Source organism: Hymenobacter coalescens (genome assembly GCF_054783195.1).
This window is the reverse complement of record NZ_BAAGRA010000017.1, coordinates 1-112,350: the sequence shown is the minus strand read 5'-3', so window position 1 is coordinate 112,350 and position 112,350 is coordinate 1. Positions and strand designations below refer to the sequence as shown.

Sequence of the window (112,350 nt, the reverse complement as noted above, 5' to 3'; positions counted from 1 at the left end):
TCAGCCGGTAGCGGCCCGATTCGGCGCCGGGAATGGTAAAGGAACCGTCGGGCTCCACGGCCGCCCCGGTGCGAACCGAGTCGGCGCTCAGGCGGGTCAGCAGCACGTTGGCCCCGATCAGCGGCGCCTGATCCTTGGCGTCGAGCACCCGGCCGGTCACGGGAAAGGTTTGCGCCACAGCCGGCGCCGCCACGACAACAAGAGGAAATAGTAACCCGAGGGTGTGTTTCATATCGACTAAGCGAAGCCCAACAAGGGCCTTAGACCGGCCGCAAGCCGGGTTGTTTAACCGCCCGTGGTATACGCAGGGCCGTGGGGCGGGGCCGGTGGCGGGTAAAGAATTGATTCAGCTGCATTTGCGCACCACAAATAATCCGTCGCGCAAGGGCAGAAAGACGTTTTCCACCCGCGCGTCCTGCTGCACGAAGTCGTTGAAGTCCCGCACGGCGTGGGCGTCCTTGTCGGCGGGCTTGAGCGGGTAAGAGGGCAGGGCCTTGCCGCTCCACAGCACGTTGTCGATGAGCAGGAAGCCGCCGGAGCGCACCTGCGGCAGCACCAGTTCGTAGTACACGCGGTTGCGGATCTTGTCGGCGTCGATGAACACCAAATCCCAGGTTTCGGCCAGCGCCGGAATGATCTGCTCCGCGTCGCCGATGTGCAGGTGCACGCGGCCCTGCAGGCCGGCCTGTTGCACGTAGCGCTCCACCCGGCCGCGCAGCTCAGGGTTTTGCTCCACGGTGTGCAGCTCCCCGTCGTCGGCTAGGCCCTCGGCCAGGCACAGGGCCGAGTAGCCGGTAAACGTGCCCAGCTCGAGCACCCGCCGCGGGCGCACCATGTGGCTGAGCAAACTCAGCAGGCGGCCCTGGTAGTGGCCCGAAAGCATGCGGGGCATGAGCGTCTGCAGGTGGGTTTCGCGCACGAGGCGGCCGAGCAGCTCGGGTTCGGGCGAGGTGTGGTCGTCGGCGTATTGCTGAAGCTCGTCGGCGGGGTACATGGGTGCGAGGCAAATGGAATGGTACGGAATACGGCCGCCAGCTGCCACAGGCCCACGTCGGGCTTGGCAGGTGCGGGCCCGCCGGGGCAAGAGCTGGCTAAAGATTCGTTTTGGCAGCAGACCGGCCCTCCTGTGCTGTGCTGCCTGGTGCAAAGGACCGCGAGGCCGGGCAAGCCAAGGGAAAACGGCTAGTGCCGCCACTGCAGATGCTGGCCTAAGGCAGCGAACAGCCGCCTGGCCTGCTGCCGGAAGTTGGCGCCCGGGTATTTCAGGGCAGCAGCGGCCGCAGGCGAAACCGCCACACGCCCACGCCCGATTTGCCCGGGCCGAAATCGTAGCCGACTACCCGGTACAGGCCCTCGTAGCGAAACACCAGCTCCTGGCTCACCTCGTCGGGCACCTTGCGCAGCACGCGCACCGGCTGTCCCGTTTCGTGGCTTTTGATCAGAGCCAGGTTTCGGTCGTTGAGCGGCTGGTCCGACACCTGGTGCCCGGATTTGGCGTCGCGGCCGCCCTGCCCGGTGTAGATGATTTCGTCCTCGGTGAACACGTCATCCTCGTACACCTGCGACAGGACGATGCTCTCCGCCCCGGTGTGCTGCGAGCCGCCGATGCCGGCGCGCACCGGGCGGTGCATGCCGCTCAGGCGCAGCTCCAGCCGCGAGCGAAACGTGTCGCCGGGGCGGTACGAGCCCACGTGGCCGAAAACGGGCGTGGCCACGGGCGGTTAGCGGCCTTGGCTGGCGCCTATCTCCGATTCCGGCACGTACTGCAGCGTGCTCAGGTGGTCTTCGCCAAATACTTCGTGGGCCAGCTCCTGCAGCTGCGGCGCCGTCACGGCCCGAATCTGCTCGAAGATTTCGTTCAGCGACTCCACGCGGCCCAGATCCAGGGTGCTCTTGCCCAGCAGCTGCATCATGCCCCCGTTGCTTTCCTCGGCCATGGCCAGCTGGCCCATCAGCTGCTCCTTGGCAATGTGGAGCTGCGTGGTGGTCAGCGGCTTGTCGCGCAGCAGGCGTAGCTCCTTGAGCACCAGCTGGGTGGTGCGCTCCAGGCGGCGCTTCTCGGTGGCGAAGTAAATGCCGAACAGCCCCGTGTCGGTGTAGGGCGCGTAGTTGGCGTCGATGCTGTACACGAAGCCGTACTTCTCGCGCACGGCCAAGTTCAGGCGCGAGTTCATGCCCGGGCCCCCCAGGATGTTGGTGAGCATGAAGAAGGGCAAGCGGCGCGCATCCGTCAGGGCGTAGGCTGGGCAGCCGATCAGGCTGTGGGCCTGGGTGATGGGGCGCGTTTCGGTGTGCTGCTTGGGGGTGTACGCCCCGAACGGCTGCCGCGCCCGCGCCCCGAGCTGGGCGGGCAGCGGGGCCAAGTACTTGTCGGCGAGGCGCTTCACCTGGGCGAAGGACAGGTTGCTCACCGAGCTGAACACCAGCTGATCGGTGCGCAGGTTTTCCTGCAGAAAGCGGAAGAAATCGGCCTGCTGGAAGCCCGACACGCTTTCCCGCGTGCCCAGGATGTTGTGGCCCAAGGCGTGCTCCCCGAACACGACGCCATCGAAATCGTCGATGATGGCGTCCTCGGGGGCGTCCACGTACATGGACATCTCCTCCAGAATTACGCCGCGCTCCTTCTCGATTTCCTTGGCCGGAAACACGGAGTGGAAGGTCAGGTCGGTCAACAGCTCGAAGGCGCGCTCGAAGTGCGTGCTGAGCAGCGAGGCGTAAAAACAGATTTTCTCCTTGGTGGTGTAAGCGTTCAGCTCGCCGCCCACCGACTCCAGCCGGTTCAGGATGTGGATGGAGCGGCGCTTCTCGGTGCCCTTGAAGGCCATGTGCTCCCAGAAGTGCGCCAGCCCGTACTGCTCGGGGCGCTCATCGCGCGAGCCGATGTCGAGCAGAAAGCCGCAATGGGCCACTTTCGTGTGCGGAACCTGCTTGTGCAGGAGGCGAATGCCGTTGGGATATTCGTGAAAATCGTAGTCGAGCATGGGTATAAACGACAACGCAGCGGCGCCCCAGCCGGGGCTGCCAACGCGTTTGGAGTCAGCAGAAAATGCAGTACGCGAGCTGGGCGTTCGGGCCCGCCGCGCAAAGGATGCAAAGATAACCTGCCAGCCCCATCAACGGTTTGATTGGGGCCGCTGTTGAGCCGCGTTGCTCCCGGCCACCACGGCGGGCAGCGCTAAGCAAGCGGCCTTGCCCGACGTGCCGGCCTACCCAGCGGCGCCGCCGATGCCAAGCATCCGCTGGGGCTGGCGCGGCCGTTTATGGTGGGTGCCGGATGGCTCGGCGGGGCCGCCGGGAAAGGAATTCGCTACGCCTCCCTGCGGTAGCCGCGCTTCGCCTGCAGCGACGACCGTGGCTACCGGCTCACCGGTTGCACGGCCCGCTGCTCGGCTTCGGCCAGCGCGGCCAGCAACTGGCTCGTGCGGATGCCGTGGGCACAATGAAAATGCCCCAGTGGGCATTTGCGGTAGCCGTGCAAGCCGCAAGGGCGGCATTCCAACTCCTCCGGCAGCTCCACGATGCGGGCAAACGAGCTGAGCGGCCCAAACCCAAAATACGGCACCGTGGAGCAGAACACCGCGCAGGTGGGCGCATCCACCGCCGAGGCCAGGTGCATGGGCGCCGAGTCGTTGACGAAGTTGAGCACCGCCCCGCGCATTAGGGCCGCCGAGGCCAGCAAGGACAGTTTGCCGCTGAGGTTGACCACGCCCGGCCGCCGGGCTTCCTGCAACAACGCCTCGCACTCAGCCGTGTCGGGCGGGCCACCGAGTAGGAACACCGTATAGTGCGCCGGCAAGGCGAGCAGCAGCTTCACCCACTGCTCGCGCGGAAACTGCTTGGTAAACCACACCGACGTGGGCGCAATGCAGAGGTACGGCCCGCCCGCGGCGGGGCGGGCAGCCTGCTCGGCGGCCGCTTCATCGGCCGGGGAGGGGTAGAGGCGGGGGCGCGTGAGCGGCCCCCCGGGCCGGGGCTCTAACAGGGCAAGATTGCGCCCGACTTCGTGCAGGCCCGGCGCAAAGCCGTGCGGTACGCGGCGGGTAAAGGCCCAGCTCAGCGGGTTTTTATCGAAGCCCACGCGCTCCGCAGCGCCGGAAAAAGCGGTGAGCAGGCCCGTGGAGGCGAAGCGCTGCAGGTTGTATACGCGCCCGTAGCCGGCGGCCCAAATTTCCTGCAGCAGGCGCCAAAGGCCCGCGTATTTGCCCGCTTTCTTATCCCAGATGAGCACCCGGCGCACGTGCGGATGGCCTTGCAGCAGCCCTTCGTTGCCGCGGCGCACCAGCACGTCCACCGGGGTGCGGGGCTCGGTCTGTTGCAGGCGTTCCAGCAGCGCGGTGGCCAGGATAACGTCGCCGATGAAGGCGGTCTGAATCAGCAGAATGGGCGGCGCGTCGGGGGGCTGGGGCATGGGGCAGGCAGGCGGACGGCAAAGATACCGCGCCGGAGGCAGGCTTGGTACTACTCGGCAGCGGCGGGCTCCGTTGGCAGGGCCGGCGTCGCAGCGTTTAACTGCCGCTGCGGGTATTGCATCAGCAAAAAGCAGCCGACGAGTACCGCCAGCAGCACCAGGGAAAACAGGGCCACGACTGCCATATTGCCCTTGCTCAACGACAGCAGAGTCTGCATGATGCTGATTATCAGAGTTCTTGCTGCCCCGCCAGCCTCGGTAATCAGATGGCTAGCCGGTGCAGCCACCGGCCGGACGAGAGCTGCGCGGCGCAGAACGCGGCGCCAGCCAGCCCGGGCGGCCGCAACGCCCCTGTAAGAATTGTGCAAAGTCGCTGGCGCGGCCGCTGCTCGTGGGCGTAGCAACGAGCAACTATTGATTCTACCCTGCCAGCAGTCCGCTGGCCAGCAGAAGGGCGTAGTAAAATGGCCGCCGCGTGGTTGCTGGGGGCGAGGACATAAGCCGGAAGACAAGCAGAAGGACACTGCTGTCCTTGGTCAGCCCGACGTAGCCGGCTCCGAGGCCGAGCGGCCACGCCGCGTCCGGCGCAGTTGCCGGAACGCGACGACGCTGGCGGCCGCGCTGAGCACGAAGCCCAGGGCCAGCAGCGCCGTGCGGGTGGCAGTGGCTTCGTCCAGGGAGCGGAGTAGCCCGAAGACGCCGGCCAGCACCAAGCCGGCCGCCGCCCACAGCAGGCCCGCCAGCCACAAAAGCCAGCGGCCGCGTCGCAGCAAGCTGCCGCCGCAAAAGCAGATGCCGCCGCTGGCCGGCAGCAGCAACACCGCCGCCCGGGTGTAGCGCAGCGTGCCCGCACCGCCTTGGGCCGACAGGTCGGCCTTGCTCAGCCAGTGCACACACCACAGCCAGCCCGCTACGCTCACCACCAGGCCCAACAGGTACAGACTCCAGTGCCCGCGGCGGCTGGCCGGAGCAGCGGCCGGAGCGGGGCCTGAAGGTGGATTGGCAAGCTCGGTCATATGCGTAGGCGGCCGGCGCGGGCAAGGCAAGCCCGCGCCCGGCGGCAAGGTAGACCGCCCAGCGGCAATTGCCATCCACCCAATCCGCCTAACTTGCAGCCCGCGGCCCCGGCGGCCGTGCTTCCCGCGTTTTCCCCATCCGACTTATGCGCTACGGCTCCATCTCCCCGGACCTCTTCATTCACAATCGCCGCAACTTCGAGCGGCAGCTGCTGCCCGGCTCCCTGGCCATCTTTCACGCCAACGACGTGATGCCGACCAACGCCGACGGCACCATGGCCTTTCGCCAGAACAGCGACCTGTTCTACCTTTCCGGCGTGGATCAGGAAGACAGCATCCTCGTCATCTTTCCCGACGCGAAGCTGCCCCAGTACCGCGAAATCCTGTTCCTGAAGGAAACCAGCGAGCATATCCTCGTCTGGGAAGGGTACAAGCTCACCAAGCAGCAGGCCCGTGAGCAGTCCGGCGTGCAAACCATCCTGTGGCTGGATTCCTTTAAGTCGGTGCTGCCCGCGCTCATGAACGAGGCCGAGCACGTGTACCTGAACTCCAACGAGCACATCCGCGCCGTGGTGGAGGTGGAGACCCGCGACGCGCGCTTCGGCAAGCAACTGCGCGAGCAGTACCCGCTGCACGACTACAAGCGTGCCGCGCCCATCATGCACCATTTGCGCGCCATCAAGAGCCAGGAAGAAATCCGGCTGATGCGCAAGGCCTGCGAAATCACTGGCAACGCCTTCCGCCGCCTGCTGGGCTTTGTGCAGCCGGGCGTGATGGAGTACGAAATCGAGGCCGAAATCGTACACGAGTTCATCCGCAGCGGCTCGCGCGGGCCGGCCTACGGCAGCATCATTGCCTCGGGCGAAAACGCCTGCATCCTGCACTACGTGTCGAACGACCGGGAGTGCCAGGACGGCGACGTCATCCTGCTCGACTTCGGCGCGGAGTACGCCAACTACGCCGCCGACCTCTCGCGCAGCATTCCCGTCAACGGCAAGTTCACCAAGCGCCAGCGCGAGGTGTACGACGCGGTGCTGCGCGTGATGCAGTACGCCAAGTCGCAGCTGGTGGCCGGCGGCAACATCGAGGAGTACCACGCCGGCGTCGGGCGCTTCATGGAGCAGCAGCTCATCGGCCTGGGCCTGCTGAGCCAGGGCGACGTCAACAACCAAGACCCAGCGGCTCCCCTTTACAAGAAATACTTCATGCACGGCACCTCGCACTACCTCGGCCTCGACGTGCACGACGTAGGCGCCAAGTACCGCACCTTCGAGCCGGGCATGGTGTACACCGTGGAGCCGGGCATCTACATCCGGGAAGAAGGCCTGGGCATTCGCCTGGAAAACGACGTGGTCATCACCCGCTCGCAGTGCGAAGACCTGATGCACGACATCCCGTTGGAAGCCGACGACATCGAGCGGCTGATGGCCCGCGGCTAAGCGCGGGTTGGGGTTTTTGCGGCCGCGCCGGCCCGGCTTCCCCGCGGGGAAGCCGGGCCGGCTTTTTTGATTTTGACGCGATGGTAGGAGTCTGCGGCCTGACGGATTGATTTTGTGTGCATTAGGTGTGGTGGACGGGGAGAAAAGTGCGATTTAACACAACTAAGCGACTTCGCGGGGGGTATAGGCAGGCATTAAATGTTTGGGGAAGTCCGGGTTGTCGGCCTCCCCAGATAGCTCTTTCTCACCTAAGCGTTTCGTCTATGAAACACCTCGTAACCACCGCTGTCTTGGGTCTGGCGCTGTTGGCGGCCGCCCCGCGTGGACAAGCACAAACCGCCGACAAAAAATGGGGCCTGGGCTTAAACGTCAGCGCCCTGCAGTACAAAGGCAACCTGGGGTCCAACTACTGGAAGCTGGGCGAAAGCCAGTACGCGCCGGGCATCTCCATCAACCGCTACCTCGCGCCCGGCCTCGACCTGGGCCTGCACGGAATCTACGGCGAACTGAAAAGCAACGACCTGGGCAACGGCACGACCCAGTTCTTCCAGACCAACGTGGTAAACGTGAACCTGGGCCTCAAGCTCAAACTCAACAACGGCTGGGCCCTGAAGGAAGACGCCGTGGTGCAGCCTTACCTGCTGGCCGCCCCCGGCTGGACGTACACCTCGCGCGAGGGCCGGTTCAACAACGCCGTCATCGACGAGGACAAGAGCTACTTCGACCTGTTCGGCGCGGCCGGTATCAACTTCCGCCTCGGCGAGACGGTAGGCTTGTTCGTGCAGACCGGCCAGCACTTTCCGCTCAACGCCAACTTCGACGGCAACACGACCCGCGACGAAAACAAGTGGGACGACCGGTTTCTGCAGCACACCGTGGGGCTGAACATCAGCCTGGGCAAGGCCAAGGATACCGACGGCGACCAGGTGCCCGACCGCAAGGACAAGTGCCCCGGCACGCCCACCGGCGTGGCCGTGGATGAAAACGGCTGCCCGCTCGACAAGGACAAGGACGGCGTGGCCGACTACCAGGACCAGTGCCCCGACGAGCCCGGCAAGCCGGAGCTGCAGGGCTGCCCCGACCGCGACAACGACGGCGTGCGCGACTCGGAGGACCAGTGCCCCGACCAGCCCGGCACGGCGGCCATGCGCGGCTGCCCCGATGCCGACGGTGACGGCGTAGCCGACCCGAACGACAAGTGCCCCGACACCCCGCGCGGCACCCAGGTAGACGCCAACGGCTGCCCGCTGGACAGCGACGGTGACGGCGTGCCCGATGCCCAGGACCGCTGCCCGAACACCCCGGCCGGCACCAAAGTCAACGCCATCGGCTGCCCGGAAATCCCGCAGGACATCCGCAAGCTGGAGCAGCCCATCCGCTTCCGCACGAACAGCACGCAGATCCTGCCGAGCTCCTACCCGGCCCTCGACAAGATGGTGCGCGCCCTGGAGCAGCACCCCGAGTACGGCCTGCGCATCGTCGGCCACGCCGATAGCCGCGGCACCGAGGAGTACAACCAGGGCCTCTCGGAGCGCCGCGCCGCCTCGGCCAAGTCGTACTTCACCCGCAAGGGCATCGACCCGAGCCGCATCCCGACGCTGGGCATGGGCGAAACCGCTCCGGCCGCCCCGAACAGCTCCTCGACCAACATGGCCAAGAACCGCCGCGTGGAGTTCCGCTTCGAGTTCTACATTCCCGGCCAGGAAGGCGGCACCACGCCGCAGCCGTAACCAGGACTGGCATCGCGCTAAAAAGCGGCGTCCCGAGCTTCGGGGCGCCGCTTTTTTGTGGGGCTAGTCCGTGCACCGGAGGTGCTGGGCGTCGTCGTATGTACAGCCTTTTCCGGCGCGCCGTCGGGATATCTTCAGCGAATAAGCCTTTAGCCCATAACAGCCGCAGCCAAGAGCGCCGCCTGCTTCGGCAAGCCCGGCACAACGTGCTCTTCCCGTGGTGAACCCCTGCGAATGGCCTGAACAGCCGCGGAAAGCCGGCCGGCTGCTGGCCCTACGCAAAAAGCCCCGGCTACTACAGCAGCCGGGGCTTTTTGCGCGTTGGGAGGCTTACTTGGTGATTTCGCCGCTGATGCCCGGCAGAATCTTCTGCAATTGCTCCACCTGGCTCTGGGTGAAGTCGCCGCTGATGGCCAACATCACAAACGAATCCGGCGCGTCTACTTGGCGGCCGGTGGCCACAATTTCCTTGACCCGGTCGCCGGAGCGGCGTACGGCGTAGCGGTACTGGGCATTGCCGGCGCTGGTATCGGTGGTCGTCAGCGGCTCGTACCGCTCGTTGCGCAGCAGCCCGTCCACTTCGTTGAGCAGGCCGCGTTCGGTCAGGTCGCGGGAGCTGGCCGAGGTGGGCGCGAAGGTGAGGGCCCGGATGCTGCGCACGTTGGTGAGGGCCTGCAGGGCGTCGGCGTCGGAAATGCGGCCCACGCGGGCGAGCAGGATGCGGGTGAGGAAATCGGGCTGGTAGGTAGTAGCCCGGAAGCCGGAGCGGCTTTCGTACTTGCTGAAGAACTCGGCCACGGTGCGGGCCGGTCTTTCGGGGCCGGCGGCGCGGCAGGCTCCCAGCCAGAGCAGCACCAGCAGGGGCCAGAATCGAAGCAGGCGGTAGGTCATAAGTGCGGGAAAAAGCAGGGGTTCAAATGCCCTGCTTACGCGCACCCGCCGCCGGAGGATGTGGCCCCCTTAGTCGAAGGCCACTACGTTGACGAAAAACACCTGCCGGCTGCTGCCGTTGCGCTCGGGTCGCACGCGCTGGTAGCCGTAAGCCAGAAAGCGGCTACCGTACCACGGCAGCAACCCCTGGTGCGACGTGCTCAGGGTTTTCTCCGGTTTGCCCTCGGGGCTGGTCTGGATGGGCACGTGCAGGTCGTTAGGGGAAGGGTTGGTGCGGTCCACGATTTTGTAGCGGATCTGGTCTTCCTCCAGGTACGCCAGCACCAGGCGTTGCCCATCGGGCAGGGGGCGCACGCGCACGGTTTCGGTGAGGGTGTTCTGCTCGGCGTTTTTCAGCACGAAGGTGTTGTCCCACAGCAGGGTGCCGTAGCGGTCGAAGCCGCACACGATGGCGTGGGTGGAGCGGTAGCCCTCAAACGAGCGGCCCAGGCCGCCCGGTCCCCAGCCGTAGGGCTGGCCAAAGCCGCTGCGCCAGCTGTAGGGGCTGCTGCGCCAGCTGTAAGGGCCGCCGCCGGTGCGGTACTGCGGGTAATACACTTCGGCGACCATCACGTACCCGTCCTGGAAGGGCAACATGCGGTGGGTGAGGATGCGGTAACGCAGGCGCAGCTCACGGCCGGCGGCCCGCAGCTGTTGGCTGCGGGCCCGCAGGCGGGCCGCCCGGCGCGGCTTCATGAAGTCAAAGAAGTGCTTGAGCACCGTGAAATCGTAGAAGCGCAGCGGCGGGCGCAAGGCCGGGTCGCCGGGCAGGTTGGAGGCGAAGAGGCCCTGGGAGTACCGCGGGTCGCGCAGGGTGTAGGTGCCGGCCAGCAGGCGTTGGGTGCTGTCGCCGGGGCTGAGCTGGGCCGTGATGAGCCCGCGGCCGCTTTCGGCCTGGATAAAGCGCGAGGCCAGCAGCTGCCCGCGCGCCGACAGCTGCTTCACCTGCAGGCGTGCCAGCAGCCCGTTGGTTTGGCTGACCACGTAGCCCGCCCGCTGGGTGGCCGAATCCGGCAGGAAGGTCAGTTCCGTGGGCACCGACTCGTACACGGCCGGCAGCAGCCGAAATTCCTCTCGCTCCACGTCGATGTGGAGCACCGTGATGTGCTGCTGCACCTGCACCGTGGCAAACAGCTTGCCGTCGAGCACTTCCAGGTCGTAGAGGTCGTCTACGGTTTTGGTGTCGAAGGTGAATCCCTCCACCACGCCGTTGTGCAGATCAAACCGAAATACCTGAAACTTGGAGGCGATGTACTCGGACTGGAACAGGGCGAAGGCGTACGGAACGGCAGCGCAGGCCTGCACCAGCTGGAACTCACGCGGCACCTCCAGCAGCGCCTCGCGCACCTGCGTGAGGCGGCGGTCGAAGTGCTGAAAGCGGTACTGCGGCCGGAAGGAGCCCGAGGGGGTGTTTTCCACCAGCAAAGCCAGGGTGGTATCGGCGAGCGGCAGTACGCGCACGTCGCTGAAGTCGGACTCCAGCTTAAGTTCCAGACGCTGCGGCTGAGTAGGGGTAAGCTGAGCCCGCAGCGCCAAGGGGCAGAGCAACAGCAGCGGGAGGAGAAAACGAATCATAGCGGGCAGGTAGCAGCGGCGCACGCGGCGTCAGCTAAAATACGGCAAATGCCGGGCAAAAGCCGCACGCGCGGGCGGATCTGCCCGGTAGATGAAGCGGACTCCCATTATGCATAACGGGCCACCGTTTTTTTGAGCCGTCCCCACCGATCCGCCGCGACAGGCCAGCCCCGATGGGGCCCGGTGCCCCACAACAGCGCCGGCCGGCCTGCACTGCTGCAAGCCGGCCGGCATGTAGGGCGAAGCGGCGCCGAACTCAGTGGCCCAAAGCCAGCACCACGTCGAATTCCTCGGGCTTGAGCGACATCACCGAAAGGCGTGACTGGCGCAGCAAACCAATCTGCTGCAGGCGCGCATCGGCTTTGATAGCCGCCAGGGGCACGGGGCGCGGCAGGCGCTGGCGCGGGGCCAGGTCCACGGCCACCCAGGGCGAGCCGGGCTCGGCGGTGCGGTCGGGGGCGGCGGGGCGCAGCACCTCGGCCACGCCCACCACTTCCTTATCGGTTACGCTGTGGTACACCAGCACCAAGTCGCCGGGCTGCATCTGGGCGAGGCAGGCGCGGGCCTGGTGGTTGCGCACGCCCGTCCAGTCGGTGTGGCCGTCGCGTTCAAGGTCGGCAAAAGAGTAAGCGGAAGGTTCAGATTTGACGAGCCAGAAGTTCAAAGCAGCAAAGGGGTAACGGGTGACGGGTAGCGCGCCGGTCAGCAAGCCGCGCGGGGCCAAAAATAACGCCTGCGCCGCTACCGAAGCCTCGCCTATTTGCGGCGCACCTTCAGCACGTTGTCGTCCAGCGACACGATTTCCAGCTGGTAGTCCGGGTCTTTCTTGTCGGCCAGCGCGATGCGCACCGTGTGCTCGTCGACCACGCTCCACTGGCCCTTGCGGCCCTCCACGCCATCGGTAGGGGCAATGTCGTACTGCGTGAAGAGGCCGTTTTGCTCGAAGGCAAAGCCCGTGCGCCCCCGCGACGGGGGAAAGTTGTACGTGTTGGGGCGGTACACGTGTACGTCGCCCTGATCCTCTTCGTGGGCGTGCAGCCAGGTACGGGTGAGCAAGTTGAGCTGGGTTTGTTGGGTGGCGGTGGCCGAGTCGGTGCGGCAGGTGCTGGAAAGCAGCAGCACGCACAGGGTCAGGAGCAAGGCAGGGAGTCGCATGGCCCTAACATACGCAAGCGCGGTGGGTTCGGTCCGCCGCCGGCCGGCGGCCCGGCCCCAAACCGGCGTTTTGCGTAGTAGCTTTACCGCCCCACAACCCCCGAACCGCCTTGGACAACCGCGCCCTGATTCGCGCCTTTCGGCTGATGGCTCAGCTGCTGGAGCTGCACGACGAAAACCCCTTCAAAGTGCGCGCCTACGAAGGCGCCGCCGCCGCCATCGACCGCCTCGACTTCCCGCTGGCCGACCTCGACCCGAGCGCCTTCACCACCACGGGCGGCCTCGGCAAAAGCGCCGCGCAGGCCGCGCAAGCGCTGCTGAGCACCGGCACTTTCCCCGAGCTGGTCCGGCTGCAGGAAGCCACGCCGCCCGGCGTGGTCGAGATGCTCGGCATCAAAGGCATCGGCCCGAAGAAAATCCGCACCATCTGGCGGGAGCTGGGCGTGGAGAGCATCGATGCCCTGCGCGAGGCCGCCGAGCAAAACCGCGTCAGCGCCCTGAAGGGATTCGGCGCCAAAACCCAGGATGCCATCCTGGCCGCGCTGGAATTCACGGCCCAAAGCCGGGGCAAGCTGCTCATCAACCAGGCGCAGGCTCTGGGTGCGCAGCTGGTGACGCTGCTGCAACGCGCGCTGCACACCGAACAGGTAGCCGTGGCCGGCGAAGTGCGCCGCGGTCTGCCGGTGGTGGAAACGGTGCGCCTCGTGGCCGCTACCAACCAGCCCTGGCAGGCCCACGAAGCCCTTGGCGCCACCGAGGGCCTCTCGGCGGACGAGGCGGCGTCAGGACCCTTTGCCTGGCGCGGCACGGCCACCGGGTCGGGTGTCAAAATCGAGGTGCAGCTGGCCAAGCCGGAAGACTACGTGACCTGCCTATTTCAGCAAACCGGCGCCGAGGCCCACCTCACCGCCCCGCTCGGCCCAAAGGCTCCCGCGCCCACGCTGCGGCGGTTGGTGCGCGGTACCCGGTTTTTCACCGAGCAGGCCATCTACGAAACCGCCGGCCTGCAGTACGTGGAGCCCGAAATGCGCGAGGGCCAAGGCGAAATCGAGGAGGCAGCCGCGGGCCAGCTGCCCCAGCTGCTGACCGAGGCCGATCTGCGCGGCTCGCTGCACAACCACAGCACCTACTCCGACGGGGCCCACTCCCTGCGCCAGATGGCCGAGTTTCTGCGCGACCACGGCTACCAGTACCTCGGCATCTGCGACCATTCGCGCGCCGCGCACTACGCCGGCGGCCTCAGCATTGAGCGGGTGCGCGAGCAGCACCGCGAAATCGAGCAACTCAACCAGGAGCTGGGACCGTTCCGCATCTTTAAGGGCATCGAATCGGATATTCTGTCCGACGGCTCGCTGGATTACCCCGACGAGGTGCTGGCCGAGTTCGACTTCGTAGTGGCCTCGGTGCACTCGGGCCTGAAAATGGACCAGGAGCGCGCCACCGAGCGTTTGCTGCGCGCCATTGCCAACCCCTACTGCACCATGCTGGGCCACCCCACCGGCCGCCTGCTGCTGCGCCGCGAAGGCTACCCCATCGACTACGAGGCCGTCATCGACGCCTGCGCCGAGCACCAAGTGGTCATCGAAATCAACGCCAACCCCTGGCGTCTCGACATCGACTGGCATTGGGTGCGCCACTGCCTGCAGCGGGGCGTGCGCCTGAGCATCAACCCCGACGCCCACCACACCGACGGCTACGCCGACATGGCCTATGGGGTGCTGCAGGGCCGCAAGGGCGGCCTGACGGCAGCCATGACTCTGAACGCCCTGACCGTGGAGGAGCTGGACGCATACTTCCGGCAGCGGCGCGCGAAAGCCGCGAAATTTGCGGGCGGCTCGGTCAGTAAGAAACCCGTCGACTACGGTCCGCTGTTCGGGTAAGCCCTTGCGTCCGGTCAGCCGCCTTGCCCGCCGGCCGCCGGCGGGGCGGTTTGACTTCTTTTTCCAGTTCGACCAGCGCAGCCCGGCGTTCGTGCGCCGCGCCTGCATTTTCGTTACCGCATGAAAATTCTCGTCCTGCGCTTTTCGTCCATCGGCGACATCGTGCTGACGACGCCCGTGGTGCGGGCCCTCAAGCAGCAGGTGCCCGGGGCCGTGGTGCACTACTGCACCAAGCCGGCGTACCGCGGCCTGCTCGAAGCCAACCCCTACGTGGACCGGGTGCACTGCCTCACCGGCACCCTGGGCGAGCTGGTGCGCGAGCTGCAGCAGGAGCGGTTCGATTTCGTCGTCGATCTGCACCACAACCTGCGCACCCTGCTCATCAAGCTGCGCCTGGGCCGGCCCGGCGCGTCGTTCGATAAGCTGAACTGGCAAAAGTGGCTGATGGTCAACTTGAAGCTTGACGTGCTGCCGCGCAAGCACATCGTGGAGCGCTACCTGGCCGCCGCTGCACCCTTAGGCGTACACGACGACGGCAAGGGGCTGGACTACTTCATTCCGGCCTCGCAGGAAGTAAACGTGGCCGAGGCGCTGCCCGCCGCGTTTCAGCGCGGCTACGTGGCCTTTGCCATCGGGGCGCAGCACGCCACCAAGCGGCTGCCGGTGGAGCGCATCATCGAGCTGTGCGGGCAGCTGCGGCGGCCCGTGGTGCTGCTCGGCGGGCCCGAGGACGAAAGCACCGGCCACGTGGTGGAGCTGCACTTCGCGCATGCGCCTACCTCCGAAGAGCCGCCGGGCATTACCCCGGCGGAACTGTCGCCGCGGGCGCACTACTTCGATAAGAACGCGCTGCCAGCTACGCAAACCTTGATTTACAACGCCTGCGGGCGGTTTTCGCTGCACCAGTCGGCTTCGCTGGTGCGGCAGGCGCAGCTGGTCGTCAGCCACGACACCGGGCTGATGCACATCGCAGCGGCTTTCCGCAAGGAAATCTTCAGTGTGTGGGGCAACACCATTCCAGAGTTCGGTATGTACCCGTTTCGCACCGAGTTTCGGGTGCTGGAGGTGGAAGGGCTCAGCTGCCGGCCCTGCTCCAAAATCGGCTACGCGAAGTGTCCGCAGGGCCACTTCCGCTGCATGCGCGACATCCGCTTTGACTTGGACTTGCCGCCCGCCCGCGACGCGCGCTGACGCGGAGCGCTACTACAGGATAGCAGCGTAGCGGGCTTCCACGTTGGCCAGCACGGTGCAGTCGCAGCTGCCGCCGTGGCGGCCCAGGAACTGGCGCAGCGCCTCGAAGCGTAGGCCGTGCGCTGCCGCAAAGCAACGGGTGTGGCCCAGCGTGTGCGTGCAGCCCTGCAGGGCCAGGCGCGGCGCCAGGTAGCCGAACAGTTCGGCCAGCTGCTCCGTGGTCAGCGGCAGGTTGGCCAGCAAAGCGGTGCGCGGTTGTAAGAGAATCTGCGGGCTGCGGGCTGAATCAGTCGTGGTAAGCATCGGCAAGGAGCGTTGATGTCGTTTCAACATAGTGAATCCGGGCGTAACAGTCAGCTCCTGAAGCGGCTTTCCCGAAACTTCGGTCCGCCATACTGCTGTCACCGGGGCAATAGCTACCTTTTAGGCGTCAATCGTTTGCCTTGCCGCTCATGGAAACCGCTCCCACCGCTGCCGAGCCGCACACCGTCGTGGTGCGCGTCGGCGCCGAAGCCCTGCTAGCCGATGTGCAGGCCGGCCGCCACACCTTCGTCCTCGACGAGCCCGAAAACGTGGGCGGGCAGGACCGCGGCCCCACGCCCTACGACCTGCTGCTGTCGGCCCTGGGCGCCTGCACGGCCATCACCCTGCGCCTCTACGCCACCCAAAAGAAGTGGCCGCTCACCGGCATCGAGGTGCGCCTGCGCCACCGGCGCGTGCACCTGAACGATTGCCTGACCTGCGAAGCCGGCGACGCCCGCCTGGACGAAATCCACAAGGAGCTGCGCCTGCTCGGGGAACTAAGCGAGGAGCAGCGCCGGCGCCTGGAGCAGATTTCCGAGAAATGCCCGGTGCAGAAAACCCTGCTGGCCGGTGTGCGCATCAGCACCACGCTGCTGCCCGCCGAAACCGCCTTCCCCGCCTAACCGCCCCCGGAGCAATGCAACCCAAGCTCTGCGCCCACCTCGGCGCCCTCGCCCACGTTACGCCCGCTACTACCCACGTCTGCGCCGAGTGCTTGGCCCTGGGCGACACCTGGGTGCACCTGCGCGTGTGCCAGGAGTGCGGCCACGTCGGCTGCTGCGACGACTCCAAGAACAAGCACGCTACCCAGCACTACCACGCCACCCAGCACCCCGTGGTGGCCTCGGCCGAGCCGGGCGAACGGTGGCTCTGGTGCTTCGCCGACCGCTCGTTTGCGCAGTACTAAGGTGCTGCGGCCACAACCCGCTGAGACCGTAAAAAAGGCCCGTCAGGTTAGCTGACGGGCCTTTTCTGTCTAAGCCGAGTGATTACCCCAGCTGCGTGAAGCCGCAGTAGCGGTGCAGCACCTCGGGCAGCTTGATGGTGCCGTCGGGCTGCTGATTGTTTTCCAGCAGCGCCGCCACGATGCGCGGCAGGGCCAGCGCCGAGCCGTTGAGCGTGTGCAGCAGCTGCGTTTTGTTGTTCTCGTCGCGGTAGCGCAGCTTCAGGCGGTTGGCCTGGTAAGTCTCGAAGTTCGAGGCCGAGCTAACTTCCAGCCAGCGCTGCTGGGCCGCCGACCACACTTCCAGGTCGAAAGTCAGGGCCGAAGTGAAGCCCATGTCGCCGCCGCACAGGCGCAGCACGCGGTAGGGCAGGCCCAACTGCCGCAAGAGCCCTTCGATGTGGGCCACCATGCCGTCGAGAGCGGCGTAGCTGTCCTCCGGCTTGGCAATCTGCACGATTTCCACCTTGTCGAACTGATGCAGGCGGTTCAGGCCGCGCACGTGGGCTCCCCAGGAGCCGGCTTCGCGGCGGAAGCAGGGCGTGTAGCCGGCGTTGCGGATGGGCAGGCGCTCCGTGGGGATGATTTCGTCGCGGTAGAGGTTGGTGATGGGCACCTCGGCCGTCGGAATCAGGTACAGGTCGTCGGCGGTGGCGTGGTACATCTGGCCCTCCTTGTCGGGCAGCTGGCCGGTGCCGTAGCCCGAAGCCTCGTTGATGAGGATGGGCGGCTGAATCTCGGTGTAGCCGGCGGCCAGGGCCTCGTCGAGGAAGAAGTTGATGAGGGCGCGCTGCAGGCGGGCACCCTGGCCCTTGTACACCGGGAAGCCGGCGCCGGTAATCTTGTTGCCCAACTCGAAATCGATGATGTCGAGCTGCTTAATCAGCTCCCAGTGCGGCTGAGCACCGGCCGGCAGTTCGGGCTTTTCCCCAACCTCGCGCACCACTTCGTTGTCGTCGGCCGAGCGACCGGCGGGCACGCTTGCGTGCGGCACGTTCGGCAAGCGGTACAGCGCGTCCTGCAGCTCTTTTTCCACCTGGGTCAGCTCCTCGGCGGCGGTTTTGGTTTGCTGCTTAAGCTCGGCGGTACGAACCTTGAGCGTCTCGGCGCCGGCTTTGTCGCCGCTTTTCATCAGGCCCCCGATCTGCTGGGCCAGCTTGTTGGCCTCGGCCTGGGCCGAGTCGTGTTCGGTTTGCAGCTGGCGGCGGCGCTGGTCTAGGCCCAGGATGCGCTGCACCTCGGCGTCGGCGTGGGGGAAATTCCTTTTCGCTAAGCCGGCCAGCACGCGGTCGGTTTGCTCCTTCAGAACGGAAACTTGCAGCATAACGCAGTCAAAACACAATGAGTCGGCGGCAAAAGTAGACATTTTGCCCCGGCTCAACGGGGAGCGAAAGACCGTGCAAATCGCGGCAGCCACCCAGCGAATGCGGCCCCGTCGGCTAGCGCAGCTTCACGCCGCGAAGCCGCCCGCTGACGGTGGTCCCGTTGGGAAAGGTGCAGTCGAAGGTGCCGCTCACGCTGTTGGTGGGGTCACGCTGGGTTTGCCCGCTGGCCTGCGAGGCCCGCACACCGTCCAGCGTAGCCGTCACGGCATCCGTAATGTTGGCCCCCACCGTGGGAGTGCTTTGTTGAAAGGAAAGCCGCAACTCACGGTTGTTGTAGAGTTTGCCAACGATCTGCAGGGACGCCAAGCGCTGGTCGTAGTTGGAGGCTGACACGTAGGCCTGCAGCAAATCGTAGGGCGGGGCGTTGTCCACCGTCACCTCAACGGCAGTGGTGTAGGTGGGCGTGGGGGTGGTCGGAGCGGGCGGCGGGTTGTCCTTGCAGCCGGTGAGTAAGCCGAGGGCCAACGCCGTAAAACGGAGGAATTTCATACAATCAGCGGAATAATCAGCCAAATTACGGATAACCCCGGATTGACCGGCGGCGGCCTGTAGCACCGGCTTGAACCATAGCCTTCTGTGAATAGTTAAATGCACGAGCAAGGCCATAAAAAAGCTGTATCCTATTGGGGCTTTTGGGCGTATTGCGTAACATTGCGGAAGCAAGCCGGCGCCAGATGCCGGGCCGCGCCCCCTGGGCGCAGCGCCCCGACCCCCGATTTTGCTCTTGTTCCGGCGCCCGCGCACTCCAGCTGTTCTCTGCCACTTCTGCCCGCGCGTTTGCGCTGCTTTCCCGTTGGGTCGTGTGCCGTGGCGGCTCGCGTAAGCGGGTCACGGCGGCCGTTGCCGGGCATCTCCACCCCGATTTTCCCTCTCCCCGTACCTTTATATGTACACTATTGACGAGCTCAAGGACCGGTTGCTGTCCGAGCTGAAGGAAATTGCTGAATCCCTTAACGTGGGTAATTTCCGCCGCCTAAGCAAGCAGGACCTGATTTATAAGATACTGGACCAGCAAGCCGTGACGCCGCTTGATAAGCTGCCCAGCAAGCGTGATTCGGTTGAAGGAGAAGCCCCGGCTACGGTAGATGCCCCGCCGGCTGCTCCAGCCCCCCGGGCCGAGCGTCCGGCCCGCGGTGGCCGCAACGGCGCCGTTGCCAAAGCTGCTGCTGCTGCGGCCGAAGCTCCCGTGGTGGAGCCTGTCGTGGCAGAAGCGGCTCCAGTGATGGAGGCTACTGTGGCGGCACCCGCCGCCAATGGCCGCACGCCGCGCGGCGTGCAGCGCCCGCCCCGTGGCGGCCGCAACGGCGTTGCGCCCGCGGCCACCGAGGCCGTAGATGTTCCGGTAGTAGAACAACCGGCTGCCGAACTGCCGGCCGCCGTGCAGGAAGCCGTAGCACCACCTGTGGCTGCGCCCGCCGCCCCGCGCCCCGCCGAGGAAGCGCCGCGTGAAAACCGCCCGGTGCGCTTCGTGGTGCCGCAGCCCGGCCGCGAGCCGCGCGAAATTCGCCCGGCCGATTACCGCCGGGATGCTCCCCGGGAGCGGAGCGGCGAACCGCGCCCGCCCTTGCCCCCCGCGCCGCAGGCTCCGGCCCGCCCGGCTGGCCAGGAACAACCCCAGCAACCCGCCCGCATCATCGTGCCACAGCCGCCCCGCGACGAGCGGGAACTGCGCGAGGGCCGCGAGCAGCGGGAGCCCCGCGAAAACCGGGAAGGCCGCGAGCCGCGCGACCTGCGTCGCGACGAGCCCCGCCGCGGGGATGAGCCGCGCCGCGAGGAAATGCGCCGGGATGAGCCCCGCCAGGGCGAACTGCGCCGCGACGAGCCGCGCCGCGGCGACGACCGATTCAACCGCGAAGGCCGCCAGCCGGGCCAGCAGCGCCCCGCCGGGGAGCCGGGCCAGCAGCAACAGCGCCAGCCGCAGCCGCCGCGCGTGGAGTCGCTGGAAATCACCATTCCGAGCGAAGGCGCTCTGGAAATGATGCCGGACGGCGGCTACGGCTTCCTCCGCTCGCCCTACTACAACTACCTCGCCTCGCCCGACGACATCTACGTGTCGCCGCAGCAGGTGAAGCAGTACTCGCTGAAGGCCGGCGACACGGTGAAATGCACGGTGCGCCCCCCCAAGGAAGGGGAGAAGTACTACGCGCTGGTGTCGGTGGAAACTATCAACGGCCGCTCGGTGGAAGACGTGCGCGACCGGATTTCCTTCTCGCACCTCACCCCGCTCTTCGCCGATGAGCGCCTGAAGCTGACGACTACCCCGAACCAGCTCAGCACCCGCATCCTGGACCTGTTTGCCCCCATCGGCAAAGGCCAGCGCGGCCTGATCGTGGCCCAGCCCAAGACCGGTAAAACGGTGCTGCTGCAGGAAATTGCCAATTCCATCGCCGAAAACCATCCTGAGGTGTACCTGATGATTTTGCTCATCGACGAACGCCCCGAGGAAGTAACCGAGATGCAGCGCACGGTGAAAGCCGAAGTGCTCAGCTCGACTTTCGACGAAACAGCCGACCGCCACGTGAAAATCGCCGGTATGGCACTCGACAAGGCCAAGCGCTTGGTGGAGTGCGGCCACGATGTGGTGATTCTGCTCGACTCCATCACCCGTCTGGCCCGCGCGTATAACACGGTGCAGCCCTCCTCCAGCCGCATCCTCTCGGGCGGTATCGACGCCGGCGCGCTGCAGAAGCCGAAGCGCTTCTTCGGGGCAGCCCGCAACGTGGAGAATGGCGGTTCGCTGACCATCATTGCCACCGCGCTGATTGACACGGGCTCGAAGATGGACGAGGTTATCTTCGAGGAATTCAAAGGCACCGGCAACATGGAACTGCAGCTGGACCGCAAGCTGGCCAACAAGCGCATCTTCCCGGCCATCGACGTACCGGCTTCGGGCACCCGCCGCGAAGACCTGCTGATGGGCAAAGACGAGCTGAGCCGCACCTGGGTGCTGCGCAAGTTTATGTCGGATATGTCGGCCACGGAGGCCATGGAGTTCCTCAAGGACCGCATGAAAGGTACCCGCGACAACCTGGAGTTCCTGGTGTCGATGAACGGCTAACGAGCCCATAGTTTGCAGTTCGGCTACGCCGCCCGTCACTGCTGTGGCGGGCGGCGTTGTGCTGTCAGGCGCAAGCGACGCCATGGCAACCTTACCTGCATCCCGGCGGTTGCGCTTGGGACTATAGAGCCGCTGAGGCCACCTTTGCAGCATGAGCACCCCTTCTTCCAGCCCCGAGCGGCAGCTATTGTACATTTTCGACCCGCTGTGCGGCTGGTGCTACGGCACCAGCCCGGTGGTGCAGCGCCTGGCCGATGAGTTTGCCGAGCGGGTGCCCGTGACGGTACTCAGCGGCGGCATGATTACCGGCGCTGAAGTCGGCCCCATCCGGCAGGTGTGGGACTACGTCAGCCAAGCCTCCGAGCAGGTGGCGCAGGTAACCGGCGTGCCGTTTGGCGAAGCTTTCCGGCAGCTGGGCCAGGAGGGCAGCTACCTCAACGATTCGGAGCCGCCGAGCCGCGCCCTGCAGGCGTTCAAGCAGCTGGACCCGCTCCACCGCGAAGCCGCCTTCGCCCACGCCCTGCAGCACGCCCATTTTGCCGACGGGCAGGACCTGAACGCGCCGGAAACCTACGCGGCGCTAGCCCGGCAGTTCAGCCTCGACCCCGAGGAATTCCTGCGCTGGTGGGACAGCGACGCCGCCCGACAGGCTACACAGCACGAGTTTGAGGTGGTGCAGCGGCTGGGCGTGCAGGGCTTTCCCACGCTCATCTTCGCCCACGGGCAGCAGGGCTACGTGCTCAGTCGGGGCTATCAGCCCTACGAGCAGCTGAAAGCCGGCCTGGAGCAGTTGCTGCGCGATACCGCCGCCCCAGAATAACTGCGGCCCAGCAGCTACGGCTGAGGCCGGCACTCGGAACTCCCGATTGGGATGTCCGGGCGCCGGCCTCGGTCTTTTACGCGGGTGCTATCAGCCCCCGAAACGGCCGATGCGCACTACCTGCTTGCGCAGCGGCGACCAGGCAATGCGGCGGCTGTCTTCCTTGCCCACCAGGTACTGAAAGCTGACTGCATCGGGGCGCTGGCGCAGGTCGTCCCACACAGCGCGCTCCACGGTTCCGGATTGGAACACGTCTTTGGGGCCGATGGCGGGCTTACGGAAGTTTTTGGCGGCGAAGAATTCATCCATACGGCGCCGCACGTACGCTTCTCGCTCCTGCCGCGTGGCGCCGGGCTTGGTCATTTCGTACACCATCGAGGCCTCCAGGTCGGCCGAGCTGAGGGCTTCGCGGAAGATGACAGTGCCGTCGGCTGCGGTGATGGTGAACGTGGCTTCGCTGCCGAGCAGGGAGTCGCCGCGCAGCACCAGCTGAAACAGATCGGGGGCAGAAGGCGAGGAGAACAGGTGGCGCGTGCGCACGGCTTTAAGCGTGTCGGACGTGGCGTGCGCGGCCGAGGCCGCGGTGGTGTCCAGCGGCTCCAGGGCGGGTGCGTCGGCGGCCGTGGTAGCCGTGGCGGCGGTGCCGGCCGGGCTATCGGCCGAGGGCGAGGAGCAGGCCGCAAGCAGCGCGGCCATCAACAGGGCGGGGGCAAAGCGGCGGGTTAGCATAGGCAGTTTGTACGGCCTGGGGCGGCAGTACGTTGGTGAGGTGCCCGCCGAACGCGCCGTGGCGCAGCGCCAGCATCAGCAGAAAGGCCGCGCTCAGGCAGAGCGAGGACACCTGATTCATGCGCATGGTGCGGCGGAAGTCGGCCGCGGCGGGGTCGTGCCACACCTGCCATGCCCAGCGCGCAAACAGCGCCACCACCGGCAGCGTGGCCACTCCAAAGACGGCCAGAAAAGCCGGCTCCTGGCGCAGCAGCAGGCCGTAGCCCAGCACCAGGGCGCCAGCTAGCAGGCCCAGCCCGGCAAACACGAAGGTGCCGCGCACGCCCAGCAGCAGGCTCAGGGTCTGGTCGCCGCGGCGGCGGTCTTCCTGGTGCTGGTACACCTGCGTGAGTGGGTAGGAGCCGGCCAGAAAGAGGCTGCTTACCAGTGCCAGCAGCAGGTTGTCCGGACTGCGGATCTCGGCCCAGGCAGCGCCGGCGCCCACCTGCGTCATCAGAAACGTGAAGGCGCCTTGAAACACGACTACCACGAGGGTACTGGTGAATGGATACTTTTTGAGCCGGATCCGGTCGTAGCTATAGGCCTTGGAAATGAGCAAGTACACCGTAAGCAGCAGGCCGAAGGGCAGGGAAACGAGCAAGCCGCCGAAGATGGCCAGCCCGTCGAACAGCACCACCAGCTGCCACAGCTCCGGCGTTACCTGGGGCGGGCGCTCCAGGCCGCCGATGCTGTCCTCGTCGCGGTCGAACCAGGAATTATACCCATTGGACGCCGGGTAGGCCAGCACGTGCAGTACGATAAACACCCCCACCGCCTTGCCCGGTGAAAACGGGCCGCGCAGCGCGCTCAGCGCAAACCAGTATACCGGCATCAGGTATACCGAAAAGGGAATGCGCAGCAGCGGCAACGCCTTTTTGTAAGAATCAATGAGCAATGAACAATCAGCAATAAAAGGTGAGCAGGTGGACCGGCGTGGCGGAATCGGGACAGGCAAAACGACCAGTCGAAATTAAGCGAGGCAAGAAACCGATTCTACCGCGCTTTATCGCTCATTGGCTACGCCTTCCTTCGGTTATTCATTGCTCATTGGTCCTTCGGCCAGCCGACGAGGTAGCATACTTCCGGCCCCCAAGCGTGCCGCACCTTGCCGGCCTGCCACGCGTAGCGGCCCTCGGGGTCGGCGCGGCGGGCCAGGGCCAGCAGCTGCTCAGGCGGGTACATGCGCAGGATGGACACCATGCCGTCCCAGATGGTGCACAGCGGAATCAGCGGCACGAGGTAGGTAAAGAACAGGCGGCTCAGGCTAAACGGCCGCACAAAGGGCATGATCAGCAGCAACAGTACGGGCATCAGCGTCACGGCCAGCAGCAACTCCAGCCAATGCTTGCCCGCGCCTTCGAATACGCCAATGCCGGTGCCCGCCCGCACCGCGTCGCGCAGCAGTACCTCGGCCGCAGCGGGCCGGAAGTGATGAAACGCCGAAAACACCGCCCGGAAGCCCGGCAGCTCGGCCGGCACCCGCAGGGCATCGACGGATGCTGGGTCAAAACCGATGGCTCCGCCGGTCTGGGCCTGCAGGTGGCGCCAGGCGGCAGGCTGGGGGTACAGGTCGGTGAGGGTGATGCGCGCTGCAGGCAGGTGCTCGGCGCGCAGCGCCTGCAGCACGTCGGTAGTGCCACCGCCCGCCCCGGCGCACAACTCCAGCACCTGCGTCTGGCCCGTGCGGCGCAGTCCTTCGGCCAGCAGCGGCGCGATGGGGCGGTACGTATGCAGGTGCGTAATCATGAAGCGCAGGTAGTCCATCATGCCGGCCCGCACCGCGTTGGGAAACCAGGGCTGATCCTCGAACTCAAACAGGTGCAAGCGAAGCTTCATGCGGCCAAGGTACGCGCCGGGCGGCTTTCGTGGCCGCGCCGCGGATACCTCGTTGCGGGCACGACGGCGGGCCGCAAAGCCGCCCCCGCAGAATAAATAGTATGGAAGGAAGTTGGAAAGCTGAACTCTTTACCTAGCTTTGCCATACAAAGTGCTCTGAAAGTATGAAGCCAGCCGTCGACCCCTTAGCTCAGCTCGCCGAAATCCGCACCATCATGGAGCGTTCCTCGCGGTTTATTTCCCTGAGCGGCCTCTCGGGGGTAGGGGCGGGGGTGGTGGCGTTGGCCGGGGCCGCGTTTGGGCACTGGTACCTGAGCACACAGTTCGGCGCTCCGGCGGCCGCCCAGTCGCCTTACGGCCGCCAAGCCGGGCAGCTGGGCTTTGTGGAGCTGATGGAAGGCTCCGAGGCCACGCGGCTGTCCACGCTGCCGTTTCTGCTGGGGCTGGCGTTGGGCATTATCCTGCTGGCGGGCACCGTGGCGATTTACTTCACGCAGCGCCGCTCGCGCACGGAAGGCCGCTCCCTGTGGGACCCGGTGGTGCGCCGCCTGTTCTGGAGCATGGCCGTGCCGCTGGTGGCCGGCGGCCTGTTCTGCCTGCAGCTGTACCTGCGCGGGGCGGCCGGGCTGGTGGTGCCGGCCATGCTGCTCTTCTACGGCCTGGCCCTGCTCAACGCCAGCAAGTACACCCTCGACGAAATTAAACTGCTGGGTATCTCCGAAATAGCCCTGGGTTTGGTGGCAAGCTTGCTGCCCAGCTACGCCTTTCTGTTCTTTGCCCTTGGGTTTGGCCTTTGCCATATCGGCTACGGGCTGCTGATGTACAACCGCTACGAGCGGCAGCGCCACCCGGCCCCGACCACCTAAACTCCGCGCCCCGCCCGACTGCTCCCGTGCGGAGCGTCCGGTTTCTCCGTCCGCTTTTCCCGCTGCTGCCGCATCGCCGGCGGCGTCTGTCCCTTCCGTGAAGCACGCCATCCATCAGCTCAACAAGGCCTTTGACCACCGCGTGCGGCTGGGCGTGATGGCCGTGCTCATGGCCAACGAGGAAGTAAGCTTTGGCGACCTGAAGGAAACCCTGGACCTGACCGACGGCAACTTGGCCAGCCACGCCGCCGCGCTGGAAAAGGCGGGCTACGTGCAGGTCAACAAGCAGTTCATCGGCAAGAAGCCCAACACCACCTTCACCGCCACCAAGGAAGGCCGCCAAGCGTTTCAGGACCACCTCGACACGCTGGAAAAGCTGCTGCGCCGCGACGGCTGATATTTTTTTGCGGTTAGACTTTGAAATGCAAAGTTCTTTACAAATGAGTATTCTGCGCTACGAGACTTCCCCCGCCTGGGCACGGCAGCGTGTCGGCGCACCCCTTTCCGCCGATGCCGCCTTCGGCCGGTTCGTGTGCATCCTGGGGGGCACGCCGCTGGGCTGGATGATGTGGCTGGCAGTAGCCGCCGGCACGTCCGACGCCCGGCTGGCGGCCCTGCTGATGGGTGGGCTGTTCCTGCTGCCGTTGGCAGGGCTGGTATTGATGCTGAAGCTGGTCAGTTGGCCATTGGCTGTCGGGCTGCGCCGTCGTTTCAGTACCCGATTAGGCGTGGTGTTGCTGCTGAGTCTGCTGGGACAAGCCCTGCTGGGCCTGGGGGCGGTGGCCGTCTGGCAGCTATTGACAGCGCCTACGTCGGGGGATTTTCACTTCTAAAGCGTATGATCTGCACCTCGCTGGGCAACGTTAACCGTTCTTGAACTTTGAAATACAAAGTACTTTAATTCATGCAAGCTCTGCCCTTGTTCACTTCCACCGCCACGACGCGTCTGCAAACCAATAGCCACCTGGCCCCGCCCATCTGGCGCCCGGCCCGGCTGGTGCTGACTGCCACCCAGAAATGGCTGCTGCCGTTGGGCGTCGTGGCCTTCGACGTACTGTTCTGGCAGCAGGGGCTGGGGCTGAACCTGGCCATCTACACGTTGCTGGCTGTGGCCGCGCTGCTGGCCGGGCAGCCGCGGGCCGCGTGGCGTTCCGGCTACTTTCGCCTCGCGCTGCTGGGGGCGCTACTCTCGGTAGGAGCAGTGGCCTGGTACGGCTCGGCTACGGCGGCGCTGGCCTGCGCCGGCTCAGTGCTGATGCTTTGGGGCTTCGCCAATCAACCCCACCTGAAACTGGCCGGGCTGGCCCTGCTTACGGGGCTGGGTGCCGCGGCGCAGGTGGTAGCCGGGCTGCCGCCGCTGCTGGTGCGGGCGCTGCCCGGGCGGCAGACGCGTATGGGCCGCGTGGGCTGGTACGGCCGCCTGCTGCTGGTGCCGGTGCTGGTACTGGGCGTGTTCCACGGGCTGTTCGTGGTGGCCAACCCGGTGTACAGCCGCCTCGTGGGCGAGGCCTGGGCCACGTTGGCCCGGTGGCTAGGCGCGTGGCTGGAGCTGTTTTCCTTCGGGCACCTGCTGTTTCTGCTGGTGGGGCTGGCCGCCACGGCCGTGGCCCTGCTGCGGGTGCCGTTGCCGGGCCTCGCGCAGTGGGAGGCCCGCTTTCCGGAGTTCATCCGCCGCCGCCGCGACGGGGTTGCTTCCTTTGCCGTGCGCAACCCTGACTTTCGCCGCCGCGACTTCCGCACGGCCGATCTGCGCAAGGAATACCTAGCCGCGCTGGCCGTGTTCGGCCTCGTCAACGTGCTGCTGCTGGTCGTCAATGCCATCGACATCAACTGGATCTGGATCAACTTCCGGCCGGCCACGGGATTCAACCTTGCCCAGTTCGTGCACGAGGGCACCTACGTGCTCATCTTCAGCATCCTGCTGGCCATGGGCATCGTGCTCTGGTTTTTTCGCCGCAACCTTAATTTCTACCAGCCCGGTCTGCCCGCCCTGCGCTGGGGCGCCACGGTGTGGGTGCTGCAAAACGCGGTGCTGGCCGTGTCGGTGGGCCTGCGCAACTACCACTATATCTCGCGCATGGGCTTGGCCTACAAGCGCATCGGTGTCTGCTTTTTCCTGCTGCTGACCCTGTTCGGCCTGCTGACCATTCTGCTCAAGATCTGGCAGCGCCGCTCGGCCTTCAGCCTGGTGCGCCTGAACAGCGTGGCCGCCTACTTGGTGCTGCTGTGCCTGGCGCTGGGCAACTGGGAAGTGTGGATTGTGCGCTTCAACCTCACCTCCGGCTTCCGGCAGGTTGATTTCGGCTTCCTGCTCGACATGCCCGGCCGGGCGCTGCCCGAGTTGCTGCGGCACCGCGCCGCGCTCAACACGATGACGCACATCACGCAGGCCGGCGACAACGCTTATTTCTACGAAGAGCTGCAGCCCGAAGCAGCCCAGCGCCAGCTCGATCGGCGCGTGGCCGCGTGGCAGGCCCGGTACCGGGCGCAGGCCAGCTGGCAGGACTGGACCTGGGCCGACCAAGCCGCTTACCACGACCTGACTGCCCTGGCCCACCGCTCCGCCAAGCCCTGAACGGGCTCCGACGTCCATGCCGCAACGCTTTTTCCCAACGTCCATGAACAATCATTCTTCTTTCCGGGCGGCGCACGGCGCCTGGCTGCGGCGGGGCCTGGGCCTGCTGGCGGGTGTAGGCCTGCTGGTGCTGGTGCTGCGCTTCATCGATGACTTCCCCGAGGCTTGGCAGCGGACCGTTTTCTTCCTGGGCCTGTTCACGGCCAACGCGCTGCTGTACCTGCTGGTCACGCGCCGGGGCTGGGCCACGCCCGGGGCCGGCCAGGCCGCCCAAACCCTGCTGGTGGCGGTAGCCGTGCTGGTTCACGTGCTCAGCGTGGGCGTGGTGCTGCTGGTCTGCCTGTTCATTGCCCTGGGCATCAACCCGCACTAGCGGCTGAGCAGAGTTGCTTTCCGACTGCCCAACCCGCCACGTCACGACGGCCCATCCATCTGCTTTCTCACCCCTGACTTTCCGCCGCCCCGAGCGGTCCGCTACTGCCATGACTTTTGCCGACTGGGCTGCATACTTCCGCGCCAACCACGCCCACCTCGCCGACCTGAGCTGGGATGATTCTTACCTCCTCACCGCCCGCGAAAAACGCGCGGCGGGCCGCTCGCTGCAGCACTTTCAGCGGGGCGAAAGCTCCGAGGGCCGCCATCTGCACCACCACGCCAAGGCCTCGGGCGACGCCGACTACCTAGCCGCCATGCGCCACTTCATCGGCGAGGAACAGGGACACGCGCAGGTGCTGGGGCAGTTTCTCGATCAGCAGGGCATTCCGCGCCTGCGCTACACCTGGCTCGACGACGTGTTTCGGCGCATGCGCCGCTGGGCCGGCTGGGAAAACACCATCCGCGTGCTGCTCACGGCCGAAATCATTGCCGCCGTGTACTACCGGGCGCTGTACCACGCCACGTACTCGGGCCTGCTGCAGCAAATCTGCCTACGCATCCTCCGCGACGAGGAAATGCACATCAACTTCCAGTGCTTCACGCTCAGCCAGCTGCGCGCCCGCCGCAGCGGCCTGGGCTGGTGGCTGCGTCAGCAGGCGCACCGCGGGCTGATGATCGGGACGGCTGGGCTGGTGTGGTGCTGGTACAATCGCACGCTCTGGGCCGGGGGCATGGGGCCCGTGGGCTTCTGCGCCGCGGTGGCCGCCGAATGGGGCCGGGCCTGCCAGATGCTGCGCCAGCCCCACACCATCCGCATCCGCGGCTTGGCTTGGCCGGCAGCGGCCCCGGCAAAGGCCGTAGGAACGCCTATCTCAGTGCCAGCTTTCGGCTAACCGCTTACGCACCCTCGGCATGAGTAGCATAGGCACCGATACAGCGTTGCACCTTTGGGCAGTGTGGCAGCAGCGTTCCGGCCGCTACCGGGCGTCGGTGGGCCTGGCCGTGGCCGGCGCGGCACTGGCCATCCTCAGTCTGGCCCTGGAAGACGAGCTTTGGACCAACCCGGCCCGGCACAGCGGCCACATGGTGGGGCTGCTGCTAACCAGCCTGGGCGTGCTGGGCTGGCTGGGCCCGTATCTTCTCTGGCGCCTGGCCGGGCGCTTGCCGTGGCGCCTGCTGCGGGGCCTGGCCCGGCTGGCAGCGGCCGGGGCGTGGCTGCTGGTGGGGTTGCTCACGTGCATCGGCTTCTTCGTGTTCGTATTCTAGCTCCTCAATAAGCATTCCTCCGAAAGCTCAAGTTGCTGCTAAACCACTCGCAACGAGTGGTAGCACTGCCGGAGGCAGGGGGGGGCAGCGTCCCCTTTAAGGTTTTGCCAATGGCCTTTGCCGAAGATTGAAAGGCCGCTCCGCAAGGCTCTGATAAACCGCCATGCCTGTTTGCAGCGGTCTTTAGCGGACGATCAGCCCGTGAATCACATACTCCACTGGTCCCGACGAGCCCAAGCTGTAGGAATACACCTCAAATTGGTTGTCGTTGACGTGCTTATAGAAATAGGTGACGCTGTTGAGCGTGTTGCCGGTCAGTAGCTCCATCGAGAGCATCACCATGGGTTTGAAGCCCAGGTTGTGGGTCACGATCCAGGCAGCCCAGCCGCCACTGGGCACCGAGCCGTTGGTTTGCAGATCGAACGTGTTGGGCTGCCCGATGCGGCCGTCGCTGCCGCGGATGGCCAGCAGCGTCGATTTGTTGGCGCTGAAGTCGCGCAGTACCAGGTTGTTGGCCGTAATGCTGCCGCTCACGTCGAGGCGCTGCTGGGGCGTGGTGGTGCCCACGCCCACCGCGCCGTCGCCGGCCACGTACAGGTCGGTCACGAACTGGTTGCTGCCGTTGGCCGCCGCCAAGTCGGTGGTGTTGATTCGTCCGATTTCAAAATCGACGTTGCCGGCCCGCCACAGGCCGGCTTCGCGGCCGGCGTACTTCATCAGGCCCACCCGGCGGCGCCCGCCTTCGTCGGCAATGAAGCCGCTGTTCTCGGCATTAACGTAGGCCGAGCCGCTGACTTCCAGCCGTTGGCCCGGCGTTTGGGTGCCGATGCCCACGTTGCCGCCGTTGAGGATGCTCAGCCGGGCTTGGCCGTTGGTATACATATCCAGCCCGAAGCGGTTGGTGTTGCCCGCGAGCCGGTTGGAGGCCAGGGCCTCGCCGCTGCTCAGGCCGCCCAGGCGCAGGGCGTCGTTGAGGCCGGTGTTTAGGGAGTTGGCGTCCACGGCCAGCCCATCGACCACGCGCACGCTGCCGTTCACGTCGAGGCGGGCGGCGGGGGCGGTGAGGCCCAGGCCCAAGTTGCCGTCGGCGCCCAAGCGCATCCGCTCGATGTAGCCGTTGCCGGCGGTGGTGAAAAAGCGGTGCTGGCCCAGGAACGTACCGCTGGGCACGCCGGGACCGGCGTACATATCGATGCTCCAGCCGGTGCTGTGGGCAATCTTGGAAACGTTGGGGCCTCCGCTTTCAAACCGCACTTTGTCGCCGTTGCCGTTGTCAAACGTGAGCGGCTGGGTGGCGGTGTGGTTGCCTAGGTTGTCGCCGCTGGTGCTGTTGGGCAGATTCAGCCACTGCCCGCCGAAGTAATACCAGAAGCCGGGCTGGGCGCCGTCGGTCTGAAACACCATCAGGCCTGTAGGCACGCCGGTCATGGCCGTGCGCTGGTCCTGGGTCAGCCGCGGGATGAGCAGGCCTTTATCGGTGCTGCTGATGTCCAGGGCCGCTTTGCTATCGGGGGTGGTGGTGCCGATGCCCACCGACTGGGCCCGGAGCGGGGCGGCGGCCAGCAGCAGGCCGGCCCAGAGCAGGCCCGGGCCCAGCCAGGCGCGGCGGATGCCAACAGCAGCGAGCGGGTAAGCGTGTGTCATAGCGAAGTGGAGTTAAAAGTGGAGCGGCTGCGGCCGGCCCCTCAAGGCTCGGCGGCTAGTGCAAACATAGCTATGCAGAAGAGCTGCTCCGCACCGTAGCCGCCGCTTCAGCCGGCCGCAACCGGTATATTTGTATTTCCGCCGGCGTGCGAACGTGACTGACGCCCGGTGCCTTCCGCCCAATGCCCTCGACTGAAGCTCCGAAAACAACTGCCCGCCAGCCCCAGGCGCCGCGCCCGCAACGGACGTGGCCCAACCGACTCTCGCGCATGGCCTGGGCCGTGTTTGCGACGGTAGCAGGCTTTTTCTTTCTGCTGCCCATTCTGGTGGCGTCCAACTTTATGTTCCTGTTCGGCAAGTCGCCGAGCCTGGAGGAGCTGGAGAACCCCAAGGTGGAGCAGCCCTCCGAGGCCTACACCGCCGACGGCGTGCTGCTGGGCCGCTACTACCGCGAAAACCGCTACCCGGTGCCGCTCAACCAGATGTCGCCCTGGCTCATCAAGGCGCTGGTGGCCACCGAGGACATCCGCTACGAAGAGCACTCCGGCATCGACCCCGAGGCACTGGCCGGCTCGGTAGCGGCGGCGCTGCGCGGGCAGAAGCGCGGCGGCTCCACCATCACCCAGCAGCTGGCCAAAAACCTCTACAAAACCCGCCGCGAGGAGCAGGGCGCCCTGGGCAAGGTGCCGGTGGTGGGCACGGTGGTGGCGAAGCTCAAGGAGTGGCTGACGGCCGTGGAGCTGGAGCGCCGCTACACCAAGAACGAAATTCTACGCATGTACTTGAACACCGTGGACTACGGCTCGCAGTCTTACGGCATCAAGGTGGCGGCTAAAACCTTCTTCAGCACGTCGCCCGACTCACTGACGGTGGAGCAGGTGGCCGTGCTGGTGGGGGCCCTGAACAATCCCACCGCCTTCAACCCGCGCTTTCACCCGGAAGCCTCTACCCGGCGCCGCAACCTGGTGCTGGAGCGCATGGCGCAGGCCGGCGTGCTGCCCGCCGCCGAGGCCAAGGCCCTGCAGGCCCGGCCCATCGTGCTTAAGTACCAGGTGGAAAAGCACGTCGACGGCCCCGAGAACTACTTCCGCTCGGCCATCAGCCAGTTTGTCAACGCCTGGTGCGAGAAGAACGGCTACGACATGTACCGCGACGGGCTGAAAATCTACACCACCCTCGATTCGCGCATGCAGGAGCACGCCGAGGAGGCCGTGCAGAAGCGCATGAAAGCCCTGCAGCGCTCCTTCGACAACTTCTGGCGCAACCGCGGCAAGAACCCCTGGGTGGACGAGGACGGCAACGAAATTCCGAACTTCATCGAGACGCAGATCAAGCGCACCGAGCTCTACAAGGAGCTGGCCGTCCGCTACAAGGGCAACCCCGCCCGCCTCGACTCGGCCCTGCACGCCAAGCGGCCCATGAAGGTGTTTACCTGGAAGGGCGACGGCGACACCACACTGTTGCTCTCGCCCCTCGATTCGCTGGCCTACTACAAGCACTTCCTGCACGCGGGCATGATGTCGATGGACCCGTACACCGGGCACATCAAGGCTTGGGTGGGCGGCCTCGACTACCGCTTCTTCCAGTACGACCACGTGAAGCAGGGCAAGCGCCAGGCCGGCTCCACCTTCAAACCCTTCGTGTACCTGACGGCCATCGACAAGGGCTACGCGCCCTGCGACCGGATCCGCGACCAGCGCGTGACCATCAAGTACGTGGAAAACGGCAAGCCCATGGAGTGGCAGCCCGACAACGTGACGCGCGAATACACCGGCTCAAACATGAGTTTGCGCCACGCCATGGCCCGCTCCGTGAATTCCGTCACGGCTCAGCTCACCGAGCGCGTGGGCTGGGAGGAAGTGGCCAAGTACGCCCATAAAGTCGGCATCCGCAGCAAGCTGCTGCCCGTGCCGAGCATCGGCCTGGGCTCGGCCGGCGACGTGAGCGTGTACGAGATGGTGAATGCCTACAGCACCTTCGTCAACGGCGGTTTCCGGGCCGAGCCGCTGATCGTGACGCGGATTGAAGACCGCAACGGCAACGTCATCAAGCAATTCGACCCGCAGCAGAAGCCGGCCATTCCGGCCGAAACGGCCTGGCTGATGGTGTACATGCTGCGCGGCGGCATGGAAGAGCCCGGCGGTACTTCGCAGGGCCTCTGGGAATACGACCTGTGGAAGAAAGACAACCAGATCGGTGGCAAAACCGGTACCACCTCGAATTACTCCGACGGCTGGTACATGGGCATTACCAAAGACCTGGTCACCGGCGTGTGGGTCGGCGGCGAGGACCGCAGCATCCACTTCTTCCGCTCGGAGCAGGGCGAAGGCGGGCGCATGGCCCTGCCTGTGTTCGGGGCCTACATGGAGAAGCTTTACAAGGACCCCGAACTTGGCATCACGCCCGGGCCTTTCCCCAAGTATCCCGGCAAAATCAACCGCAAGTACATCTGCTACAGCGAAGACGACCGGCCGCGCCGCCGCAAGGAGCTGGTCATTGATTCCATTGCCACCGACAACCTGCTGGAGCAGATTAACAGCGGTGAAGCCCCGGTGCCCGACAGCCTGAAGGTGCCGCAGTAAGCGCCTAGCGCGGCAGCGGCTCCCCGCCGCGGGCCGCGGTGGGCGGCGTGACGGGCGGCCGGCGACGTGGCTGGCGCCTATACAGCCAGGCGACGCCCAGGGCTACCCCAACCGAGAACAGCTGAAACCACCCGCGCCAGCCCCCCGGCGTGCGCAGGGGCGGGCTTACCGCTACGGCGTTGGTCCAGGCCAGAAACGCGTCGGCAATGGGCAGCTGGCCGAACAAGTAGCTGCGCTGGCCGCGGCGGGTGTGCGCCATGCCAAAGGCGCTAAGGCTGTTGCGCAGCCCGGCCGCCAGCACCGTGTCATCGTACTGCTGGGCGGCCCGCCGGCCCACCACCGAGGCTGCCCCGCCAATGCCCAGCAGCACCGGCCCGGAATCCACGTCGCCCCAGCCGGATTGCCCCTGCGGGTATTCCCGGATGCCCGGCAGCCCCAGGCGACTGTCCACGAAGTAGCGCCGGTATTGCTGGTACTGTCGCCGGCCAAAGGCTGGGTCGATGTCGTGCAGCAAGCTGAGCATCAGGCTCTGCGACGAGCCGCGGGCCCCTTCCGTTACGCGGCCGGTGCGCGCGTCCACCGCGTGCGGTATCAGCCCCAGCGTATCGACGCGGGCCTGCACCCGCCGCAGCCAGCGGTGCAGCAGCGGCCGGTAGCGCAGGCCGTAGATCTGGTCGTAGGTGGCCAGGGCAGCGGCGCACACGGTGGCGTCGGCCGGCCAGGCGGCCCCGCGGTAGGACTCGGGAAAGGGCGAGGCGTCGGCGGAACTGATTAGGCCCGCCGCTATCCGGGCGCAGGTACTCCGAAACAGGGCCACGTCGGCCGGGTGGCGTTGGGCGGGGTGCTGCGCGCGTAGCAATCGGCCCAGCGAATAAGCAAGCCAGCCGTTGTAGAACGCGCCGTAGGGCAGGGGTAAGTCGGCGTCGAAGATGACCCGGCCCGGCTCCGAGGCTATCTGCCGGCTGGCCCAGCGGCTTTCGTCCACCGCCCGGCGGTGCAGCGAATCACCAGCCGGCACCGCGGCCGCCACTTCGCTCCAGGCCAGGCCGTAAAGCGCGTTCAAGAACACGAAGCCCTCGGGGTAGAGCTCCTGCATATCCTGCGCCGCGCCGTCGTGCAGCGGCCCCCGCAGGTAGCGCAACTGCGCCAGCACGTCGGCATCCAGGCGCTGGCCGGCTACTGCCACCGTGGCGGGCTGCTGGTACAGGACCGCGTTTAGGTACAGTAAATACGCCAGCGTGAGCAGCAGCGGTAGGCTGAGTAGGGGCTTGATAACGGAAGCCATGTCCGCAAGATGCGCGGGTTACGCCGCATTTCGGCCCGGGCAGCTAGGCAAGTTGGCCTCGCAGCCGCAGTCCAGGCACTTTTGTAGAGTCTGGAATGGCACCACGCCGCCGCAGCCGCCCCAGGTAAACTGCTCACCGCAGCCGGTTTTGGGGTTGTGGTAGTACTTAGAAATGGCGCCCATGCACACGCCCGGGGCAGGTACCTGCTGGCATTGGGCGTGCACCACCCGTTCCCGGTCTTTTTCGTGGTTGCAGCTCAGCAGCGTGGCGCCGGTGAGCAGCAAAAGGGCGTAGCAAGTCTATTTTATACCGGCGGGACGCCCGGCAGGCGCCTGCCAGTTGTATGGCCGCAAAGCCAGCCAGGGTAGTCTACTCCTCCTCGCGCTGGTAAAACGACTTCAGCGCCCCGCGCAGCTCCGGGTACTCGAACTGAAAGCCCTGCTGCATGATTTTCTGGGCGCTGACGCGCTGCGAAGCCAGCACGATTTCGCTCATCTCGCCCATTACCAGCTTCAAGCCGAATTCCGGCACCTTGGGCAGCACCAGCGGGCGGTGCAGCACCTCGGCCAGTTGGGCCGTGAATTCCTTGTTGGTGACCGGGTTCGGGGCCACCGCGTTGTAGGTGCCCTGCCACTCCGGCTCCTCCATCATCTGGATGAGCAGGCGGCAGGCATCGTCAATGTGAATCCACGACATATACTGCTTGCCCGAACCCAGCGCCGCGCCGGCGCCGAGCTTGACCGGCCGCGCAATCTGCGGCAGCGCGCCGCCCTCGTCGCTGAGCACAATGCCGATGCGCGTCACGACGGTGCGCACGCCGAGGGCCTGCACCTGCTGGGCCGCCCGTTCCCACTGCGTGGCCACGGCCGCCAGAAAGTCGTCGGCGGGAGCTGGCGGGGTTTCTTCGGTGAGCAATCGGTCGTCCGAGTCGCCGTACACCCCGATGGCCGAGGCCGAAATGAAGGCCTGTACGTGGTGCGGCTTTTCGCGCAGCTCCCGGGCCAGCAGGTTGGTGCCGCCCACGCGGCTGGCCATGATGTCCTGCTTCCGCTCGTCGGTCCATTTGCCCTCCGACACGCTCGCGCCGGCCAGGTTCACGATAAAATCGGCGTAGCCAATGGCGGCTTCGTCGATCTGGCCCGTAGCCGGGTCCCAGCGGAAGGAGCAGTAGTGTCCGTGCGAGGATTGGCGGCTGAGGTGCGCCACCTCGTAGCCGGCGTCGATGAGCATTTCCGACAGCCGCATGCCGATTAGGCCGCGGCCGCCCGAAATCAATACTTTGCGCAGGTTAGGTTTCATCAGCAGTGCTATACGCCGGGCCGGGGTGGGAAGGGAGCGGCCGAAAGGGCCGCAAAGGTACAGCCCAAACGCGAATCAGTAGAGGGTCAGTTCGTTATTTGCCGATGTGGCGCAGGAACTCGCGGCGCAGGCTTTCGTCCTGCCCAAACCGCCCGCCGTACTCGGCTGTGATGGTGGAGCTGCTCGTATCGTTCACGCCGCGGCTCATTACGCACAGGTGGTCGGCCTCGATGAGCACCGCCACATCGTCGGTGTGCAGGCTCTGTTTGAGCTCCTCGGCAATCTGCCGGGTGAGGCGCTCCTGCACCTGCGGGCGACGGGCGTAGTACTGCACCACGCGGTTGAGCTTGGAGAGGCCCACCACGTGCTGGCCCGGCAGGTAAGCCACGTGGGCCTTGCCGATGATGGGCACGAAGTGATGCTCGCAGCAGCTGAAGAGCGTAATGTCGCGCTCCACCAGCATCTGCCGGTACTCGTAGCGGTTCTCGAAGAGGCGCACTTCGGGGCGGTTGTCGGGGTCGAGGCCGCGAAACCACTCGTGCACAAACATCTTGGCCACGCGGCGCGGGGTGCCGGCCAGGCTGTCGTCGGTCAGGTCGAGGCCGAGCAGGTCCATGATCTGGCGAAAGTGCTCGGTGATGCCGGCAATCTTTTCGTCTTCGCTCAGGGCAAAGGCGTCGGGGCGTAGCGGCGTGCGCAACGCAGCGGCAAGACGGGCGTCGGGGGAAAGGTCGGCGGCCGCGTCGGGTTCGGGCTGGTTAGCCATGGTATTCTACAAAGTTGCGGTCCGTCTCGTGGAGCGTGACCGATAAGGCCAGGTGCGCGGCTATATGAGGCCGCAGGCGGTTCCAGCATACTACGGCGATGTGCTCGGCCGTGGGGTTGAGCTGGCGAAAATCCTCAACGTCCAGATTGAGGTTTCGGTGGTCAAAGGTATCCAGAATCTGGCGCTTGATGAGGGTGCTCAAACGCTTCATGTCGTACACATAACCCGTGTCCGGGTCGGGCTCCCCGGTGAGGCGCACCGTCAGTACATAGTTGTGGCCGTGGTAGTTGGGGTTGTTGCACAAGCCGAACACGGCGTCGTTCTGCGCGTCGGACCAAGCCGGATTATAGAGGCGGTGCGCCGCATTGAAGTGCTCGGTACGGCCGATGGTAACTTTCATGGGCCCCATAACCGGCGGAAGATAAACTTTGTTTCGAATCTTGCATCATCTTCAACTACAGCACTTTACCAAGGATGGTTTTTTGATATGTTGTACTTAATTAATATATATAATAATGAATCTAATAAAAATACCGCAATCCGAAAAAAATCACGCAACCTCACTGGTGCTTTGTTGCCACGTGGTTAAATTTGGTGAGTTGTTAATCAAACCTCGGCTTGGTTTCAGCTCTTCACATCGTTTCTTCCAACTCATTTCACTTCTTATGAAATCAGGCGTACTCCTCTCCCTGTTGCTGTTCGTCCTGACGACTGCCGGCTTTGCGCAACGCTCTCCCGTCGACGAGACGGATATGGCAATCAAAGGCATTCCGCGTAAAGGCCAGCGCGTCACCATTCAGTTGGACAGCAAGCGCGTCGAAGACTCGTGGGTGAAGCTCATCAACGAGAAAATCGGCAAAGTAAAAGCCGACAAGGGCGTGTATTCCATGGACGGCGTGGTGGTGGAGTCCATCTCCAAAACCCCGATTCGCATCATCTCAAAGGTTGACGCCGTTCCGACCGGTACCACCGTATGGTGGTCGATTGACCTGGGCAACGCCTACCTGAGCAAAGACGCTACCCCGCAGCAGTGGAAGTCGGCCGAAAGCTACCTGAAGGATTTCGCCCGTAGCCTCTACCGCGAAGACATTGCCCTGCAGGTGGCCGAAGCTGAAAAAGCGCTGATCAACTCGCAGAACAACCACATGTCCGTTATTGCCAAGCAAGACGCTATCAAAAAGGACATCGAAAAGAACAAGCTGAAGAAGCAGGAAATCCAGCAGCAGCTAGCCGAAAATGCCGCTGACCTGGTGAAGCTCAACAACATGGTGGATTCCAACCTGAAAGAGCAGGAAGCCGCCCGCGCCGACATTGTCAACATGCGCGTGCAGCTGGAATCGGTAAAAGAGCGCATGAACAAGATCGAGTAGTCCGAACCCGGCTATCCGACAAGCAAACGGCCCCGCCAGACTCTGGCGGGGCCGTTTGGCATTTTAGAGCGGCACGGCGCGCTGGCAGATTCATGAGCTAAACGGTAAGTGGGCTCGGGCAAGGAGTCCACCACTCACGGTTGCAACACCTGCTGCAACTGTTGCTCGGCAGCCTGCTCGTCGCGCCAGCCCACGACGCGCACCGTGCCGGGCTCCGCCGAGTGCTGAAACCACAGCCGCAGCGTTTCCCGCACCGCCGGGTACTGGCTTGTCAGCTCGCGCCAGGTGGTGACGGGCAGGATGCGCTGGCTGGGGCGGGCCGGCACCGTCAGCACCACCGATTCCATTTCACCGGCGTTGTCGAGCAGCAGCAGGCCGATGGGCAGCACCTCCACCACCGTGCCGGCCGGCAGGCTTTCGGCCAGCACCAAGGCCGGTTGCGGGCGTCCACCTGCGTGGCGCGGAGAAGCTTTAAGGCTGGTGGATGGTACGAACCCCAGGTTGGCGGGATGGGGCAGGAAAGCCACCAGCCGATCGGCCCCGGCGCGCTGCTCGGGCCGGAATTCATTGGTGCCGGCGTCGTAGCGCAGCACGCGGTTGGTGCCGGCCGGCGACTCCACCACCACCTGCAGCAGATGCCGCTCCTCGGAGTACGCGGGTAGCTCGTTAAAACGCGGCTGGCAGCCGGCCATAAGGCCAGCTGCCAGCAACAAAGTAGCCCCGAGCCGTAGCAGCTGCTTATTGCAGAGCTTGGTCGATGAGGCGGAAGGGGTTGGCTTTTTGTAGGTTGAAGACAAAGCGGATGCGGTGGGTGAGGTCCTGGAAGCTGTTCGGCAGCCCGTCGGTGTACTGCGAGCCGGCCACCGGCAGGTAGATGCGTAGCACGTCGTTGAAGATCGGCCAGGCCAGGCCGGCATCGTAGAACAGGCGCTGGCGGCGGCCATCCGGCAGCGGCTGGCGGCTATCGGTAGCACCAAAATCGGCAAAAACCGCGAACGGCGTCACCGGCAGGTCGGCTTCGAGGTTGAGGGTGGTCAGCCACTTGTTCGTGGCCACCGGAATGAAAGCCTTGAAAGCCCCGTCGCGGTCATCTGTCTGGTGCCGCTGGGCCGTCCAGGTATCCGAAATCTGGCGGCGGTCCAGGAACGTGGTCTGCCGGCGGTAGTCGGGGCTGCCGCTCAGGCCCATCACGAAGCGGCGGGTGTCTTCGGAGGCTTGCTGGAAGAAGTAGCCGCCAAACAAGCGGGCGCGCACGCTTTTGCTGGCCTTGTAGTGGCGCTGGTAGCGCAGGGCGGCGCGGCCCAGCACCGGCGAATCGTACAGGGTGCTGGCGTTGCGGGGGGTGAACGTGTTCAGCTCGGCCTCGGCTCCGTACTGGCGCACCGCGTCGCCGCCGCGCAGTTCGTAGCGCAGCGTCGGGATGATGTTGTCGTCGATTTCGTCCTTGGCGCGCACGATGGTGTAAGCCAGCTGCAGCGTCTGCTGGGGGCCCGCCGGGCGCTGGCGCCGCAGCTCCAGCGTGACGCTCGGCTCCAGCTTGGTGTAGCGCTCAAAGCGGGTGACCAGGAAGCTGGTGGTTACGCGCTGCAGCAGGCGGCCCGTCGGCAGGGAGTTCAGGCTGAGCTGCCCGACGCCCTTCAGCTCGCCGCGGTTGAAGCTAAACATGGGCATGGCCACGTAGCTGAGCTTGTTGAGCACAGTGGGGTTACTGTAGAAGGCTGCCCCGAGCATGAACTTATCGTAGGTGTTGGCGCCCACGACCGGCAGCCAGTAGAACGCCGAACGGTCCCAGCGTTCCAGGCCCAGCAAGGGGCGCAGGCGCAGCGGCTCCAGCGTCGGCAGGGCCCCGCTGAGGCGGCGGCGGTCGTCGCGGCGGTTGAGCTGGGGCGTGAGGTACTGCGGGTCGATGACAACGGCGGCCACTTCGGGCGAGCGGCGGAAGTTGAGCTGCGTCACGTCGGTGTCCTCCGTTTCGGATTTCTCCTCGGACTCGCGGCCACCAAACACGGGCGTCCAGAGCGTTTCCAGCACTTTGCCGCTGGCGTCCACGGTCGATACCGGCACGGCCCAGGGTGCCGTGGATTCATTGCGTACAAGCACCTTGACCTGCTGGTCGGCCAGCAGTACATCGGCTACGGTAGCATTGTAGCGGGTGGTGGTGCCCATCATCTGCTGGAAAAACCAGTCGAGCTTCTGCCCAGTCCCTTCCTCGAACGCGGCCTGCATATCGGCCGGCGTCGGGTGGCGGAATTGCCACCGGTCGTAGTACAGGCGCATGGCCTGGTCGAACTTCTCTTGGCCCAGGTAAGCGGCGAGGTAGCGCAGCAGGCCGGCGGTCTTCACGTACACCATCGTGCCGTAGTTGTACGCCGTGTACTGAGCGGCAGGCGTACCGGCCACGGGCTGGTCGTAGCCGCGGCTGGCCGGCACCTGCCACTGTAGCTGCGACACGGCGTAGGGGGGCACGTCTTTCAGATCCAAGCGGGCGGCCATCTGCGGCATCATCGCGGCCTTGGCTACCGGGTCAGTCGGTTCCTGCCCGGAAGCCTCGGATACCCGGTTTTCCATGTAACTGTTCAGGCCTTCGTCCAGCCAGGGATACTCCCGCTCGTTGGACGCGAGGATGCCGTAAAACCAGTTGTGGCCGACCTCGTGAATGGTAGCAAACGGGTCCGTCACGGTCACCATCGGGTATTCCATGCCCGAGCCCGCGCTCAGGGCTCCGTCGACGGCCGTGGCGGCGGAATAGGGGTATTCGCCCACCCAGCGCGAGTAACCCTGCAGCGCGTAACGGATGTCGTTGCGGTGCTTGAGCCAATCGGTGGCGTTGCGGTTCGTAAACAGCAGCCAGGTCGTTACCACGCGCTCCGAGCCGGGCAGCTTCACGGTGTCCTTGAGCACGTTGAAGCGCTTGTCGGCAAACCAGGCGAAGTCGTGCACGCGGTCCTGGGTGTAGCGCAGGGTTTTGGTGTTGGACGAGGAAGCCGGGAAGCTCACGTCCGTGCCAAAGGAGCCGCCGTCGGCCTTCTTGGCGGCCGCCTCCGCCAGTTGGTCGAGGCGTGCTTTTTCGTCGGGGTTCTGCAGCTCACCAGTGGCGCCCACCACGTAGTTGTCGGGCAGGGTGATGCGCACGTCAAACGAGCCGAACTCGGAGTAAAACTCGCCCTGGTCGAGGTAGGGCATCGGGTGCCAGCCGGCGCGGTCGTACACGGCCGGTTTGGGGTACCACTGGCTGATCTGGTAGCTCTGGCCCACGTGGCCCATGCGCGAGAAGGAGTCGGGCAGCTTCACGCGGAACGGGGTGCTGATGGTCGCGCGCTGGCCCGGCGGCAGCGGCTCGGGCAGCACCAGCTTGGCCATGTCCGGGTTCTGCAGGTCGTACTGCAGCGTTGCGGCTTTGCCGTCCACGCGGAAGTCGAGTTGGTCGATGTAACCGCGCTGCGCGGCCGGGGCAAACTCAAACTTGCGCTTGCCGTGCTCGCGCTGCTGCCGCGCAAAAGCCGTGGAGTTGTCCTTGTAGGCGTTTGGCCAGAGGTGAATCCAGATGAAGGGCAGCGCGTCGGGCGAATTGTTGACGTACTGCATTTCCTCGCGGCCGGTCAGCACGTGCTGCTGGTCGTCGAGGGTCACGTCGATGGAGTAGTTGACCTCCTGCTGCCAATACGGACGCTGGGTTTGGGCCACGGCCGCCAGGGGCAGCACCGCCAGCGCGAGGCCGGCCAATAACTTTTGCATAGGAAGATGTGCGGAATGCGTGGCGAAAGTACGGCATGCGGGCGTATGACGTTTACCAGCCCGGGTTGGGCATAACCCCGTCCGTGTTTCCCGCGTTAGCCTGCATGCGGCCCGGCAGGCGTCGTAGTTCCCAACCAAAACCCCTTAGCCTGATGCAAAAGCACGAATCGCAGCACCAAGTACACTTGGATGCCACCACGGATTTTCTCGGCGGCGACTTGCAGGAAGCCGTTACCAAGGCCGGGCTCGACAACCGGCTGCAGCGCTGGATTGAGGAATTGAAGGACCTGCATGTGCCCGAGCTGCACCCCGTCGTAACCGACCTGCAGGCGCTCAAAGCGCATTTCGGCGGCGGCACCCTCGACCACAAGCTGGTAGGGCAGCTGTTGCACCGCCTGGGCGAAAACACCGGCAAAGTGACGCCCCTGGCGACCGATCCTCCCGTACGCCTGCGCCTCGAAAACCTGGGCAAAGCATTGCTGGAAGCTGCCAAGCAGGTAGCCGGCGGCCGCACTTCGGCCGAGGAAGACCTGCGCGCCGACTCGGCCCAGCGCAAGCACTAGCCCAACCGGCAGAAACGACGAGCGGGGCCTCCACCGAAAGGTAGAGGCCCCGCTTGCGTTGTGGGGAGCAGGGTGCCTTAGGCGCGCTTCTCTTTGATACGAGCAGCTTTGCCCGAGAGGCCGCGCAGGTAGAACAGGCGGGCGCGACGTACTTTGCCGCGGCGTACCAGCTCGATCTTGTCGATGTTCGGCGAGATGATCGGGAAGATACGCTCGGTGCCGATCTGGTTCGAAACCTTGCGCACGGTGAAGGTTTCACCGTTGGTGTTGGCATTGCGACGCTGGATAACTACGCCCTGGAACTGCTGAATGCGCTCCTTGTTGCCTTCGCGGATCTTCACGTGAACGTTCACGGTATCACCGGCGGCAAACTCGGGGAAGCTGGCGCGGCGCTCTTTGGCTTCCTGGTTGATGAGGTCGAGAAGTTGGCTCATGACAGCAAAAAAATCTAAAAAAGGCGGCGCCGCCGCCCAAGTGGTTTCAGTAAGGAGGCGCAAATATAGTGAGTTTGCGCCGAGCTACAACACTAAGCGTTAGGTTTTTTCCGACGACGCGGCTTCCGGGGCTCTTCGAACGCTTCCTGGGGCATATCCGCCAGCAAATCGGGCCGCCGCTGCTGGGTGCGGGCCAGTGCCTGCTCGTGCCGCCAGTCTTCCACTTTCGGCGTGTCGCCCGACATCAGGATGGCCGGCACGGCGCGGCCGCGCCATTCCGCGGGCCGCGTGTACACCGGCGGAGCCAGCAGGTTGTCTTGAAACGAGTCGCTCAGGGCTGATTCCTCGTTGCCGAGTACGCCGGGCAGCAGGCGCACCACGGCGTCGACCACCACGGCCGCGCCCAGCTCGCCGCCGCTGAGCACGAAGTCGCCCACGCTGATTTCCTCGGTTACGTACTCCTCGCGGATGCGCTCATCCACGCCCTTGTAGTGCCCGCAGAGCAGAATCACGTTCTGCAGCAGCGAGAGGCGGTTGGCCGCCGCCTGCCGGAACGTGGGCCCGTCGGGCGTGAGGTAGATGATGGCGTCGTACGGGCGCGCGGCCCGCAATCCGTCGATGCAGGCCGCAATGGGCTCGGGACGCAACACCATGCCGGCCCCGCCCCCGAAGGCGTAGTCGTCGATCTGCCCGTGCTTGTTGATGGCAAACTGGCGCAGGTCGTGCAGGTGAATCTCAACCAGGCCCTTTTCCTGAGCCCGCTTCACGATGGAGTGCGCGAAGGGGCTGACGAGCAGCTCGGGCTGGCAGGTGATGATGTCGATGCGCATAACGGGGCCCAGCGGTTTAGTCCTTGCCGGGGTCGGAGGAGTCGTCCTCGTCGGGCTTGGAAGAGGGGTTCAGGTATACGTCGAGCAGGCCTTCGGGCAGGGTTACGTACAGCTCGCGGCTTTCGTCGTCGGCGTGCTGCACCAGCTCGTCGACCACCGGGATGAGTACTTCCTGGCCCTGGTAGCGCATGGCCAGCAGATCTTGCTCGGGCAGCTCGTAGAAGGCCTCCACGGTGCCCAGCTTGCCCAGGTTCGCGTCGACCACGGTAAAGCCGATGACGTCGTGAAAGTAAAACTGATCGTCTTCCAGCTCGGGCAGCTCTTCCAGCGGGCGGAACAGCTTCAGGCCGCGAAACAGGTCGGCGTCTTCCACCCGGTCCACGTTCTTGAGCTTGAGCAGCACGCGGTTGTTGGCCTGGGGCGAAAGGCGCTCCACCTCGAAGCGGAAGAGCTTACCGGAGCCGGCGGGCCGCTCCACGTACACTTCTTCCACGTCCAGGTATTCTTCCAGATCGTCTACGTCCAGCTCGGCCACCACTTGTCCGCGCAAGCCGTGGGAGCGAACCACGTAGCCCAGCTCGTAGCACTCGTCGAGAGTCATATCAGGGGTTGGGTTAGTGCGTTAAAAAGTGTAGGAGTTTAAAAGCCTTCCGGGGAAGACTCTTAAACTCCTACACTCGAAAACTCCTAAACTGAATTAGGCGTTGGCTTCCTCAGCGTTTTCGGCCGGAGCCTCAGCAGCTTCTTCGGTCGCTTCCGCCGCCGGAGCGTTGGCAGCGGTAGCGGCGGCTTGCTTCTGGCGCAGCGCCTCGGCGCGGGCTTCGCGCACTTTGGTTTCGGCGGCCAGCTGCTGCTTGCGAGCTTCGTCCTTGGCAGCGCCCACGTTGGTGCGCTTGCCTTCAATCTTGGCGTTCTTCTCGTCCAGCCACTGCGTGTAGCGCTGGTCGGCAACGTCCTGCGTGATGGCGCCTTTGATGACGCCGAGCTGTAGGTGCTTGCGGAACAGGATACCGCGGTACGACAGCATGGCACGCACGGTGTCGGTGGGCTGGGCGCCCTTCATCAGCCAATCGAAAGCCTTGTCGGCGTCGAAGTTGATGCTGGCCGGGTTGGTCAGCGGGTTGTAGGTGCCGAGCTTCTCGATGAAGCGGCCGTCACGCGGAGCGCGCGAATCAGCCACTACGATGTCGTACATAGCGGCCTTTTTGCGGCCGCGGCGGGCGAGGCGGATTTTAACTGCCATAAACCGTGTCGGTTAGGTGACGGAACTCGTCCGTCGGATGAAAAAAGATTTGGGACGGCAAAAGTAAGCAAATAAAGCGTCAGTTGGGCCTTGAGCTCCAAACATTTGTTGCCTGCTACCCAGGCGCAAGGGGGAGGTTTGGGGCAAAAAGAAAGCCGCCATGGTCTCCCACGGCGGCTTTCCATGATACCCTGGTTCGGGCTACGCGGCCAGCGGTACGGGTTCCTTGGCCGACTGTTCGCGCTTGAGCTTGATGATGCCCACTTTGTCCAGCGTCCAGATGACGGGGTAAGTCGGGTCCAGTTCCCACCACTTCACGCCGAAGTTGACGCGTAGCGGCAGCTTGTGGTGGTTGTTTTGAAACAGCTCGCCGCCGGTCAAGAAGTCGAAGAACAGGGAGTTGCGCGACTTGTCGTTGTTGTCGAAGTTCTGGTAGCCGTACTTGTGGCCGCTCCAGTTCACGATGGCGCCGTGAATCGGGCCCATCAGGAAGTGAATCGGCAGCAGCAGGTACAGGTACCACATGGTAGCGGGCACAAAAGCCGCGTAGACGCCCACGTAGGCCGTGCCCCACACCACGCGCGAAGCCCAATGGTCGCCGATGCGCTCCAAGCCCTTCCAGGTCGGATAGTCGCCGTCGAAGCGCTTGGCCAGCTCGTAGTCGTCGTGGAGCACCGCGTTGTAAATGTTTTTCGTCTTCCACATCATCGCGAAGGCATTCGACGAGAAGTGGGGGGAGTGCGGGTCCTTCTCGGTGTCGGAGAAGGCGTGGTGCATGCGGTGCAGCAGCGCGTACGCCCGCGGCGAGAGGTACGAGGAGCCCTGCGCTACGTAGGTCAGCAGGAAGAAGAACCGCTCCCAGAACCGGTTCATGGTGTACATTTTGTGCGCCGCGTAGCGGTGCAGGTAAAACGTCTGCACGAAGAGCGACAGGTACCAGTGCCCGACGAAAAACAGCAGGATCGGCATGAGGTGTGGGGAAGAAATGGTGGTAAAGCCTTGACGCCTAAACGCGTTCAGAGCCGTTTGGTTCACGGGAAGCACAAACGTAGCGCAGCATTGGCGCGCAAAAAATGACGTTTGTCAGCGATGGTCGGTGGGTGAGCTAGCGGTTCAACGACCTGGTGAATGGGAGAATGTCAATTCACTAGATCGTTGAACCACTAGCTCACCATTTCGCCGCTACGGATGGGGTCCCAGACCTCCGCGTCGGGCAACGGGGCGACGATGTCCATGTCTTGGTGCGTCACAGGGTGCTTGAAGCGCAGCCGGCGGGCGTGTAGGGCAATGCTCAAGTCGGGCAGCGGGGCCATGGCGCCGTACTTTACGTCGCCGGTGATGGGCGTGCCCAGGCCGGTGGAGAGCTGCACCCGGATCTGATGGGGGCGGCCGGTGATGGGGTTCACCTCGAGCAAATAGCGGTGGCCCACCTGGCCCAGAACCTTATAATGCAGCTCGGCGCGCTGGCCCTGCTGGTGCTTCTGGGGGTAAGCCTTGGTAACGTTGCGCATCGGGTCTTTCACCAGCCAATGCACCAGGGTTCCTTCCGGTTCCTGCGGGGCGCGGCCCACCAGCGCCCAGTAGGTCTTGTGCATGTGGTTGTCGCGGAACATCTCGTTCAGGCGGCTGAGCGCCTTACTGGTTTTGGCCAGCACCACGATGCCCGTCACCGGCCGGTCGATGCGGTGGCACACGCCCACGAAGGCGTTGCCGGGCTTTTTGTACTTCAGGCGCAGGTATTCGGCGGCCTTGACCGAGAGCGGCTCGTCGCCCGTATTGTCGGCCTGCACGAGCGTGCCGGCGGTTTTGTTGACGATGAGCAGGTGGTTGTCTTCGAACAGAATTTCTTTCTGCTCCGACCAGATGGCAGGTCTGTTCACTACTAGAATCCGGAAAAGGTAAAGACGTCGAGGGGGCGGGCTCGGAATAAATCAACTCTCAGCAACAAACGCGTGCTCCGCTTGGGAGCCGGTTGCCGCGCCGACCAACGGTAACTGCAAATAAACGACAGAGTTCGGACTTGCATTGCGCCCGTGGTCCGGGCCGGAACCAAAACCGGTGCGCGGCCAGGGGTAAAACCGCAACGCCGCGGCCCTGGTTGGGCCGCGGCGCTGAAATAGTTAGAGGCATTGACCACGACGGCAAAATCGCGCCAGCCCGGGTTAGTACGCTTCCTTGTCGCTGGGAAAGTCGCGGCTCTTCACGTCTTCGATGTACTGCGTCACGGCTTGGTGCATCAGGTCGCCCAGCTCAGCGTAGCGGCGCAGAAAACGCGGCTTGAACTCCTGGGTGATGCCGAGCATATCGTGCACCACCAACACTTGCCCGTCCACGTCCGGGCCGGCCCCGATGCCGATGACCGGGATGGTGAGCTGCTCGGCCACCTGCCTGGCCAGCACCGACGGAATTTTTTCGAGCACCAAGGCAAAGCACCCCAGCTCTTCCAGCAATTTGGCGTCCTCGATGAGCTTCTGGGCTTCGGCATCTTCCTTGGCCCGCACGGTGTAGGTCCCGAACTTGTAGATGCTCTGCGGGGTGAGGCCCAGGTGCCCCATCACCGGAATGCCGGCCGTCAGGATGCGGATGATGGATTCCTTGATTTCGGCGCCGCCTTCCAGCTTGACGCCGTGCCCGCCCGATTCCTTCATGATGCGGATAGCGGAGCGAAGCGCCTCGGAAGAGTTGCCCTGGTAAGAGCCGAAGGGCATATCGACTACTACGAAAGCCCGTCCCACGGCGCGCACCACCGAGGCGGCGTGGTAAATCATTTGATCCAAGGTGATGGGCAGCGTGGTTTCGTGCCCGGCCATGACGTTGGAGGCCGAGTCCCCGACGAGCAGCACGTCGATACCGGCGCCGTCGAGAATTTTGGCCATGGAGTAGTCGTAGGCGGTGAGCATCGAGATTTTCTCGCCGCGCTGCTTCATGGCCAGCAGCTGGTGCGTGGTTACGCGCTTGATTTCCTTGTGCTGCGACATCGGAAGAATTGGTTGGGTTCGGATCGGAAAGAAGGCAGGGGAGGGCAAAGCTGGCGTTTTTTTGCGAATCGCGGGGCCCGGCAGCCGAGCCGGCGAGTGGGAATCTGCCAACGCAAAACCCCGGGTCCGTAAGGGCCCGGGGTTTTGCGTTGGGGGAATAGTCAGCCGGCGGTCCGCCCGTTCGGGGCCGCTTAGCGGTTCAGGAAAGTGCGGTTGCGGTTCAGCTTCAAGTCCTGCAGCAGCGCCGATTTGGCGCCGATGGTCACGTTGAAGCCTGCAATTTGGCCGGTTGGCATCCACGAGCCGGTAATCTGCCAGCAGTGCAGGTCGCGGAAGAAGTTGATCTGGGTGAGCGTGACTTTATTAGAGATGAAGTCGTAGCCGGAGGTATAGCTCAGGCGCATCTTGTCGGTGAGCTTGATTTCGCCGCTGATGTTCATCGACACCGTGGTCCAGGAGCGGTTGCGCGTCACGCCTTCCCGCGCCAGCCGCGGGCCGGGGTCCTGGTAGAGGGCGCCGAGCGAGGCGTTCAGCGTCCAGGGAATTGAGAAATCGATGTAGTCGGCGTAGGAGTCGGGCTGGTTGGGGTTGCCCAGCACCGGGTCATTGGGCAGGGCCACGCGCTGGGCGCGGTTGGCGGGCTGGCCCGGCCGGCGGTTGCTGTCGAACTGGTACGTGAGCTGCGCCGAAGCCTGATCGAGGCGGGCCAGACGAAGGTTGTCCTGCTCAAACAGGTAGCGGTCGATAAGCGCGCCGGCCGAGTCGCGTTGGTAAAAATTGAAGGTGCCGGCCACCAGAATGTTGAGCTTCTGCGCTACCTGCGTGCGCAGGTTGGCACTGAGCGGCGCCAGCTTAAAGGAGGGCGCGGCGAAGTTGTAGCCCGTGCCCAGGTCGAAGCCGTCGATGAGGCTAACCTTTTTGAAGGGCTGGTTGCCGGTGGTGTCCTGTTTGTTGCGCACCTTCATTTCCACCTGGTTCTGCAGGCCGAAACTCAGCTGACTCACCTGCCCACCGCCCGGCCCGGTGCCGCCGAAGCCCAGAAAGCGTGAAAACTGCGATTCGGTAAACCGCAGGCCGGAAGCCGTGCGCAGCTCGGGCGGCAGCAGCGGCAGCTGATAGAAGTTCTCGTTGGCCAGGTAGTTGGGCGAGTAGCTGTAGCTCAGGCTGGGAGCGAGGCGGTGCCGGATGGCCCGGATGCTCTTGCTTTTGAAGTTGAGCGTACCGTAAAGGTTGGTGGAAAGCGACGCGCCGCCCGAAAAGTTGCCTACCCGGTAGAAGCCGCGGGTAGTGTCGATGCGGATGGCCTCCGCCTCGGGCACGTAGCGGTACGTAAGCTGTTTTAGGTACCACGATTCGCCGTAATTGACCGAAGGGGCCAGCGAAAGGTGGCGCAGCAAGGTGAAGTTGCCGAGCGAAATACCGAAGCGGTGCTGCAGCGTCGTCTGGTTGTTGCGCAGCAGCGGCGAGAGATTGGAGAGGCGCACCGGGATGTTGCGCGTGGTGGTGGTACCGCCCAGCAAAGGCAGCCCCGAGGAAAGTGTGCGCGCCGCTTCGGTGTTGCTCAGGCGGTTCTGCCCCGTAAACTGGTAATCCACCGCAAACTGCTCGTAAATTCTGTCGCGTTGCTCCAGGCCAAACAGGCGGAACAGCTGCTGCCGTTGCACCTGCACCGATACGTCGGGCAAGGTCAGGTTCACCGTGCCGGTGATGGTGTTCAGGTCCTGGGTGGCCTGAATGGAGTAGTTGACGGGCAGGTTGCGCAGCTGCTTCTGGTAGCTGATGGAGGAGTTGAAGGCCGGCGTGAGGTAATTGCGCACGTCCAGTGAATTCTGTTGGTTGAACTCCGGGCTGCCCGTCCGCACGTTGGCCGAAAAGCGCCCCCCGCCGGGCCGCGGCGTGGGCGAGTGGCTCCACGACAGCCAGAAGGTGCGCGGCTTGAAATTGCGGCGCACGTTAGGGTTGGTGTTCAGGTCGGTGGAGGGCAGGATGGGCGTGGCCGGCCGGCGCGAGTAGCTGAAGTCCAGGCGGCCGTCGTAGCTGTAGCGCTTGCGGTAAGTCAGGTCGGCATTCACGCCCCAGCCCCCGAAGGCATCGGCGTTGCCTGAATACACGTTGCCGGTCACGCGTAGGCCCATGTAGTCGTTGATGGCCCAGTAGTAGCCACCGTTGGTCAGGTAGAAGCCCCGGTCGATGGCCTGCCCGAAGGTGGGGATGATCACGCCCGAAGCCCGACTTTTGCCCGGGGTGGGGAAGTAGCCGAACAGGAAACCCAGCGGTGTGGGAATGTCGCCGATGACCAAGTTGAAAGGACCCGTTACCACGTTTTTCCGCGGCACGACCTTCATCTTCGAGGCATTGATGAAAAAGTGCGGGTGCTCCAGGTTGCAGGTGGTGTAGCGGCCATGCAGCCCGTAGATTTCGTTCAGCTCGTTTTTCTTCACCACTTCGGCGTGGATGTAGCCCTCGCCCTGTTGGGTAATGGCTTCGGCAATCTTGCCCTTGCGGCTTTTGAAATTGTAGGCAATGCGGCCCGCTTGGTAGGTTTCGGCGCCGTCTTTGAACACGGGCTTGTCGCGCACCCGGCCGGTAGAGTCGGCGCGGCCCTCGGCCGTGAGCAGGTTCTGGTTGTAATCGACGGTGATGACCCCGGACTTCAGGTTCATCGTGCCGTAGTCCACGCTGGCCTTGTTGTAGAGCACGGCCCGCTTTTCCTGCACGTTGAAGCGGATGGAGTCCTTGGCTTGATACTTTACGGTGGTTTCCACGTCCCCCTTGGGCCGCACGCCCACGCGCACCGAATCGGCGTTGCCGCGTACTCGCACGGTGTCGAGCTGCACGCGGCCCGGCACCGGCGGGGCGGGGCGCGCCGGGGCCGGCTGCTGCGCCACGGCCGCCGTGGCGAAGAGGCAATAACTGATCAGCAGGGCAACCGTACACCGATGGCGCAAGGCCCGCCCGCTGCGGCATAGCGTTTGAATAAGCGCCGCGGAAAGAGTCACGAAGAGCAGATTTGCTTTATTTTGTGGCTAAGTGTGCAAAAATAGCGGGTAGCCGCCCCATCTAACGAACGTCGTGCGGAATATTGTCCTTCTTGGCACCGCGCTGCTGGCGCTGGGCATTGGCCCGGCCGCGAGCAGCGCGCAGCAGCCCGATTCATCTGCCACGGCCCACCCGCGCCCCGCCGTGCCGGGGCCGTACCGCCTGCGCACCGTCGTGCTCGACGCGGGCCACGGCGGCAAGGACAAGGGCTGCGCCGGCCCCGAAGGGGCCCGCGAGGCCGCCGTGTCGCTGAAAATTGTGCTGGAGCTAGGCCGCCTCATCGAGGAGAATATGCCCGACGTGAAGGTGGTGTACACCCGCAAAACCGACGACTTTGTGGAACTGGCCGACCGCGCCGGCATAGCCAACAAGCACAACGCCGACCTGTTCGTGTCGGTGCACTGCAACGCGGGGCCCTCGGCGGCGCGCGGCACCGAGGTCTGGACCATGGGCCCGCACAAGACCGAAGCCAACCTGGCCGTGGCCAAGCGCGAAAACGCGGTAATCCTGCAGGAAGACAATTACAAGGAGCGCTACAGCGGCTTCGACCCCCGCTCGCCGCAGTCACACATTCTTTTCTCGCTCTACCAGAGCGCGCACATCGACAACTCCCTGCGCTTCGCGGCCAAAGTCGACCACGAGTTTCGCACGTCCGTCGGGCGGGCCTCGCGCGGGGTGAAGCAGGCGGGCTTTCTGGTGCTGTGGAAATCCACCATGCCGTCGGCCCTTATCGAGGTGGGCTTTCTGACCAATCCGGCCGAGGAGCGGTATCTGAACGATAAGTCCGGACAGTCGTATATGGCTTCGGGCATTTACCGCGCGTTCCGCAAGTACAAGCAGGACCTGGAAGCCAGCAGCGCCGCCGACTAACTGCGCGTCGTTCGCCTATCTTGCCCCCGCATTGCTTTCCGCTGCCCCCTCTCTATTTACCGTCGTCCTTCTCGTCGTCTTCCCGTGTCCAAAGAAGCCAAAGTTGCCCTACTGGCCGTTGTAGCCCTGGTGGCGCTGTTTTTCGGCTTTCGTTTTCTGAAAGGCAGCAATATTTTTTCCTCCGACCGCACGTTTTACGCTACCTACGACAACGTGGATGGCCTCAACTCCGGCGCGCCCGTGATGCTGAACGGCATCAAAATCGGGCAAGTCAAGAACTTGGAACTGCTCCCCGAGAGCGGCAACCGGATTCGCGTGGCGCTGGAAGTGGAAAAGCGGGTGGAGGTCGGCGACTCCACGCTGGCCAGCCTGAGCGGCTCGCTGCTGGGCTCGAAGACGATTACCCTGATCCAGGGCCGCAACACCAAGATTTTCAACGGCGGCGAAGACCTCCGCTCGTACCACGCGGCCAGCATCACCGACGCTTTCCAGGCGCGCGCGCTGCCCGTGCTCGGCACCGTCGACTCGACTTTGTTGAAGGTAAACCAGTTTCTGAGCAAGGAAGCCCGCCTGAGCCTGCAGCAGACGCTGCTCAACTCGCAGGCTACCACCGAGGCACTGCGCAACATGCTGGTGGCCAACCAGCGCAACATCAATCAGATAACCACCAACATGGCCAAGCTGAGCTCCTCGCTGGCCGTGACGGAGCGTAAGTTCGACCAGGTAGCCACCAACCTGGCCCTGATTACCGACACGCTTAAGCGCGCCCCGCTGGCCAAAACCGTGCGCGACCTGAACACCACTGTGGGGCAGGCGCAGGTGGCCATGAAGCAGCTGAATCAGTCGCTGACGACTACCAAGGGCTCCTTGGGCAAGCTCATCAACGACGACTCGCTCTACACCAACCTGAACGCCACGTCGGCTTCGGCCAACGCCCTGCTCGTGGACCTGAAGGCCAATCCCAAGCGCTACGTACACTTCTCGGTGTTCGGCGGTGGGGGCAAAGAGAAAAAGAAGTCCGAAACGGAAGTGAAGAAGGACGGCTCGGTGGAGCGCGAAACCAAAACGGTGACGCAGCAACCGGCCGCGCCGGTGGACACCGCCGTACGCCCCTGATCTAGCCTGGCCCTAAACAAAAAAGCCCGCGCCGGAAGACGCGGGCTTTTTTGTGCTTATCAGCGCGTCATCCTGAAGCTGAAGAATCTTACTCACAACTTGTACAAGCCCCGGAGCGCAGCCACCAACGCCCAGGCCGCTTGGCTACGGTTGTGTCGTTCGGATAGCTTAGCGCTTGTACGTTGGCATGAACGACGGTGCAGGGCGCGAGGAAGGTCCTTCGGCTGCGCCTCGGGGTGGTGTGCTGATTGTTCGCTTTTCTACAACCTAACGCTTGTTAGGCTGATGCGCGAAATCAATTACCTTTGAAATCAGCCCGCTCCGGTGGGCATTTCGTCTCCCCAACGCTTCGCATTCCCGTGAACCAACCCGCAACCCCCACCCGTCAGGACCTCGAATTCAACAAAAACGAAGACCAGCTCAAGCAGCTAAACTTCCAACTGCAGAAGCGCTTGGAAAAGGTGCGGCTTGGCGGCGGCGAGAAACGCATTGCGGCCCACAAAGCCAAGGGCAAGCTCACGGCGCGGGAGCGGATTGAGTACCTGATCGACCCGGGCTCCAACACCGTTGAAATCGGCGCGTTTGCCGGTGAGGGCATGTACCGGGAGGAAGGCGGCTGCCCCTCCGGCGGCGTGGTGGTGGTTATCGGCTACGTGCAGGGCCGGCAGTGCGTCATCGTGGCCAACGACGCCACGGTGAAGGCCGGCGCGTGGTTCCCGATTACGGCCAAGAAAAACCTGCGCGCCCAGGAAATCAGCATCGAAAACAAGCTGCCGATTATCTACCTGGTGGACTCGGCGGGCGTGTACCTGCCCATGCAGGACGAAATCTTCCCCGACAAGGAGCACTTCGGCCGCATCTTCCGCAACAACGCGGTGATGAGCAGCATGGGCATCGTGCAGCTGGCGGCCATCATGGGGCCGTGCGTGGCCGGCGGGGCTTACCTGCCCATCATGTCCGACGAGGCCATGATCGTGGACGGCACCGGCTCGGTGTTCCTGGCCGGCTCGTACCTGGTGAAGTCGGCCATCGGCGAAAGCATCGACAACGAGACGCTGGGCGGGGCCACCACACACTCGGAAATTTCGGGCGTGACGGACTACAAGTTCCAGAACGACGAGGAGTGCCTGGAGCACATCCGCAACATCTTCGATAAGATGGGCGGGCGGGCTACGGCCGGCTTTTCGCGCAAAGCCCCGCAGGCGCCGGCCAAGGACGAAAAGGAAATCTACGGCTTGCTGCCTTCCGACCGCGTGAAGCCCTACGACATGATGGACATCATCCATCGGCTGGTCGACAACTCGGAGTTTGAGCCTTACAAAGACCTCTACGGCCAGAGCCTGATTTGCGGGCTGGCCCGCATCGATGGCTGGGCGGTGGGCATCGTGGCCAACCAGCGCAAAATCGTGAAGACCAAGAAGGGCGCCATGCAGATGGGCGGGGTTATCTACTCCGACTCAGCCGACAAGGCTGCCCGCTTCATCATGAACTGTAACCAGAAGAAGATTCCGCTGGTGTTTCTGCACGACGTGTCAGGCTTCATGGTCGGCTCGCAGTCGGAGCACGGCGGCATTATTAAGGACGGGGCGAAGATGGTCAACGCCATGGCCAATTCCGTGGTGCCGAAGTTTTCGGTCATCATCGGCAACAGCTACGGGGCCGGCAACTACGCCATGTGCGGCAAGGCCTACGACCCGCGCCTGATCGTGGCCTGGCCCACGGCCCAGTTGGCGGTGATGAGCGGCGCCGCCGCGGCCAACACGCTATTGCAGATTCAGGTGGCTGCCGCCGAGGCCAAGGGCTCAACGCTCACCGAGGAGGCCAAAAAGGATATGTTCGACCAGATCAAGGCCCGCTACGACGAGCAGCTCTCGCCCTACTACGCGGCGGCCCGCCTCTGGGTAGATGCCATCATCGACCCGCTGGAAACGCGCAAGCTGATTTCGGAAGGCATCAGCATGGCCAACCACGCGCCCATTGAGAAGCAGTACAACGTAGGCGTGATTCAGGTGTGAAGTACGCCCTGGACTGCTTGATGGCTTAGACGATTTATGGCAAAAAACGCTTGGGAAACGGCCGCCAAGGCTTTGTGGACGTGGTTGCGCGGCCCCGTGGAGAACGGGCTGCCGCCCGTTGCTCACCCGCGTTACACCAAGAACAACCCCGGCAGTTGGGTGGATACTTCGGCCGACTGGCGCATCCGGGAACGTAGCAGCCTGGCCACACCCTGGACCAATGCGACGCTGCAGCAGTGGCAGGAAAGCAACTTCACCTACGTGCGGCTACGGGTAGATGAATACCGGCGCCTCTATCTGGACATGCGCTCGGACTGGCCGGCTGATACCTACTATGCCCGGGAGGAGTTGCAGCCTACTGAAGCGGCCGCGGCGGCGTGCGAAGGCGTCTACCTGGCAGAATTTCGGCGATACCCGGACGATACGGCGGAGCTGGTGGTGAAACAGTCGCCTGAGTTGGCCGGCAGTATCAGCTTGGTGCTCCGGGGCGTAACGGCGGAAGAGTGGCAGCGCCTCCAAGCCCAGGCTTCGGAGCGGTACAACTGGCTACCCAAAGCGCCCGGGTAAACGTCACCGGCATGCTCGATAACGCAAAACGCCCCGGCCACCCAGCCGGGGCGTTTTCACTCATACAACGGGTGCCACCCACCCAAAGCGTAGCACCTCACTCGCCGGCAAAGCTCCGGCGGTAATGTAAACTCGACGTTGCCGGACGGTTAAGGTTTGGCGGGCCCAACACTTTGGCCGCTACTTCCGTGTCTGTAACGAATGCCCAACCTTTCCTCCGCAGCATGAGCCAGCCTTCGACCCAGGATATCGACCAGTTGTGGGATGAGCTTACCACGCCGTGCCTGCGCAAGCTAAGTCAGCATCAGGGCCAATGGGAGGCACTGAGCCCCGACGAACAGAACCTGGCGGCGCTCTGGAAACTGGAAGCCGATATGTACAACGGCGGCTTCGTGCAGTTTTTCTGCAACTGGGGCTACGAGTGCTACGGCTACGCCACGCGCGGCCTGGCCCACATCGGCGCGCAGCAGGGCTTGGCCCTCGTCAAGCAGGCTTACCAGGTTATCGAACACCTAGGCGAGGACGAACGCCTCTCGGAGCTGTGGGACATTCCGCGGTTCCTGACCGCGGCCGAAGCGGCGCAGCTGAACGAACTGGACCGGCGCTACTGGGAAGACGCCGACCAGGTAGCGGCCAAAACGGTGGCGGCCTACTTGCATCGGCGGAGCACGGGCGCCTGACTTGCGGCCGGGACCGGTGCTCAATCGGGCAGGTGCTCGGGGGACGCGCGGTTTTTGGGCTTCAGGGCCAGGGCGTGGGTGTAGTGTCGGGCGGCCAGCTGCTAGTGGCCGAGCGCAAGCAACCTCCACCGAAAAGCCGTGACTACTAGCCGGCTTCGACCCCATTCCGCGAGACAAGCTCATCCCAATGCAACCTTTGCCGCGCGGGCTGCCCCTGAGCAGTAGCGTGAGCTTCCTTATTCCCACTTCTATGTCCTTCGTTGACTCTACGTCGTTTCGCCAGCGGCTGAAGCGCGTCTTTGTGCCCGTCGCAACGGGTATTGCCAGCTGCTTGGCCTCGGCGGGCGCGGCGCAAGCCCAGGCGCCGGACTGGCAGTCGGTGCTCAACACCACCCAGACCGTCGGCAACTCGTCGACGGTGACGGCTACGGCCGTGAATGCCGCTGGCGACGTGTTTCTGGCCGGTACCATCCGCGGCAGCGTCAGCTTCGGCAGCACCGTGGTGAGCAGCACCGGCGGTACCGAGGCTTTCGTGGCGAAGTGGACGCCGGGCCTCGGCTTCCGCTGGGTGCAGCCGCTGGGCGTGTCCACGGTGGCACACGTGGTCGTCAACGGCTCGTCCGTGCTGCTGGCCGGGGCATATTCCGCCGCGTCCGTTCGCTTGGGGACCAGCGTGCTGACCTCGGCGGGCGGCACCGACGGCTACCTGGCCCGGCTGACCGATGCGGGCAGTAGCGCCAGCTTCGACTGGGCACGCAGCCTGGGCGGCAGTGCCGACGACAAAATCTACGCCTTGGCCGCCAGCGGCAGCAGCGTGTACATCGCCGGCGACTTCTACAGCCCAGCCCTAGCCGTGGGCAACACCACGCTCACCAACGCCGGCACCGGCACCAACGACGCCTTCGTGGCCAAGTTCACCGACGCGGGCAGCGCCGGCACGCCGGAGTGGGCCCTGCGCGTCGGCAGCGCCGAGCGCGACGTAGCCACGGCCCTGGCGGTGAGCGGGACCAGCGTGTACCTGGCTGGCTCGTTTTACGGCAGCAGCATCGCCTTGGGCAGCACCAGCCTGCCGAACACGCCCTCGGCGCTGGGCGGCTCCGATGCCTTCGTGGCCAAGCTGACCGACGGCGGCAGCAGCGGCACCTTTACCTGGGCGCAGCACATCGGCGGCGAAGTCTTTGAGGAGGTGTGGGTCCTGGGCGTAAGCGGCAGCAGCGTGTACGCCACCGGCCGCTTCAACAGCCTCACCGCCGCGCTAGGCAGCACCATCCTGGCTAACGCCAGCGGCAGCTTCGACACCTTCGTGGCCAAGCTGACCGACGGCGGCAACACCGGCGCCTTCACCTGGGCCTACCGAGCGGGGGGCACCGGCCACGACGCGGGCTGGGGCGTGGCCGTGCGCGGCAACAGCTTGTACGTTGCCGGCGCCTTTTACAGCGCCACAGCCACCTTCGGCAGCACCACGCTCACCAACGCCAGCTCCCTCGATACCTACGACCTCTTCGTGACCAAGCTCGTGGACGCGGGCAGCAGCGCCAGCTTCAGTTGGGCCCAGCGGGCCGGCGGCACCCAGGACGACGAAGCCCGCAGCCTTGCGCTGGGCGCCAACCGGCTCTACATCGGGGGCTACGTGCAGCCGGAAGCGAGCTTCGGCAGCATGACCTTGCTGGCGCCCGTTGGGGAACGGGTAGCCTATGTGGCCTGGCTAAACGACGCGGCGCTGGCTACTACAGCGCCTGCCTGGGCCGTGGGCTTGCAGCTGTACCCCAACCCGGCCCGCAGCGCCGTCACCGTGCAGCTGCCGGCCGTGCCCGGAGCTAGCCAAGCAACTCTTACCCTCACCGATGCCCTGGGCCGCACCGTACTGACGCAGGCGGCGCCGATGACGGCAGCCGGCAGCCGCACCGAACTGCCGCTGCCGGGATTGTCAGCGGGGCTTTACCACGTGCGCGTTCAGGCCGGCGGGCAGCAGGCCAGCCGCGCGCTGGTAATAGAGTAGAGAATCTGCAGAATAGCCGGGGTGCCACATTTGGGTCTCTGCCTTAAGGAGACAGGCGGCAAACGCGTCGACCTCAACACCAACAAGCACCACGCCCCGGCCGGCCAGCCGGGGCGTGGTGCTTGTTAGCGCGGTGCTGTTAACCCGAAGCGCAGCCCCTCACTCGCCGCCGGCAACGCTCGGGCGTGTGGCCAGGGCAGTGCTTGGCCGTTACGGCTTGGTGCGGGGCGGCCTTAGTGTTGCTGCAGGTACTCCGCGGCCGTGCGGTTCTTCGGGTTCAGGGCCAGGGCGCGGGTGTAGTGCTGGGCGGCCAGCTTCTTGTTGCCCAGGGCGGCGTAGGTTTCGGCCAGGCTGTCGTAGGTGTTGGCACTGGCGGGGTAGAGACGCACGTTGAGCTGAAACACGGCCAGCGCGTCGGCCAGCTGGCCCTGCTCCACCAGGGAGTAGCCCCAGGCATTCACGGCGGCTTCGGGCAGGGCGTAGGCCGGGTCGCGGCGGCGGGCTTTCTTTACTTCTTCCTCCAAGTGGCTGAACCCGCGCTGGCGCAGGGTGCGGTGCAGGGCGCGCAGGGTCGGCGGCAGCCCGAAGCCGTCAGCCACGCGCATGTCGGGCAGGTAGCAGGCGGCCAGCGCATCGATGAACCGCTCGGGGTTGGCGCCCTGCAGGTTGGTGAGGACGACGATGGCCAAGTCGTCCTGGGGGTAGAGGAACACGGCGGAGCGGCCGCCGCCCACCGGCGCCACGGCGGGGTGCTCGGCGCGGTCGACGGTGGGCCAGCCCAGGGCGTAGCCGGTGAGCTTGCCGCCGAAGCTGCGCGTCGTGCCGTCGTTGAGGCGGCCGGGCGTCCAGAGCGTAGGCAGGCTGGCGGGCTGCAGCAGCTTGCCCCGTTGCAGGGCAATCAGCCAGCGGGCCATTTCCTCGGCCGTGGAGCTCATGCCCGCGGCCGTGCGCAGCGAAGGCGGAAACACTTCGAACAGGTTGCGCAGCTGCTTGCCGCGGCGCACCCGCCCGTCGACGTACTGGGTGAAGGTGTAGCCGCGGGCGAGGTGGGGCAGCACGTCGTGGGCGTCGCCGGAAGTGGTGCGGGGCATGCCCACCACGTCGAGCTGGCGCTGTTGGATAAACTGCGCAAAGGGCTGGCCGCTGAGCTTATCGATCAGCTTGCCCAGCAGCAGGTAGTTGGTTTGGTTGTACGCAAACCGCTGGCCGGCCGGGAAGTCCAGCGGCTGCTGCTGCACCTGCTGCCAGGCGGTTTTTTCGTTGTTTTCGGTCACCAGTGCGTCTTCGGGCAGGATGTCGGGCAGGCCGGAGGTGTGCGTGAGCAGCTGCCGCACCGTGGCGGGGTGCCAGGCGGCGGGCAGCTCGGGCAGGTAGCGGCCCACTGGTGCCGCCAGGTCGAGCTGGCCGGCCTCCACCAGCTGCATCACGGCTACGCCCACGAAAGCTTTGGTGATGGAATTCAGGAAAAAGCGCGTTTGCCCGGTTACCGGCACCGAGTCCTGCACGTTGGCCACGCCGTAGTGGGCCACCTTGATGATTTGGCCGTGGCGAACCACCGCCAGCTGCACGCCCGGAATACGCAGCTGCTGCATGGCGCGCTGCACGAGCATATCGACGCTATCGGGAGCGGCGGGCCGGGCCATGACGGAGGTGCTGCTGAGTAGCACGAGCAGCAAGGCGCACGCGCTGTGCAGCCAGAGAGAACGGTAAAATGAATGCATGTAGTAGAGGGGAATGAGGGGAATAAGGTGCCAAAGTAGCCGTTTCGGGCCGTTTCGTTGGGGCAGATGGCTACCCGGGGCAAAGAGTTGCCTGGAGGCCACTGGCCAGTCCGGGCGCCAGCTGTTTATTTTTGCGGCCGGAATACACCGCCGGCCGCGGCTGGCTATTTGTGCATGCGAAGAAGACTGCGGGGCCACGCGCGCCGGATCAAGGTCATCGTTTACGAGGAGACCCTGTTTGATTACCAAGAGCATTTGTGGACGTTTCTGGGCTCGTTTGTCGGCATCGGGCTGATCGGCTTGCTGAACCGCTACGTGCTCGGCCCCCAGGACACGATGTTGTTGGTAGGCTCGTTTGGCGCGTCGTCGGTGCTGATCTACGGCGCCATCAACAGCCCGCTGGCCCAGCCGCGCAACCTCATCGGCGGCCACGTGCTCAGCGCCCTTATCGGCGTGGCGGTGCAGCAATGGGTGGGCGGAGAACTGTGGCTGGCGGCGGCCCTGGCCGTGGCGCTGTCCATCGTGGCCATGCAGATAACCAAAACCCTGCATCCGCCCGGCGGAGCCACCGCGCTGATTGCCAACGTGGGCTCGGCGCAGCTCAAGGCCCTGGGCTATTGGTACGTGCTGATGCCGGTGCTGGCTGGCGTGCTGATTCTACTCGTGGTGGCCCTGGTGTTCAACAACGTCACGGCCACGCGCAGCTACCCCAGAAACAAGCATTGGTACAAGTTTTGGCGCCGCCGCTACCCCAGCGGCCGGCCAAGCCCGGCAGCGGCCGGCGAGCGGACCAAGGCAGTGCAAAACGCCCCGGCCGGCTAGCCGGGGCGTTTGCCGTTTAGCGCAGTGCCACCCACCCAAAGCGTAGCACCTGACTCACCGGCAAAGCTCCGGCGGCGCTGTCACTTGAATGTTGTCGGCCGGTTACGGTTGCGTGATGAAGGCCGGCGCGGGCGTTCGACATGGCCGCTTTAGCCTGACGGCGCCGGGCAGGCTGCCGGGCTGCGCCCCTATGCACGGTCGGTAGGGGTGGCATAGCCCGTTGCCGCCCGGAAGCGGCCAGGAAAAGCGGCGGCGAGAAACAGGTGGGGAGCCAGCCCGGTGGCGCAGGATAATACGGCAAAGGTTAGCTTTTGCCAAGGTCGCAGGGCTAACATGAAAAGGGGAGGAGCGCGCGGCGGTTTGGCCTGAATTCCCAACGGCGCCCCAAACATGCGATACCGCCGCGTGGGGCCCGACGGGACCTTTGTGGCATCGGTGGCCGGACCGCTGTCCGGTGCCTTCCTCCACTTTCTTCCCCGCATGACATTCTCCTCTACTGCCCGCCGCTGGCGCCGGCTGACTTCTTTACTGGGGCTGCTCGGCAGTCTTTCCGTACCGGCCCTGGCCCAAACCCCGGGTGTGGGCATCGGTGCCACCACCTTCACGCCCGATGCCAGCGCGCTGCTGGAGCTGCGCTCCATCACGCAGGGCGTACTGGCCCCGCGCATGACGGCCGCGCAGCGCAACGCCATTGCCAGTCCGGCCCCAGGCCTGCTGGTGTACCAAACCGACGGAGCCCAGCTCGGCCTGTGGCAAAACCAGGGCACCACCACCACGCCCGACTGGCAGCGGGTGGGCGACAACCTGGGCAACCACACCGCCACCCAGCACTTGGTTACGGGCAGCTACGAACTACGGCGCACCAGCACCTCGCCGGGCGTGGGCGTGGGCTCCAACGGCGGGCTGCAGATGGGCATGGCCACCGGCAACAACATCTACCTGGGCTACGACGCGGGCCTCAACACGACGACGGGCCTGTACAACACGTTCATGGGCTACCTGAGCGGCCGTTCGAACACCACCGGTTCCGGCAACGTCTTCTACGGCTTCCACAGCGGCATCAACAACACCAGCGGCTCGGCCAACTACTTCAGTGGTTACCAAGCCGGCCAGAGCAACAACACCGGCCAGTTCAACCACTTCGTGGGCTACCAGAGCGGCTGGGAAAACACCAGCGGCGGTAGCAACTACTTCAGCGGCTTTCAGGCGGGCTACCGCAACACAACGGGCAGCTACAACCAGTTCATCGGCTACCAGGCCGGCTACAGCAATACCACCGGCCAGTACAACCACTTCAGCGGCTTCAACAGCGGCCTGGCCAACCTAACCGGCAACCACAACACGTTCAGCGGCACGTACAGCGGTAACCGCAACACCGTGGGCAGCAGCAACGTGTTCGTGGGCCACGAAAGCGGCGACGACAACACCACCGGCAACAACAACGTGTTTGTGGGGCCGGAAAGCGGCGCCGGCAACGTCACCGGTTCCAATAACTACGCCTTCGGGTACCAGGCCGGGCCCATGGCCGATGGGCTGACCAATGCGGGCGCCATCGGGCACCGGGCCCGGGTCGGGCAGAGCAACTCCCTGGTGCTGGGCGGCACGGGCAGCGACGCCGTGCGGGTGGGCATCGGCACGAGCACGCCCACACAGGCCCTGGAAGTGGCCGGGCAGGTGTACAGCAGCACCGGCGGCTTCCGCTTCCCCGACGGCACGGTGCAAACCACGGCCGCCGCTACGGCCGCACCCGTGACCACCACGGCCAGCAACGGCCTGACCAAAACCGGCAACGACATTGCTCTGGGCGGCGCGCTGACCGCGGCCACGCAACTGGCCATCAACGGCAACAGCCTGGGCTTCATCAACGGCGGGGGCGCGGGCACCGTGGACCAGGTTTCGTACGCGGCCACGGCGGCCGGAAACCCCAGCACGCCTACCTGGCAGACGTTCACGCCCGGCGTTGCGGGGCAGCTTACCCGGTTGGAGCTGCCAATGCGCAGTATAACGGGCGCCTCCATCACCACCGACGTGACGGTGTCGGTGTACAGCGGCGCGACGACCAGTGGCACGCCCGTGGCCGTGGCCACCAAAAGCGCCACCTTTCCCCACACCACGGAGGGCACCACGGTAGCCTTCGACTTCGCCACGGCACCGGCCCTGGTGGCGGGCGCCACATACACCTTCCAGCTGACCGCGCCCACGGCCGTAAGCGCGCGGCAAAGCTGCGAAGGCATTTACCCCGGCGGGCGGGACGCCTTCGCGGCCAGCTGCGACCTGCTGTTTCGCACGTACATGCGCTCCGACGCCTCCACCGTACTGGCCCTGAACGCCACGGGCAACGTGGGCGTGGGCACGGCCGCCCCCACCCAGAAGCTGGAGGTGGCCGGCAGCGTAAAGCTCAGCGGCGCGGGCAACGGCCTGCACTTCCCCGATGGCACGGTGCAAACCACCGCCGCGGCCTCGGGCAGCAGCGCCACGGCCGACAACGGCCTGACCAAAACCGGCAACAACATCGCCTTGGGCGGCGCCCTTACCCAGCCTACGCGGGTAGTGACGGGCACCAACTCCCTGAGCTTCCTCAGCAACGACGGCACCGGCTCCTTCGTCGACCAGGAAAACACCATCGGCAGCGCCGGGGCTTCCATGGGCGGCTGGCAGTCGTTTACGCCGAGCGTGACGGGCGAGCTGATGACCTTCGAAACGGGCTACAACGGGACGGGCTCCACCGTCTTTACCGTGGCACTGCACGCCGGCACGGGCACGGGCAGCACGCCGCTGTACAGCTTCACCCAGCCGACGACCATCCCGACCAACGGCTCGATGACGGTCTTTACCTTCCCGGCGCCGCCTACGGTTACGGCCGGGCAGGTGTACACCGTCTCCGTGATTCCGAGCACGAGCCTCGGAAGCTGGCGCCTGAACTACGCCAATAGCTACGCCGGCGGCCGCAGCTTCAACGCCCCCGACTGGGACCTGGCGTTCCGCACCACCATGCGTACCGGCACCGCCACCACGCTGGCCCTTTCCGGCTCTGGCCAGGTCGGCATCGGCACGGCTGCCCCCACCCAGAAGCTGGAAGTGGCCGGGCAGGTGTACAGCAGCACCGGCGGCTTCCGCTTTCCCGACGGCACGGTGCAAACCACGGCCGCCGTCGCCCCGGCCGCTACCACGGCCAGCAACGGCCTGACCAAAACCGGCGACGACATTGCCCTGGGCGGCACGCTCGCGGCCAATACCGTGGTGATTCAGGCCAATAAGTCGTTCAGCTTCACGGGCGGCAACGTGGGCCTCGCCGTCAACAGCTCTGCCGAAGTGACCAGCCCGGTAACGGTCGGCAGCGCCCTGGCCGTGCCGTTCGTCGAAACCAGCACGGGCAGCAGCCTGACCCTGACCTCGCTGCACCACACCGTGCGCCGCGTGAACTCGTGCAACGCCATCACGCTGCCAGACCCGAGCACCTGCCGCGGCCGCGTGTACACCCTGATCAACTCGACCGCCGGCGGCACGACGAACCTGACCCTGACAGTTTCGGGCGGCGCCAGCATCTACGACGATGTGCTGGGCAGCGCCGTCAGCACCCTGGCCAGCGCCAAACGCCTGACGGTGCAGAGCAGCGGCACGACGTGGATTGTCATCAGCCGCGATTAAGCCCTGTTTCGCGTGCAAAACCTACCATACATCCCCGTGAATCGGCTCCTGCTGGCGGCCGCCGGCCTGGGCCTGAGTTGCTCCGCGGGCGCCCAATCCATCACCAACCACGGCGCACACCTGACGGTGCAAGTCGGAACTACCTTATCGGTGCCCGACTCGCTGCTGAACCGCGCCGGCAGCCAGCTCGCCAACGCCGGCACCCTGCAGCTGGGGCGTACGCTGAGCAACGGCGGTACGCTCACCTCCGCCGGGCTGGTGCGCTTCGGCGGCAGCGGGCGCCAGCGCCTAGTGCCCGGCGGGGCCGCGCTGGCCCGGCTCGAAGTAAACAACGCCGGCGCCGTGGGCCAGAACGTGCTCGTGGTGACCGACCACCTGACCATCACCCAGGAATTGCGCCTCACCGGGGGCCTCGTGCGCACCCCGGCGGCCCGCACCATCAGCCTGCCCGACGGCGCCTCCGTCGTGGGAGAAGGCGCGGGGCGCTACGTGCAGGGCAACCTGCGCGTGACCCGCAGCTCCGTGGCCGGCCCCGTGGATTTCGGCCACGGAGCTGCGGTGGACGGCACCGGGCAGGACTTGGGAACGGTGAGCATTACGCGCACGGCTGGCCTGCAGGTGGCGGGCAGCAGCTACGGCACCCAGTTGGGGGCCGGCACCCGCGGCATCGACCGGATCTGGACCATCGAAGCGGCCCAGCAGCCCACGGCGCCGGTGCCCCTTACGCTCAGCTGGCCCGCCGACGACGACAACGGCCTGGGCAGCTTCGCGCCGGCGCAGGTGTGGCGGCAGGCCGGCAGCCAGGATGCCTGGCTGCCCGTTGGGCCCCTGCAGAACGGCTCGGCGCGCAGCCTGAGCACCAGCACCACGGCCTTCGGGCGCTTCACGGTCAGCAACGCGGCCAACCCGCTGCCGGTCGTGCTGCTGAGCTTCGACGCGGAGCGGGACGGCAAGGATGCGCTGCTGCGCTGGACCACGGCCCAGGAAAAGAACAGCGCCTACTTCGAGGTGGAAAGCAGCCTCGACGGACGTACTTTCCGCGCCCTGGGCCGCGTGGCGGGCCGTGGCACCACCACCCAGCGCTCAGACTACTCGTTTACTGACCCCAACCTGGCCCGCTACGCCGCCGAAACGGTGTACTACCGCCTGCGACAGGTCGATGAGGACGGCACGGCCGCCCTCTCGCCGGTGCGCCCGGTGCTGGCGCCGTTGGAAGCCGGGCTGGTGGTCCAGGCTGCCCCAAACCCCTTTGAGGCGGCCGGCCTGCGCGTGCTGATGCGCGCGGCGCAGCCGGGGCCAGCTACGCTCACCCTGACCGATGCCGTGGGGCGGACCCTGCTCACGCAGGCGGCGCACCTGACGAAGGGCGCCAACGAGCTGGCCCTGCCCCAAGCCGGGCGGCTGCCCGAGGGCGTGTACCTGCTGCGCCTGCAGCAAGGCCACGAAGTGCAGGTATTGAAAGTCGTACGCCGGTAAGCGGCGCGCTCTTCCGGCGTTCCAAGGTGCCCCGGCCGCAAGGTCGGGGCATTCTTTTGGGCGTCGGAGCGGCCGGCCCGGTGTGCAGAAGAGGCGTGCGGCAAGGCTGGGAGCCCGCCAAGCCGGCGCAGGCGCTGCTGCCGCACGCCCTTCCGGCCATCCTGCCGTATAGCCTTCGACCGCAACCCCTGAATGCTATGGCCAAAACTGTCTCTGAAATCATTGTGGATAGCCTGATTGCCGCCGGCGTGAAGCGCGTGTACGGCGTGGTGGGCGACTCCCTGAACGGCATCACCGACGTTATTCGCGCCCGCGACGGCATCGAGTGGATACACGTGCGCAACGAGGAAGCCGGCGCTTTTGCGGCCGGGGCCGAAGCCCACCTGACGGGCACGCTGGCCGTGTGCGCGGGCTCCTGCGGGCCCGGCAACACCCACCTCATCAACGGCCTCTACGACTGCCACCGCAGCCGCGTGCCGGTGCTGGCCCTGGCCGCCCAGATTCCCAGTGCCGAAATCGGGACGGGCTACTTTCAGGAAACCCACCCTGAAACCACGTTCAAGGAATGCAGCGCCTACTGCGAGCTGCTCTCGCAGCCCACGCAGGCCGTGCGCATGACCGAAGCTGCCATTCAGACGGCCCTGAGCCAGCGGGGCGTGGCCGTGCTGGTGGTGCCCGGCGACGTGAGCCACGAGAAAGTACCCGATGCGCCCGCGGTGCGCCTGCCAGTGCTCGGCCGGCGCGCCACGCTGCGCCCCGCCGAGGCCGATGTGCAGCAGGCAGCCGTGCTGCTCAACGAGGCCGGCAGCGTCACCATCATGGCCGGGGCGGGCTGCGCCGAAGCCCACGCCGAGCTGCTGCAGGTGGCCGAAGCCTTGGGCGCGCCCATCGTGCACGCGCTGCGCGGCAAGGAGTACGTGGAGCCCAACAACCCCTACGACGTGGGGCTGACCGGCCTGCTGGGGTTCAGCTCGGGCTACGAGGCGCTGATGAGCTGCGACGCGCTGCTCATGCTCGGCTCGGACTTCCCGTACGCCCAGTTTCTGCCCCAGGACGTGCGCGCCGTGCAGGTCGACATCCGGGCCGAGCACATCGGGCGGCGCACCCGCGTGGAGGTGGGCCTGGTGGGCGACGTGGCCGAAACCCTGCGCCTGCTGCTGCCCCGGCTCACGCCCAAAACCGACCGCCGCCACCTCGATCAGGCGCTGGAAAACTTCCGCGCCACCCGCCGCAGCCTCGACGAGCTGGCCACCGGCGAGCCGGGCGACACGAGCATGCACCCGCAGTACCTCACCCGCCTGCTCGACCAGCAGGCGGCGCCGGACGCCCTCTTCACCTGCGACGTGGGCACGCCCACCGTGTGGGCGGCCCGCTACCTGCGCATGAACGGGCAGCGCCGCCTCATCGGCTCATTCAACCACGGCAGCATGGCCAACGCCTTGCCGCAAGCCATCGGGGCGCAGCTGGCCGCGCCCGGGCGGCAGGTGCTGGCCATGGCCGGCGACGGGGGGCTGGCCATGCTGCTGGGCGAGCTGCTGACGCTGCGCCAACTGCAGCTGCCGGTCAAGATCGTGGTGTACAACAACGGCAGCTTGGCTTTCGTGGAGCTGGAAATGAAAGCGGCGGGCATCCTGAGCTACGGCACCGAGCTGGACAACCCCAACTTTGCCGCCCTGGCCGAAGCCGCCGGCCTGCGCGGCATCCGCGTGACCGACCCGGCCGCGCTGCCCGCCGCCCTGGCCGAGCTGCTGGCCCACCCCGGCCCGGCCCTGCTCGACGCGGTGGTGAAACGCACCGAGCTGTCGATGCCGCCCACCATCGAGGCCAGCCAGGTGAAGGGCTTCAGCCTTTACGCCCTGAAAGCCATCATGAGCGGCCGCGGCGACGAGCTGCTGGAGCTGGCCAAAACCAATCTGCTGCGGTAGAAAACGCGCGTTTCTTGGCCAATACCTGCGGGCGGAACCCGGAAACGTTCTGGCCGCATCAGACCTGATAGACGTACAGCCCCGCACCGTGACCCAACGCTGAGCCGCCGTTGCTTACGCTTGGCACGAAGAAGAAAAGCCGCCGTGCGGGTGACGCGCGAATGCCGGGAGGAGCCTTTTAGGTCACGCGCCGGCCGAGGAATGCTGGGCGGATTTACGCCTCCCCGCTGAACATTCCAGCCCCCGAATACTGTTAATTCCCTTCCCACGGCCTGGGCGAAGCCGCGCCGGTTGCGTTTATTTGTATTCCTACGGAATCCGCGTAGCTGCCGGAAGCCGGTCCGTTTGCTCCTTACATGACCAATAAAGAACTCAAGGCCCTCATTTCGCTGCTCGACGACGCCGAACTCCGGCCGCAGATCGAGGAGCGTATCCACGAGCTGGGCGAAAGCGTCGTACCGTTTCTGGAAGAAGCCTGGGAGGAAACCCTCGACCCGGAGCAGCAGCAGCGCCTGGAAGAGCTGATTCACAACTTGCAGTTTGCGGGCCTGCAGGAGCGCCTGCGCGTGTGGCGCGACTCGGGCGGCGAAAACCTGCTGGAGGGCATGTGGCTGATCAACTCGTACCAGTACCCCGACGCCGACTTGCAGGCCCTGAACCGCGCCATCGAGCAGCTGCGCTACGAAGCCTGGACGCTGATGTCGCCCGAGATGGGCCCCATCGACCAGGTGCGGGCCCTGAACCACGTGCTGTTCAAGGTGCACCGCTTCGCGGCCAACACCCAGAACTTTCACGCGCCGGCCAACTCCATGCTGCATCTGGTGCTCGAAACGCGCCGCGGCAACCCGCTCACGCTCTGCGTGATTTACCTGCTGGTGGCTCAGCGCCTGAAGCTGCCGGTGTTCGGGGTGAACCTGCCCAACCTCTTTATCCTCACCTACCGACCCGAGCAGGAGCAGATACCGGCGTTCTACATCAACTGCTACAACCGCGGCCTGATCCTGACGCGCACCGACATCGAGCATTACGTGGCGCAGCTGAACCTGCCCGCCAACAGCATCTTCTTCGAGCCTTGCTCGCACCTCGACATCGTGCGTCGCGCCCTGCGCAACCTGGCCGTGAGCTTCGAAAAGATGCAGGAGCCTGCCAAAGCCGCCGAAGTCAGCAAGCTGCTGGCCATCCTGACCGGCGACGAAACGCCGGTGCTGCCACCCGCCGAGGAAGGCGAGCCGGACGAGGAATAGCGCGCCCACCGCGCCGGAATCTGCCCTTAACGCCGAAGCGCCGCTACTCTCCTTGCTGACGGGAGAGTAGCGGCGCTTCGGCATTGGGGAGTGGCCGTTAGTTTTTATTAATGCGGCAGCCGTAGGCCGTTTTGCTGGCAATGGGCGCCGTTTGGCCCGCCAGCACCGCGTCCAGCGCGCTTTTCAGGTAACGGTCCTTCACGTGGGCCTCCATCTGCGGATTGTCGTCGATGGCGCCGCGGTAGCGCACCGTGAAGCCCCCGCTGACGGGCTGCAGCACCACCACCTCAGGCGTCTTGGACACGCCGAGCAGTGCAACCGTTTTCAGGCCTTCGTCGGTCAGGTAGGTGGCCTCGCCGCTGCTGGTTTTCATCTTGACCTTATCGGCTTCCATCGCCTCGGCGGTCTGTTCCAGGTTGATGGGCGCCGTCACGAACAGAAATTCCACGCCCTTGCCGGCGTAGGCGCTGGTGAGGGCGTTGAGGCGCGGCTGGTAGAGCCGCGAAAACGGGCAGGCGGGATTGGTGAACACCACCACCACCGCCTTTTGCCCGGCCAGCGAGCTGAGCGTCAGGGCCGAGTTGTCGGGGCGCTGCAGGGTGAAGTCCGAAACGATGGCCGTTTGGGCCCGGGCCGAGGTGGCCACCACGGTGGCCGTGATGAGCAGGGCGGCGGCGAGCAGGGAAAGTCGACGAAAAGACATATTGTGGGGCTGAAGATCAGCAGGAAGAGTCGGGGGAGAGAGTCCAGGTGAGTACGCAGCCGGAAGGTAGCTGCTCGTAGCCGAGCTGGTGGCGGGAAGGAGCTTCGTCGGGGGGCCGCAGGTGGCCGGTAAGCGCGCCCGCCGGGTGCAACGCGAAAGGCTCCAGCTGAATGTGCTCCTTGAACAGCAGCCGGCGGCGGCTGTGGAGCTTGTAAAGCGTTTCCTTGGCGCTCCAGTAAAGGCTGTGTTTTACATCATCGGGGCCGGCGTCCAGCAACTCGCTTTCGGATAGAAACTTGAATGCCAGTTGCCGGGCTTTGGGCCGCACTTGTTCAACATCTATGCCAACGCGCCCGCGCGGGGTGAGCAGCGCCGCCACCCACTCGCCGGAGTGCGAGAGCGACACGCCGAAATCGGGCAGACCGGGGATGAGCGGCTGCCCGGTGGCCGCGTCGTTGCGGATCAGGGCCGGCGTCGGCGTCAGTTCGCGCAGCAGGGCGTGGGCCAGGGCGCGGCCGGCCAGCCACTGCCGCGGGCGCTGCGGGTCGCGGCCCGTGGGCAGCAGGGCCGCGTACTGGGCCGCCGCGGGCAGCTGAGCGAGTAGTTCCTCGGCGGGCTCAGTTAGGTGCCAGAGGCCCAGCAGGGCCGGGGCGGCGGTGGGCAGCGCAGTAAGGCGGTGAAGCGGCACGGCAGGAGGGGTGGAGCGGGGTTGCAGGAAGCGAATTTAGCAGCCACGGGCGCACGGGCCGGCCGCGGGCCGTACTTTCGCGCCGCCGCGGCCCGGAAGCGCGGCCCCGCTTACCCCCGTGTCGATGAACGTAGCGCCCCGCCCGCAAGTGCAGAAACTGGCCGCCCTGACCGGGCACCGCGACTGCGTGTACGCCCTGGCCGGCCACCCCGCCGAAGCGACGTTCTTCTCCGCCGGCGCCGACGGGCTGGTGGTAGCCTGGAACGTGGATGAGCCCACCGAGGACGGGCAGCTGGTGGCCCGCGTCGAAAACTCGGTGTACGCGTTGCACTACGAGCCCGCCCGGCAGCTGCTCATCTTGGGCCACAATTACCAGGGCGTGCAGGTCATCGATCTGCGCGACAAAGCCCTGCGGCACGCCACCGCCCTGCCGCCCGCGGCCATCTTCGATCTGGCGTATTCCGAGCCGCGGCAGCGCCTGTACGTGGCCCTCGGCGACGGCACGCTGGCCGTGCTGCGCACCACCGATTTCGGGGTGGAGAAGCTGCTGCGCCTCAGCGACAAGAGCCTGCGCTGCCTGAGCCTGCACGAAGAACGCGGCGAGCTGGCCGTGGGCGGCTCCGACCACCGCCTGCGCGTGCTCGACGCGGATTCTCTGCAGGTAAAGCATACGCTCACGGACGCTACCAACTCCGTGTTCACCGCCGCTTACAGCCCCGATGGCCGCCTCTACAGCGCCGGCCGCGACGCCCACCTGCGGGTGTACGATGCCCTGCAGGGCTACGCGGAGGTGTTCACGGTGGTGGCGCACCTGTTTACCATCAACCACCTCACCTTCAGCCCCGATGGGCAGCAGCTGGCCACCTGCAGCATGGACAAAAGCATCAAGCTGTGGGACGCGGCTTCGGGCCGCCTGCTGCGCGTGGTCGACCGGGCGCGGCACGCCGGGCACGGCACCTCGGTGAACCGGCTGTTTTGGTCGGGGCGGCAGAATCGGCTAGTTTCGTGTAGCGACGACCGCAGCCTGGCCGTATGGCAAATTTTGGAGGAGCCAGGCGAGCGAAGCCAACCGTGAGCGGGCCTGTACGCCTGCCTGCCGCTCCGGCTTCCTCCCCCTGGCTACCAGCTTCCCCTGAACCCTATGAAAATCACCGCTCTCGATATCCGGCAGAAGACCTTTGAGCGCGCCTTCCGCGGCGTCGACAAAGACGAAGTAGACGGTTTCTTGCTCACCCTCTCGCAGCAATGGGAGCGAATGACCGACGAAAACCGCGAGCTGCGCCGGCAGTTGGAGCAGGCTCAGCAGGACGTGCAGCGCATGCGCGAGGTGGAAACGTCGCTGTACCGCACCCTCAAAACGGCCGAAGATACGAGCACTAGCATCGTGGACCAGGCCCAGAAGTCGGCCGAGCTGAAGCTGCGTGAGGCCCAGATCGAGGCGGAGCAGCTGCTCTCGGAGGCCCGGCAGAAGGCCCGCACCGTGGTGGAAGAGGCCTACAAGCAGGCCGAAAAAGCCATTGCCGACATGCAGGGTGAAGTGCAGGTGCTCGGCAAGGAACACTTGCGGCTGGAAGGCGTGTACGACGGCCTCGTGCGCGACCTGCAGCAGCTCACGGCCGGCGTGCAGCAGAAAGTGGAGCAGGCCCAGCAGCGGCCGCGCGGTACCGTCGAGGCCATCCTTTCCAAGGCCGCCAGCGTAAAGGTTACCCGTGAGGAACCCGCCTCGCCCGCAACCGATACCCCCATGTACGTGCCTGCTCCTTCCGCTGCTTCTGCTGCCCATATCCCTGCCACGGCACCCGCTTCGGGCGCTGGGTCCATTGGCTTCGAGCCCAGCAGCCGGCCCATTGGCCCGCAGCCCGGCAAGCAGCCCCAGCCCGGTTCGCCTTCCCACCCCGAAATCAGCCCCCGGGAGCCTTACGAAAACCCCGGCGTGGCCGAGCCCGGCCGCATTCACCAGCCCGAGCCCGCGCACGTGCCCAACCCCGTGGAGCCGCGCATCGAGCCCACGCAGCCGGACATTCAGCCGGTGGGGCCGCCTTCGCCCGAAATAGCGCCGCAGCCCACGCCGCACCCCGGTTTTGCCACCGTGCCGGCTACGGCGGAGGCAGAGAAATCTTTCTTCGACGAAATTTAATTCGCCGGGCGAGTCAGCACCGCCGAAGCCTGCCTCCCGGGGTGGGCTTCGTTGTTAATCAGCCGGGCGCGGCCAAAGCGTCGCCCGGCTTACCGTTTCACCACCTCACCATTTCCCGCATGGGCCAGATTGCACTGGAAGGACTGGAGTTTTTTGCGTTTCACGGCTACTACGACGAGGAGCAGAAAATCGGCAACAAATACGGCGTGGACCTGCGCGTGCGCACCAACCTGTACCGCGCCGGCAGCACCGACCACCTCTCCGAGACGGTGAACTACGAGCTCCTGTACCGGGTGGTGACCGAGGAAATGCAGGCGCCCGCCCGGCTGCTGGAGCACCTGGCCCACCGCATCATCGACCGGATTCTGCACGAGTTCGGCCATGTGCGCTGGGTGGAGGTGAGCGTATCCAAGTTCAACCCCCCCGTCGGCGGCATTTGCCAGCGGGCCCGCGTCACGCTGAAGCGCAAGCGGCCCCAGCCAGCCATGTAACGCGGCCTTCGCCACCTTGCTCTTACCGGGCGCGTCATGTTCATCGTGGCGCGCCCGGTGGCGTTCTTAGAGCGGCTTATTGAGTTGTTTGTTGTTGATCATTAGTTTATTAGCAGCGGTTGGTTATTTTCAATATTGACGCAGCCATTGGAGGCCGGCAGCGTCTGTTTTGAGCTTAGACGAAATATTTCGTAGCAAAAACTTGACATCTACGACGTGTTTCGTATATGTTTGCTACGAAGACATTCGTAAGTATCCGGCAATGACCAACAAGAACATACCGCGCCCGACGGAATCGGAGCTGGAAATCCTGCAAGTGCTGTGGCAACAAGGCCCCAGCACGGTGCGCTTCGTCAACGACGAGTTGAGCAAGCGCCGCGACGTGGGCTACACCACCACGCTGAAGTTGTTGCAGCTGATGCACGAAAAGGGCATCGTGGTGCGCGACGACTCCAGCCGCACCCACGTGTACCGCCCGGCCCTGCGCGAGCAGGAAACCCAGGGGCAGCTGATCGACCGGCTGCTGGAGGCGGCCTTCGGCGGCTCGGCCCTCAAGCTCGTGCAGCAGGCCCTGGGCAACCGCCGCACCACCCGCGAAGAGCTGGATCAGATCCGCGACCTGCTCGACAACATCGACGACCAACACAAACCATCCTCAACCGACGCCCCCGATGAACTGGCTTGAGACCCTGCTGACGCCCGCGCTGGTTCGCGCCGTCGGCTACACCATTCTGCATTCCCTGTGGCAGGGGGCCGTCGTGGCGCTGGCCCTGGCGGGGCTGATGCTGGTCCTGCGCCGGCACTCGGCGCAAGTGCGCTACCGCGTTACGGCCGGCGCCCTCGGCCTCGTGCTGTTGCTGGCGGGCGTCACGTTTCTGCGCTACTACTGGTCGGCGCTGCCGCTGAATGCCGCGCCGGATGCCGCGGCCTCGTACACGACCTTCAGCGCCGCCGAGGCCGCCGCGCCGGTGGCCGTGGCCGCTGAGGGGCCGCTGAGCGCCAAAGCCGTGCTCCGGTACCTGGAGCAGCACCTGCCCTTGCTCGTCACGCTCTGGTTTCTGGGCCTGCTGACCATGACCCTGCGCCTGCTCGGCGGGCTGGCCTACGTGCAGCGCCTGCGCCACTACGGCACCCGCCCGCTGGGCCTGCTCTGGCAAAATCGCCTCAACCACCTCGCCGAGCGCGTCGGCCTGCACAAGCCGGTGCAGCTGCTGGAGTCGTCCCTGGTGCGCGTGCCGGTGGTGGTGGGCCACCTGCGGCCCATGATTCTGCTGCCGCTGGGCGCCGTGGCCGGCCTCTCGGCCCTGCAGCTCGAAGCCATCCTGGCCCACGAGCTGGCCCACGTGGTACGCCGCGACTACCTGATCAACCTGCTGCAGTCGGTGGCGGAAATCCTGCTGTTCTACCACCCGGCCGTGTGGTTTCTGACGGCCACGCTGCGCACGGAGCGCGAAAACTGCTGCGACGACGTGGCCGCTTCGCTCTGCGGCGACCCGCTGGTGCTGGCCCGCGCTCTGGCCGCCCTGGCCGAGCTGGGCCTGGAGCGCGCCGTGGCTCCGCGCCTGACCATGGCGGCCGTGGGCCCGAAAGGCTCCTTGCTGGGCCGCGTACGCCGCCTGGTGCAGGGCCGCACCGCCCCCACATTCACAGAAGGCTTTATGGCCGCCTGCGTGGTAATGGTCGGGCTGCTGTTGCTCTCCTTCACCGCCGCTGCCGCCCTGGCCAACCCGCGCTTCGCCGAGGCCCCGCGCCTGCTACGCGCTACCGTGTTGCGCCCCTTCATCGGCGTGGCCGCCGTGCCTGTGCCCGAAGCCGTGTGCGACGAGGAGCCCCGGGTGCCAGAGGCCTGGGAGGTATCATTGCGGCCGGAACTGACCCCCGCCGCCCCCGCCGACGAAGACGAGCCCAAGCGCAAGCGCAAAACCAAAGGCAGCAGCCAGCAGGTGGTGGTGGTCGACGGCGCCGGTCGCCGCGGGCAGCCGGGTACCGTGATTATTGAAAAAGACCGGAAGGGCCGCGTCACGGATATGTACGTGAACGGCCAGCGCGTGGAAGCTGGCGCCACCGAGCAGCGCGGCGGCAAGGACAAAGGCAGCAGCCGCACCCAGGTCGTGCAGGTGCCGGGCACGACGTACACCTACGTAGGCCCCGGCGACTACAAGTTCAACTACCGTGCGGGCCAGGCCTTCAACGAAGCCGAACTGCGCGCGCAGATGAAGGCGCTGGAGCTGAGCCTGGGCCAGCTGGACCGGCTGCACGGCCTGAGCGCGGGCAGCAATTGGCACCAGACGCACCGCGACGCGCTGGCTTCGGCCGAAAAGTCGCTACGCGCCGCTAGCCAGGACCGGGCCCTGACCGAGCAAGAGCGTGAAAAGATCGAGGCGGCCCTGGAACGGGTGCGCGAGCAGCGCGACGAACTGCACGAGCGCGAAGCCGAGCAGCGCGAGGAGCAGAACCGCCTGCGCGACGAGGCCCGGGCCGAACGCGACCGGCTGCGCGCCGAGCGCGACCGGGAGCGGGCCGAGCGGGACCGGGAACGGGCCGAGCGCACCCGCCGCACCGAGGACGCGATGATCAGTGAAATGCAGAAGGATGGGCTGATCAAGGACCGCTCGGTGTTTCAACTGACGCTGACCGCCCGCGACCTGGTGGTAAACGGGCAAAAGCAGCCGGAAGCCGTGGCCAGCAAGTACCGCAAGATGTACGAAGAGGGCACCGGCCGCACCATCGGCGAGTCGGGCTCGGTGATGCTGAGCGTCAACGGCAGCAACGTGAACCGCATCTACACCAGCAACTCCAGCTCCGACCGGTGGGCCCCCGTGCCGCCGGTACCGCCCGTGCCGCCAGTAGGGGCGGTGGCTCCGGTGCCGCCCGTGCCGCCGGTCGGTGCCGCGCCGCGGGCTCCCCGCCCCCCCCGGGCGCCGCGGGCGCCCCGCTTCTCGGGCAGCAGCACCAGCGTAAACGGGGTGAACCTGACCGAGCAGCTGCGCCAGGACGGGTTGATCGGGCCGGAGGAGCGGAGCTACCAGTTCCGCCTGAACGGCAGCGAAATGCTGGTGAACGGCAAGAAACAGCCCGCCGCCACGGCCGACAAATACCGCAAGCTGATGGGCGGCGACAAAGGTGAGAAAGTCAACATGAACATCACCATCAACGCCGACTAAAGCCTGGGTACCACTGCGGGCCGGCCGGGACAAGCTCTCGGCCGGCCCGCAGTGTGTTTGTTCAGGTAGTATATTTCCGGGTTCTGTGCAGGACAATATAAATTCTGGGGAGCCAAAGCAACGCTTGCCTTGCCGCTTACATCTATCGCGCACTTCCCCGCACCGCTCCCCGTCTCCCCTTATTCCATGCTGATTCGTACGCTCTTATTCTTGCTGTTGTGGTTACCGTTAGCCTGGCGGGCGCAAGCCCAAGCCACGGATGCGCCCTCCGCAGGGGGCTCCACCACACTGGCACCCAAAAAGCAGCTGCAGGCAGTGCGCATCACGGGCGGCATCAAGCTGGACGGGCAGCTCGACGAAGCCGCGTGGCAGCAGGCACCCGTTGCCACCGATTTCATCCAGAACCGGCCCAACCCGGGCCCCCACGAGAAGCACCCCACCGAAGTGCGGGTGCTCTACGACGACGCCAACCTCTACATCGGGGCGATAATGCACGACGTGAGCCAGGATTCCATCCTGCGCGAGCTGACGCCGCGCGACAACTTCGGCAACACCGATTTTATCGGCCTCTTCCTCGATACCTACCACGACAAGCTCAACGGCTACGGCTTCTTCGTGACGACGGGCGGCGTGCAGATGGACTGTCGCTATTCGCCCGCCGGCGGCGAGGACTTCAACTGGAACGCCGTGTGGGACTCGCGCACCGCGGTGAAAGGCACCGACTGGATAGCCGAGATGCGCATTCCGTACTCGGCCATTCGTTTCAGCAACCAGTCCGTGCAGCGCTGGGGCCTGAACTTCATGCGCCAGCGTAAGCGCGACAACCAGGCTTTCTTCTGGAACGAGGTGAAGCCCGCCATCGACGGCTTCGTGAACCAGTGGGGCACGCTGGAAGGCGTGCGCGACGTGAAACCGCCGCTGCGCCTCTCGCTGACGCCCTACGTATCGGGCTACGTGAACCACGACCCGCAGCGCAAAGTCGGCGAGCAGCGCACGACTTCCTTCAACGGCGGCGCCGACGTGAAGTGGGGCATCAACGAGAGCTTCACCCTGGACGCGACCCTGGTGCCCGACTTCGGGCAGGTGCAGAGCGACAACCAGGTGCTGAACCTTTCGCCCTTCGAGGTGCAGTTTGCCGAAAACCGGCAGTTCTTTACCGAGGGCACCGAGCTGTTCAACAAGGGCGGCCTGTTTTACTCCCGCCGCGTGGGCGCGCAGCCCATCGGCTACAACGACGTGGAAAGGCAGCTGCGTGCGGGCTACTACAGCCGGGAGGACGGCCGGCGCATCGGGGGCGAGTACGTGGTACAGAACCCCGGCGTGACGCAGCTGCTGAACGCGACCAAGATATCGGGGCGCACGAAAAACGGCCTGGGGGTAGGGGTGTTCAACGCCCTGAGCAACAACGTGTACGCTACCCTGCAGGACAGCGCTACGGGCGCCCGGCGCGACGTGCTCACGCAGCCGTTCTCGAATTACAGCATCGCGGTGCTCGACCAGTCGCTGAAGAACAACTCGTACGTGTCGCTCATCAACACGAACGTGACGCGCTGGGGCCGCACCTACGACGCGAACGTGACGGGCGGCCTGTTTCGCTTCGCCAACAAGAAGAACTCCTACGCCGTGGACGGCCGCGTGGTGTATTCGCGCCGCCGCGGCACCGCGTTCGGCTCCGAGGAGCTGATTGATGACCGCGACGGCTACAAGTACCAGGTGGGCGTGGGCAAGATCAGCGGCGCCTTTACCTGGAACCTGAGCCACGGTATTGAGTCGGACCGCTACAATCCCAACGACCTGGGTATTCTGTTCGGTAACAACAAAATCGCGCAGGAGCTACAGGTGCGATACAACAAATTTAATCCCTTCTGGAAAGTGAATAACCTCTCCACCTATCTGGGGACGTACCACTCGCTGTTGTATTCGCCGACGCGCTACCAGGTCATGAATTTGTATGGTGGCGCGAACACCACGTTCACCAAAAGCTTCCTAAGCGCAGGCTTCAACTTCGAGCTCTACCCCGTTACGCGGGATTATTTCGAGCCTCGCCGTTACCCCTTAGGGCGCTATTTTGTCAAGAAACCGGCCAACGCGCTGTTGGGGGGCTACATTTCTTCCGACTACCGCAAGAAGGTGGCACTGGACGTGAATGCCACCCTGGTGCCGTATGGCGAGGACGACCGGCTGCCGCGCCCACGCCGTTCGGACATCAGCATGGGCTTCTCGCCGCGTTACCGCGTGAACAACCGCCTGAACTTCCGCTACGCCCTCGACTGGAATCTGAGCCAGAACCAGATCGGCTACGCGGGCCGGCTGCAGGCCGCCGATACCGTGGGTGGCAGCTTCGTGCGGGACATGCGCGAGGCGGGCGACCCGCTGCTGGGCCGGCGCCGCGTGGTGACGGTGGTCAACACCCTGAACGGGGCTTACACCTTCAACAACCGCATGTCGTTTACCATCCGGGTGCGGCACTACACCAGCACGGTGAACTACCGCGAGTTTATCCGCCTGCGGCCCGAGGGCGAGGAGGAAATCGTGGACTTCCGCCGCAACCGCGACAACACCTACAATGCCTTCAACGTGGACGCGGTGTACTCCTGGTGGTTTGCGCCCGGCTCGCAGATCAGCGTGGTGTGGAAAAACGCCAACAGCGCCAACTTCGCCGACCGCCCCGGCAACCAGGCCACGCCGCTGTACTTCGATAACCTGGCCAACACCATCAACACGCCGCACAACAATTCCCTGTCCGTCAAGATCCTCTACTACCTCGATTACCTGGCCGTGCGACCCCGCCGCGGGTAACTACCTTTGGGTATGGCTCAACGAATTGGCGCGATAAGCATTCTGGTCCGGGATTACGACGAGGCGCTGGCCTACTACGTGGGCGTGCTCGGCTTTCGGCTGGTGGAAGACACCGACCGCGGCGCGGGCAAACGCTGGGTGCTGGTGGCACCGTCGGCGCCGGATGCTACCCCATTGCTGCTGGCCCAGGCCGCTACCGACGAGCAACGCGCCCTGATCGGGCGGCAGGGCGGCGGGCGCGTGTGGCTGTTTCTGAACACCGACGACTTTGCCGGCGACTATGCCCGCTACGCGGCACGCGGCGTGCAGTTTCTGGAGGAGCCCCGGCACGAGAGCTACGGCTCGGTGGTCGTGTTTGCCGACTGCTACGGCAACAAATGGGACCTGCTACAGCCCCGGTAAGCCGTGGGGCCAGGGCCGCAACGAGTTGACCCGCTTCGGCCGCAGTAGTAATTTGTCGGGCTTTTATCCCAGCCGATGAAATACGTTGCTGCTTTACTGATGATCTGCTGCGCCCTGCTCGGCGCGTGCAAGAAGGCCGATACCAAACCTGACGTCAGCTTGCGCTTTTCCGGCACGCAAGTCGATAATCTGGCGCCTTACGTGCTGGCATTCAGCTACGATGCAGCCAGCGGCCAGCACAACCCCATTTTTGCCGCCTCGGACGTCACCGGCACGCCGCAAACCCGCAAGATTACCCCGGCTGAAAATCAGCGGCTGGAAGTAACGGCAGAGCTGCGCAACGCGTCCGGACCGGTTCCGGCGGGTGCCGTGCTCAAAGTTGAGGTTCTGGTGGGCGAACAGGTGCGCCGTACCATTCAGGTCGATGCCAGCACCCCGCGGCAGCCCAGCGGCCTTCCGCAGGCGTCCACGTTCATCGAGTACTCGGAGCTGTAGGCCGACTGCCGGCCCGAAGCCAAACGGGCGGACCGCACTGCTGGGCCTGCGGTGGGGCTCAGGGACTTCACAGCCCCAGCAGCTCCGTGGCCGCCGCGAAAGCCGATTGCTGCCCGCTCATCACCCGCTGCTGCACCTCGGAGAGGCGGCTGGCTACTTCCGGGCGGGCATAAAACCGTTCCTCCAGAGCTTCCCGGATGCTCTGGTGCAGCCATTGCAGGTTCTGCTCCTGCCGGCGCTGCCCGAAAAAGCCGTTGCCCCGCGTCAGCTCCAGGTAGCGGCCGATTTCCTCCCACACCCCCGGCACACCTTCGCCCGTTACGGCCGAGCAGGTGCGGGCCACCGGCGCCCAGCCCGACGCCGCGTGCGGAAACAGCTGCAGCGCCGACTGGTACTCGCGCCGGGCCCGCTTGGCGGCCAGCTCGTTGCCCCCGTCGGCCTTGGTGATGACCACCGCGTCGGCCATTTCCATGATGCCGCGCTTCACGCCCTGCAGCTCGTCGCCGGCGCCGGCCAGCATCAGCAGCAGAAAGAAATCGACCATGCCGTGCACCGCCGTTTCGCTCTGGCCCACGCCCACGGTTTCCACGAAGATGACGTCGAAGCCGGCGGCCTCGCACAGCAGCAGCGCCTCGCGGGTGGCGCGGGCCACGCCGCCCAAGGAGCGGCCGGCCGGCGAGGGCCGGATAAAGGCATGCGGGTGCGCGGCCAACTGGTTCATGCGCGTTTTGTCGCCCAGGATGCTGCCGCCGCTGCGCTGCGAGGTGGGGTCCACGGCCAGCACGGCTAGGCGGTGGCCCTGCTCGGCCACCAGGTGCATGCCCAGGGCCTCGATGAAGGTGCTTTTGCCTACGCCCGGCACGCCCGTGATGCCCACGCGCACCGAGCGGCCGGTGTGGGGCAGCACCGCCCCGAGCACCTGCTGGGCCAGCTGCTGATCGGCGGGCAGCGCGCTTTCGACAAGGGTGATGGCACGGCTGAGCACGAGTCGGTCGTGGGCCAGCAGGCCGTCAATGTACTGGGCGGCGGTGAGTCGTTTGGGCACGGCAGGGGGGAGGCGAAGGTTCGGCAGCGCCGGGGTGGAGGCAGGGCTGGGTGCCAGTTGGCAGGAGCACCCCTCGATTCGTGGCGCGGCGGCGTTGTTTCGGCGGCTTAAATGTAGCTACTTGCCCCGGCGTTGCGCCCGGGCCGCCCGGCACATTATTCGGCGCCCCCTTCCGTCCCTCAACTATTTCGGTGATGAAACGACTACTGACCGGCCTGGCCCTGAGCGGCCTCGCGCTGGCGCCGCTCGGCCTGCGCGCCCAAAACGAGCTGAGCAACTTTGGCTCTACCGGCCGCGGGGGCGTGGCCAATACCTTCGTCAGCGACTACCAGGCCATCGGCATCAACCCGGCCAATCTGGCCCGCATCGGCAGCCCCAAAGTGGCCTTCGGCCTGCTGCAGTACGGGGTGGGCCTTGGCTCCCAGTCGCTCACGCGCGAGCAGATGAACCGCTTCATCCGCCGCGTCGATGACAACCTCTCGGCCGCCGAAAAGCAGGAACTGGCCCGCGCATTCACCTCCGACGACGCGCTGAACCTGAACGCGGACATCCTCACGTTCGGCGCTTCGGCCTCCATTCTGGGGCTGGGCACGCTGGCCGTCAGCAACCAGCAGCGCATCGTGAGCCACATCGGGCTGAACAAGAACATGGCCGAAATTCTGTTCCTGGGCCGCAACGCGCCCATTTACCAGAACTACGACCGGCGCACGGCCCCGCTGGTGTCGACGGCCCTGGAGGGCACGCGCATGCAAATGAGCTGGCTCAACGAGTTCAACGTCGCCTTCGGCCGCCGCATCCTCGACAATGACCTGTTCCAATTGTCGGCCGGGGTGGCCTACCGCTACATCGAGGGCGTGGGCGTGGTCGATATCCGGGCCGAGGGCGGCAAGCTCAACGCCTTCGGGGCCGTTTCGCCGCTGTTCGACATCAACTACGGCGACCTGGCCCGCAACCCGCAGTTTAACTACCGCAACGGCGGCTCGGGCCTGCGCCCGGTGGGCAAGGGCAACGGCTTCGATCTGGGCGTGGCCATCGAAGCTGGCAAGGCGCTGCGCATCGGCCTCGCGCTAACCGACGTGGGCAGCATGACCTGGGAGGGTAACCTGCTCACGGCCAACGACCAGAAGCTGAAACAGCTGAACTCAACGGGCGTGGGCACTTACAACTTCTTCAAGGAAGCCGCGCAGCTGGTGGCCGCCGGCACCGATAGCATCTTTCAGTACCAGCCCAGCGCCAGCCGCAAGGAGGATCTGCCTACCAAGCTGCGCGGCGGCGTGGGCTTCCGCATCAGCGAGTACTTCGAAACCGGCCTCGACGTGACCGTGCCGCTGAATGAGGCTGCCGGCAACCTGCCCAAACCCTTCATCGGGGCCGGCGTCGACTTCAAGCCCGTGCACTGGCTGCGCCTGAGCAGCGGCCTGAGCACCGGGGCCGGCTACGGCTTCAGCCTGCCGCTGGGCATTACGCTGGCCACCAAGCACTACGAAGCCGGCATCAGCACCCGCGACATGGTGGGCCTGTTCACCTCCGAGCACCCGTACGCCTCGGTGGCCGCCGGCTTCCTGCGCTTCAAGTTCGGGGAGCAGAAGTAGAGTAGAAAAGAACGTGGTGGAGTAAGCAGAAAGCAGCCCGTCATCCTGACGACGGAAAAGCTTTCCTGCAACCCTGCACCAACCAAAAAAGCGCAGCCATAACCTAAAACCGGTGGTGGCTGCGCTTTTGGTTTTACCTGCAATCAACGAGCGTTGGCGCCTTTACTTAGGCAGCAGTGCAGGGGGCGAAGGAGGTACTTCGGCTGTGCCTCAGGATGATGGGCTGATCGGTTCCCAGAGTTCGAGGCTGTTGCCTTCTGGGTCGAGGATGTGGACGAATTTGCCGTAGTCGTAAGTGGCAATGTCGTCGAGCACCGTCACGCCTTCCTGTTTGAGCTGAGCCACCAGCGCCTCCAGGTCATCCACGATGTAGTTCATCATGAATTCCTTGGTAGAGGGGGCGAAATAAGTGGTATCAGCGGGAAACGGGTTCCAGACGGTCATGCCCGCTTGTTCCTCCCCGTCGTTCTTGCGCCACTGAAAAACGGTTCCGTAGGGGCTGTTTTCGAAGCCTAATTTCTGGGCGTACCATTCCCGGAGTTGATCGGGGTTCTGGCTCTTAAAGAAAATTCCTCCGATACCGATGACCTTTTTCATGGCTGCAGTTGGCTGGTGTCAACAAGAATATGCTTTTTTAGCCAAATGCTAATATGATTAGTTGGTTTATTTAAAATAGCTCTGGATGAAGATGGGTAGACCCAATTTGCTGCGCCGTCCGCCGAGCTTGATGCCGTCGTCGGTGTATTTGGCAGCCATGCCGGCGGCGTTCGGGTTTTCGATGATGCCCAGAAAGGGGTTGTCTTCGCGGGCCACGTAGATGCGGCCGTCGGGGCCGAGCTGCAAGGAGCCGATTTTGCGGTTGGCGGAGTTGCCTACGGCCGTCTTGGCGCCGGTTTTCAGGTCCACCTGCCACACTTGGGCGTTGCCGCCGCCGTTGCCGTTGCTGGTGGCGTACAGCTTCGAGCCGTCGGGGGAGAATTCCACGCCGTAGGCTTCTTCAAAGGGCCCGTACGATTTCGGGCTCTTCACCAGGCCGGTGGTGTTGTCGAAGTCAAATACCTCCACCTTGTTGGCTTCGCGCCAGATAGCTACCGCCAGCTTTCGGCCGTCGGGCGAGAATTTCATGCAGCCGATGGCATTGCGGCCCGGCCCGGCGTGCACGCTGCCCACGTTGCTCAGGATGGGTTTGGTCTGCACCCCGTCGGGCGTGACAAGGTAGCTCACGAAGGCACTGGAGTTCCAGCGGTGGCCCACCACCCAGATGTCGCGGCCGTTCTGGTGGCGCACAGCGGCCAGCTTTTCGGCCACCGGCGAGATAAGCAGGCCGTTGTGGCGTTTCACGTCGCCCATGCCGTCGGCGGCGGTCATGTCCACGGTGGAGTAGCGCATGCCCACCTGGCTGCCTTCGGCGGCGGTGGTGAAGATGTAAAACACGTTGCCGCTGCCCGGGTCGGGAATGACCAGAGCGCTTTGGGAGCTGGACTTGCTGCCCGCCAGGCCCTTGCCGTTGGGCATGATCTGGTGCTGGCGGTTCCACACGTTCACGCCGTTGGTATAAAACAGCAGCTGTCCGCGCGAGGTGGTGGCCACGCTGGAGCCTTCGTAGGTGGCCAGCTTGCCGTCGAGCAGCGGGGTGGGGGCACCCTGGCGGAAATCAAGGCCGGCCTCCTGGCCGAAGTACCACAGCGAAGCCTGCTGCTGGGCCTGAGCCAGGCCGGCACCGGTCAGCAACAGAGCCAGCAAAAAGGAGAATCGAGTGCGCATAAGCGTAAAAAGTGACGCCGCCGGGAAATGCGAAAGGCGGCCGTTGAGGTCTTGAACGCAAGACCGTGCCAAAATAAGGTGCAGCCACCCCGGCACGTTAGCCAAGGGAGTCGTCATACGGAGCGCTCCGCAGGGTGCGTTTCAGGCGGGCGGCGCAGCGCGTGGCCCAGGCCGGGCTGAGCGCAGCGAGCAAGCGCAGCTGCTCCTGAAACAGGAGCCGGCGGAAATCCTGCCCCGGCACCCGGTGGCGCACCTCGTAGTCGCAGGCCATGCTGAACGTCACGCTCTGGAATACCCAGTACAGCAGCTCGTCGGCATCGGTTGTCGTGCGTCGTTCCTGCTCCTGGCCGCGCTCCACCACCACGTAGTGCAGTCCGTGACCGTCGGCCTCCAGGTGCGGCCGGGCGCCGTCTTCGCTGAAGCCGTAGGTGGGCAGCAGCCACGCCGGGGCCCTGATGCGCGCGGCCAGCGCTTCCACTTGGTACTTGAGTTCCGGGAGTGTGTGCATGGTTCTGCTGGTAATCTAAATGGCCCATTCACCCGCTTGCAGGCGCGGCAGCAGCCCGCGCACGATGCGGTAGCTCAGACCCCAGAGCTTATGCTCGCCGAGGCGAATAAACGACACCGGCGCGGGCCGCGGCCAGCCGTCCAGCTGCCACTCCTCGGTAAAGTGCCGGGCCGGATCGAGTAAGTCGGCCACGCGCACTTCCAGTACCTCCACCACCTCGCGCTCCAGCCAGCGCCACACCGCCGGCCGCGTGATGCGCCCCAGAAACGGCGCGACGCGGTAGCCCGTGGTGATGGTGCTGATAACCGGCAGTTCGGCCAGCACCTGCACGGCTGCGCGGGGCAGGTATACCTCTTCTTCGGCCTCGCGCAGGGCCGTGTCGAGCAGGGAGGCGTCTTCCGGATCCTGCTTGCCGCCGGGAAAGGCCAGCTGCCCGCCGTGTACGCCGAAGTTGCTGCGCAACAGCAACACCAGGCGCAGCTCGCCGGCGTCGTCGCGGTACACGGGCACCAGTACGGCCGCCGCGCGCAGCTGTGGCCGCGGGGCAGGAGCGGCTGTTTCGTCGGGGGGCATCATGCCGACCACGCCTGCAGCTCGATGATGTTGCACTCGGGGTCGGTGACGTAGGCCCAGGTGACGCGGCGGCCCAGCGGCGTCACCTGCGTGGCGACGTCGCCCAGCGCCGTGCCGCCTGCGGCCAGCACCACGGCGCGGGCCTCGGCCACGTCGGGCACTTCAAAGGCGATGTGACCGAAGCCGGGCCGGCTGGGAGCGGTGCGGGCCCGGTTGGTGAGCGGGTCGTAGCCAAATATTTCCAGCGTGGGGCCGCCTTCGCCGTAGCCGGGCAGGCGCAGGTGCACCCCGCGCCGCCGCGAAGCTGGCTCGGTGGCCAGCGCGGCATCGTGGTAGTCGCGGTGGGGCAGCAGCGGCTCGCAGCCGAATACCCGCTGGTAAAATTCGGCCAGGGCTTCCCAATCTTCGGCCGTGAGGTTGGTGTGCGCGTAGCGCGCCACGAGCAGGGGTTTGTTCACTAGCTTGCGCAGGAAATAAAGGTGTACACTTCTTGACGGCGAACGAATGGGCAATATATCCAAGGCACACGGTCCGGACCCCGAGCTGGTGCACCCGCTGCCGGGCCAGACGCGCCTGGTGTTTCTGAAAAACATCGTCGACGACCCGCGCATCGAAGTGGGGGACTATACTTACTACGACGACTTCGACGATCCGCGCAACTTCCTGCGCAACGTGCTCTACCATTTTCCCTTCAGCACAGATCGGCTGCGCATCGGCCGGTTTTGCATGCTGGCCTCGGGGGTGAAGTTTGTGATGAACGGGGGCAACCACCGCACCGATTTGCTGAGCACCTACCCCTTTCCCATATTCGGCCACGGCTGGGAAACAGCCTTCGACGCGGCCAGCTGGCCCCACAAAGGCGACACGACCATCGGCCACGATGTGTGGATCGGCTACGAAGCCCTGGTGATGCCGGGCGTCACGGTGGGCAACGGCGCCATCATTGCCACCCGCAGCGTGGTCACCAAAGACGTGCCGGCGTTTGCCGTGGTGGCCGGCAACCCCGCTGCCGTGGTACGCATGCGCTTCGACGCCGATACCGTGGCTCGTTTGGAACAACTGGCTTGGTGGGATTGGGACGCCGCCAAAATCACCCGCAACCTGCCCGCCATCTGCGCCCGCGACCTGGCCGCGCTGGAGCGGGCGCAATAGCGCCGTCCGCTGCTCAGCGCACCACGTACGCACCCGTCGGATCGGTGGGCGGCAGCGTGCGGTGCGCCTCGAAGTACTGGTACACCGGGGCCAGGGTGGCCCAGAAATCGTGGTGCGGGCTAGCCCAGCGGGCTGCCAGATCGGTGGCGTTCAGCTCGAAGGGAAAGACGTGCACCGGCACCTCGGCCTGCCCGGCGGCGCGGGCCTCCACGGCCAGCACGTACAGCTCCGCGATGCAGGTATCGGTGATGGGCAGGCAGCCGATGGTCACGTTGGAGCCGTGGATGAAGATGTCGCCGCCCGGGTCGGCTTCGCCGCGGGCGCGGTCGGTGGCGTTGGGGTAGTCGAGGCCGAGCGAAAGGTGGTAAAGGCTGTTGGGGTTGTAGCGGTCGATGCGGTAGCAACCCTCGGGCACCTGCCCGTCGCCGGCGCGGCGCTTGGGGCCCAGCCGCCCCGAGGTGCCGGCCAGCGCGTAGCGGCGCAGCTGCTGGTAGCGGCCCTGCCCGCGGTTGCGCGCCCACACCTCCACGCGCTGCCCGATTTTAAAGGCCCGCAGGTACAATTCCAGCTGGGTGGGCTCGAGGCCACGGCGACGCAGCTCGGCCTGCAGCGCGGGCCAACGGCCGGCGTAAGCGGCCCGCACCCGCGGGTAGCGCTGCTGCGCGAGGCGAAACGTGGCGTCGGTGGGTTCGGGTCCCCCGAACAGCAGGGGCCAGAGCAGCAATAAGAAGCAGCGCATGGTGGCAGAGACAGTACGCTGCTCTAACGGTCCAGCTTGCGCCATACGTATGCGTGTTTTTAAATATAGGGGAGTGCTTGCGTAGGCCAAGGTGGCCCGCAGCCGGGCTAGCTGATTTGGTTGCTCCCACTTTCAAACACCGACCTGTTTGCATGATCTTCTGAATCCGGGCTGGCCACGCAACGGTGTGGAAAAAAATATGCGCCCGGCGGTTGATAGTAGATTGTTGACGAGCAACTTGCGGGGGTACCGGTGCTGCCCACGGTCCGGCCGCCCAAAGCTTTTCGGGCCCGCTGCGTATGCAGGGCCATTACCTGCCAACCTCCTTACGTCTGTGCTTGCCATGTCCTTTTCTTCTGCTCGCCCCGAAGACCTGCTCATCGACGCTGCCCGCCGCGGCGACGTGGCCTACATCCGCGAACTGCTGGCCGCCGGCGTCGACGTGAACACCCAGAACGGCAAAGGATTCACCCCGCTGATCATTGCCACCTACGACGACCAGCTCGAAGCGGCCCGGGTGCTCCTCGAAGCGGGTGCCGACGTGAACGTGCAGGACGTGAGCGGCAACACGGCCCTGATGGGCGTGAGCTTCAAGGGCTATGCCGAGGTAGCCCGCCTGCTCATCGCGCACGGCGCCGACCTGAACCTGCAGAACGGCAACGGCGGCACGGCGCTCATGTTTGCCACGCTCTTCGGCCGCCACAACATCGTGCCCATCCTGCTCGAAGCGGGGGCCGATACGACCATCCGCGACGTGCGCGGCCTCTCGGCCCGCGACTTGGCCCTGCAACAGGGCAACGAGGTAGCCCTGCAGCTGCTGCCCGCCTAACGAGCCGCGGCAGCCCCGCAAGCAAGCCATGCCCAGCCAACTTGAGCTCAACAAGCGAAACGCCCAGGCCTTCTACGACCTGATGTTCAACCAGTGCCAGCCTGCCGAAGCCATCCGCCGCTACGTGGGGGCCGAGTATATTCAGCACAACCCGCACGTGGCCGACGGCAAAGCCGCATTTATCGAGTACTTCGAGCGGATGGCCCGCGAGTACCCGGGCAAGCGCGTGGAGTTCCGCCGCGCCATTGCCGAAGGCGACTACGTGGTGCTGCACTGCTACCAGCACTGGCCCCAGGACCACGACTACGCCGGCATCGACATTTTTCGCTTCGATGCCGACGGCCGCATCGTGGAGCACTGGGACGTGCTGCAGGTAGTGCCGGCGCAGATGGCGCACCCAAACGGCATGTTTTAGCGCGGGCCTGCGCCTACCACCTATAACCCAAAGCCCGCCCCGCCCACAACGTAGTCGGGCCTGCCGCTCGGGCTGAATTACTCGCAGTTATGCCCCCGGTTCCCGTTTACGTGCCCGATGTCCTTGGCCCCGATTTCGAGCAGCTGCGCCTGGAGCAGCCCGCCGATTACGAAGGGCCGGTGTGCTGCACGCTGGTGCGCCGGCGTTCGGCGGCCGGCCCGGCCCGCCGGGCCGTGCTCTACGTGCACGGCTTCACCGATTACTTTTTTCAGCGCGACATGGCGGCTGAGTGGGAAGCCCATGGCTACCGCTTCTACGCCCTGGACCTGCGCAAATACGGCCGTTCCTTGCTGCCGCAGCAGCGACCCAACAACGTGCGCGACCTGCGCGAGTACTTCGCCGACCTCGACGTGGCCCGGCGCGTGATTCTGCAGGAAGGTGCGGAATCAGTGGTGCTCAGCGCTCATTCGACCGGGGGGCTCATCGCCGCGCTGCACGCGGATGCACACCCCGACGCCTGGGTAGCGCTGGTGCTCAACAGTCCTTTTTTGGAGATGAACCAGCCGCGCTGGCTGCGGCAGGGCGTGCTGCCGCTGGTCGTGCGCCTGGGGGCCCGCTGGCCCGATCTGCCCATCCGCGCCAACCTGCCGCCCGGCTACGGACAGAGCTTGCACCAGGCGCAGCGCGGCGAGTGGAATTACGAGCTGGCCTGGAAGCCCATCGAGGTGTTTCCGGTGAATGCCGGCTGGCTGCGGGCCATTCGCCGCGGCCACCGGCGGGTGCAGCGCGGCTTGCACATCCTGGCTCCGGTGCTGGTGCTGCATTCGGCGCGCACCGTGCGGCACTACCACCCCTTCAACGACGACTATTTCCAGGCCGACGGAGTGCTGAACGTGGAACACATTCGAACTCTGGCCCCGCGTCTGGGGAGCCGCGTCCGCGTGCAGGCCATCGAGGGCGGCATGCACGATCTAGTGCTGTCGCGCCCGCCGGTGCGCGCTGAAGTGTACCGGCAGATGTTTCAGTGGCTACAACAGGTGTTGCCAACGGCCTAGCGGTGGCTCCATGGCAGCTACCGGCTGCCTGCCAGGCTCCCAACCCAGCGGAATTAACACGGGGGCCTTGGGTTACTGCTGCTTTCGATGGCAAAGCGGATAGCCTGCTGACCACTGAGCAAGTCAGCAGTGGTAGGTTACCGGGCTCAACAACATTAGTTTAAGATGCAGGACCACATTTGTTAACGCAACGTCGGCCAGCCGGGAAACCCAACTGGCCGACGTTGCCCTTGCTGCCAATGGCTACCAACCGCTGTCTTACTGCTGGGGTCGGGTGGTAGCAGGCCGGGCTGCGGGCCGCGGCGTTTTGGGGGCGGCTGCGGGGTCCTTGGCCTTGGGGCCAACTGCCTGCGGAACCGCGCGTTTCGGGGCCGGAGCTTGGGCCGGGCGTTTGGCCGGGGCGGTTTTTCGTGCCGTCGGCTTCCGGGTCGTCGCTTTCGCGGTAGTCTTCCTGGGCGCGGCGGCCTTCACAGCCTTGCGCGGGGCCGGGGCGGTCGGCAGGCTGGTGGGCTCGGGGCCGTACTTCACTTCGGCGGCGTTACGGTCGCCGGTCAGGAACAGGTCGAACTCCACGCGGCGGTTCAGGGCGCGGCCAGCGTCGGTGGCGTTGTCGGTCAGAGGCTGTTGGGCCCCGTAGCCGCGCAGCTCAATGCGCGCGTCGGCTACGCCTTTGCTGAGCATGTAGGCGCGGGCGGCGGCGGCACGGTCACGCGAGAGACGCAGGTTGTAGGCGGCCGGGCCTTTGCTGTCGGTGTGGCCGGCAATGCTCAGGGTGTAGTCCGGGTACTCGCTCAGGATCTGCACCAGGTTATCCAGCGTCGGGTAGGAAGAGGGCAGCAGCGTCGCCTGGTTGAGCTCAAAGCTGATGAACTTGGTCGCCTCCTGCAGGCGCTGGCGCGTTTCGGCTTTGATTTCCGGGCAGCCGCGGTTGGACGCCGGCCCCGGACTGGTGGGGCAACGGTCTGCTTCGTTGGGCACGCCGTCGTTGTCCGTGTCAGCCGCTGGGGTGGTGGCCGGGGCATTGGGGCAGCCCGAGGCATCTACGGCAGTGCCGGCGGGCGTATCGGGGCACTTGTCGTCCTGGTCGATGACGCCGTCGCTGTCCGCATCCGGGCAGCCGCCGAGCTCGGTTTTGCCGGGCGTGTCGGGGCAGGCGTCGTCGCCGTCGGGCACGTCGTCGTTGTCGCGGTCGGGGCAGCCCTGCAGTTCGGCCTTGCCCACCTCGGTGGGGCACTGATCCTGGTAATCGGCCACGCCGTCCTGGTCGCCGTCGGGCGGGCAGCCGTATTCGTCCACGTCGGTTCCCGCCGGCGTGTTGGAGCACCGGTCGCGGCGGTCGGGCACACCGTCGTCGTCGGCATCGGCTGCCTGGCCCAGGTTGAAGGTCAGGCCCACGGTGTGCTGCAGAAAGCGGTCGGCCCAGCGTGGCGGGCCGTCTTCTTCCTGCGTGCCATCGAAGTTGGCAAACATGGGTAGGTGTTGGCCGGTCTGCACAAATAGGCTGACGCCGCCGCCGAGCCGGAAATTGAGGCCGGCCGCGCCGAACACGTCCACGTAACCCTTGTCCAGGTCGATTCGCTCCCCGTCGCGCAGGCCCACCCGGCTGGCGTAGGTCCAGCCGCCCGATGCCAGCAGGTACGGCTGGATAAACGCGCTTTCCTTCAGGGCCCAGCCGTTGTTGAGCTTGAACTTGAAGCCGGCGTTGACATTCACTACGTTGGTGGTGAAATAGTTGGCTGCGTTACGCCGGCCCGTCAGCTCGCCGTAGAACAGCTGGGTGTTCAGGTCGATGCCGCGGCCCAGATATTGGTTGATGGCCAGCCCCGGAGCGTAGCGGTTGTTGGCGAAGTTCCAGTAATCCGAGCCGAAATTTCCCTGGTACTGCAGGGCACTGACGTTTAGCCCAAGGCTGGTGCGGCGCTCAGCCGTTTGCGCATGCGCAGGCCGGATCAAACCCGCGCCCAGGGCCAGGGGCAGCGCCAGCAGCCGGAAATTGAATAGCAGTTGCTTCATCAGGGGGCATTGTAAAGGCAGGAGTTGTCCTTTAACGGGCCGGCAGTCAAATTTGCTGCTTCGTGAAAAGGCAGCTAAGACGCGCGGCTTTTGGCGTGGCGGCCCCGACCGGGCCCTGCGGCCGCCGCTGGCAGGACCAGAATGGACCTGCCGGCAGCGGTAGGTAGCCTAAAAATATAGGAATAAAAATACATTCGGCTCCCACCGGAGCGAAGCCCGACGGGAGCCGAATGTGACTTACAGGGTAGCATGGGAAGCTTACCGCCACGAAGCCGCGGCAGCTTGGTGGTATGGGCACAGCAATGCCGGCTCACGACCGGGGTACAGATCCCGGCGTCAGCTTGCAGTGGCAACGTGCTAATTGCCCCGGGCGGTAAGCGGCCCAGGGAAAGGGCGTTAGCGCAGAATAAAGCCCTTGGCTTGCCAGGCTTTCACGTTCTGAGGGCGCACGAAGCGCGTTTCAATATGACCCCAGGCGTCTTGCTTGTACATGACCGTTTTGCCCTGCTCGCGCGATTGGAGCGCGGCCATATGTTCGGCGTGGGATAGGGTGTTGGGAGTCGAGGTTTCAGTGGATTTTGCGGCCCGGGGACGCTTGCTTGTACTGCTCATATCCAAGCAACACCGATAACCCCTAAAAGATTGTGGTTTTTCCCGTTGGGCTATCGGTATCTGCTGTTTGCTGAGCCACTTGGCGAAGCGTTAGTGGGTTTGCAGCTCCTCAGTGGCGATTTGGCCCAGCGGAACCCACAAAAAAAAGTTCTCCTAACCCCAAACTTTTCTTCCCTAACTCAACTGCAACTCAATCGGCGCATGCTAGTACACCCTATAAATGGCTGGTGGTATGCCCACCACCGGTATTGCCCTTTTGCACCTCTTCCCCTTGGTTATGACCACGCCCGACGCCTCCGCCAATAACACCCAACTCGTTCGCTACCACGTGCAACTCCCAGCCATGACGGAAGATGAAAGCCTGGTGACCGTGCGCGAATTGCTGCAAGCCCACCACCTGTTGGTCGACCGCGTGGCGCCGGGCGAGGCCGTGGTGGCCTCGGCTACCGGTGCCGAGCCGGACTGGCCCGTCATCAAGCAGGCGCTGCAAGCCGCCGGCTATCCGGCTGGTGAGACCAACACCGTGGACGAATAAAGAGGCACACCACCTGGTAGCGACGGAGAGCTTCACTGGTGGCCGCTGATGAGGCGCCACCTCGGGAGTAAGTAGCTGGTTCTGAGGGGTGGCAAATAACTCTTGCCCCACGACAAAGCCCATCAGCATCTCGGTGATGCCCCGCTGGAAATAAGAGCGCGGATTGGCGCTAGGTAATATGGACGGTGTCCACTTGCGTCGCGGTAGCCACGGCCAGCGGCACTTCGGTGCGCAGCAGCAGCGCGGCCAACGGACCGGGCAACGCAGCCGCCAGCAGCGGCTGCGCGGGCCGGGCTACCAAGTGATACTGCGTGTCGCGGGGCTCGTTCAGCCGGGTCTTGTCGAAGGCAAACAGCCCGCGGCGAGCGTAGCGCACAAAGCCTTGGGCGTTTCGCCCGTTCCGCGCGGCGTTCGGCTCCACCTGTACCTGGGCGGCGCCGGGCGTTTCGGGCAGCGTCAGGAAGTAGTGGTGCAACTGCAGCAAGGCTTCCGCAGAAGCAGCTGCCGACTCGGGCAGCAAGCCACCACCCGAAGCGAAATAGACGACGTAGCCGTCGCGGTCTACCGCAAACCAATCGATGTCGGAGTCGTGCTGTTCTAGTTCGTCAATGCGCATGCGAGGAGGCCAAGCAGACCGGAGATGAGGGCGCAAAGCTACCCGATTCACGGGCAATAGTCGGCCGACCCACTGGGCCCGGAAGCCGGTGCGGCGGCCTTCAGCGGTCCGTCGGTCCCGACGTCGAGCCGTACACCACCACGCTTACCCGGGCCGCCGTTTTGCCCGTGTTGTGCAGGGCCAGCAGTTGGCCTTTGCTTCCGGCTTCCACCGCCTGAATTTCCCGCGTCGTGTGCCGGTTCAGGGCTACGTCCTTGGGAAAGGCCTGCACGTCGGTGACGGGCGTGTCGGTGCGGGCCACGTACAGCACCCCGTCGCTGGCCAGCACCTGCAGGCGCAGGCGGGCCGCGTCGGGCAGGGCGCTGCAGCAGCTCAGCAGGCCGATGCCGCCGGGGGCCACGGCAAACTCATGCTTTTCGGCAATGGGCAGGGCGGGTACTTCGCTGGCCGAGGGCAGCACGTACTCGCGCAGAGAATACGCGACCAAGGCCGCGACCAGCAGACCGCCGAGGAAAAGCAGGAACCGAAACGCGACGTCGGGCGTCCAGAAGCTGGCCGTCAGCACGCTCTCAAACTGGAACTTCGACAGCACGTAACCCGTCAGAAATGTGCCGGCGGTGGTGCCGAAACGCGAAAAACGGGTCTGCTCCTCTGCGTCGTCGGGAGACGCCATGATGCCCAGCAGCCAGCCACAGGCCACGCCTACGTTAAGGATGCACAGCTGCAGGTACTTTTCGTCCCCGCCCGTGCGCAGGCAGGTGATGAGTAGGAGGCTGCCGTACAGCACCGCCCCCAGCGCCGCCACAAAAATGCCCGCCGTGGCTTGGTTGGTGCTCAGCCGGTTGTCGCTCGGGGCGAACACAACCAGCTCCTTGAAGGGGTTTCTCATATAACGGAATGTACCCAGGTGACTTCACAAAACCAATTGGGCTGCTAGGCTGAGCGGCGGGCTGCCGGCTGCCCGCAGCGGATACAGCCGGAATGCTCCGCAGCATTCTACCGGACTACCTTGTGCGTAGGGGGGCTAGTCGACAAGCATTCTGGGCAAAGGATATATATCAGCCGTATCACGATGGGGCAAGGCCCAGCCGCGGCGAAACAGACCGTTAATCACATAATCGGCTTGCCGGTGCCACACCAGCGCCGACCGCACCCAGGCCTAGTGTAATCCAAGCGTTGGTGTGGCCGACAGCACGTCAGCGCCCAGGCTGACTGGCACCGGCAATTACTCTTTTCACCTCAGTGCCTGATTCTGATTAGCTAGTGGCTTGCCCGGTCCGGCGCACTTCTGGCTGCGCGCCGGCCAGCCGCGCCCGTGGGCGGTACCTTTTCGGCTGCACACATGCCGCTGCAACGGGCGGCCACGGTGCCGCGCTACGGGCGAGGCATTAACCGTGCGCGGTAGAGGTTGGCTTGGCCGTTCAGCACGGCTGGCGTGCCCGAGCCGGCTACCCGGCGCGTGCTGGCGAAGTACAGCCACTGGCCATCGGCCGAAAGCGTAGGCGTGAAATCAAACGCAGGGGAGTTTACCTCGCCGGGCAGGCGCACGGCCGGGCCCCAGCCCGCTGCGGTGCGGGGGGCAGCGTATAAGTCGCCCCCGCCAGCGCCGCCGGGCCGGTCGCTCCAGAAGAGTACCCAGCGCCCGTCGGCAGTCATTTCCAGGTCGCTTTCCGAGGCGGCGGTGTTGAGCGTAGGGCCCACGTTGTCGGGCGCGGCAAAGCCGCCGGGCTGCTGCCGGGCCCGGTAGCCATCGAGGCCGCCCTGACCGCTGCGCCGGGCCGAGCTGAAGTACAGGAAGCCCTCCGATAAGCTGGGGCCCAGTTCCATGCCCTTGCCGTTGATGGCCGGGCCCAGGTGCTCAGGTTTTCCCCAGTGCCGGCCGTCCCACGATACCTGCCACAGGTCCAGGTCGCGGCGCGTGGAGTCGCGGCTGGGCGCGGGCCGGTCGGAGGCGAAGTAGAGGGTGCGGCCGTCGGGGGTGAAGCTGGGGTCGGAATCGGCGTAGCGGGCATCAGTAAAGGGCAGCGGCTGCGCTACTTGCCAGTGCCCGCGCTCCAGGCGCGTGATGAAGATGTGCGCGTCCTTGAAATCCGGTTGGCTGCGCGCAAACACCAGGGTGCGGCCGTCGGGCGTCAGGCTGGGGTTGTATTCGTTGGCGGCCGTGGACAAGGAACCCGGCCCGAGCAGCTCCGCCGGACCGGTGGTGAGGGTACCGAAGTCGGGGCTGGCAAGCGGCCGAGCGGATGGCGCGCCCGCCGGCCGCAGGCAGCCCGCGCAGGCAAGAGCGGTAAGCCCGATCAGGGACTGTAGCAACGGCAAGCGCAGAAACTGGCAAGAAGGCATGGGGCGTAGGCTAGCGGTTCGGCCTATGGACCGGCAGCTGCGTCGCGTGTTGCAAACGGGGCTTCACATGATCATGTGAGGTGCCTGGGAAAATCGTGGCTGAGGTGATAGGCAGGAGGCCTGCTGCCAAGGATAGCGCATCGGAACGGCCTGAGGCCACCCCGAGCGCTTAGCAGATTGGACACCTGGCCAGACGAAAAACCAAGGGCTGCGCAGCGCGTCCACCAGAAGCCATTGCCATGCCTTTCCCGTGCCGCAGCTGTCAAAAGCGACCCAACGTGACGTAAGCTCGTTACAAGCCTACTGGTCGCTTGTCAGCAGTCGGTAGCCCAACGTCAGCTGAAAAGCCTTGGGAGTAGCCACGTAGCCGTACGACATCAGGAATCCTCGCAGCGTGTTGTCGAGGCGGCCGCGCTGCCGGAACAGCGCCGAGCTGTTGTCCCCGATCTGATGCCGGCCGGATCGGCGGTAGCTCAGGGCCAGCGTCCAGCGCTGGTGCTGCACGCCCACCTCCAGGTACGTACCCCACGGCCGGTTTACGTACGGGTCAGTCTCGCCAGGGACGCTTTCGCGGTTGTTGATCCGCGTCATGAAGGTGGCGCTGACCGGCAGCGCAAAGCCCTCCAGCTCGCGGCGGCTGATGCCGTCGTACGCGGCGCCGGACTGCACGCCGAGCCAGCGGGTGTGGCTCAGGCCGGCCCCCGCCAGCACCCGCCACCCGCGCACCGGCAGCTGGTAGCGCAGCCCCATGGTGGTGGATAGGGCCGTCGCACGGAAATGGTAGGTCTTGGTGGGGAAGTCGGCGTAGCCCGTGGCGAACTGCTGGTGGTAGCCGCCAAAGCGTCGTACCGTCGATTCCAGGTGCAGGGCCCAGCGCCGGTTCGGGGTTTCGAGCCCGGCCTGCACGCCGCCCAGTACCCGCCGCTTCGCGTCCACGTCGGCGCCGTGCAGGTAATGGGGTTCCACCAGCGGCTCGCCGTTAATCATTTCCCGGGGAGAAGTGCTTTCCAGGCGCATGGAGGGCTGGGCCAGTCCGGCTACCGGCCCCGCATACCACCCCCAGCGGGGCCGGGGCTGGAGAAGCGAATCAGGAGTGGTAGCCGCTTGCGGCCACAGCGTGAGCAGTAGAAGTAAAGGAGCGGGCATAAGGCAGGGCTACAATGAACGGATACAGCCTGACCAGCATATTTTGGGCCAAGGCTACCCGGCTTACGCCAATGGCGTCGCGGTACGGAAGGACCGCACTGCCGCGGCGGCCGGGGGCTCAGCAAGCAGCCGGGAAAAAGAAACGGGCCCGCTGCCTCAGCGGGCCCGTTTCGAAGGCCGTTGCTGCCCAGCGCAGCGAACAGGCGGAGCTGCTCAGCTTGGCGCGCTCAGGATATTTGCACCACCCCCGCAATGTGCTTCAGGGCCCATTGATCAAGGCGGTGCAGGATGGGCGCCAGCTCGGCGCCCTGGGGCGTGAGCTGGTAAGTGACTTCCGGGGGAAAGTTGTTGTGGACCGTTCGCTCCACCAGGCCTGCCTGTTCCAGCTGGCGCAACTGCTCCAGCAGCACCTTTTTGGACACCCGCGGAATTTCGCGCCACAGCTCCGTGAAGCGCAGCGACCCTGCCGAGAGGTGGAAGAAGATAATCGGCTTCCACTTGCCCGAAATCAGGTCGAGGGCCACTTTGGTGGCGCAATGCTCAACATCGCGGTAGGTATGGCGCATGCGTAGGAAACGAAAAGGTAACCGGGTAACCAGCAGGTGAACTTCTTGGGCCCGCAGCAAGAGCCCAGGACCTTTGCTAGAGCGGGTAAAGGCAGTCGAGTCCGGCTGCCGGGCCCGCTCAAGGTAGTACCTAACTGGCTTCCCCTTATGCAAGTTCAACTGATTCGGCACGCCACGCTCCTGGTGAAAGCGGCCGGCAAAACCCTGCTCGTCGACCCGATGCTGGCGCCCAGCGGCCAGTATGAGCCCGTGCCCATGTCGGCCCGACAAGTCCGCATTCCGCTGGTCGACCTCCCCTTCGCCGCCGACGAGCTGCCCCGGCTGCTGGCCTCGGTAGATGCCGTGCTGCTCACCCACACCCACGCCGACCATTGGGACCCGGTGGCCCAGCAACTGCTGGACAAAAGCCTGCCCATCCTGTGCCAGCCGGCCGCCACTGAGGCCGTGCAGGCCCAGGGCTTCAGCCACGTTCAGCCCATCGACACCCAGCTCGACTGGGAAGGCATTCGCATCTGCCGCACCGGCGGCCAGCACGGCACCGGCGAAATCGGGCAGCGAATGGGCACCGTGTCGGGCTTTGTGCTGGAAGCCGAGCAGCAGCGCCTCTACATTGCCGGCGACACCATTTGGTGCGACGAGGTTACCCAGGCCCTCGACCAATACCGCCCCGACATGATCGTGCTGAACGCGGGCGGCGCGCAGTTCCTGCAGGGCGGCCCCATCGTGATGACGGCGGCCGAGGTGGCGCAGGTGGCGCGCCATGCCCCCCAGGCTGCCGTGTACGCCGTGCACCTGGAAACCGTCAACCACAGCCAGGAAGACCGCTCCGCCACCCAGGCGTACCTGGAGCAAGCCGGCCTCACCGGGCAGGTACACGTGCCCGCCGACGGCGAGTGGCTGCCGATTCGCCAGCGGGCGTAGCCAGTCGACCCGGCGCCGCCATGAGCGCATTCGAAGCTTGCTGAAGCGGCCCTTAGACCCTCATGCTCATCTGGTGTCCGCTTGCCGAAGCACCTCTACCGCTTCGCTGCTCAGGACAGCCGAACGTCATGTCGAGCCTGTCGAGACATCTCGCGGGCTGACGCTGCGCCTCAACCCCCGGCATCCGCTCCGAAAAAAGAGAGGAGGAGCCAGGCGAAGTGGCAGAGGTACTTGCCTACGGCGACCTTCGGTGCGACGGGGCGCAGCATGACGTTCTTTTTGCTTGCTGTTCACTTTTTGACGCTACCGGCTAAAATCGCCGTGCCCAAAGCCGCAACAAGCCGAGACTTACGTTTCGGCTTGTTGCGTTTGATGCGCTGCGGTGGCCGCTGCGGCCTTGCAGCTTACCCGAAGCTGCCGCGATTCCTTGGGCCGCTACAGATGCGGAAGGGGAGAAGGGCCGCGCCGGATACAGAAAAAGCCGGGGGCGCCCGGCTTTTTCATGGTAGCAATAGGTGTAATCAAGCGGGTAACGCGGGCCGGGCCTAGCCCTGGGCGGCCGGGGCGCTGGCCTTGAGCTTGGCGGCCCGGGCCGCCGCGTCGGTGTCGGCGTCGGTGAGGCGGTAGAGCTAACGGCGCACTGTGTAAATAAGCTTTGACATACTTCATGAAAGCCATAATCTTCTCCTCAGTCCAGTTTCCACCAAATTCATTCATCGGATAAAGAATTTACAGTTACAGATTAGAAGATGATAATACATTGGAAGGCTCTTATAGCAAAAAAGGCCCGGTGAAGACCGGGCCTTTTCGTTGGTGTTGCTTTGTCGTTTCGCCTGTTACTCCCCCAGCTTCCTCAAAATCTCCTGCGCCGCCACGGCAATGACGGTGCCGGGGCCGTAGATGCCGGTCACGCCGGCGTCGTAGAGGAACTGGTAGTCCTGGGCGGGGATGACACCGCCGGCAATGACGAGGATGTCTTCGCGGCCGAGCTTGGCCAGCTCGCCGATGAGCTGCGGCACGAGCGTTTTGTGGCCCGCCGCCAGCGAGGACACGCCGACCACGTGCACGTCGTTTTCGGCGGCCTGGCGGGCTACTTCCTCGGGCGTCTGGAAGAGCGGGGCAATGTCCACGTCGAAGCCCACGTCGGCGAAGGAGGTGGCAATGACTTTGGCGCCGCGGTCGTGGCCGTCCTGGCCCATTTTGGCCACCATCATGCGGGGGCGGCGGCCTTCCTTCTGGCTGAACTCGTCGGCGAGCTGCCGGGCTTTGCTGAATTCCTGGTCGTAGTCCATTTCGGCGGAGTACACGCCCGATACGGTGCGGATGGTGGCCTGGTGGCGGCCGTACACGGCTTCCAGGGCGTCGGAGATTTCGCCGAGGGTCGCGCGCAGGCGGGCGGCATTCACGGCCAGCGCAAGCAGGTTATTGTCTAAGGAAGAAGGAGGAGTGAGGGAGGAGGAGTCAGTGCCAGCTTCCTTCGTCATTCTTCCTTCTTCCTTGGCCCCAGCGCCGGCGCGTGCGGCTTCGGTCAGCGCGGCCAGGGCCTGCTGCACGGCGGCGTTGTCGCGCTCGGCCTTGAGCTGGTTTAGGCGCGCAATCTGCGACTCGCGCACGGCGGCGTTGTCGATGTCGAGGATTTCAATCTGGGCTTCCTGGGCCTGCTGCTCCTCGGTGAGGCGGTACTTGTTGACGCCCACGATGACCTCCTTGCCCGAGTCGATGCGGGCCTGCTTACGGGCAGCGGCTTCCTCGATGCGCAGCTTGGGCAGTCCTGTTTCGATGGCCTTGGCCATGCCGCCCAGCTCCTCCACTTCCTGAATGAGCGCCCAGGCCCGCTCGGCCAGCTCGTGGGTGAGCGTCTCCACGTAGTAGGAGCCGCCCCAGGGGTCCACCACCTTGGTGATGTCCGTTTCGTGCTGCAGGTACAGCTGGGTGTTGCGCGCAATGCGGGCCGAAAAGTCGGTGGGCAGGGCAATGGCCTCGTCCAGGGCATTGGTGTGCAGGCTCTGGGTGCCGCCCAAGGCCGCGGCCAGCGCCTCCACGCAGGTGCGCGTCACGTTGTTGAACGGGTCCTGCTCGGTGAGCGAGTAGCCCGAGGTCTGGCAGTGCGTGCGCAGGGCCAGCGACTTAGGGTTTTCGGCCCCGAACTGCTTGATGAGCTTGGCCCAGAGCAGGCGGCCGGCGCGCAGCTTGGCAATTTCCATGAAGTGGTTCATGCCGATGGCCCAGAAGAAGGAGAGGCGCGGCGCGAACTGGTCGATGGTCATGCCCGCCTTCAGGCCGGCGCGCACGTACTCCACGCCGTCGGCCAGGGTGTAGGCCAGCTCCAGGTCGGCGGTGGCGCCGGCTTCCTGCATGTGGTAGCCCGAGATGCTGATGGAGTTGAAGCGCGGCATCTTCTGGGCCGTGTAGGCGAAGATGTCGGCGATGATGCGCATGCTCGGCTCGGGCGGGTAGATGTAGGTGTTGCGCACCATGAACTCCTTCAGAATGTCGTTCTGAATGGTGCCCGCTAGCTTCTCCGGTGCGACGCCCTGCTCTTCGGCCGCCACGATGTAAAAGGCCATGACCGGCAGCACCGCCCCATTCATGGTCATCGACACGGACATCTGGTCCAGCGGAATCTGGTCGAAGAGAATCTTCATGTCCTCCACCGAGTCGATGGCCACGCCGGCCTTGCCCACGTCGCCCACCACGCGCGGGTGGTCGGAGTCGTAGCCGCGGTGCGTGGCCAGGTCGAAGGCGACGGAGAGGCCCTTCTGCCCGCCGGCGAGGTTGCGGCGGTAAAAGGCGTTGCTGGCTTCGGCCGTGCTGAAGCCCGCGTACTGGCGGATGGTCCACGGGTTCTGCACGTACATCGTGCTGTAGGGCCCGCGCAGGTAAGGCGCCTGCCCCGCCCCGAAACCGAGGTGGTCGAGGTGCGCCACGTCGGCGGCGGTGTAGTGGCCCTTCAGCTCGATGCCTTCGGGCGTGGGGCTGGCGGCCGGTTGCGCCGGGGGAGCAGGCTGCGGCGCGGCGTCGTAAGGAATATGGGCGAAGTCGGGTTTCATCAAAGTTGTCAGTTGAGAGTTGTCAGTTGTCAGGCAAGCACTGGCGCCGGCTGTCGGTTCAAGGCGAACTGACAACTGACAACCAGTAACTGACAACTCATCTTCCCTGCAGGCGGGCCAGCACGTCGTCGGTGCTGTAGCCCGACACGGTGAACTCGCGGAAGCCGAAGTACTTCACCGCGTCCTGCATGGTGGGCAGGTCGCAGGCCAGGAGCACGGGGGCTTCGTGCTGAAGCTGCACGCCGTCGTCTTCGCTGTCGTCGGGGCGGTTGCGGATGAAGTCGGCGAACTGCTGGAACTGCTCGGGTCGCGCCGACATCAAGGTGGCTTCCTCGGCCGAGGAGAACAGCAGCGACAGGTCGCCACGGGGCGGTACCTCCGTCATGGCCGGGCGCTGCTCAGCCGGCAGCAGGCGCACGAAGGAGTCGTAGATCTGCTGGATGGTATCGGTGCCAAGCAGCACCACGGCGGCCTTTTTCTTTTTCTGCTCCTTGCGGATGAAGTGCATGGCCGTGGCCAGGCGCAGCACTTCCGAGGGGTACGCGGCCCGGGCCGTGTCGAACTGCCGGCTGCGCAGCAGCTTCTTGGGGTCGAAGCCGAACTGCTCGTGCAGGTTCTGAAACAGGTTGGTGCCCACGATGACCTGCTCGCCGGTGGCAATGCGCCGGAACTCCTCCAAGGTGGTCTGGCGGATGCTTTCCATCACCTTGCCGCGGGCCACCAGGAAGCCGCCGGCCGCTTCGGTCTGCTGAAACAGGGCCCAGGCTTCCCGCGCCAGCTGGTCGGTGAGCGTCTCGATGAAGTAAGAGCCGGCGGCCGGGTCGGCCACGCGGTCGAGGTAGGCTTCCTCACGCAGAATCACCGGCACGTTGCGGGCAATGCGGGCCGAAAACTCGTTGGGCTCGGCGTAGAGGCTATCGTAGGGCGTCACCGACAGGGAATCGGCCCCGCCCAGCACGGCGCTCATGGCCTCGGTGGTCACGCGCAGCATGTTGGTGTGCGGGTCCAGCGTGGTCTGCGTCCAGGAAGACGTAGTGGCGTGGATGCGCAGCGTGGCCGCCACTTCCGGCCGCACCCCGAAGGCGTGGAGCACCGTGGCCCAGAGGCGGCGCAGGGCGCGCAGCTTGGCTATTTCGGTGAAGTAGCTCGGCCCCACGCTGATGTGAAAGTGCAGGGCCGAAGCCGCCGCCGTCACGTCTACGTCCGAGTCGTTATTGGGCAGGTTGTCGAGAAACGAGGCGGCAATGCTGAGCGCATACGCCAGTTCCTGCACCGCCGTGGCGCCGCGGTTGCCGAAGAAGCTTCCGTTAACCGACAGCGGGAAAAACTCCGGCAGGTGACGCGTCAGGATCAGGCAGCGGCGCAGGGCGTGCTCCTGAATGGCGTAGTCGTCGGGCAGGGTGCCCTGCCCGGGTGAGTAGCGCATAAAGCCCCGGAGCTGGGTGCCGGCCGTGGCATGGAGCAGGCGCTGCAGAAACTCCTCCGGCTGCCGGCACACGGTGAAACCCAGGATGGAGCCCGGCAGCGGCAGCGTGGCGGCCAGGTAGCCCAGATCGAAGTGCTCCGCCTCGCTCATGTCAAAGTGCACGCCGTCGGCCCCGGCCTGCAGGGCCTGCACGGCGTGGTCGATGGCGGCGCGGCCGTCGTGGCCGGCGGGCACCAGCAGGGTGGGCACGTTGCGCCAGGCGTTGGGGGCGGCGCGCTGCAGCGGGCGCACCAGCGGCACCGGGGCTTCGCCGAGCGCGGCCAGCGCCTCCCGGTGGTAGAACGGCTCCAGCACGAGGCCGGCGGGCGTGTGCCACTGCAGGGTGGCCGGGTCGGCCCCTTTCAGGTCGCGCTGGATGCGCGCCTGCCACGCTTCGGTGGTCAGCGGCTCAAACTCGGCAAACGATAAGGGCTTGGAACGGGGCGGGTTGGCCATATGCTGGCGGGAGTGCAGTGAGGAATAAGCGGCAGAAACCGGGCTAAAGATACCGGTTCGGGGCATAACGAAGCTGCCGGACAAAAGGCCATCCTACTTATCTTGCGGGCCTTTTTGCCGATATGCGTCGGGCTTATCTTTTTCTTCTTTTCACGTTTCGAATGTTTACACGAGTACCCTTGGCAGTAGTAGTGGCGGTGGCCGCCGCCAGCAGCGCCATGGCGCAGAGCAATTTTCGGCCGGGCTACGTGCTGCCCACCACCGGCGACACCCTGCGCGGCGAAGTAGACTACCGCGGCAGCACCCGCAGCGCCCGCCTGTGCCGGTTTCGCCCGGCCGGGCAGACCGAGGTGGTGGAATACCAGCCGGCCCAGTTGCGCGGCTACGGCTTTCCCGGCAGCAGGCACTACGAGTCGCGGACGGTAGCCACGGCTGCGGGCGCAGCGGCGGCCCCGCTGTTTCTGGAGCGGCTGGTGCCGGGCCGCGCCGCCCTGTATTTCTTGCGCGATGAGGCCGGGCAGGACTACTTCTATTTCGCCAAAGGCGGCGGCGAGCTGCAGGAGCTGCGGCAGACGGTGGAGGTCGTCAACGAAAACGGGCGCGACTATGAGCGCAAAGTCCAGTACTACCAGGCCACCCTCAACACCGCGTTCGACGACTGCATATCGGTGAAGGCCACCGTCAGCAAGGTGCGGCTCACGGCCAAGGACCTGACCGACGTGGTGCGCCGCTACAACGCCTGCGGTACCACGGGCCCGGTGCCGCTGATGGGCAACAACAGCCGCACGCGGGTAGGCGTGGTGCTCGGGGCCGCCCAAACGACCCTCAGCTTCAGCGGCAGCACCATCCTGGCCGATCAGAGCTTCAGCAGCGGCGTGGCGCCGGTGCTGGGCGTGGGCTTTTACTTCCCGCTGAACCGGCTCAGTGAGAAGCTGGGGCTGGCCATCGACCTGCTCTACACCCGCGAGAAGTTCGAGGAGCAGAGCTTCCGGCCGAAGTCCGCGACCTACGGCACGGAGGCGCAGACGCGCTTTACCGATGCGTACCTGCGCCTGCCCATCATGCTGCGCTATTCGCTGCCGCAGGTGAAGGTGGAGCCGTTTATCCAACTGGGCTTCAGCCTGGGCTACGCCGTGCAGCAGGAGGGCGAGTACCGCTACCGCGGGTCGCTGGCACCTTATACCTACAACAAGTGGTCGTCGGTGTACGGCATAAAAACCGCCCAAAGCCCCACGGGCGTATTCATCAAGCAGGAATTTGAGCAGGGCCTGGTGGCCAGCGTCGGGCTGGGCAAGCTGCAGGTGGTCGGTCGTCCCTTTGCGTTCGAGCTGCGCGCCGAGCGTTCCAACGGCATCAGCGCCTCCACCGGCACGGGCAGTGGCTTTACCCGCTTCTCGGCTCTGCTGAACATCGGTCTGCGTAAGTAAGGACCTGAGCCGTTCAGATTTCCGCCGCGGCCGTTGTCCGGGCCTTCGGGGCCGGGCAGCGGCCGCGGCGCGTTTTGGGGGGAAGGCAGCGGCGGCGGGAACCTCGGCCGGCGCGCGGCGCTTATGGGCAGCGAAGAGGCCCGGGCCGCCGCGCGGCTTGGCCATCTGCCTTACCTTTGTCGTTATGATCAAACTTGCGAATCGCAGCGTAGGCCTGCTGTTAGCCGCTGTCCTGGCGCTACCGGCCTGCCAGCGCGGCGCTTACCAACCCCAGGCCGCGCTGAGCACCACGGCCCAGCCCGTGACGGCCGCCCAGCCGGCCGACCCCCAAGTGGAAGCCGTGGTGGCCCCGTACCGCCAGAAAGTAAAAGACCAGATGGACGAGGTCATCGGCCGGGCGCCGGTGGCCATCCGCAAAAATCCCGGGGAGTCGCCGCTGGCCAACTTCACGGCCGACATCCTGCGCGAGCGGGCCAGCCAGGAGCTGGGCCAGCCCATCGACCTGGGCGTGATGACCAACGGCGGCCTGCGCGCCGAGCTGCCCGCCGGCAACATCACCGTCGGCTCGGTGTTCGAGCTGATGCCCTTCGAAAACGAGCTGGTGGTGCTGGAGGCGCCCGGCTCGGTGGTGCAGCAGATGTTCAACTACGCGGCCCCCATCAAGATGGCCTTTTCGGGCGCTACGTACACCGCCACCGCCGACGGCAAGCCCACCGACATCCGCATCGGCAAGGAGCTGTTTGACCCCAGCAAGGACCGGCTGTACACCATTGCCATTTCCGATTACCTGGCCGGCGGCGGCGACCGGCTCGACTTTTTCCGCCCCCTGACCCCGCGCCGCACCAACGTGCTCGTGCGCTCGGCCTTCAACGATTACATCCGCCAGCTCAGCAAAGCGGGCAAGCCCGTCGAAGCCCGGGCCGAGGGCCGGGTGAAAGTCAATCAATAATGCAGAAAGAGGAACGAAGAAGGGCGCGGCCGCTCGGGCGGCCTGCCCACTGATTCTTCATTCCTGCTTTCTAACCCCTCATTGAAATCATGAACCGTCGCGACTTTATAAAAACCTCGGGGCTGGGCGCAGCGGGCCTGAGCCTGGTAGGGCCGGGCCTGATCGGCTCGGCGGCTGCGGCCGGCAAGCCGGTGCACCTGACCATCCTGCACACCAACGACATGCACTCGCGCATCGACCCCTTCCCGGTGGGCTCGGCGCAGTGGGCCGACGAGGGCGGCATGGCCCGCCGCGCGGCCCTGGTGAGCAAGCTCCGGCAGGAGCAGCCCAACGTGCTGCTGCTCGACGCGGGCGACATCTGGCAGGGCACGCCGTACTTCAACTTCTTTGGCGGCGAGCTGGAATACAAGCTCATGAGCCAGATGCAGTACGACGCGGCCACGCTGGGCAACCACGACTTCGACAACGGCCTGCAGGGGCTGGAAAAGCAGCTGCCCCACGCGCAGTTTCCGTTTCTGGTGGCCAACTACGACTTCTCGCAGACCGCGCTGGAGGGCCGCTTCCAGCCTTACAAGGTGTTTGAGAAGCAGGGCGTGCGCATCGGTGTGTTCGGGGTGGGCCTGGAGCTGGCCGGGCTGGTGTCCGACAAGAACTACGGTGCCACCAAGTACCTCGACCCCGTGGCCGTGGCCCGCGAGCAGGTGCAGCACCTGCGCGGCCCAGAGAAGTGCGACCTGGTCATCTGCCTCTCGCACCTGGGCTACAAGTACGACTCGGCCAAAGTGGACGACCACAAGCTGGCCGCCGGCGCGCCCGGCATCGACCTGATCATCGGCGGGCACACCCATACTTTCTTGGACACTCCGACGGTGGTGGAGGGCCCGCAGGGCCACCGCACGCTCATCAACCAGGTCGGCTGGTCGGGCATTAAGCTCGGGCGCATCGACTACGTGTTTGACCGCGCGGCCGGCCGTACCGGCGTTGCGGCGGCTCAGTCGTTGAGTATCAACGCCTCAGCGCTGGGCTAGCGGAAATAGGTTTGGCGCTCTGCCGACTTTTCCACATTTTTGTCTCCCCTTTGCCGAAACCGGGCCCGCGAGTCCGGTTTCGGCTGCCTTTGCCCGTTCCCTCCCCACACCGCTTGCGCAGCCTAGATTAATGCAGAAGGATTGCCGTACCGTCTGGGCTAACTGCTTGCGCGTGATTCGCGGGAGCGTGGGGGAGCAAAGCTTCCGCACGTGGTTTGAGCCCATTGCGCCGGTGGCGCTGCAAGGCAATCTGCTCATCATTCAGGTGCCCAGCCAGTTCTTCTACGAGTGGCTGGAGGAGCACTACGTGGACGTGCTCAAGAAGGCCATTGTGCAGGAGCTCGGGCCCGACGGGCAGCTGGAATACTCCATCGTGGTGGACCAGGGCAACGAGCAGGCACGGCCGCGCACCGTAAACCTGCCTGCCACCCGCGGCGGAGCCCCCAACCGTGCCCCCGCCAACACGCCCATGGCCGCGCAGGTGCGCCCCATGTCGCCGCAAAACCCGCCCGGCAACAACACCGCCGCCAACGCCGGCGGCTACAACCCCAACGGCTTCAGCGGCAATACCGGCAGCCCGTACCCGGCCAAGCGCCAACCGGCCGCCCAAGGCGCCGGGGCCGCCAGTACGGCGGCCCCGGCGGCGCCCGCGCCGCTGCGCAACCCCTTCGAGGTGCGCTCCGTGGCCGACCACAGCTACCTCGACTCGCAGCTGAACGCTAATTACACGTTCACTAACTACATCGAGGGCTCCTGCAACCGCTTGGCCCGCTCGGCCGGCTGGGCCGTGGCCGCCAAGCCCGGTACCACCTCGTTCAACCCGCTGATGATTTACGGCGGGGTAGGGCTGGGCAAAACCCACCTGGTGCAGGCCATCGGCAACTACATCAAGGAAAACGCGGCGGGCAAATTCGTGCTCTACGTGTCGGCGGAGAAGTTCACCAACCAGTTCATCGAGAGCCTGCGCTCCAACTCGGTGGCCGACTTCGGCAACTTCTACCTGCTGGTGGACATCCTGATTCTGGACGACGTGCAGTTCCTCTCGGGCAAGGACAAAACCCAGGAAATGTTCTTCCACATCTTCAACCACCTGCATCAGGCCGGCAAGCAGGTCATCATGACCAGCGACGTGCCGCCGCGGGAACTGAAAGGCTTTGAGGAACGCCTGCTCAGCCGCTTTAAGTGGGGCCTGACGGCCGACCTGCAGAGCCCGGACTTCGAGACGCGCGTGGCCATCATCATGAACAAGATGCAGGCCGACGGCATCGACATTCCGCCGCAGGTGGTGGAATACCTCGCGTACTCCGTCGAGACGAACGTGCGCGAGCTGGAAGGCGTGCTGATTTCGCTGATTGCGCAGTCCTCGCTGACGCGCCGCGAAATCGACCTGGAAATGGCCAAGCAGGCGCTGCGCCACATCATTGAGGACGTGGAGGCGGAGGTCAACTTGGACTTCATCCAGAAAACCGTGGCCGAGCACTTCGGCATTCCGGTGGATTTGCTCAAGGCCAAGACCCGCAAGAAGGAAGTGGTAACGGCCCGGCAGGTGGCCATGTACTTCGCCAAGGAGCACACCAACCACTCGCTCAAGAGCATCGGCTACCACTTCGGCGGCCGCGACCACAGCACCGTCATCCACTCGGTGCAGACGGTGTCGGACCTGATCGACTCGGACAAGACCTTCCGCACCACCATTCAGGAGCTGCGCAAGAAGTTTACCGGCGGGAAGTAGCCTTTAGAACCTAAAACAAAGAACTGAGAGCCTGGAAGCCGTTCCGCAGAACAGCTTCCAGGCTCTCAGCTCTATTATCTAAGGTCGACTTGGCTCTACTTCGTGGGCTGCAGCTCTCGCAGCGGCACGTTGTTGCGCTGCACGAACTGTTCCATTTCCTCGCGCAGGCGGCGCTTGCGGCGCTGCCCGGTGATTTCGCGCAGGCTGATGGTGTAGCTGCCGCCGGCCTTGCGGTGCAGGCGCATCTCGCGGGGCGTCACGTCGATGCTCTGCAGCTCGGTGGCCTGAATGGCTTCCTTGGGCCGGAACAGCCCGCCTTTGTGCACGATGTAGTCGGGCGTAAACTCCAGGTAGGTCTGCGTGCCGAACACCGGGGCGTTGCGCACCAGCACGTAGACGACGTAGATGACGGCAAACGTGAGGAAGGCGTAGTGCAGGAAGTTGCGGTCGGATTCGCCGCGGCCCGTGGCCAGCGAAATGGCGGCGTAGGCAATCCAGAAGCCGCCGATAGCCAGCTGCCCCCAGAACGGGATGCGCGAGTTGTTGGCGGGCGTGAGACGAATGCGCGTAAAGGACGAGGGCATAGGCTACAGAGGGAAACGTCCGCAAAACTACGCAAAAGCCAGGCTTCAGGCCGAACGGCCCGGCAGTAGCACAGCTTGGGTCCGTGCTACTGTCGGGCCGGTGCTTTAGGCTTTCAGCGTGGCCGAAGTCAGCTCCATTTCCGGCACGGCTTTGAGCAGCACCGAAATCGGGCAGTTTTCCTTGGCGTTTTCGGCGTAGCGCTGAAATTCTTCCTGGCTGATGCCTTCCACTTCGCCTTCGGTTTTGAGGCTGATCTTGACCACCTTGGGCGCCATATCGCCCGGGTCCAGCGTCACCTTCGACTCGGTGCGGATTTGCTTGACCTGCTTGCCGTCCTTGGTCAGCACACTGGTCAGGAACATGGTGTAGCAGGCCGCGTGGGCCGCCCCGATCAGCTCCTCGGGGTTGGTGCCTTTCTGTCCTTCGAAGCGGGAGCCCACGGAGTACGGCGCGTCGATGACGCCGCTCTGGGTGGTAATCTGGCCGCTGCCTTTGATGTCGCCGGTCCAGACGACGTTGCCACGTTGGTTGATCATGGTGTGGTTGGGTTTGGAGGTAAAGTGAGCATTGTGCCCGCTCGACGTGACGTACCGCTGAAAGCGACGGTAAGTTTGCCGAACTTGGCGGCGCAGTATAAGTACAGCTTCGTAGATATGCTACCTGCCGCTATTCGCTCGGCCGCCGCTGGCTCCCGCTTACGTTTGTGGTGCCTGCTACTGGGATGGACGGCTTTGGGCCTGTGGGTGCTATTGGGGGTAGCGGTCCGTCTGCCGCTGGAGGCTACCAGCTCCGGCCCGTGGGTGGGCATTTCGATTGTATTAATTGGGCTAAGCTGGCTGTGGCCCATTGCCCTGAGCCTGCACCTGAACGTGTGGCTGCAGGGCGAGGCGCTGCTGCTCGTCGTGCTGCGGATTGTGCTGGTCGGGTTCTGCCTGCTGCTGACCTGGCCCGTGCTGTACGTGTCGCTATACGCGCTGGCCGCCGCCTCTTCCCGGAAGCAGCCATGGCAGGACGAGCGGGTGCTGTACGTGTGGCCGGGCCGGCCGGCTGCGCGCGTGGCCGTGCAGCAAGGCCACGACCCAACCGGCGACCCGGCCCGGCGCGTCGTGCAGCTCACCCCCGTGCTGGGGCTGTGGCAACTGGTCGAACCCATCGACACCACCCGATTCGACGCCACGGGCTGGCAACGGGTAAAGGAGTAAAAGTTACTTTTACCTCCTGCCCTCACACCCGCCTACCCTCATTCCCTACCACTAGAATGGGCCTGAAGTCCTTCTTGAGCCGCCCGCTCGCCGCCTATACCGTTCGCCAGTACCAACAGTGGACGGCCCGCCCCGAAGAAGCCCAGCAGCGCATCCTGCAGGAGCTGCTGCGGCGCGGCCGCGCCACCGCCTTCGGCCGCGACCATCAGCTGGGCGCGGCCCGCAACGCCCGCGAGTTTCAGCAGCGCGTGCCCGTGCGCGACTACGAAGCGCTCAGCCCGTACTTCGACCGCGTGAAGCAGGGCGAAGGCAGCGTGCTCTGGCCCGGCCAGCCGCTGTATCTGGCCAAAACCTCCGGCACCACCTCGGGCACCAAGTACATTCCCATCACCCGCGACAGCATCGGCAACCACATCAATGGGGCCAAGGACGCGCTGCTGCACTACGTGCATTACTCCGGCAAGCCGCAGTTTCTGGATGGCAAGCTGATGTTCCTGTCCGGCTCGCCGGAATTGGAAGAAGTCGGCGGCATCAAGACCGGGCGGCTATCGGGCATCTCCAACCACCACGTGCCGGCCTACCTGCGCCGCAACCAGCTGCCGAGCTACGCGACCAACTGCATTGAGGACTGGGAACAGAAGCTGGACCGCGTGGTGGACGAAACGCTGGGCCAGCCGATGACGCTGATTTCGGGCATTCCGCCCTGGGTGCAGATGTATTTCGACCGCATCACGCAGCGCACCGGCCGGCCGGTGGGGGAGGTGTTCCCGCAGTTTCAGCTGTTCGTGTACGGCGGCGTCAACTTCGAGCCCTACCGGCGCAAGCTGTTCGAAAGCATCGGCCGGGCCGTGGACACGGTGGAGCTGTTTCCGGCCTCCGAGGGCTTTTTTGCCTTTCAGGACGAGCCCGACAACCCCGGCATGCTGCTGCTGGCCGACGCGGGCATCTACTACGAGTTTATCCCCGCCGAGCAGTTCTACGAGCCCAACCCGCCGCGCCTGACCCTGGCCGAGGTGGAGCTGGACCGCAACTACGCCCTCGTCGTGTCGTCCAACGCCGGGCTGTGGGGCTATTCCGTGGGCGACACCGTGCGCTTCGTGAGCCTGCGCCCGCACCGCGTGGTCGTCACGGGCCGCATCAAGCACTTTTTGTCGGCCTTCGGGGAGCACGTCATCGGCGAGGAAGTGGAACAGACGCTGCGCGAGGCCCTGCAGCAGTTTCCCGAAGCGGAAGTGGTGGAGTTTACCGTAGCCCCGCGCGTCAGCGAAGCCGAAACCGAGCCTTCGCGGCACGAGTGGCTGGTGGAGTTTGCGCGCCCGCCCCGCGACGTGGCCGCCTTCGCCGCCGCGCTGGATGCTGGCCTGCGCCGCCGCAACGTGTACTACGACGACCTGCTCGCCGGCAACATCCTCGCGCCGCTGCTGCTCACCGCGCTGCCAGCCGGGGCGTTTCAGCGCTACATGCGCAGCCAGGGCAAGCTGGGTGGGCAAAACAAAGTGCCACGACTGAGCAACGACCGGAAGCTGGCCGAGGGGTTGTTGAACGAAATTAGTAATTAATCATATGACCATATTAATACCTTCTGTTTTCGTGCGGCAGCACCTAGTGCTAGATAAAGTCTACAATGTTGACAGTATTAATAATTTTCCAAATGCGGTAGAGCTTGTAAGCTCAACTGGATTGTCAGAAGATGAGGTATTACAAGCTGCGTATCTACTGTTATAGCGGATTCATGAACGGTGTACATGATAGCCACAATGGTTGAACCAAGCTTTGGCGTCC

General features: G+C 65.2%; 104 protein-coding genes (1 of these 104 only partly in view). 50 read left to right on the top strand and 54 right to left on the bottom strand.

Going from position 1 to position 112,350, the window contains the following annotated elements:
• The 7 genes from ACYVKQ_RS15055 to ACYVKQ_RS15025 form a co-directional block, all read right to left on the bottom strand.
• Positions 1-232 carry the 5' portion of an outer membrane beta-barrel protein gene (locus tag ACYVKQ_RS15055; RefSeq protein WP_460676181.1) on the bottom strand. It extends 2,774 nt beyond the left edge of the window, so the window shows 232 of its 3,006 coding nt (coding positions 1-232); its start codon is at positions 230-232; the stop codon falls past the left edge of the window.
• A gap of 114 nt (positions 233-346) precedes the next feature.
• A complete protein-coding gene (locus ACYVKQ_RS15050; RefSeq protein WP_460676180.1) occupies positions 347-994 on the bottom strand; it encodes an O-methyltransferase in 648 nt (215 codons plus the stop codon).
• Between the two features lie 268 nt (positions 995-1,262).
• On the bottom strand, positions 1,263-1,715 hold the full coding sequence (locus ACYVKQ_RS15045; protein WP_460676179.1) for a YDG/SRA domain-containing protein: 453 nt from the start codon (positions 1,713-1,715) through the stop codon (positions 1,263-1,265).
• Between the two features lie 6 nt (positions 1,716-1,721).
• Entirely contained in the window at positions 1,722-2,981 is a 1,260-nt protein-coding gene (locus ACYVKQ_RS15040) for a M16 family metallopeptidase (RefSeq protein WP_460676178.1), read from the bottom strand.
• 374 nt (positions 2,982-3,355) lie between these two features.
• Entirely contained in the window at positions 3,356-4,408 is a 1,053-nt protein-coding gene (locus ACYVKQ_RS15035; protein WP_460676177.1) for a glycosyltransferase family 9 protein, read from the bottom strand.
• Between the two features lie 50 nt (positions 4,409-4,458).
• Positions 4,459-4,626: a hypothetical protein gene (locus ACYVKQ_RS15030; protein ID WP_460676176.1), complete on the bottom strand. Its 168-nt coding sequence runs from the start codon at positions 4,624-4,626 to the stop codon at positions 4,459-4,461.
• Positions 4,627-4,944: 318 nt separating this feature from the next.
• Positions 4,945-5,424 (bottom strand): hypothetical protein, encoded by a 480-nt coding sequence (locus tag ACYVKQ_RS15025; RefSeq protein WP_460676175.1) that lies wholly within the window; start codon positions 5,422-5,424, stop codon positions 4,945-4,947.
• Between the two features lie 146 nt (positions 5,425-5,570).
• Between ACYVKQ_RS15025 and ACYVKQ_RS15020 the strand changes: the two genes are divergently transcribed.
• Together ACYVKQ_RS15020 and ACYVKQ_RS15015 are read left to right on the top strand one after the other, a co-directional pair.
• Positions 5,571-6,863 carry an aminopeptidase P N-terminal domain-containing protein gene (locus ACYVKQ_RS15020; RefSeq protein ID WP_460676174.1) on the top strand — a complete coding sequence of 431 codons (1,293 nt, stop codon included), beginning with the start codon at positions 5,571-5,573 and terminating at the stop codon, positions 6,861-6,863.
• A 263-nt stretch (positions 6,864-7,126) separates the two neighbouring features.
• Positions 7,127-8,593: an OmpA family protein gene (locus ACYVKQ_RS15015; protein WP_460676173.1), complete on the top strand. Its 1,467-nt coding sequence runs from the start codon at positions 7,127-7,129 to the stop codon at positions 8,591-8,593.
• Positions 8,594-8,923: 330 nt separating this feature from the next.
• On the opposite strand, the gene ACYVKQ_RS15010 is transcribed toward ACYVKQ_RS15015, so the two are convergent.
• From ACYVKQ_RS15010 to ACYVKQ_RS14995, 4 genes are all read right to left on the bottom strand, one after another.
• The gene (locus tag ACYVKQ_RS15010; RefSeq protein ID WP_460676172.1) at positions 8,924-9,484 is read right to left on the bottom strand and encodes a DUF4252 domain-containing protein; all 561 of its coding nucleotides are present in this window, start codon (positions 9,482-9,484) and stop codon (positions 8,924-8,926) included.
• Positions 9,485-9,553: 69 nt separating this feature from the next.
• A complete protein-coding gene (locus tag ACYVKQ_RS15005; protein WP_460676171.1) occupies positions 9,554-11,098 on the bottom strand; it encodes a hypothetical protein in 1,545 nt (514 codons plus the stop codon).
• A 256-nt stretch (positions 11,099-11,354) separates the two neighbouring features.
• Entirely contained in the window at positions 11,355-11,762 is a 408-nt protein-coding gene (locus ACYVKQ_RS15000) for an EVE domain-containing protein (RefSeq protein WP_460676170.1), read from the bottom strand.
• A gap of 92 nt (positions 11,763-11,854) precedes the next feature.
• The gene (locus ACYVKQ_RS14995) at positions 11,855-12,253 is read right to left on the bottom strand and encodes a hypothetical protein (RefSeq protein ID WP_460676169.1); all 399 of its coding nucleotides are present in this window, start codon (positions 12,251-12,253) and stop codon (positions 11,855-11,857) included.
• 110 nt (positions 12,254-12,363) lie between these two features.
• Here ACYVKQ_RS14995 and polX point away from each other — a divergent pair, with 110 nt between their 5' ends.
• Complete coding sequence (gene polX, locus ACYVKQ_RS14990) at positions 12,364-14,133, top strand: DNA polymerase/3'-5' exonuclease PolX (protein WP_460676168.1); 1,770 nt, start codon at positions 12,364-12,366, stop codon at positions 14,131-14,133.
• A gap of 120 nt (positions 14,134-14,253) precedes the next feature.
• On the top strand, positions 14,254-15,324 hold the full coding sequence (locus ACYVKQ_RS14985; RefSeq protein WP_460676167.1) for a glycosyltransferase family 9 protein: 1,071 nt from the start codon (positions 14,254-14,256) through the stop codon (positions 15,322-15,324).
• A gap of 12 nt (positions 15,325-15,336) precedes the next feature.
• On the opposite strand, the gene ACYVKQ_RS14980 is transcribed toward ACYVKQ_RS14985, so the two are convergent.
• Positions 15,337-15,627, bottom strand: a complete 291-nt coding sequence (locus ACYVKQ_RS14980) for a DUF2695 domain-containing protein (protein WP_460676166.1) — start codon at positions 15,625-15,627, stop codon at positions 15,337-15,339.
• 149 nt (positions 15,628-15,776) lie between these two features.
• On the opposite strand from ACYVKQ_RS14980, the gene ACYVKQ_RS14975 reads away from it, so the two are divergent.
• Positions 15,777-16,250, top strand: coding sequence for an OsmC family protein (locus tag ACYVKQ_RS14975; protein ID WP_460676165.1), 474 nt, complete (start codon positions 15,777-15,779; stop codon positions 16,248-16,250).
• A gap of 14 nt (positions 16,251-16,264) precedes the next feature.
• Positions 16,265-16,534 (top strand): UBP-type zinc finger domain-containing protein, encoded by a 270-nt coding sequence (locus ACYVKQ_RS14970; protein ID WP_460676164.1) that lies wholly within the window; start codon positions 16,265-16,267, stop codon positions 16,532-16,534.
• A gap of 82 nt (positions 16,535-16,616) precedes the next feature.
• On the opposite strand, the gene serS is transcribed toward ACYVKQ_RS14970, so the two are convergent.
• Complete coding sequence (gene serS, locus ACYVKQ_RS14965; protein WP_460676163.1) at positions 16,617-17,894, bottom strand: serine--tRNA ligase; 1,278 nt, start codon at positions 17,892-17,894, stop codon at positions 16,617-16,619.
• A 115-nt stretch (positions 17,895-18,009) separates the two neighbouring features.
• Complete coding sequence (locus ACYVKQ_RS14960) at positions 18,010-18,444, bottom strand: hypothetical protein (protein ID WP_460676162.1); 435 nt, start codon at positions 18,442-18,444, stop codon at positions 18,010-18,012.
• 397 nt (positions 18,445-18,841) lie between these two features.
• Here ACYVKQ_RS14960 and rho point away from each other — a divergent pair, with 397 nt between their 5' ends.
• On the top strand, positions 18,842-21,013 hold the full coding sequence (gene rho / locus ACYVKQ_RS14955; protein ID WP_460676161.1) for a transcription termination factor Rho: 2,172 nt from the start codon (positions 18,842-18,844) through the stop codon (positions 21,011-21,013).
• A 151-nt stretch (positions 21,014-21,164) separates the two neighbouring features.
• A complete protein-coding gene (locus ACYVKQ_RS14950; protein ID WP_460676160.1) occupies positions 21,165-21,833 on the top strand; it encodes a DsbA family protein in 669 nt (222 codons plus the stop codon).
• Positions 21,834-21,923: 90 nt separating this feature from the next.
• On the opposite strand, the gene ACYVKQ_RS14945 is transcribed toward ACYVKQ_RS14950, so the two are convergent.
• From ACYVKQ_RS14945 to ACYVKQ_RS14935, 3 genes are all read right to left on the bottom strand, one after another.
• Positions 21,924-22,529 carry a hypothetical protein gene (locus ACYVKQ_RS14945; protein ID WP_460676159.1) on the bottom strand — a complete coding sequence of 202 codons (606 nt, stop codon included), beginning with the start codon at positions 22,527-22,529 and terminating at the stop codon, positions 21,924-21,926.
• Entirely contained in the window at positions 22,486-23,496 is a 1,011-nt protein-coding gene (locus ACYVKQ_RS14940; RefSeq protein WP_460676158.1) for a UbiA family prenyltransferase, read from the bottom strand. Before ACYVKQ_RS14940 ends, ACYVKQ_RS14945 begins: the two co-directional genes overlap by 44 nt.
• 149 nt (positions 23,497-23,645) lie before the next feature.
• On the bottom strand, positions 23,646-24,437 hold the full coding sequence (locus tag ACYVKQ_RS14935; protein WP_460676157.1) for a class I SAM-dependent methyltransferase: 792 nt from the start codon (positions 24,435-24,437) through the stop codon (positions 23,646-23,648).
• 164 nt (positions 24,438-24,601) lie between these two features.
• Between ACYVKQ_RS14935 and ACYVKQ_RS14930 the strand changes: the two genes are divergently transcribed.
• The 7 genes from ACYVKQ_RS14930 to ACYVKQ_RS14900 all read left to right on the top strand — a co-directional run bounded on the left by ACYVKQ_RS14930 (position 24,602) and on the right by ACYVKQ_RS14900 (position 29,519).
• Positions 24,602-25,303 (top strand): hypothetical protein, encoded by a 702-nt coding sequence (locus ACYVKQ_RS14930; RefSeq protein ID WP_460676156.1) that lies wholly within the window; start codon positions 24,602-24,604, stop codon positions 25,301-25,303.
• Between the two features lie 97 nt (positions 25,304-25,400).
• The gene (locus tag ACYVKQ_RS14925; protein WP_126693283.1) at positions 25,401-25,700 is read left to right on the top strand and encodes a winged helix-turn-helix domain-containing protein; all 300 of its coding nucleotides are present in this window, start codon (positions 25,401-25,403) and stop codon (positions 25,698-25,700) included.
• A gap of 43 nt (positions 25,701-25,743) precedes the next feature.
• Positions 25,744-26,136 carry a hypothetical protein gene (locus tag ACYVKQ_RS14920; RefSeq protein WP_460676155.1) on the top strand — a complete coding sequence of 131 codons (393 nt, stop codon included), beginning with the start codon at positions 25,744-25,746 and terminating at the stop codon, positions 26,134-26,136.
• Positions 26,137-26,222: 86 nt separating this feature from the next.
• Positions 26,223-27,878, top strand: coding sequence for a DUF4153 domain-containing protein (locus ACYVKQ_RS14915; protein ID WP_460676154.1), 1,656 nt, complete (start codon positions 26,223-26,225; stop codon positions 27,876-27,878).
• Positions 27,879-27,921: 43 nt separating this feature from the next.
• Positions 27,922-28,251 carry a hypothetical protein gene (locus tag ACYVKQ_RS14910; RefSeq protein WP_460676153.1) on the top strand — a complete coding sequence of 110 codons (330 nt, stop codon included), beginning with the start codon at positions 27,922-27,924 and terminating at the stop codon, positions 28,249-28,251.
• A 109-nt stretch (positions 28,252-28,360) separates the two neighbouring features.
• Positions 28,361-29,146: a ferritin-like domain-containing protein gene (locus tag ACYVKQ_RS14905; protein ID WP_460676152.1), complete on the top strand. Its 786-nt coding sequence runs from the start codon at positions 28,361-28,363 to the stop codon at positions 29,144-29,146.
• Positions 29,147-29,165: 19 nt separating this feature from the next.
• On the top strand, positions 29,166-29,519 hold the full coding sequence (locus ACYVKQ_RS14900; protein ID WP_460676151.1) for a hypothetical protein: 354 nt from the start codon (positions 29,166-29,168) through the stop codon (positions 29,517-29,519).
• A gap of 183 nt (positions 29,520-29,702) precedes the next feature.
• Here the strand turns inward: ACYVKQ_RS14900 and ACYVKQ_RS14895 are convergent, their stop codons facing one another.
• Positions 29,703-31,163, bottom strand: coding sequence for a hypothetical protein (locus ACYVKQ_RS14895; protein ID WP_460676150.1), 1,461 nt, complete (start codon positions 31,161-31,163; stop codon positions 29,703-29,705).
• A gap of 182 nt (positions 31,164-31,345) precedes the next feature.
• On the opposite strand from ACYVKQ_RS14895, the gene ACYVKQ_RS14890 reads away from it, so the two are divergent.
• Positions 31,346-33,745, top strand: a complete 2,400-nt coding sequence (locus ACYVKQ_RS14890; protein WP_460676149.1) for a transglycosylase domain-containing protein — start codon at positions 31,346-31,348, stop codon at positions 33,743-33,745.
• 4 nt (positions 33,746-33,749) lie between these two features.
• On the opposite strand, the gene ACYVKQ_RS14885 is transcribed toward ACYVKQ_RS14890, so the two are convergent.
• The 5 genes from ACYVKQ_RS14885 to ACYVKQ_RS14865 all read right to left on the bottom strand — a co-directional run bounded on the left by ACYVKQ_RS14885 (position 33,750) and on the right by ACYVKQ_RS14865 (position 37,496).
• Entirely contained in the window at positions 33,750-35,030 is a 1,281-nt protein-coding gene (locus tag ACYVKQ_RS14885) for a hypothetical protein (protein ID WP_460676148.1), read from the bottom strand.
• Between the two features lie 18 nt (positions 35,031-35,048).
• The gene (locus ACYVKQ_RS14880; RefSeq protein ID WP_460676147.1) at positions 35,049-35,315 is read right to left on the bottom strand and encodes a BPTI/Kunitz domain-containing protein; all 267 of its coding nucleotides are present in this window, start codon (positions 35,313-35,315) and stop codon (positions 35,049-35,051) included.
• A gap of 85 nt (positions 35,316-35,400) precedes the next feature.
• Positions 35,401-36,330: a TIGR01777 family oxidoreductase gene (locus ACYVKQ_RS14875; protein WP_460676146.1), complete on the bottom strand. Its 930-nt coding sequence runs from the start codon at positions 36,328-36,330 to the stop codon at positions 35,401-35,403.
• A gap of 94 nt (positions 36,331-36,424) precedes the next feature.
• Entirely contained in the window at positions 36,425-37,096 is a 672-nt protein-coding gene (gene folE / locus ACYVKQ_RS14870) for a GTP cyclohydrolase I FolE (protein ID WP_460676145.1), read from the bottom strand.
• A complete protein-coding gene (locus tag ACYVKQ_RS14865) occupies positions 37,089-37,496 on the bottom strand; it encodes a 6-pyruvoyl trahydropterin synthase family protein (protein WP_460676144.1) in 408 nt (135 codons plus the stop codon). Before ACYVKQ_RS14865 ends, folE begins: the two co-directional genes overlap by 8 nt.
• Before the next feature lie 265 nt (positions 37,497-37,761).
• Here ACYVKQ_RS14865 and ACYVKQ_RS14860 point away from each other — a divergent pair, with 265 nt between their 5' ends.
• Positions 37,762-38,466 (top strand): hypothetical protein, encoded by a 705-nt coding sequence (locus tag ACYVKQ_RS14860; RefSeq protein WP_460676143.1) that lies wholly within the window; start codon positions 37,762-37,764, stop codon positions 38,464-38,466.
• A 134-nt stretch (positions 38,467-38,600) separates the two neighbouring features.
• On the opposite strand, the gene ACYVKQ_RS14855 is transcribed toward ACYVKQ_RS14860, so the two are convergent.
• Positions 38,601-39,158, bottom strand: coding sequence for an inorganic diphosphatase (locus ACYVKQ_RS14855; protein ID WP_460676142.1), 558 nt, complete (start codon positions 39,156-39,158; stop codon positions 38,601-38,603).
• 46 nt (positions 39,159-39,204) lie between these two features.
• Positions 39,205-42,201: a M1 family metallopeptidase gene (locus tag ACYVKQ_RS14850; protein ID WP_460676141.1), complete on the bottom strand. Its 2,997-nt coding sequence runs from the start codon at positions 42,199-42,201 to the stop codon at positions 39,205-39,207.
• A gap of 152 nt (positions 42,202-42,353) precedes the next feature.
• On the opposite strand from ACYVKQ_RS14850, the gene ACYVKQ_RS14845 reads away from it, so the two are divergent.
• Complete coding sequence (locus tag ACYVKQ_RS14845; protein ID WP_460676140.1) at positions 42,354-42,764, top strand: hypothetical protein; 411 nt, start codon at positions 42,354-42,356, stop codon at positions 42,762-42,764.
• Between the two features lie 77 nt (positions 42,765-42,841).
• On the opposite strand, the gene rplS is transcribed toward ACYVKQ_RS14845, so the two are convergent.
• The 8 genes from rplS to ACYVKQ_RS14805 all read right to left on the bottom strand — a co-directional run bounded on the left by rplS (position 42,842) and on the right by ACYVKQ_RS14805 (position 51,197).
• Positions 42,842-43,198: a 50S ribosomal protein L19 gene (gene rplS / locus ACYVKQ_RS14840; protein ID WP_460676139.1), complete on the bottom strand. Its 357-nt coding sequence runs from the start codon at positions 43,196-43,198 to the stop codon at positions 42,842-42,844.
• A 92-nt stretch (positions 43,199-43,290) separates the two neighbouring features.
• Entirely contained in the window at positions 43,291-44,028 is a 738-nt protein-coding gene (gene trmD / locus ACYVKQ_RS14835; RefSeq protein WP_460676138.1) for a tRNA (guanosine(37)-N1)-methyltransferase TrmD, read from the bottom strand.
• Between the two features lie 16 nt (positions 44,029-44,044).
• Positions 44,045-44,629 (bottom strand): ribosome maturation factor RimM, encoded by a 585-nt coding sequence (rimM, locus tag ACYVKQ_RS14830; protein ID WP_460676137.1) that lies wholly within the window; start codon positions 44,627-44,629, stop codon positions 44,045-44,047.
• Positions 44,630-44,725: 96 nt separating this feature from the next.
• Positions 44,726-45,271 carry a 30S ribosomal protein S16 gene (locus tag ACYVKQ_RS14825; RefSeq protein ID WP_460676136.1) on the bottom strand — a complete coding sequence of 182 codons (546 nt, stop codon included), beginning with the start codon at positions 45,269-45,271 and terminating at the stop codon, positions 44,726-44,728.
• A gap of 201 nt (positions 45,272-45,472) precedes the next feature.
• Positions 45,473-46,240 (bottom strand): acyl-CoA desaturase, encoded by a 768-nt coding sequence (locus ACYVKQ_RS14820; protein ID WP_460676135.1) that lies wholly within the window; start codon positions 46,238-46,240, stop codon positions 45,473-45,475.
• Positions 46,241-46,434: 194 nt separating this feature from the next.
• On the bottom strand, positions 46,435-47,151 hold the full coding sequence (locus ACYVKQ_RS14815; protein ID WP_460676134.1) for an RluA family pseudouridine synthase: 717 nt from the start codon (positions 47,149-47,151) through the stop codon (positions 46,435-46,437).
• 282 nt (positions 47,152-47,433) lie between these two features.
• Positions 47,434-48,249: a 3-methyl-2-oxobutanoate hydroxymethyltransferase gene (gene panB / locus ACYVKQ_RS14810; RefSeq protein ID WP_460676133.1), complete on the bottom strand. Its 816-nt coding sequence runs from the start codon at positions 48,247-48,249 to the stop codon at positions 47,434-47,436.
• 191 nt (positions 48,250-48,440) lie between these two features.
• On the bottom strand, positions 48,441-51,197 hold the full coding sequence (locus ACYVKQ_RS14805; RefSeq protein ID WP_460676132.1) for a putative LPS assembly protein LptD: 2,757 nt from the start codon (positions 51,195-51,197) through the stop codon (positions 48,441-48,443).
• Positions 51,198-51,321: 124 nt separating this feature from the next.
• On the opposite strand from ACYVKQ_RS14805, the gene ACYVKQ_RS14800 reads away from it, so the two are divergent.
• From ACYVKQ_RS14800 to ACYVKQ_RS14775, 6 genes are all read left to right on the top strand, one after another.
• Positions 51,322-52,158, top strand: a complete 837-nt coding sequence (locus ACYVKQ_RS14800) for an N-acetylmuramoyl-L-alanine amidase family protein (protein ID WP_460676131.1) — start codon at positions 51,322-51,324, stop codon at positions 52,156-52,158.
• 84 nt (positions 52,159-52,242) lie between these two features.
• Positions 52,243-53,274 (top strand): MlaD family protein, encoded by a 1,032-nt coding sequence (locus tag ACYVKQ_RS14795; protein ID WP_460676130.1) that lies wholly within the window; start codon positions 52,243-52,245, stop codon positions 53,272-53,274.
• Between the two features lie 359 nt (positions 53,275-53,633).
• Positions 53,634-55,289 (top strand): acyl-CoA carboxylase subunit beta, encoded by a 1,656-nt coding sequence (locus ACYVKQ_RS14790; RefSeq protein ID WP_460676129.1) that lies wholly within the window; start codon positions 53,634-53,636, stop codon positions 55,287-55,289.
• A 36-nt stretch (positions 55,290-55,325) separates the two neighbouring features.
• On the top strand, positions 55,326-55,856 hold the full coding sequence (locus tag ACYVKQ_RS14785) for a hypothetical protein (protein ID WP_460676128.1): 531 nt from the start codon (positions 55,326-55,328) through the stop codon (positions 55,854-55,856).
• Positions 55,857-56,080: 224 nt separating this feature from the next.
• Positions 56,081-56,536: a DMP19 family protein gene (locus ACYVKQ_RS14780; protein ID WP_460676127.1), complete on the top strand. Its 456-nt coding sequence runs from the start codon at positions 56,081-56,083 to the stop codon at positions 56,534-56,536.
• A gap of 250 nt (positions 56,537-56,786) precedes the next feature.
• On the top strand, positions 56,787-58,535 hold the full coding sequence (locus ACYVKQ_RS14775) for a T9SS type A sorting domain-containing protein (RefSeq protein ID WP_460676126.1): 1,749 nt from the start codon (positions 56,787-56,789) through the stop codon (positions 58,533-58,535).
• Between the two features lie 233 nt (positions 58,536-58,768).
• Here ACYVKQ_RS14775 and ACYVKQ_RS14770 read toward each other — a convergent pair whose 3' ends face one another.
• The gene (locus tag ACYVKQ_RS14770; RefSeq protein WP_460676125.1) at positions 58,769-60,256 is read right to left on the bottom strand and encodes a serine hydrolase; all 1,488 of its coding nucleotides are present in this window, start codon (positions 60,254-60,256) and stop codon (positions 58,769-58,771) included.
• 174 nt (positions 60,257-60,430) lie between these two features.
• Here ACYVKQ_RS14770 and ACYVKQ_RS14765 point away from each other — a divergent pair, with 174 nt between their 5' ends.
• From ACYVKQ_RS14765 to ACYVKQ_RS14745, 5 genes are all read left to right on the top strand, one after another.
• Positions 60,431-61,078 carry an HPP family protein gene (locus ACYVKQ_RS14765; RefSeq protein WP_460676124.1) on the top strand — a complete coding sequence of 216 codons (648 nt, stop codon included), beginning with the start codon at positions 60,431-60,433 and terminating at the stop codon, positions 61,076-61,078.
• Positions 61,079-61,558: 480 nt separating this feature from the next.
• Positions 61,559-64,726, top strand: a complete 3,168-nt coding sequence (locus ACYVKQ_RS14760) for a beta strand repeat-containing protein (protein ID WP_460676123.1) — start codon at positions 61,559-61,561, stop codon at positions 64,724-64,726.
• A 36-nt stretch (positions 64,727-64,762) separates the two neighbouring features.
• The gene (locus tag ACYVKQ_RS14755) at positions 64,763-66,202 is read left to right on the top strand and encodes a T9SS type A sorting domain-containing protein (protein WP_460676122.1); all 1,440 of its coding nucleotides are present in this window, start codon (positions 64,763-64,765) and stop codon (positions 66,200-66,202) included.
• Positions 66,203-66,399: 197 nt separating this feature from the next.
• A complete protein-coding gene (poxB, locus tag ACYVKQ_RS14750) occupies positions 66,400-68,127 on the top strand; it encodes a ubiquinone-dependent pyruvate dehydrogenase (protein WP_460676121.1) in 1,728 nt (575 codons plus the stop codon).
• A gap of 356 nt (positions 68,128-68,483) precedes the next feature.
• Positions 68,484-69,371, top strand: a complete 888-nt coding sequence (locus tag ACYVKQ_RS14745; protein WP_460676120.1) for a transglutaminase-like domain-containing protein — start codon at positions 68,484-68,486, stop codon at positions 69,369-69,371.
• 97 nt (positions 69,372-69,468) lie between these two features.
• Here the strand turns inward: ACYVKQ_RS14745 and ACYVKQ_RS14740 are convergent, their stop codons facing one another.
• Positions 69,469-70,074, bottom strand: coding sequence for a redoxin family protein (locus ACYVKQ_RS14740; RefSeq protein WP_460676119.1), 606 nt, complete (start codon positions 70,072-70,074; stop codon positions 69,469-69,471).
• A gap of 16 nt (positions 70,075-70,090) precedes the next feature.
• Positions 70,091-70,762, bottom strand: a complete 672-nt coding sequence (locus tag ACYVKQ_RS14735; protein ID WP_460676118.1) for a 4'-phosphopantetheinyl transferase family protein — start codon at positions 70,760-70,762, stop codon at positions 70,091-70,093.
• 124 nt (positions 70,763-70,886) lie between these two features.
• Between ACYVKQ_RS14735 and ACYVKQ_RS14730 the strand changes: the two genes are divergently transcribed.
• The 8 genes from ACYVKQ_RS14730 to ACYVKQ_RS14695 all read left to right on the top strand — a co-directional run bounded on the left by ACYVKQ_RS14730 (position 70,887) and on the right by ACYVKQ_RS14695 (position 80,250).
• Positions 70,887-71,837 (top strand): WD40 repeat domain-containing protein, encoded by a 951-nt coding sequence (locus ACYVKQ_RS14730; protein ID WP_460676117.1) that lies wholly within the window; start codon positions 70,887-70,889, stop codon positions 71,835-71,837.
• A gap of 66 nt (positions 71,838-71,903) precedes the next feature.
• Positions 71,904-72,899 (top strand): DivIVA domain-containing protein, encoded by a 996-nt coding sequence (locus ACYVKQ_RS14725; RefSeq protein WP_460676116.1) that lies wholly within the window; start codon positions 71,904-71,906, stop codon positions 72,897-72,899.
• A 119-nt stretch (positions 72,900-73,018) separates the two neighbouring features.
• Positions 73,019-73,390, top strand: coding sequence for a dihydroneopterin aldolase (gene folB, locus ACYVKQ_RS14720; protein ID WP_460676115.1), 372 nt, complete (start codon positions 73,019-73,021; stop codon positions 73,388-73,390).
• A gap of 262 nt (positions 73,391-73,652) precedes the next feature.
• A complete protein-coding gene (locus ACYVKQ_RS14715; protein WP_460676114.1) occupies positions 73,653-74,075 on the top strand; it encodes a BlaI/MecI/CopY family transcriptional regulator in 423 nt (140 codons plus the stop codon).
• The gene (locus ACYVKQ_RS14710; RefSeq protein ID WP_460676113.1) at positions 74,062-76,554 is read left to right on the top strand and encodes a M56 family metallopeptidase; all 2,493 of its coding nucleotides are present in this window, start codon (positions 74,062-74,064) and stop codon (positions 76,552-76,554) included. Before ACYVKQ_RS14715 ends, ACYVKQ_RS14710 begins: the two co-directional genes overlap by 14 nt.
• 216 nt (positions 76,555-76,770) lie before the next feature.
• Positions 76,771-79,353, top strand: coding sequence for a DUF5916 domain-containing protein (locus ACYVKQ_RS14705; protein ID WP_460676112.1), 2,583 nt, complete (start codon positions 76,771-76,773; stop codon positions 79,351-79,353).
• Between the two features lie 12 nt (positions 79,354-79,365).
• Positions 79,366-79,755: a VOC family protein gene (locus ACYVKQ_RS14700; protein WP_460676111.1), complete on the top strand. Its 390-nt coding sequence runs from the start codon at positions 79,366-79,368 to the stop codon at positions 79,753-79,755.
• Between the two features lie 75 nt (positions 79,756-79,830).
• Complete coding sequence (locus ACYVKQ_RS14695) at positions 79,831-80,250, top strand: hypothetical protein (protein WP_460676110.1); 420 nt, start codon at positions 79,831-79,833, stop codon at positions 80,248-80,250.
• A gap of 67 nt (positions 80,251-80,317) precedes the next feature.
• On the opposite strand, the gene meaB is transcribed toward ACYVKQ_RS14695, so the two are convergent.
• Positions 80,318-81,295 (bottom strand): methylmalonyl Co-A mutase-associated GTPase MeaB, encoded by a 978-nt coding sequence (gene meaB / locus ACYVKQ_RS14690; protein ID WP_460676109.1) that lies wholly within the window; start codon positions 81,293-81,295, stop codon positions 80,318-80,320.
• Between the two features lie 194 nt (positions 81,296-81,489).
• Between meaB and ACYVKQ_RS14685 the strand changes: the two genes are divergently transcribed.
• Positions 81,490-82,887: a DUF5723 family protein gene (locus tag ACYVKQ_RS14685; RefSeq protein ID WP_460676108.1), complete on the top strand. Its 1,398-nt coding sequence runs from the start codon at positions 81,490-81,492 to the stop codon at positions 82,885-82,887.
• Between the two features lie 210 nt (positions 82,888-83,097).
• On the opposite strand, the gene ACYVKQ_RS14680 is transcribed toward ACYVKQ_RS14685, so the two are convergent.
• From ACYVKQ_RS14680 to ACYVKQ_RS14660, 5 genes are all read right to left on the bottom strand, one after another.
• Positions 83,098-83,484, bottom strand: a complete 387-nt coding sequence (locus tag ACYVKQ_RS14680) for a VOC family protein (RefSeq protein ID WP_460676107.1) — start codon at positions 83,482-83,484, stop codon at positions 83,098-83,100.
• A gap of 66 nt (positions 83,485-83,550) precedes the next feature.
• Positions 83,551-84,651 (bottom strand): hypothetical protein, encoded by a 1,101-nt coding sequence (locus tag ACYVKQ_RS14675; protein WP_460676106.1) that lies wholly within the window; start codon positions 84,649-84,651, stop codon positions 83,551-83,553.
• Positions 84,652-84,748: 97 nt separating this feature from the next.
• Complete coding sequence (locus tag ACYVKQ_RS14670; protein ID WP_460676105.1) at positions 84,749-85,159, bottom strand: Imm63 family immunity protein; 411 nt, start codon at positions 85,157-85,159, stop codon at positions 84,749-84,751.
• Positions 85,160-85,174: 15 nt separating this feature from the next.
• Positions 85,175-85,735 (bottom strand): NUDIX hydrolase, encoded by a 561-nt coding sequence (locus tag ACYVKQ_RS14665; RefSeq protein WP_460676104.1) that lies wholly within the window; start codon positions 85,733-85,735, stop codon positions 85,175-85,177.
• On the bottom strand, positions 85,732-86,190 hold the full coding sequence (locus tag ACYVKQ_RS14660; protein ID WP_460676103.1) for a VOC family protein: 459 nt from the start codon (positions 86,188-86,190) through the stop codon (positions 85,732-85,734). The genes ACYVKQ_RS14665 and ACYVKQ_RS14660 overlap by 4 nt, the downstream gene beginning before the upstream one ends.
• Before the next feature lie 46 nt (positions 86,191-86,236).
• Here ACYVKQ_RS14660 and ACYVKQ_RS14655 point away from each other — a divergent pair, with 46 nt between their 5' ends.
• Complete coding sequence (locus ACYVKQ_RS14655) at positions 86,237-86,884, top strand: CatB-related O-acetyltransferase (protein WP_460676102.1); 648 nt, start codon at positions 86,237-86,239, stop codon at positions 86,882-86,884.
• A gap of 13 nt (positions 86,885-86,897) precedes the next feature.
• Here the strand turns inward: ACYVKQ_RS14655 and ACYVKQ_RS14650 are convergent, their stop codons facing one another.
• The gene (locus ACYVKQ_RS14650; protein WP_460676101.1) at positions 86,898-87,623 is read right to left on the bottom strand and encodes a L,D-transpeptidase family protein; all 726 of its coding nucleotides are present in this window, start codon (positions 87,621-87,623) and stop codon (positions 86,898-86,900) included.
• Between the two features lie 343 nt (positions 87,624-87,966).
• On the opposite strand from ACYVKQ_RS14650, the gene ACYVKQ_RS14645 reads away from it, so the two are divergent.
• The 3 genes from ACYVKQ_RS14645 (at position 87,967) to ACYVKQ_RS14635 (ending at position 89,922) form a co-directional block, all read left to right on the top strand.
• Positions 87,967-88,452 carry an ankyrin repeat domain-containing protein gene (locus ACYVKQ_RS14645; RefSeq protein WP_460676100.1) on the top strand — a complete coding sequence of 162 codons (486 nt, stop codon included), beginning with the start codon at positions 87,967-87,969 and terminating at the stop codon, positions 88,450-88,452.
• Positions 88,453-88,480: 28 nt separating this feature from the next.
• The gene (locus ACYVKQ_RS14640) at positions 88,481-88,867 is read left to right on the top strand and encodes a nuclear transport factor 2 family protein (protein WP_460676099.1); all 387 of its coding nucleotides are present in this window, start codon (positions 88,481-88,483) and stop codon (positions 88,865-88,867) included.
• Between the two features lie 89 nt (positions 88,868-88,956).
• A complete protein-coding gene (locus tag ACYVKQ_RS14635; RefSeq protein WP_460676098.1) occupies positions 88,957-89,922 on the top strand; it encodes an alpha/beta hydrolase in 966 nt (321 codons plus the stop codon).
• A gap of 258 nt (positions 89,923-90,180) precedes the next feature.
• Here ACYVKQ_RS14635 and ACYVKQ_RS14630 read toward each other — a convergent pair whose 3' ends face one another.
• Positions 90,181-91,935 carry an OmpA family protein gene (locus ACYVKQ_RS14630; RefSeq protein ID WP_460676097.1) on the bottom strand — a complete coding sequence of 585 codons (1,755 nt, stop codon included), beginning with the start codon at positions 91,933-91,935 and terminating at the stop codon, positions 90,181-90,183.
• Positions 91,936-92,331: 396 nt separating this feature from the next.
• A complete protein-coding gene (locus ACYVKQ_RS14625; protein WP_460676096.1) occupies positions 92,332-92,466 on the bottom strand; it encodes a hypothetical protein in 135 nt (44 codons plus the stop codon).
• A 358-nt stretch (positions 92,467-92,824) separates the two neighbouring features.
• Between ACYVKQ_RS14625 and ACYVKQ_RS14620 the strand changes: the two genes are divergently transcribed.
• Positions 92,825-93,082: a hypothetical protein gene (locus ACYVKQ_RS14620; protein ID WP_460676095.1), complete on the top strand. Its 258-nt coding sequence runs from the start codon at positions 92,825-92,827 to the stop codon at positions 93,080-93,082.
• A gap of 169 nt (positions 93,083-93,251) precedes the next feature.
• Here ACYVKQ_RS14620 and ACYVKQ_RS14615 read toward each other — a convergent pair whose 3' ends face one another.
• The 5 genes from ACYVKQ_RS14615 to ACYVKQ_RS14595 all read right to left on the bottom strand — a co-directional run bounded on the left by ACYVKQ_RS14615 (position 93,252) and on the right by ACYVKQ_RS14595 (position 97,753).
• On the bottom strand, positions 93,252-93,698 hold the full coding sequence (locus ACYVKQ_RS14615) for a hypothetical protein (protein ID WP_460676094.1): 447 nt from the start codon (positions 93,696-93,698) through the stop codon (positions 93,252-93,254).
• Between the two features lie 100 nt (positions 93,699-93,798).
• On the bottom strand, positions 93,799-94,587 hold the full coding sequence (locus ACYVKQ_RS14610) for a hypothetical protein (RefSeq protein ID WP_460676093.1): 789 nt from the start codon (positions 94,585-94,587) through the stop codon (positions 93,799-93,801).
• Positions 94,588-95,072: 485 nt separating this feature from the next.
• Positions 95,073-96,041 carry a hypothetical protein gene (locus ACYVKQ_RS14605; RefSeq protein WP_460676092.1) on the bottom strand — a complete coding sequence of 323 codons (969 nt, stop codon included), beginning with the start codon at positions 96,039-96,041 and terminating at the stop codon, positions 95,073-95,075.
• 300 nt (positions 96,042-96,341) lie between these two features.
• On the bottom strand, positions 96,342-97,187 hold the full coding sequence (locus ACYVKQ_RS14600; RefSeq protein ID WP_460676091.1) for a hypothetical protein: 846 nt from the start codon (positions 97,185-97,187) through the stop codon (positions 96,342-96,344).
• Positions 97,188-97,414: 227 nt separating this feature from the next.
• Positions 97,415-97,753: a winged helix-turn-helix transcriptional regulator gene (locus ACYVKQ_RS14595; RefSeq protein ID WP_460676090.1), complete on the bottom strand. Its 339-nt coding sequence runs from the start codon at positions 97,751-97,753 to the stop codon at positions 97,415-97,417.
• Positions 97,754-97,900: 147 nt separating this feature from the next.
• On the opposite strand from ACYVKQ_RS14595, the gene ACYVKQ_RS14590 reads away from it, so the two are divergent.
• Positions 97,901-98,674 carry an MBL fold metallo-hydrolase gene (locus tag ACYVKQ_RS14590; RefSeq protein ID WP_460676089.1) on the top strand — a complete coding sequence of 258 codons (774 nt, stop codon included), beginning with the start codon at positions 97,901-97,903 and terminating at the stop codon, positions 98,672-98,674.
• Positions 98,675-99,510: 836 nt separating this feature from the next.
• Here the strand turns inward: ACYVKQ_RS14590 and scpA are convergent.
• A complete protein-coding gene (gene scpA / locus ACYVKQ_RS14585) occupies positions 99,511-101,724 on the bottom strand; it encodes a methylmalonyl-CoA mutase (protein WP_460676088.1) in 2,214 nt (737 codons plus the stop codon).
• A 97-nt stretch (positions 101,725-101,821) separates the two neighbouring features.
• The gene (locus tag ACYVKQ_RS14580; RefSeq protein WP_460676087.1) at positions 101,822-103,645 is read right to left on the bottom strand and encodes a methylmalonyl-CoA mutase family protein; all 1,824 of its coding nucleotides are present in this window, start codon (positions 103,643-103,645) and stop codon (positions 101,822-101,824) included.
• 161 nt (positions 103,646-103,806) lie between these two features.
• Between ACYVKQ_RS14580 and ACYVKQ_RS14575 the strand changes: the two genes are divergently transcribed.
• From ACYVKQ_RS14575 to dnaA, 4 genes are all read left to right on the top strand, one after another.
• Complete coding sequence (locus tag ACYVKQ_RS14575) at positions 103,807-105,072, top strand: outer membrane beta-barrel protein (protein WP_460676086.1); 1,266 nt, start codon at positions 103,807-103,809, stop codon at positions 105,070-105,072.
• 184 nt (positions 105,073-105,256) lie between these two features.
• Positions 105,257-106,021: a 5'-nucleotidase C-terminal domain-containing protein gene (locus ACYVKQ_RS14570; RefSeq protein WP_460676085.1), complete on the top strand. Its 765-nt coding sequence runs from the start codon at positions 105,257-105,259 to the stop codon at positions 106,019-106,021.
• 89 nt (positions 106,022-106,110) lie between these two features.
• The gene (locus ACYVKQ_RS14565) at positions 106,111-107,049 is read left to right on the top strand and encodes a metallophosphoesterase (RefSeq protein WP_460676084.1); all 939 of its coding nucleotides are present in this window, start codon (positions 106,111-106,113) and stop codon (positions 107,047-107,049) included.
• A 172-nt stretch (positions 107,050-107,221) separates the two neighbouring features.
• Positions 107,222-108,781 (top strand): chromosomal replication initiator protein DnaA, encoded by a 1,560-nt coding sequence (gene dnaA, locus ACYVKQ_RS14560; RefSeq protein WP_460676083.1) that lies wholly within the window; start codon positions 107,222-107,224, stop codon positions 108,779-108,781.
• Between the two features lie 95 nt (positions 108,782-108,876).
• Here the strand turns inward: dnaA and ACYVKQ_RS14555 are convergent, their stop codons facing one another.
• A complete protein-coding gene (locus ACYVKQ_RS14555) occupies positions 108,877-109,365 on the bottom strand; it encodes a hypothetical protein (protein ID WP_460676082.1) in 489 nt (162 codons plus the stop codon).
• Between the two features lie 105 nt (positions 109,366-109,470).
• Positions 109,471-109,902, bottom strand: a complete 432-nt coding sequence (locus ACYVKQ_RS14550) for an OsmC family peroxiredoxin (protein WP_460676081.1) — start codon at positions 109,900-109,902, stop codon at positions 109,471-109,473.
• Positions 109,903-110,019: 117 nt separating this feature from the next.
• Here ACYVKQ_RS14550 and ACYVKQ_RS14545 point away from each other — a divergent pair, with 117 nt between their 5' ends.
• Both ACYVKQ_RS14545 and ACYVKQ_RS14540 read left to right on the top strand, forming a co-directional pair.
• Positions 110,020-110,568 carry a hypothetical protein gene (locus ACYVKQ_RS14545; RefSeq protein WP_460676080.1) on the top strand — a complete coding sequence of 183 codons (549 nt, stop codon included), beginning with the start codon at positions 110,020-110,022 and terminating at the stop codon, positions 110,566-110,568.
• Positions 110,569-110,624: 56 nt separating this feature from the next.
• The gene (locus ACYVKQ_RS14540; protein ID WP_460676079.1) at positions 110,625-112,127 is read left to right on the top strand and encodes a GH3 family acyl-acid amido synthetase; all 1,503 of its coding nucleotides are present in this window, start codon (positions 110,625-110,627) and stop codon (positions 112,125-112,127) included.
• Positions 112,128-112,350 lie beyond the last annotated feature (223 nt).

Excerpts from the sequence above, each read along its gene's own strand:
- ACYVKQ_RS15050 (WP_460676180.1), bottom strand. The coding sequence starts at position 994 with ATGTACCCCGCCGACGAGCTTCAGCAATACGCCGACGACCACACCTCG.
- ACYVKQ_RS15040 (WP_460676178.1), bottom strand. The coding sequence starts at position 2,981 with ATGCTCGACTACGATTTTCACGAATATCCCAACGGCATTCGCCTCCTG.
- ACYVKQ_RS15035 (WP_460676177.1), bottom strand. The coding sequence starts at position 4,408 with ATGCCCCAGCCCCCCGACGCGCCGCCCATTCTGCTGATTCAGACCGCC.
- ACYVKQ_RS15030 (WP_460676176.1), bottom strand. The coding sequence starts at position 4,626 with ATGCAGACTCTGCTGTCGTTGAGCAAGGGCAATATGGCAGTCGTGGCC.
- ACYVKQ_RS15025 (WP_460676175.1), bottom strand. The coding sequence starts at position 5,424 with ATGACCGAGCTTGCCAATCCACCTTCAGGCCCCGCTCCGGCCGCTGCT.
- ACYVKQ_RS15020 (WP_460676174.1), top strand. The coding sequence starts at position 5,571 with ATGCGCTACGGCTCCATCTCCCCGGACCTCTTCATTCACAATCGCCGC.
- ACYVKQ_RS15015 (WP_460676173.1), top strand. The coding sequence starts at position 7,127 with ATGAAACACCTCGTAACCACCGCTGTCTTGGGTCTGGCGCTGTTGGCG.
- ACYVKQ_RS15010 (WP_460676172.1), bottom strand. The coding sequence starts at position 9,484 with ATGACCTACCGCCTGCTTCGATTCTGGCCCCTGCTGGTGCTGCTCTGG.
- ACYVKQ_RS15005 (WP_460676171.1), bottom strand. The coding sequence starts at position 11,098 with ATGATTCGTTTTCTCCTCCCGCTGCTGTTGCTCTGCCCCTTGGCGCTG.
- ACYVKQ_RS14995 (WP_460676169.1), bottom strand. The coding sequence starts at position 12,253 with ATGCGACTCCCTGCCTTGCTCCTGACCCTGTGCGTGCTGCTGCTTTCC.
- ACYVKQ_RS14985 (WP_460676167.1), top strand. The coding sequence starts at position 14,254 with ATGAAAATTCTCGTCCTGCGCTTTTCGTCCATCGGCGACATCGTGCTG.
- ACYVKQ_RS14980 (WP_460676166.1), bottom strand. The coding sequence starts at position 15,627 with ATGCTTACCACGACTGATTCAGCCCGCAGCCCGCAGATTCTCTTACAA.
- ACYVKQ_RS14975 (WP_460676165.1), top strand. The coding sequence starts at position 15,777 with ATGGAAACCGCTCCCACCGCTGCCGAGCCGCACACCGTCGTGGTGCGC.
- ACYVKQ_RS14970 (WP_460676164.1), top strand. The coding sequence starts at position 16,265 with ATGCAACCCAAGCTCTGCGCCCACCTCGGCGCCCTCGCCCACGTTACG.
- serS (WP_460676163.1), bottom strand. The coding sequence starts at position 17,894 with ATGCTGCAAGTTTCCGTTCTGAAGGAGCAAACCGACCGCGTGCTGGCC.
- ACYVKQ_RS14960 (WP_460676162.1), bottom strand. The coding sequence starts at position 18,444 with ATGAAATTCCTCCGTTTTACGGCGTTGGCCCTCGGCTTACTCACCGGC.
- rho (WP_460676161.1), top strand. The coding sequence starts at position 18,842 with ATGTACACTATTGACGAGCTCAAGGACCGGTTGCTGTCCGAGCTGAAG.
- ACYVKQ_RS14950 (WP_460676160.1), top strand. The coding sequence starts at position 21,165 with ATGAGCACCCCTTCTTCCAGCCCCGAGCGGCAGCTATTGTACATTTTC.
- ACYVKQ_RS14945 (WP_460676159.1), bottom strand. The coding sequence starts at position 22,529 with ATGGCCGCGCTGCTTGCGGCCTGCTCCTCGCCCTCGGCCGATAGCCCG.
- ACYVKQ_RS14935 (WP_460676157.1), bottom strand. The coding sequence starts at position 24,437 with ATGAAGCTTCGCTTGCACCTGTTTGAGTTCGAGGATCAGCCCTGGTTT.
- ACYVKQ_RS14930 (WP_460676156.1), top strand. The coding sequence starts at position 24,602 with ATGAAGCCAGCCGTCGACCCCTTAGCTCAGCTCGCCGAAATCCGCACC.
- ACYVKQ_RS14920 (WP_460676155.1), top strand. The coding sequence starts at position 25,744 with ATGAGTATTCTGCGCTACGAGACTTCCCCCGCCTGGGCACGGCAGCGT.
- ACYVKQ_RS14910 (WP_460676153.1), top strand. The coding sequence starts at position 27,922 with ATGAACAATCATTCTTCTTTCCGGGCGGCGCACGGCGCCTGGCTGCGG.
- ACYVKQ_RS14905 (WP_460676152.1), top strand. The coding sequence starts at position 28,361 with ATGACTTTTGCCGACTGGGCTGCATACTTCCGCGCCAACCACGCCCAC.
- ACYVKQ_RS14900 (WP_460676151.1), top strand. The coding sequence starts at position 29,166 with ATGAGTAGCATAGGCACCGATACAGCGTTGCACCTTTGGGCAGTGTGG.
- ACYVKQ_RS14895 (WP_460676150.1), bottom strand. The coding sequence starts at position 31,163 with ATGACACACGCTTACCCGCTCGCTGCTGTTGGCATCCGCCGCGCCTGG.
- ACYVKQ_RS14890 (WP_460676149.1), top strand. The coding sequence starts at position 31,346 with ATGCCCTCGACTGAAGCTCCGAAAACAACTGCCCGCCAGCCCCAGGCG.
- ACYVKQ_RS14885 (WP_460676148.1), bottom strand. The coding sequence starts at position 35,030 with ATGGCTTCCGTTATCAAGCCCCTACTCAGCCTACCGCTGCTGCTCACG.
- ACYVKQ_RS14875 (WP_460676146.1), bottom strand. The coding sequence starts at position 36,330 with ATGAAACCTAACCTGCGCAAAGTATTGATTTCGGGCGGCCGCGGCCTA.
- folE (WP_460676145.1), bottom strand. The coding sequence starts at position 37,096 with ATGGCTAACCAGCCCGAACCCGACGCGGCCGCCGACCTTTCCCCCGAC.
- ACYVKQ_RS14865 (WP_460676144.1), bottom strand. The coding sequence starts at position 37,496 with ATGAAAGTTACCATCGGCCGTACCGAGCACTTCAATGCGGCGCACCGC.
- ACYVKQ_RS14860 (WP_460676143.1), top strand. The coding sequence starts at position 37,762 with ATGAAATCAGGCGTACTCCTCTCCCTGTTGCTGTTCGTCCTGACGACT.
- ACYVKQ_RS14855 (WP_460676142.1), bottom strand. The coding sequence starts at position 39,158 with ATGGCCGGCTGCCAGCCGCGTTTTAACGAGCTACCCGCGTACTCCGAG.
- ACYVKQ_RS14850 (WP_460676141.1), bottom strand. The coding sequence starts at position 42,201 with ATGCAAAAGTTATTGGCCGGCCTCGCGCTGGCGGTGCTGCCCCTGGCG.
- ACYVKQ_RS14845 (WP_460676140.1), top strand. The coding sequence starts at position 42,354 with ATGCAAAAGCACGAATCGCAGCACCAAGTACACTTGGATGCCACCACG.
- rplS (WP_460676139.1), bottom strand. The coding sequence starts at position 43,198 with ATGAGCCAACTTCTCGACCTCATCAACCAGGAAGCCAAAGAGCGCCGC.
- trmD (WP_460676138.1), bottom strand. The coding sequence starts at position 44,028 with ATGCGCATCGACATCATCACCTGCCAGCCCGAGCTGCTCGTCAGCCCC.
- rimM (WP_460676137.1), bottom strand. The coding sequence starts at position 44,629 with ATGACTCTCGACGAGTGCTACGAGCTGGGCTACGTGGTTCGCTCCCAC.
- ACYVKQ_RS14825 (WP_460676136.1), bottom strand. The coding sequence starts at position 45,271 with ATGGCAGTTAAAATCCGCCTCGCCCGCCGCGGCCGCAAAAAGGCCGCT.
- ACYVKQ_RS14820 (WP_460676135.1), bottom strand. The coding sequence starts at position 46,240 with ATGCCGATCCTGCTGTTTTTCGTCGGGCACTGGTACCTGTCGCTCTTC.
- panB (WP_460676133.1), bottom strand. The coding sequence starts at position 48,249 with ATGTCGCAGCACAAGGAAATCAAGCGCGTAACCACGCACCAGCTGCTG.
- ACYVKQ_RS14785 (WP_460676128.1), top strand. The coding sequence starts at position 55,326 with ATGGCAAAAAACGCTTGGGAAACGGCCGCCAAGGCTTTGTGGACGTGG.
- ACYVKQ_RS14780 (WP_460676127.1), top strand. The coding sequence starts at position 56,081 with ATGAGCCAGCCTTCGACCCAGGATATCGACCAGTTGTGGGATGAGCTT.
- ACYVKQ_RS14775 (WP_460676126.1), top strand. The coding sequence starts at position 56,787 with ATGTCCTTCGTTGACTCTACGTCGTTTCGCCAGCGGCTGAAGCGCGTC.
- ACYVKQ_RS14770 (WP_460676125.1), bottom strand. The coding sequence starts at position 60,256 with ATGCATTCATTTTACCGTTCTCTCTGGCTGCACAGCGCGTGCGCCTTG.
- ACYVKQ_RS14765 (WP_460676124.1), top strand. The coding sequence starts at position 60,431 with ATGCGAAGAAGACTGCGGGGCCACGCGCGCCGGATCAAGGTCATCGTT.
- ACYVKQ_RS14760 (WP_460676123.1), top strand. The coding sequence starts at position 61,559 with ATGACATTCTCCTCTACTGCCCGCCGCTGGCGCCGGCTGACTTCTTTA.
- poxB (WP_460676121.1), top strand. The coding sequence starts at position 66,400 with ATGGCCAAAACTGTCTCTGAAATCATTGTGGATAGCCTGATTGCCGCC.
- ACYVKQ_RS14745 (WP_460676120.1), top strand. The coding sequence starts at position 68,484 with ATGACCAATAAAGAACTCAAGGCCCTCATTTCGCTGCTCGACGACGCC.
- ACYVKQ_RS14740 (WP_460676119.1), bottom strand. The coding sequence starts at position 70,074 with ATGTCTTTTCGTCGACTTTCCCTGCTCGCCGCCGCCCTGCTCATCACG.
- ACYVKQ_RS14730 (WP_460676117.1), top strand. The coding sequence starts at position 70,887 with ATGAACGTAGCGCCCCGCCCGCAAGTGCAGAAACTGGCCGCCCTGACC.
- ACYVKQ_RS14725 (WP_460676116.1), top strand. The coding sequence starts at position 71,904 with ATGAAAATCACCGCTCTCGATATCCGGCAGAAGACCTTTGAGCGCGCC.
- folB (WP_460676115.1), top strand. The coding sequence starts at position 73,019 with ATGGGCCAGATTGCACTGGAAGGACTGGAGTTTTTTGCGTTTCACGGC.
- ACYVKQ_RS14715 (WP_460676114.1), top strand. The coding sequence starts at position 73,653 with ATGACCAACAAGAACATACCGCGCCCGACGGAATCGGAGCTGGAAATC.
- ACYVKQ_RS14710 (WP_460676113.1), top strand. The coding sequence starts at position 74,062 with ATGAACTGGCTTGAGACCCTGCTGACGCCCGCGCTGGTTCGCGCCGTC.
- ACYVKQ_RS14700 (WP_460676111.1), top strand. The coding sequence starts at position 79,366 with ATGGCTCAACGAATTGGCGCGATAAGCATTCTGGTCCGGGATTACGAC.
- ACYVKQ_RS14695 (WP_460676110.1), top strand. The coding sequence starts at position 79,831 with ATGAAATACGTTGCTGCTTTACTGATGATCTGCTGCGCCCTGCTCGGC.
- ACYVKQ_RS14685 (WP_460676108.1), top strand. The coding sequence starts at position 81,490 with ATGAAACGACTACTGACCGGCCTGGCCCTGAGCGGCCTCGCGCTGGCG.
- ACYVKQ_RS14680 (WP_460676107.1), bottom strand. The coding sequence starts at position 83,484 with ATGAAAAAGGTCATCGGTATCGGAGGAATTTTCTTTAAGAGCCAGAAC.
- ACYVKQ_RS14675 (WP_460676106.1), bottom strand. The coding sequence starts at position 84,651 with ATGCGCACTCGATTCTCCTTTTTGCTGGCTCTGTTGCTGACCGGTGCC.
- ACYVKQ_RS14670 (WP_460676105.1), bottom strand. The coding sequence starts at position 85,159 with ATGCACACACTCCCGGAACTCAAGTACCAAGTGGAAGCGCTGGCCGCG.
- ACYVKQ_RS14665 (WP_460676104.1), bottom strand. The coding sequence starts at position 85,735 with ATGATGCCCCCCGACGAAACAGCCGCTCCTGCCCCGCGGCCACAGCTG.
- ACYVKQ_RS14655 (WP_460676102.1), top strand. The coding sequence starts at position 86,237 with ATGGGCAATATATCCAAGGCACACGGTCCGGACCCCGAGCTGGTGCAC.
- ACYVKQ_RS14650 (WP_460676101.1), bottom strand. The coding sequence starts at position 87,623 with ATGCGCTGCTTCTTATTGCTGCTCTGGCCCCTGCTGTTCGGGGGACCC.
- ACYVKQ_RS14645 (WP_460676100.1), top strand. The coding sequence starts at position 87,967 with ATGTCCTTTTCTTCTGCTCGCCCCGAAGACCTGCTCATCGACGCTGCC.
- ACYVKQ_RS14640 (WP_460676099.1), top strand. The coding sequence starts at position 88,481 with ATGCCCAGCCAACTTGAGCTCAACAAGCGAAACGCCCAGGCCTTCTAC.
- ACYVKQ_RS14635 (WP_460676098.1), top strand. The coding sequence starts at position 88,957 with ATGCCCCCGGTTCCCGTTTACGTGCCCGATGTCCTTGGCCCCGATTTC.
- ACYVKQ_RS14630 (WP_460676097.1), bottom strand. The coding sequence starts at position 91,935 with ATGAAGCAACTGCTATTCAATTTCCGGCTGCTGGCGCTGCCCCTGGCC.
- ACYVKQ_RS14625 (WP_460676096.1), bottom strand. The coding sequence starts at position 92,466 with ATGGCCGCGCTCCAATCGCGCGAGCAGGGCAAAACGGTCATGTACAAG.
- ACYVKQ_RS14620 (WP_460676095.1), top strand. The coding sequence starts at position 92,825 with ATGACCACGCCCGACGCCTCCGCCAATAACACCCAACTCGTTCGCTAC.
- ACYVKQ_RS14615 (WP_460676094.1), bottom strand. The coding sequence starts at position 93,698 with ATGCGCATTGACGAACTAGAACAGCACGACTCCGACATCGATTGGTTT.
- ACYVKQ_RS14610 (WP_460676093.1), bottom strand. The coding sequence starts at position 94,587 with ATGAGAAACCCCTTCAAGGAGCTGGTTGTGTTCGCCCCGAGCGACAAC.
- ACYVKQ_RS14605 (WP_460676092.1), bottom strand. The coding sequence starts at position 96,041 with ATGCCTTCTTGCCAGTTTCTGCGCTTGCCGTTGCTACAGTCCCTGATC.
- ACYVKQ_RS14600 (WP_460676091.1), bottom strand. The coding sequence starts at position 97,187 with ATGCCCGCTCCTTTACTTCTACTGCTCACGCTGTGGCCGCAAGCGGCT.
- ACYVKQ_RS14595 (WP_460676090.1), bottom strand. The coding sequence starts at position 97,753 with ATGCGCCATACCTACCGCGATGTTGAGCATTGCGCCACCAAAGTGGCC.
- ACYVKQ_RS14590 (WP_460676089.1), top strand. The coding sequence starts at position 97,901 with ATGCAAGTTCAACTGATTCGGCACGCCACGCTCCTGGTGAAAGCGGCC.
- scpA (WP_460676088.1), bottom strand. The coding sequence starts at position 101,724 with ATGAAACCCGACTTCGCCCATATTCCTTACGACGCCGCGCCGCAGCCT.
- ACYVKQ_RS14580 (WP_460676087.1), bottom strand. The coding sequence starts at position 103,645 with ATGGCCAACCCGCCCCGTTCCAAGCCCTTATCGTTTGCCGAGTTTGAG.
- ACYVKQ_RS14575 (WP_460676086.1), top strand. The coding sequence starts at position 103,807 with ATGTTTACACGAGTACCCTTGGCAGTAGTAGTGGCGGTGGCCGCCGCC.
- ACYVKQ_RS14570 (WP_460676085.1), top strand. The coding sequence starts at position 105,257 with ATGATCAAACTTGCGAATCGCAGCGTAGGCCTGCTGTTAGCCGCTGTC.
- ACYVKQ_RS14565 (WP_460676084.1), top strand. The coding sequence starts at position 106,111 with ATGAACCGTCGCGACTTTATAAAAACCTCGGGGCTGGGCGCAGCGGGC.
- ACYVKQ_RS14555 (WP_460676082.1), bottom strand. The coding sequence starts at position 109,365 with ATGCCCTCGTCCTTTACGCGCATTCGTCTCACGCCCGCCAACAACTCG.
- ACYVKQ_RS14550 (WP_460676081.1), bottom strand. The coding sequence starts at position 109,902 with ATGATCAACCAACGTGGCAACGTCGTCTGGACCGGCGACATCAAAGGC.
- ACYVKQ_RS14545 (WP_460676080.1), top strand. The coding sequence starts at position 110,020 with ATGCTACCTGCCGCTATTCGCTCGGCCGCCGCTGGCTCCCGCTTACGT.
- ACYVKQ_RS14540 (WP_460676079.1), top strand. The coding sequence starts at position 110,625 with ATGGGCCTGAAGTCCTTCTTGAGCCGCCCGCTCGCCGCCTATACCGTT.